Raw genomic sequence first — 113,958 nt, forward strand, 5'->3', positions numbered from 1 at the left:
GGCTCGCTTTTATCTCATCTATGGTTGCTTGTTCCATATCTATTTCTAGTGCTTGTTTGCCGGCCTGTTCAGCAAGCCCTGCAAATAAAAGTATTTTAATCATGCTGCTCTCCCTCGCTTAGGTCTGGTTTTCCATTCGGATAAGCTGTTGTTTCAAGCTGGTCGCCGATCCATTGCTCACCGTCTTCCCAAATTTCTTTTTTCCAAATCGGCACAATCTGTTTAATTCGTTCGATCGCATACTCATTGGCTTCATAAGCAGCTTTGCGATGGGGAGAAGATACAGCGATCACGACCGCTGCTTCACCGATATCCAGCACACCTATACGGTGCGTGATTGCAGCGGAAGCGCCTTCCCATTTTTCTTCGATTTCAGCTCCGATTTGAGCAAGCATTTGCACGGCCATCGGTTCATATGCCTCATATTCAAGCCGAACCGTTCTTTTTCCGTTTGTCCATTCCCGAACCGTGCCAATAAATGTGGTAATTGCCCCTGCTTCCCGTTTCTCCACTTTTTTAATGATGTCTTCAGTAATAATAGGTGTTTTCGTAATCTCAAACCGTTTCATTATGCAGATTCCCCCTTCAGCTGTGAAAGCACAAAATCCACGGCAACCGGATCATCCGCATGAAAAACGGGCAATCCCTGATGCTCTGTCATATGCTCTTTTTTCCTATAGATGATGGCGATTATATTTACTGCCTGCAACGCTTCCAGATCTTCCTTTTCACGTAGGATGACCACTTTAGGATAAGGGGCTTTTTTAAAGCCTTCAATCAGAAGACAGTCTGTTTCGAGAAATTGATATAACTCGATCAGCCGTGCCAAATCCCAATTGCGGCGGACTGTCAGCTGTAACACACCAGCACCTTCTACCGCTGCCACATCAGCACCTGCCGCCTTGTAACGGTCCGTGTCTTTTCCTTCCGTGAACGTTTGCGGTTCACCGCCGTGACCATGATGCTTCAGGCAACCCAAATGACCCCCCTGTTCAGAGGCTTTTTCAAGAATACGCTCGATAAACGTTGTTTTCCCGCTGTTTTGAAATCCTACAACTTGGACGATTGGGAAAGGACGGACCAAGGCCACTCACTTCCATTCTCTTCTCTGATGAGCAGCACTTGAACCGTTCTGCCAGATTCGTAGCCTCTCGTCCCGCCCGGCAGGATAATGAAAGCATTGGCTTCTGCTAGTGACGTGACAGAGCTAGACTTATCTAATCCGACGGGTGTCGCCAATAGCTTCCCTTCCTGGTGGTGCACAAGCGCACGAACAAATCGGGTAAACGGGTTCGGCTTCGGAAAATCTTTGGCCAGAACAGCTTCCGCACAAATCGAATGCGGTGTTTCATTAAACAGCCATGTCTGGATCATTGGCTTAACAAACAGTTCAAAACCGACATAGCATGCCGACGGGTTACCTGAGAGGCCAAACAGCAGCATATCGTTTGCATGCGCCACCGTTGTCACGCTGCCCGGGCGCATGGCAACTTTATTAAACAGCACGTCTGCTCCGAGTTTTTCATAGATCGCAGGCAAAAAGTCAAAATCACCGACTGACACACCGCCAGTTGTGATCAGGAAATCCACCTTTTTCATCGCTTCTTTCACTGCAGCAAAGCTTTTATCCAGCTCATCAGAGATTTTCCCTAAATAAAGCGGTGTTGCGCCAGCTTCTATCACTTGTGCATATACCATACTCGCATTGCTGTTGCGGATTTTTCCCGGTTCCAGCGGATCACTGACATTCAGCAATTCGGTACCTGTTGCGATAATCCCGACAACAGGCTTTCTCACCACAGGCACCGAAGCGTATCCGAAAGTTGCCAATAGAGCAGTCACTCCTGGTGTCACCCGGGTGCCCTTTCTTAGTAAAACACTCCCTTTTTGAGCGTCCTCACCAGTTTTTGAAATATTATCTCCCGGCTGAAAGCGGCGCTTTAAAGACATAAATGACTTCCCATTCTCCTCAAAGGTTTGAGTCAGTTCAATCATGACGACTGCATCTGCCCCTTCAGGGATTTGCGCGCCGGTCATAATCCGCACGGCCTGAAACGGACCAAGTTCTTTTTCAGATACTGACCCCGCTCCAATATGGTCAATGACTTCAAACCGAATTGGGTTTTCACGTGAAGCTTCTGCCGTATCGCACGCTCTGACAGCAAAACCGTCGTATGGCGAACGGTCAAACGCGGGTACGTGGTGATCCGCAGTTATATCTTCGGCTAAAAATCGATGAAGGCTGTCTTCAAGCGCCACCCATTCTGTTTCACCTTGTTTTTGAAAATGGCAGACACGCCGAACTGCCTCGTCTACCGGTATCGGTGTTCTTTTCTCCAGCATTCTGACCCCTCCTGTTGTTACAATCCAATCACTCTTGCCAACACGGAATTGGCTTCTTTCACATCATTTGTTCCATGCACCAGTGCCCGTCCGTCATTGAAAATGACAATTCTGTAATCCTCGTAAAAAATATGCAGCAAAAACGAATTAGCCTCAACCTTGCCGATTTTCTTCAGCCGCTTAACGAGTTCCTGTTTCGGGATTCTTTTTAATGATTCCGACCTTACCTGTACTGTATCACGGCCGCATAGTACAGCGGCTTTCGGCGTGTTCCAATCCTGAAGATAGGGATATACCGCATTTGTTCCGCAAGACGGGCAATCCTCACGGCGTACATGATCAACGTTAATCTTCATATGCGAATTGTTCCAAACATCAAATGTCACAAAACCGCGCTGTATTGCTTCTATTTGGCCTGTTAACAACTTTAATGCCTCAGCTTGCTGATATGCTGAAACGATATGCACAGCCGGCGGAATAATGCCGGCAGTATCACACGTCGCCCCGCCGACTGGAATTTGCTCAAACAAACAAGACAGGCAAGGGGTTTCTCCGGGAATGACCGTCATGAACATTCCCTGGCTGCTTACACAGGCGCCATAGACCCACGGTGTCTTTGTTTTCTGGGCAAGATCGTTTATCAGCATGCGGGTTTCAAAATTATCTGTCGCGTCGATCACGACATCTGCTTTTTCAATCAGCGGCTCTAGCGTTTCGGCTGTTCCTTCGGTAACATATGCTTCAATATGTATGTCGCTGTTAATTGCTGATAGATGCTCTTTGGCAGCCATGGCTTTCGGCATGCGGAGTTTGGCATCGCTTTCTGTATAAAGCTGCTGCCTTTGAAGATTACTCCACTCCACATAGTCACGGTCAATAATGGTAACAGTACCGATTCCCGCTCTCGAAAGCCCTTCAGCGCTTGCAGTGCCGAGCGCTCCCGCTCCGACAACCAGCACATGGCTGTCTGCCAGCCTTTTCTGGCCATCTTCCCCAATTTGCTTAAATCTGATCTGCCGTGAATAACGTTCCTCCATCAAACCTGTTCTCCTTATCTTTTATGTCATCTTATCATGTTATTGCTCCGTCAGTCCCGTCTGAAGGAGTTCAACTTTTCGTCCAAACAGCTAAAATCATCGCGTGTATTAATATTGATAAACTCTGCCGGACTTGCTCCGATATCTTCAGCCTGTACGTAACAAACCGACATTCTGCCTAATAAATCTGATATTCTCAGCCTTTTCTCGGAAAGCTGATCGTATAGAACCGGCATGATACGTTTGTGGTAAATCGCAATCAATGGCTGCATTTGTCCGTCTGAAATCGGGACTACCGCGTCCGTATCGGCAGTCATCAGACGTTTGAGCTCCAGCATCGTCCTTCTTTGTATCAGCGGTGTGTCACAGGAAAGAACAGTATAAAGATCACCGTCGGTCTTTTTAAAAGCGGTATATATACCAGCCAATGGCCCCATGCCTTGAAATGGCTCAGCATCTTGATACACTTCATTTTCACCGTTTTCTTGAAATCTATCTATAAATTCGGGACGGCTGATGATAACCGTATGTTCTCCAAGTGCCTTTTTTGCGCATTCGTAAAGCATCCTGCCCTTCCATTTGACAAACGCTTTCGGTTCTCCAAATCGCCGCGAGGCTCCCCCTGCCAGCAGTACGTTTACATGCTTCATGTCATCTCACCTCTAGTTCGTTAAAAGCATAGCAAAAGCAAAGGCTCAACGCTACTGCTTGTCTGTTTATTAAAGAGGAATAGCTGTTCAGTATTTGCATATTGTAGTGTTAACATCATGAGGGAGATGGTTCGAATGAAAAGATCAGGTCCTTTTTTCCACGACGTGTCTCAGGAGAACCTTTATTTAAAATCCGAGCTTTCAAGGTGCCATAAGCTGATTTCTGAACTTGAAGCAAGCTACTTTCACCAGAAAAATAACAAATTGCTCAAAGAAAATAACGATATGAAAGAAAAACTCCAGCAATTGACTGCCGAATTAACACAAATGTCAACAAAAGAAAAACATGCCTCCCACACCAGCCAATCTCTGCACCAAATAAGAGCTGAACTGCTTGATAAAATCGTTGTTTTACAGGAGCTTCTATCTGCTGAAACCTATAAACGCAGAGCCGAAATCGAAGAAAAACATAAGCTTCATATTGCTAAAATCAAAATCGAAGAAGAAAATAAAAATCTTCATAAACGTATCAGCCAACTTCAGGCCTCTATTGAGCAGGAGCAGAATGCACTGCTTCAGGCAAAACAGCAAGCCGAATTGATAAAAGTTGAAAACGGGCGTCTAAAAGAGCAAATGGTAGAAAAAGAATATCAGCTACAACATATTAAAATAGAAGTTGATCATATGAAAGATCGAATCATAGAAACGAAAGAAAGACTGCTAGACATCGAAAAAACGAAAGAAAAATTATTTCACGAAACTATTATATCGTATAAACGGCAGCTTGATGAAAGCGATGCCTGGATTGCTTCTCATTTTGCCGATATTGATGGCAACACGAAACAAAAAGAAAAAACAGAAGAAGCTCCAGCGGTCTACGCGCAGCCAAATCATGTAGAAACCATCCTTGAAGATGTCACAAAACAGATACATGTGCTTCAAAAACAGCTTACCCGCGCCCAATCATCAGACCAGGCCATGAGCCAAACAATCGAAGGGCTGAAAAACAGGGCCGCTGAAGAAAAGCCATATCAAAAGTGGGTGTATAAACTTAATCTTGAAAAAGAAAACAAACCTTCACAGAAAAAAACCAAATAAAAAACTGCTTGAGCAATGCCAAGCAGTTTTTCTGTATATTTATTCATTTGCTGATTCGGCTGATTCTGCAGTTTCGATTTCACCTTCTAAAATGTACTGGCCGCGATACGGCTTTTTCACTTCCGGGTACATTTTAATTAAGCTTTGCATAAACGTTGTCATATTAGGGATTTCAAGACCGCTTTCTTTTTCAATCTCTTTTTGAAGCTCGGAGCTTTTAATCGCCGCGTTATGGCGTTTTAATGTTTTAATGGCAGCTTCACGCAGCTTAGCTGCTTTTGATCCCGGTCTTGCCGTTCCTCTTCTTCTTCGTGTTGTTCCGTCTGGTATACCGGCAGGAAGAGAGGAAATAGATTGAAGCTGAGGCTGCACAGACTGCTGCTGTGATTGCGGCTGATAGCTTCTGATTTCCTGAGCCGCAAGCTCAGCGAGAACAGGCAGAGAGTCAGGCTTTTTTTCAGAACGGAAATCCTTTTTGATTTCGGAAGGGCTTCCATTTCTGTCCAGCTCTCTTAATTTTGCGTATATTTTATCACGTTCAATTTGATATTCACGAATGACTTTCACTTCAGCTTCATTTAATTGTTCTAACCGCAAGCGCAAAGCTTCTCTTTCATTAAACATTCCTCAATGTACCCCCTATCAAAATTAACATCTTTAATTAAGATATTAGATTACAAAAGTAATTTTATCAACTATTATTTTAGCATTTTACTATTATATTTACTCTATGAAAAATTCCTTATTTTCTGAAAATGTTTTATTTTTCAAAAGAGTCCTTTATTCTCAAGGGATCAAGGGGCTTTCTAGTTTATTTGGTATAATGTTGAAAATATATATTTTACTTACTTCTTTAAAGAAATTTAGTGTAATATCTACAATTTTCGAGTTATGAGATATGTGATTTATCTAAAATTGAGGAAAAACATCAAAAATTAGCTGTTTTTTTAGCGTATGAATGAAACAAATCATCATTTCCTATGCCCAAATCTGGAAAAATAAGCTTCTTACTCTTCTTCCATTGCTTTATTGCACAAATAAAAACCTGATGAGATCAGGTTTTTAGGAAAAACTATTCAGATACTTGCTCCGTTTCAGCCAAAACACGGTTCACACGTTTCTCAAGCATTTTCATACCGCTCCCGCCGGCTTGGAAGTGACGGAGCTGTCCTGTTTTATCAAACACATAATACGCAGGTACATATTCATTTTCAAATGCATCGGTTAAAGCATGGTCACTGTCAACAAAAATCGGCTGAATGATATCGTGTTCAGCAGCTGTTTCTTTAATTTTACCAAGGTCAAGATCATCTTCGGAACGGGGCATATGCACAGCTACAACATTCAGTTGATCTTTATATTTATCACGAAATTCATTCACTTGCGGCATTGCTTCTTTACACAAGTGACAGCTGATGGACCAGAAATGAATAAGCGTCGGTTTTTCCCCGATCAATTGCTCTCTCGTCACTTCACCATTTAACCAAGCTTTTTCTCCCGTCAATTCAGGCATTGGCTGACGTAATTTCATTGCACATTTCCCTCCTATTAAACAGAAAAGCCTAACAAATATGCTAAACCTTTTTCGTTCTTAGAAAGATTTACAGTGTTTTTTGGCCTGGTTTCCAGTTAGCCGGACAGAGTCCGCCAGTCTGCAGCGCCTGAAGAACACGAAGCGTTTCATCCACATCACGCCCAATGTTGTTATGGAAAACAGTTTGATATTGAAGCTCCCCTTCAGGATTCATAATAAACAATCCACGTAAAGCCACACCTTCTTCTTCGATTAAAACACCATATTCACGGGATACCTCATGGTTTGTATCAGCAGCAAGCGGATATTTCAGCTGGCCAAGACCGTTTTCTTTGCGGTCTGTATTGATCCAAGCTAAATGAGTATGAATCGTATCAGTTGAAACCCCGATGACTTCTGCATCAAGATCTTCGAACTCGTCATAGCGGTCAGACATTGCTGTAATTTCTGTCGGACAAACAAAAGTGAAGTCCATTGGATAGAAAAACAACACCGTCCATTTGTCGTTTTTCATGTTTTCCTCAAGACTTACTTTGCCAAATTCTTTGCTTGCAAGGACTGCTTCCATTTCAAAACGAGGAGCTTGTTTACCTACCATACGTTCTGCCATATGTATCCCTCCAATTTATTGTTTGGCTTAAACGTCGACATTTCATAAAAACAAAGGTTTATTAACCATATTTTGTTATATTGCAACACCATTATATAAATGCAGATTTCGTAAGTCAATTTTTAACAAATCATGTATGTCTTTGGCTTCGACATTTTTGAATAAAACGTTTAACATGGTCATGTACAGGGTATCTAGTCTCAATGTGCAGCAATCAATTCAGAAAAGGAGCTCAACATGGACTTTATTAATCAATATGATTGGGCGGGACTTATTACAAATGCCGGTGTTCTGCTCATTAAACTTGCTATTATGATATTGCTCTATTTTATCGTTCGATCATTAGGCATAAAAATCATTAAACATCTATTTGCAAAATTCGAGGAGCAGAATAGTTTGTCTATCGGACGTGCACATACGCTCCGAAGCCTGACTCTTAACATATTTGCCTATACATTGATTTTCATATTCTTCGTCATGGTTCTTGATTTGTTTCATTACGATCCAAGCGCTCTTTTAGCGGGGGCAGGAATCGTCGGCCTGGCTGTCGGATTTGGCGCCCAAGGGCTTGTCAGTGACATCGTGACAGGTTTTTTTATTTTGCTTGAGAAACAATTGGATGTTGGAGATTATATTACGGTTTCTACCTTTGACGGAATTGTCGAACAGGTTGGCTTAAGAACAACTCAAATCCGCAGCTTTGACGGAACACTGCATTACATCCCCAACAGAAACATCACAAACGTGAGCAATCATTCTCGGGGAACCATGCAGGCACTTGTTGACATTAAAGTGCCGGCTGAAAGAAACATTGATGAAATGATTCACATTTTACAGCAAGTATGTGATGAAACGGCAGCCGCTCTTCCGCAAATAAAAGAAGGCCCAAATGTCATCGGGATTCAAGAACTGGGGACTTCTGAAATTGTGTTCAGAGTCATTGCGAAAACAGAAAATATGGAACAGTGGCGAGTCGAGCGAGTGCTTAGAAAGGAAATAAAAACCGCGCTTGACCGCGCTTTTCCTAAAGAAACTGAATAATAAAAGAACCGAAGCTCTTTGCTTCGGTTTTTATGTTACTGAATTCTGCTTTCAACTTCGCTGCAAATTTCTTCAGCCGTCATCCCGGAAGCTGTAATGACAGGTGCTTGTGTTACCGTATCGGCTATCCCTTGCACATTATTATCAAGGCCTGTTACGACACAGCAGTCACAGCCTTGTGCATCGGCAGGGCTTTTCATCATTACAACGTCATATCCTTTTTCTTTTAAAGCAGCTTCTACATCTGATAACGATTGTTCAATTCCAATTTTTTTAGCCATTATTGAACACCTCCGTTTACTAGAGTGCTCATTTTATGGAATTTTATTCTTTCATTTGTACTTAATTGGCATAAACAGAAAAATAACCGGTCATGACATTAACCGCTGTTTCTATCGCATTTTCATCGGGGTTCAGCTTAGCGTGATGAAGCCCGTGTTCAGAATCAGCGCCGAGCCAGAACATAAAGCCGGGATATTTTTTCAGCATGTAGCCAAAATCCTCCCCAGTCATTGCTTCTTTTGCTTCTATTACTGTTGCCAGTTGATGTTCAGCAACAAAAGACATAAATTCTTCTGTCAGTCCGCTCGAATTGTAAACTTGGTGATATACAGACGGATAAGTCACTTTTCCTTTGCAGCGGAATCCAATTTCGATTCCTTTCACTATATCTTCAATCCGTTCCTTTACCTGTTTCATCGATTCTTCAGAAAGCGTGCGAATCGTGCCTTCCAGGTGGGCCGTTTCGGCAATGATATTTTGTGCCGAGCCTCCGGTAATGGTACCAACTGTAATAACAGCGCTGTCTAGCGGATCTGTGTTTCTAGAGATGATCGTTTGCAGCTGGGTGACAAGTGTACTTGCCGCTACAACCATATCCTCAGCCAAATGCGGATATGCCGCATGTCCCCCTTTGCCTTCCAGATCGATGACAAGCTCTGATGTATTCGCAAATAGAAGGCCGCTTTTTGTCGCAATGGTGCCTACCGGAAGCTCTGGTGCAATATGAAGCGCAGTGATGAAATCAGGCTGCCACTTTTTTAATACATCGCTCTCAAGCATTGGTTCCGCACCGCCAGGCCCTTCCTCTGCCGGCTGGAACAGAAAAAGCAAATCATGTTTGACTGGATGGTGAACAAAATGATCAATAATGCCGAGCGCAATCGTCATATGCAAATCATGTCCGCAGGCGTGCATGTTGCCGGGATGCTCTGATGCGAATGGAAGACCTGTTTGCTCTTCAATGGAGAGCGCGTCGATATCCGCTCTGTACGCCAGCATTTTTTCCGGCGCCGTCCCGTTCACCTTTACAAAAAGCCCTGTTCGCCATTTTTCAATTTCAATTCTGTCTTCGGGATATTGTTCTAAGACTTGTAATAAATACTGCTGGGTTTTGAACTCCTGAAACCCAAGCTCCGGTATCCTGTGCAAATCTCTGCGGATTGCGATGAGCTCCTCTTTCTTCATTTTTCATTCCTCCTGGCTATACGAATAAGGCGTGGATATATTATCCACGCCTTTTTTATCAAACTTTCCTTACAGCTGGCGTAATTCCTGCTTGATTTCAGTTTTGCCTTTTGTTTTTTCATCAATGTCTTTGATTTTCTTAGCTGGTGTGCCTGCTACAACAGTGTATGGCTCAACGTCGTTTACCACGATCGCTCCAGCAGCAACAACAGCTCCTTTACCTACTGTTACGCCTTCAAGCACAACAGCATTTGCGCCGATGACAACATCGTCTTCAATCACAACCGGTTTAGCGGATGGCGGCTCAATAACACCCGCAAGTACAGAACCCGCGCCGATATGGCAGTTTTTCCCGACAGTAGCTCGTCCGCCAAGCACAACGTTCATATCAATCATTGTGCCTTCGCCGATAACTGAACCGATATTAATAGAAGCGCCCATCATGATGACTGCGTTATCACCAATTTCAACTTGGTCGCGGATGATCGCGCCCGGCTCGATACGCGCTTTGATATTTTTAAGATCAAGCATTGGGATCGCAGAATTGCGGCGGTCATTTTCAACCACATAGTCTTCGATTTTGCTTTGGTTTTCTTCAATTGCTGTTTGGATTTCGCTCCACTCACCGAAAACGACACCAGTGTTTCCGTTGATAAAAGCTTTCGCAGCTTCGCCGAAATTGATGCCTTCCAGCTCACCTTTCACGTAAACCTTTACAGGTGTAGATTTTGTGCTATTTTGAATAAATGAAATAATTTCATTTGCGTCCATCATTTTCATATGTATAGTCCTCCTCCTGATTTTCTACCTCATTACTGTATCAAAGGAAAGATACAAAGACAAGAAAAAAAGGAACAGCCGCTTTAGCAGTTCCCGGTGGGCGATCAGACAGCGCACCCGCTTTTCTTAGCGAATTGTTTCCCGAAGTTTATTAATTCTTCCTCTTCTTCACCTTCTGGATTATTTTCGATTTTTACCGAAGGGAGCACAATATCGCCACCGCGTTCTTTTATTTTTGCCTCAAGCGTATCAACCGCTCCACAGAAAAATTCATATGCTGTATCACCGGAACCGAATACAGCGCATGTTTTGCCGGAAAAATCAATCTCATCCATGTCTTCAGCCAGATCTAAAAATTCATCAGGCAGATCGCCGTCTCCCCACGTATAGGTTCCCATCATAATATGGTCATAATTGTTAAACAGCTGGGCATCACTAATATCCATTGCTTCGAAACGGTCCACTTCTGCTTCCGCCTCCTGAAGCCCCTTCTCAATCAAATCTGCCATTGCTTCAGTGTTGCCTGACATTGTTGCATAAACGAGCAAAATCTTCGCCAATTCTTTATTCCTCCTCTAATGAATCATTGCAGAAACTTCGTACGGCTGGACAAATTTACATTCATACAAGCCTGCACAAAAGAAATTCTCTTTCTGATTGGCCACTCTCCATCCATGCCCCTTAATGGTATCGAACCATTTTAATGACCGGGCTTCGAGATCAACCTGGTAAATTCTCGAAAAACCGTTTTCATCTTGTGTTGTAGTGACATATATAATGCCATCATCCTCTGAAAGATCAAGAAATGATTCTTCATTTCTGATCATACTGGATTGTATGGTGAATTCTTCATCAGACAAAAGATTCCGTATAGTGACAGCTCCGTGCTTCCCTTTCACAGAACCCATCGCCGCCACCAGCCAATTTTCATTGAACACGAGCATGGATGCCGTCATCCGTTTTTTTTCTTTTTTGACAATTTGGACAGTGTCATACTTAATGTCATAAGCCCATATGCCGCCAAAATATTCGTGTATTTGCGTGCCGATGAAAAGATTGTCCCCATGCAGGCATAACGACCTGATAACAGGAGGATTATCACATTCAGCAAAAGGTTTGGCTACGCGCCATGAGACACCAAAATCATCCGATACATAAATACAATGCTTGCCATGGGCGCAGACAAATCCGTTGTTTCTGCCGGTAATCGCCCACACTGTTGCATTTGTCGGAAAGCTCGACATCGTCCAGGTATTCCCTTCATCAGCTGAACGAATGATCATTCCCTTTTCACCGACGCCAAATAAGTAAGGCCCTATATAACTGATACAGTGTATCTTACTTTTCAAACGAAAAAGCTTTCTCCAGCCCCGCTCCATAGAATAATGAAAAATGCCTTCTCTTTGTACCGCCACAAAATATCCAGAAAACGCCGATGCCGTGACAGCAGTTGCTCCTTTATGAAACATGGCTTTTTTCCTTGCTTATAAAATCTGCCCATGCAAGAAAACCTTTCGCAAACGCTCGGCAGCTTTCCACATCTTCATCTGTTTCAGGGGCTAATTCGATTTTTAGTGTTTCCTGGTAAACAGCAGCTCCCGACTCTTGCAGCATGGCACTGAACAAATTCACCGCTTCGCAAAACTTTGGATAAGAATAATCGCCAGATCCGAAGCAGGCTGTTTTTAAACCATTAAGCTGAAGCTGTTTGACCTCTTCGAAGAAATCCTCCGCTTCGTAGGGCAAATCGCCGTCTCCCCATGTATAAGTGCCAATCAGTACATAATCATAGGATGTTAAAGCCGACGCATCCGCATCGTCTATCTCGACACAATCGATATCCAACTCATATTCCTGAAGCGTTTCTTTTATTATGAAGGCAATGTCTTCTGTATTTCCTGACATGCTGGCATATGTAATCAAGGCTTTAGCCATGTTATCACCTCATTAATTGATAATGATTTTCAATATCATATGTATCACTTTAAATGATAATGATTCTCACTGTCAACATATAAATAAAAAAAGACAGCACATCGCTGTCTTTAAAATGGATTTTCCTGATCCAGCATATCCTTTATTACTTGTACAAAAGCTTGGACTTGTTTCAGTTCAAAGGCAGGCTCATAGCCTAATAACCATGTATCCCGACCGATCGGATGCCCTTTCAGGTCTAACAGAGGCATTTTATTCACTTTATCTTCATTTTGAAGGGTAACAGACGGCAAAATGGCATAACCGATTCCGTGCAGCGCCATCTGTTTGCACGTTTCAATCTGATCAACCAATATCGTCTGTTTTGGCGACGTTTTAAATTTTTGGTGCCACCAGTGCTGTATTTCCTGAAAATAAGTGCTGTCACTTTTAAACTGGATAAACGGCCGTTCTGTATGGGCAATATCTTCGATGCAGGAAATTTCAGTATCTACTAAATACAGATGATCTGTCATTAAGTAATCTTTGCGGCCCTTCCACTCAGGGTTGCCTCTTATTATGCCGATATGAACCTGATCCTCATATAAGCTTTTCAGCATTTCGCTGCTCCACCCGGTTATGAGCGAGATCTTTGCATTCGGATACTTTTCAACATACGTCTTCAGGACTTTAGGGAGCCAATGCTGACCGATTATAGAGGCGACGGCAAGCTTCAATGTGCCGTGAATTTCACCTTCAAGTTCATCAATATTTTCTCTTATTCTTTCCTGCTCTAATGTTACATCATTCGCAAACTGAATGATTTTCTCCCCGGCCGGCGTTACCGTTAATCCTTTTTGGGATCTTAAAAAGATTTTTGTGCCCCAGGCCTTTTCAATGGTTTGTAAGCGCTGAGATAAAGCCGGCTGAGATACGAAAAGCCGTTCCGCCGCCTTTCTCATGTTTAATTCCTCAGCTAAAACTACGAGCATATGAAGCTCTTGAAGCTGCATGTCGTCCTCCTTTTTATTATCAATAAGTTTTTCTTATCTCCCATTCTAATAAAACCTTAGTTTCTGATTCAAGCCCTATTCTCATTTAAATTATGTATGCGCTTTCTTTTTTGCTCTGTCAATATAATAAAAATAGGCCTTAAAGCCTACTTATTCAATGAGCGTATGTGCTTATTCAATTCCTTTAAAACGACTCTTCTCGTAAAAATTCCTTCAAACACCTGCTCGTCATTTTCAACACAAACAAATCCGTTATTAATGACCATGCCGAATCCCTTCATAATCGGATCATTGATATGAAGGCGCGGAATATCAGTCAACATGACTTCCTCAACAGTAATTTGGTCAAGCTTTTCAAACTCAATTCTTTCAAGTCCAAAAATACTGTTCATGATCATATTTGTCCCGATTAATCCATGTAAACGATAGGAAGGATCCAGAACCGGGATGGCTGTGTATCCGGTTTTTGTCAGTACTAATAATGCGTGCTCAAGGTTATTTCCGACTTGCACGTGCGCTACTTTGTCCGCCTCAATCATAAATTGTCCGACTGTTGCCTCAAGAAGCTGATCTGATTGTAAGCTTATCATGTTTTCGACCCCTTTTCATTTTCATCATCAATACATTCCCTATATTGCAATAATATAAACTTTATCAGTATTTGTCGAAAAGTTTCCTTTCAATAAAAAAGATACTCTTTGTGGAGTATCAATTATAGGGTGTTCCATTAATTTTCAAATCGAAATCGGTCGTATAGCGTTACAAGTTTTTTGTAGGTGGTTCCGTCAACGTTTTTGGTCCCTGTCTCTATATCGTTGATCTCACTGCTTAATAGCTCGATGGCATACTCATGGTTGATCAGGATATTCAGCAGAAGTTTTTGTTCTTCTTCTGTAAATCGTTCACCGATAAGACTCATTCGCAATCAGGCCCCCTGTTTTATACTGAATACCTCTGAAAGCAAGACAACTTACTTTCAGCTCTACCGCTAGAATAAGTAATCAGAAAACAAACGTCAACCGCATAATTCGACATTCCCCTTGGCATTTCAGCCAGAATTATTTTGTGAAACGATTTGCATAGCTGAATGCAGTGTATGAATCCGGCTTTATTTTGGCCTCAATCCCCATGGAAGTGATACGTCCTGTCATTTCTTGGATCAGATCTTTTGTAAGCCCTTTTTTCCCAATATCCAAGTGGACTTCAAAGGTAAGATCCGCCCCCTCACCGGCAAAGGGCAGGAGCAGATCGGTAATATCCATTAAGTGTCCATCAAGAATATGAGCGGCCGTTTCTTGGCTGTAGGCCGTTTCTAACGAAATCTTTTCCCGAAGGCTATGTATGGGTCTGTTGACTGTATGATTTTTCAAGCAGCCCCAAGCTCCCTTGCCTGTACGATGCAAATGCAATGCGGTAATAAACTTTGTGTAATCACGGTAAACCTGTGAATCGGTTCCGATCGATAACACATAAGAAGAACGGGGATCCTTTTGAACAAAGGATTTAAGCCGTTCCATCACATCTTGAAAGGTCATCTGTGCTTCTGAAAGATTATAAAACAGAAAAGAATCAGCCATCACGACACTCCTTTTCAAGGATTTACAACCATGAAACAAGTATGTTCCTTACATGTTTATTTCGATTACTTTTGCAAAGGCGGAAGCTTCCTTCCTCCTATTTCAGGAATCTTACTGAAGAAGTTCAAAAATTTCGATTGAAACCATGTCGATATTATCAAACGGATATGTGTTAGGTTTTTCACCTTTTTGGAAAACCGTCAGTTCAAACGTTTGATTTTTTTCGAAATATTTAACACTGCATATTTTCTCACCATTCACTTCGAAATAACGCTGCATTGGCTCGTTAGCCGCTTCCGCTGTTTCTTGCAGACTTTGCAGCCGTGTGATGATACCCATTAATTGTGACATTCTAAAAAAAGACTCCTTTCAAAAAGCAACTTCAAATCAACAAGTATTTATTATAATACAAGTTCTATTGAGCATCATACCATAAAGTCGGACAGGATGGCATTTTCACTGTCGAATTTAAGTAAAGAAAAAAAACGAAAAAAACGATTTTTCTTTAGTTTGAGGCTTTTTTTGAATGTCATGCACACAATTAAGATTTTTTTCGAATTCTTGCAGCATAACAATACCTTTTTGCAACTTTGTCAAAACCTTCTTTTTGATGTGCAGGTGAAATTCCACGCGGCCATACCTCTTGGCAGTCAGATAGAAGTGATAAAACAATTTGAATGAAATACGTAATCGTTCCAAAGAGAATTTTCCGCCTAACCTGGTGCAGCAGTGTCAGAAGTATTCGGCACTGAATGTTCCTTTCTGTGTTAACCGTTTACCACTAGTTAGGTTTATTGTTTCAGTGGATTGTCCTATGCTTTGACAAATAAAAAAACTTGGCGGGGGTAGCGCCAAGTTTTTTCGGATCTTGATCTGATAGAGGGGTTGGGGAACAGAGAGTAGCTTCTCTCTATAATTAAATGATAATGATTCTCAGTATCAATGTCAATCGTTTTTTGATATTTTTTTCAATTCATAAAAAAAACGGCCTTTCAGCCGTTAAATCAGTCCGTCCTGCTCATATAAATAAGAATATGGCAAGTCTATAAATAAATACATTTGATCATCCATCGGATATGAAAACGTTCTAATCATTTCACCTGTTTCCAAATCACTATACAGATCACTGAAAAAACCTTTTCTGAGATTTCTCATTCGCATAATGTTCTCCAAAAAATAAGGACGCCAGCTCCAGTTTTTCTCCGCATATTCCGGCTGATAAATCCATTCTCCATCTTGCTTAAACACATTTCCCGTCAGCTGATCGCCTTCCCCATCACACATGTAAATTCTAAAGCTGCAATCTGTCAGCTCTTCCGCCAGTTTTTTAATAAAATCATCATCAGAAGACAAATTGTTTTTTCTCAAAGAGGTCACAGCTTGATGCACTCGTTTGTAAAACTGTTCGGAATGCTCATAGACGGTTTCCAGCTTCTTTTTCTCATGTGTGATAAATTGGTGAAATTCAGTTTTAAGTCTATGTTTCAATACATCTCTCTCTAGAAACGTTTCAGATGGAGACACCAAGTAATAGCCCTGAAAGTAGCGGCCTCCGTTTCTCCAGGCGTACTGAAGCTGGAAGTTCGCCTCAATGTCTTCATACAGCAGCGCCGCACCGATTTTTCTTGCTAATAAAGAGATGCTGTACAGCACATGCTCATATGACGGTGATGGCTGTGATACTTTCAGCGCCTGCAAATCGATTTTTAACAGATCTGGTGAGAGCAGTGCGATTCTGTCCAAGTTGCTGCTTTCTTTTCCGATATTGTCAACTGCGATTTTGATTCCGTATGTACGATAGTATGCAAGCATATGGTAGAGCTGCTCAATATCCCCTTCAAAATTGTGCTCTGTAATTTCTAGCACAAAACGGTGGAGTTCGATTCCCTTTGCTTCATATTCTTTCAGAAGCTCCAGAAAACTTTCACCATGATCCAGCATCAGCAGATTGGCATCCTGATTCATAAAAATCAGCAGATCAGAATCGGCCTCTAAAAAGCGGTCAAGAGCCTGGCGGATAATTCTGTTATCAACCTCTAATTTATATTCTTCGGGTATCCCCGCGTCTAAAAAGAAGGGCCCGAGACTTTGGATTTCTGAATCTGCCAAAATTCGTCCAAGCACCTCATACCCGACGATTTTCTGCTCCTCGGCACTGAAAATCGCCTGGTAATATGGGAGGACATCATCAATGTTCGTTAAAATATCAAGTGGATCCAACATGTTATCACCTGCTTCTCTATCTTTGTCTGATTATACCACATTGAATCCAAAGATTAATATTCTTAAAACGGATAAGGATTCAGCCATTGCCCCCCGTCCATTGTGATACAATCCCCGTTTATATAGGATGCTTCATCTGAAAGCAAAAATGCTGCCAGAGCGGCGATTTCTTCCGGTGTCCCCAGTCGGCCGAGCGGCACACTGTTTATAGTGCGGGCCTTTGCTTTTTCCGATTCAAATAGTTTCTCAGCACCGCCTGTTCGTTCAATCGGGCCGGGAGCTATCGCGTTTGTGCGGATGCCGTATTGACTCCCCCACTCAACGGCCAGCGTTCTTGTCAGTGACAATACCCCCGCTTTGGCTGCAGCGGAATGAACGACCCCTGCTCCCGCTCCCCAAGCGTACGTGGCTGCCATATTTAAAATGACACCCTGCTGCTTCTGGTCAATCCAATGCCTTGCCGCGGCTTGGCTGCAAAAAAATGTACCGTTTAAAACAATATCAATAACGGCTTTCCACCCATTGGGCGTTAGCTTTTCTGCCGGACAAATAAAATTACCGGCCGCATTGTTAATCAGCGCATCAAGCCGGCCAAAGACTTTTACCGCTTCTGTAATCATGTCTGAAGCGGCGGAATCAGAACGGACATCCATTTGAAAACAGGCGACCTGCCCCTCAAAGGTCTCAATTTCTTTTTTTGTTTCTTCAAGTGCTTCATGGTTCCTGCCTGTCACCATAACGTGCCATCCTAATTCAGCCTGTTTTTTTGCCATCGCTTTTCCCATACCGCTTGACCCGCCGGTAATAATAACCGCTTTTTTTTCCATGTTTCTCCCCTCCTGTTGTGAATGAGTATTCATTCAATATTATTCTATCATTATACCCCTTCCTCTGTCAGTACAAGCTGATATGAGATTTTTATCAGATACAGATGATATAATAGAAAAACTCTATTAAAGGTTGGTTTGAAATGAAAAAGATGTCCAGAAGACAATTTCTCAAAGGAATGTTCGGTGCTCTTGCTGCCGGGGCTTTAACGGCCGGCGGAGGCTATGGGTATGCCAGATATTTAGAGCCGCATATGATTGAGACAACCGAACACACAATAAAAAGCTCTCTCATCCCGCACGGATTTGACGGTTTTAAAATCGTGCAGTTCAGTGATACACACTTGAGTGATTATTTTACACTCGAAGATTTAAAAACAGTCATTCTTACAATTAATGAATCGAAACCTGATCTCATTGTTTTTACAGGTGATATCATCGATAATCCTGATACGTATCAGAACCACCAGGCAGTCATTCCATTGTTGAAAAAGCTTAATGCTCCCTTCGGCAAGCTTTGTATTTACGGCAATCATGATCACGGCGGCTATGGAACTGCTGTTTACAAAAGCCTGATGTCGGCTGGCGGTTTTACGGTATACCGGAATGGCTATCAAACATTATCGCTCGCAGATGGCAGCGAAATCGAGATTGCATCGCTTGATGACTTAATGCTGGGTAACCCAGATTACGAAGGAATCCTTTCAAGGCTGAGTGACAGACTTTTTTCCATTCTTCTCGTCCATGAACCTGATGCAGCCTTGAAAACAACAGATTATCCTGTAAATCTTCAGCTTTCCGGCCATACACACGGCGGCCAGATTCAGCTGCCTTTTTACGGACCGATTATTACGCCTCCATATGGAAAAGTCTACACAGAGGGAATGTATCAAACGGGCAGCACTCATATTTACGTCAACCGCGGCCTCGGGATGACCAGGCTGCCTTTGCGGTTTCTGGCCAAGCCTGAAATCACTGTCTTTACCTTAAAAAGCACAAATTAATGTAGCAGGATAGGCTCCTCATCAATACTTATAAGTAAAAAAAGGAGGATGAGGAAACTGCTTACGTACCAGGTGAAGCAAGGTGATACACTTAACAGCATCGCGGCTGATTTCAGAATCAGCACGGCTGCGTTACTCCAGGTTAATCCGTCACTGCAGGCAGGGCTCACCGCAGGACAGACCATCGTCATCCCCGGACTGCCGGACCCTTATTCAATTCCGTATCATATCGCAGTCTCAATCGGAGCGAAGACCCTAACGCTGTTCCAAAATAATCGGGTAATAAAAACCTATCCTATCGCCGTTGGCAAAATACTTACGCAAACGCCTACTGGCCAGTTTTACATTATTAACCGCCAGCGCAATCCTGGCGGCCCATTTGGGGCTTATTGGCTAAGCCTTTCAAAGCAGCACTACGGAATACACGGAACGAATAATCCCGCTTCGATTGGCAAGGCTGTTTCTAAAGGCTGCATTCGCATGCAAAACAAAGACGTGATCGAACTTGCTTCAATTGTGCCAAACGGAACAAGAGTCTTGATTAACCGGTAATGTTTTCTTATTTGTTTCAAAAACAGGCGGTTTATAATATGATAAAGTGGGACCTTTAGGGTAAGGAGCGTTTTTATGGATATATTTAAAAATCGTAATTTTGTTCATCTATTTTTCGCAGCACTCGCTTCTCAAATGGGCACGACAGTAGGCAACATGGCCTTTGCTTTTTTCTTGCTGGACCGCTTCAGCAGCCAGCCTTCATATACGACCTTGGCGGAGCTGATGTATTCTCTTCCGACCATTTTTGTATTTCTGATCGTCGGAGTCGTCGCGGACCGGTTCGACAGAAAAAAGGTAGCAGAAAACTGTGATTGGATCAGAGCAGGCCTGACTGTCGTTCTTTTTTTCACTTTATTTACCGGCAATATTCCTCTTGTTTTTTGTATTTTATTTGTCAGAAGCGCTGTCACGAAGTTTTTCTTTCCGGCAGAAAACAGTTTGGTACAAGCCATTCTCCCGAAGGAGCATTATGCGAAAGCGGCCGGGCTTAACCAGATGCTTTTTAGCATTTTTATGGTGTTCGGAGTCGGAATTGGCGCTTTTATGTACAAGACAATCGGGATTGAAGGCGCCATTATTCTTGATTTTGTCAGCTTCATCATTTCCGGACTGCTGATCCGCAGCTGCCGGATTCCAAAAGAAGCCCGACAGCCAAACGGTGCATTCAGCTGGAGAAAGACTTCTGTTAAAGATTCAATAAATGACTTTAAAGAAGGCATTCTCTATATTTTAAAAAATAAATTGCTGGCATCTCTTATTTTCGGCTTCTTCATTTTTGGGTTTGTCAATGGAGGATTTGCCGTATTGCCAATGTTTACAATGAAATACGGATTGGCGCCTGACCGCTATGAGTGGCATACGTCTGTATTTACGATCGCACTCGGGTTTGGGCTGCTTGCAGGAAGTGTAATCGGCACGATTATCTCTAAAAAAGTGAAGCCCCACTTTTTAATGTCTATACCGATTTTTATTGCAGGTTTGCTGATCTTCGTCCTTGGCTACACAAATATTTTATGGGTGTATTACGCGGCAGCTTTTGCACTGGGAATGTGCATCGGACCGATCAACATTGCAATCGGAGGATGGATGCCAAAAATAGTCCATCCAAAACTGATGGGACGTGTAAGCGGAATGCAGGACCCTTTTATGATGTTTGCACAGTCTTTGACACTCGGCTTAGTGGCGCTGTTATTCCCTAAGTTCGTTCCAAACATTGATTATCTTTATTACGGCATGGGTGTTATCATCCTGATCGTTTTTATTTTTTATTTTATTGCACTGCCAAAATACAGTGCACAAGCTGTGGAAGTGAATGTTCAGGAAGCATTTCAAGAACAGCCGAAAAAGAAGGCAAGATCTGTATAATGCAGGTTAAAAATGCGATTTTTTCTCAGAAAAAATCGCATTTTTACATTCAATATTTGCATTTCAACTTTAAAAAAGTATAATCTAAACATATAGAAATTGATAAGAGCAAAGGAGAGAAATAATGGACGACCATGCATATACGAAAGATCTGCAGCCAACCGTAGAAAATCTTTCAAAAGCAGTTTACACTGTGAACCGCCATGCAAAAACCGCCCCCAACCCTAAATACCTATATCTGCTGAAAAAACGTGCTTTGCAAAAGCTCGTCAAAGAAGGTAAAGGAAAGAAAATAGGGCTTCATTTTTCAAAAAATCCAAGGTTCAGCCAACAGCAATCGGACGTGCTTATCTCAATCGGAGACTACTATTTTCACATGCCTCCAACTAAAGAAGACTTCGAACATCTTCCGCATTTAGGTACACTTAATCAATCGTACCGAAATCCTAAAGCTCAAATGTCTTTAACAAAAGCAAAACACCTGTTGCAAGAATATGTCGGCATGAAAGAAAAGCCGCTAGTGCCTAATCGCCAGCAGCCAGCTTATCACAAACCTGTCTTTAAAAAGCTTGGTGAGAGTTACTTTTAAAATAAAAACAGCCGTGCCTCTTCCGGGCACCGGCTGTTTTTATTTATTCGATAACATACGTATCCACTTTTTTAATCAAATCACTGATTTCAGGCTTGCTGATTTGCTCATCTGCGCCTACAACTTCGCCGCGGTGGCGTAGATCATCCGTAATTAAAGATGAGAAAATCATAACCGGCACATTTGAGCTTTTCGGATTTTCCTTCAGCAGCTTTGTGAGCCTGTGTCCGTCCATTTTTGGCATTTCAATATCCGTGATGATCATATCAATCTGTTCTGATAAATCAGTTTCGTTTTCAGCAAGGTTCATAATGTAGTCATATGCCTCTTTTCCGTTTTCAAACGAAGCGATATTGTTGTAACCTGCTTCTTTTAATTCATCCTGCAAGAGTCGCATCAAAAGCGGTGAGTCCTCTACAATGATAAGCTTTTTCTCAGTTCTTCTTTCATCGAAGCCCTCGGTATGCATATTGTACGTGTCCACACCTGAATCTGATTCGATGTCATAAATAATTTTTTCATAATCAGGCAAAAAGATCATCAGGTCTTCAAGCTTAATAATTCCGGTAAGGTGCCGCTCCATTCCTTGATTTAACGATGTCGGCTTTTCAATCGCTTCCCATGATACTCTGTGAATTTGAGACACAGAGCCGACATGAAAAACAATTTTCCGTTTATTAAATTCCGTTACGATATATTTCTCATCTTTTGACCCATCAGGCTCTACTCCAAAAAACGAGAAAAGGCTGATCACTGGGAGGATTTCTCCTCTGAGTTTAATCATTCCTTCTACATGCTGATGGGAGTGAGGCACTGATGTCACCTCGACAGGCTGAATAATTTCTCTTACTTTCATGACGTTAATCCCGAAAGCATTTTCACCCACGCCAAACTTCACAATTTCCAATTCATTTGTACCAGAATCCAATAAAATTTCGTATTGTTGTAACGACAATTCAATCCCTCGCTATTCGCATTCAGTATTGTACTGTATATATCGGCGGAATTTGTAAAAAGTGAATGGCGACTCTTCAAAATCGAATTCCAAGAGCAATTAAGCCGCGTTCCTCAAAAAAGAAACTTTTTTCCTAATAACCATTGACTTTCCAACTAACAGTGATAAAATAGTCAAGGATTTTTCCAAAGAAGGGTGTAAATAATGGGTACCTTAGTAATATTTAAAGAAAACGAAATGACTGTTTTAGAAGATATCAGTGAAGAAACTTACCTGAATATGAAGAAAGAATCAGCTGACCTTCAAGAAGAGCATCCCCCGTATCTGATTTGGCACGAAGACCTTCATTTTGATTATGGCTATTAATGAAATTGGCACATATAAACAATAATAGAACATGATACAATAAAGACAATCAAATCGCTGGTTGTCTTCTTTTTTTCTGAAAAGAAAGGTATGTTTAGAAATAAGGCGCATACAATCGAAATATATCAGTTAAAAAGGTGACAAATAATCAGCTAGTGGTAAAATAGGATAAACTCATTATATTTGTTAAGGTGATGAATTATGGAACATTTGCTGAATCCGAAAGCAAGAGAGATTGAAATTTCAGGAATACGCAAATTCTCGAATCTTGTAGCCCAACACGAAGACGTCATTTCGCTTACAATCGGCCAGCCTGATTTTTTCACGCCGCATCATGTGAAAGCTGCCGCAAAAAAAGCCATTGATGAAAACGTGACGTCATATACACCGAATGCCGGCTACCTGGACCTGAGACAAGCTGTGCAGCTTTATATGAAGAAAAAAGCGGATTTCAACTATGATGCTGAATCTGAAATTATCATCACAACAGGTGCAAGCCAAGCCATTGATGCTGCATTCCGGACGATTTTGTCTCCTGGTGATGAAGTGATTATGCCAGGGCCTATTTATCCAGGCTATGAACCTATTATCAATTTATGCGGGGCCAAGCCTGTCATTGTTGATACTACGTCACACGGCTTTAAGCTTACTGCCCGGCTGATTGAAGATGCGCTGACACCTAACACTAAGTGTGTCGTGCTTCCTTATCCGTCAAATCCTACCGGCGTGACTTTATCTGAAGAAGAGCTGAAAAGTATCGCAGCTCTTTTAAAAGGCAGAAATGTCTTCGTATTGTCTGATGAAATATACAGTGAATTAACATATGACAGACCGCATTATTCCATCGCAACCTATTTGCGGGATCAAACGATTGTCATTAACGGGTTATCAAAATCACACAGCATGACCGGTTGGAGAATTGGATTTTTATTCGCACCGAAAGACATTGCAAAGCACATTTTAAAGGTTCATCAATACAATGTGTCATGTGCCTCATCCATTTCTCAAAAAGCCGCGCTTGAAGCTGTCACAAACGGCTTTGATGATGCACTAATTATGAGAGAACAATACAAAAAACGTCTGGATTATGTATATGACCGTCTTGTTTCCATGGGAATTGACGTTGTTAAACCGTCCGGTGCGTTTTATATCTTCCCTTCTATTAAATCCTTTGGAATGACTTCATTTGATTTTAGTATGGCTCTTTTAGAAGACGCTGGCGTGGCACTCGTGCCAGGCAGCTCGTTCTCAACATATGGTGAAGGATATGTAAGGCTGTCTTTTGCATGTTCAATGGACACGCTGAGAGAAGGCTTGGATCGTTTAGAATTATTTGTATTAAAAAAACGGGAATCAATGCAGACGATAAACAACGGCGTTTAAGCCGTTGTTTTTATTTTTTTGGAAATGAAATTTTAAACGCTGTGCCTTTTTCAGGATGGCTGTCCACATGTATGACTCCCTGATGGTTTTCAATGATATTAAATGTCACCATCAATCCAAGCCCCGTACCTTTTTCTTTTGTTGTTAAAAATGGCTCTCCAATCCGGTTTAGCACTTTTTCAGGTATACCTTCCCCTTCGTCTTTGACAGTGACATGAACAGAATGCTCATCCTCGGTGATGATAATGTCTACTGTTCCCCCATCAGGCATTGATTCAACTGCATTTTTGATTAAATTAATGAATACCTGCTTTAATTGGTTTTGATCCCCATTTATATAAATGCTGTCTTTTTCATAGCTGGTTCTAATAAAAATGCCATTTAAATTTGCCTGTGTTTCTAACAGGGCTGAGACCTCACCAATTAATTTTTTCAAGTTCAAATATTCTTTGACAGCATTTTGCTGAGGTTTCGCAAGCATGAGCAGTTCACTGAGTATTAATTCAATGCGGCTGAGTTCAGAAAACACAATATCAAAGTAATGCTCGTTTCCTTCCATTGTCGGCTTCATCAACTGTAAAAATCCTTTGATCGCTGTAAGCGGGTTGCGGATCTCGTGGGCGATTCCCGCCGCTAGCTGGCCTGCGATTGATAATTTTTCCGATTTCAGCATCAATTCTTCTGTTTGCTTTCTCTCTGAGATGTCCCGAAGAATGACTTGGACGGCCGCTTCACCAAAAAAGGTCGTCGGAATGCAGACCATCTCCGTATAGATGACCCTATTCTGAAAGGTGAACCAGGATTGCTTGACAATTTCTGATTCTGTTTTTTGCTCGGCAATGTTTTGGATTCTCTCTTTTACATCCTCGTGATCGCAAGGATGCAGCTGATCGTATATGTTTTTGCCAATTAAATCCTCATAGGTAGCCGCTTCAAACAGGGAAATTCCCGATTCATTCATAAACACCCATTTTCCATTGTGAATCACCGCAATGGTATCAATTGAATTTTGAATCAGCAGCTGATATCGTTCACGGCTTTTTTGCAGGATGGTTTGGAATTTTTTTCTTGAAGAGATATCGATCAGCAGCAGCAGCTCAGCCTGCTGGTTTTTGTAGACGGTCGGGGATGCTTTCACTTCTAAATGAACAGGTGAGCCATCAAGCCTTTTCCACGTCTGTTCAATCATTCCGACTTCCATTCCTTTTTGCATTCGTATAATCCTGTTTTTCACGATATCATGATATTCTTCCTCAATAAATTCATAGGACCATTTGCCAATAATAGCATCCTTGCTTTTTGCTCCCAGCATTGAAAGCATCGCGCTGTTTACATAGACGATCTTACCTTTGACACTGATGCATAGCGGACTCGGGAGATTTTCAACCAACCGTTCATAATCATCCGTTATATATGTAGTCGATTCCGGGCTTGCAGGCTCGATTTCATGTTTTTCGCAGTTTAGAGATTGATGGCCTGTTTCTTCTTCAAGAACTTTCATTTTCAAAATGATTTCCCGATCTGTCCGCTCAGCTCTTGTCGTAACAATTTCTACTGCAGCCTCCACCCACACAATCGTATGATCTTTTTTAATAAAACGAAAGGTGCACGGCATCAGATGATGTTCATTATAAAAATAGCTTTCAACTAAAAATTGGTCTTCCTCATGTAAAAACGTTTTGAGGAATGATCCGATCATCTCTCCTTGGAGATAGCCCAAATGCAGTTTGGAGTTGGCTGATATATAAATGATGCGTCCATTAGAGGCCAAGACTGCATGAATATCGGTTTTCGTTTGAAACGGTTTAACATGCTGCGTATCCTGTTCCACAGAATCCCTCCTTTGCATGATCATCGTGTTTCGACATATACAGATTGACTTTTACCTAGTATGATTCGCTAGAAAATGAGTATTCTCCTTCTATTCTTATGGTGAACGTCAATTTTTGAATAAAAGAAAGGGCACACAATCTTTTCGTTGTGCACCCTGTTTTTTATTTTTTACTGTGTTTTTTTTCGAGCTCTGCGTAGGCGTGGATAGCTCTTTTGGCAATAATTTTATTGATTTTATCATCATCCCTTACTGAGGGAACAACGACACTAAAAGCGACTTTGGGATTTTCCGATGGGTAATAACCAACAAATGTAAGATTGTATGTTTTTTTCCCCCACCAATTGCGATTCGTGCCGTAGTAAAATGTTTCCGCTGTTCCTGTTTTCCCTGATACATCTTCTGTAAACGTATTTTTAGCTGTCCCTGAGGTTGTAACGAGCTTCATTCCGGTCTTTACTTGCTGTATGTCACTTTCTGAGTTGTTAATTTTATTGAGAATGTTTGGCTTTCTTTGTTCGATGGTCTTCCCAAGGCCCTCTTTATTGTTGGGCTCATGGATACTTGTAACAATTCTTGGCTGAACACGGTAGCCCCCATTGGCAATGGAAGAGATGTACTGCGCCATTTGAAGGGGGGTATATGTATCGTATTGTCCAATGGCCAGGTCTAAAATTAACCCCCCCACCGCATCAGGTGTAGTTTGCATGCCGGCTGATTCCTGCGGAAGATCAATACCTGTCTTTACACCCAGGCCAAATTGGCTGTAGTAATTTCTCATCTTGTTTAAATCCTTCTGGTCAGCGGGAAGAGGTCCATGCGGCTTGTATGTAACACCGGCAATATGCATGGCGACATTAAACATGTATACGTTCGAGCTTTTTTGCAAAGCTGTTAATTCATTGATGGTTCCCATGTTCATGTAGGATTTCTTTGGTTTGTTACCGTACCCAGCCAAATAAAGAGGTGTATCCACAAAATATTTATAATGCGGAATTCCGTCCTGATAGCCGGCCAGCACGGTGGCGCCCTTCACTGCTGAGCCCATTTCATATTGGGTGGTAAATGCCCCTATCGCATAATCTTCAATTTTGTTGGTTTTTAAGTCTATCTTTTTCCCTGCCATCGATAAAATATCGCCGTTATTCGGGTCCATCATTACGGCAAAAGCTCTGTCCAGCATGTAATTTCCGCGTGCGCGGCTGTTTCTCACTTCTTCTTCAATGATCTTTTCCATCTTTGCTTGAAGCTCCATGTCAAAGGAAAGCTGAAGATCGTATCCCCTGCTGCCTTTATCAATGGTTTTTTGACTGACGACATTTCCTTTATTGTCTTCTACGTATTCCACTTTTTCTTTATGCGAATTTAAGTAATCTTCATATTGATACTCTAAATAACTTTTTCCCACCCTGTCATTATTCGCATAGCCTCTTGTTAAATAGAAATCTTTCCGGTCGCTCAGCAGGCCCTGATCAGGTGTCGTGACGCCCCCGAAAACGGAATAAAGGGTTTTGTCATAAGGATATTTTCGTGTCCAATCGTTTACAATGTCGATTCCCGGAAGCTCTTCTAAATGCTCAGAAACAATTGAAATTTCATCATATGTTAAGTCATTTTTGGGTCTCTGCGAGGAGTTTTTCTTCTCATCAAGCAGCGCTCCGTTTTTTCCATTGCTATTGCTTTCATTTGGATTCATTGCCTTTACGATTTGAGGTTCGTAGGCATTTCCGCTTGAGAACCTTGTATATATCGCAGCCGTTTCCATTTCTTCGTCATCATGCTGAATAGCCTTCAATTCTTGATCCGGAACACGCTCTAGTTGAAGCTTGTAAGCCTGGGCTCCTTTCAGATTGCTTTCCGATTCCTTAATCAGGGCGGCGGCTTTTTTCGGATGAGCTGCGATCCAGTAATCACGCAAATCCCTTTCCTTCAAAAATTCGGTATCAATATGAATGAAAGAAGCAAGCCTCTTCGCTGTTTTGATCTTATCTTCGGTTTTTGTGCTAGATGTTGATACATACACAATTTCTGGAACGCTCTGGTTGTCGACAGCAACTTTCTGGTTTCTGTCGTACATCTTCCCGCGAGGCGCAGGATAGTAAGCTGTTTTTGCATTTGATTTCTCAGCGTCTTCTTCATGCTGTTCGCCTTCAACAATTTGAACGACCCCGAGCTTAAAAATTAATGCAGTGAATAGAACAAAGACAGCTAGGAAAAAAAGGTTCATTCTGATGGCTCTGTTTCCTTTGCTCTTTTTCTTTGGTTCACGTCCTATTTCAGTCACTTCTGGTTACCCCTCTCAAATCATTCAATATATTTACATATACTGAGATTAATTGTAACACCTTTGTAATAGTTGTTACAGCGAAAAGGAGTAAAAAAAGCTGTCAACATAAAAACACATTAAAATATAACTAACGATTCAAAAAAAAGGAAGATATGTAACAGTACGATAAAACCATAAATGCCGCTGGTTTCTTTATTCATGCGATTCAGCGGATTTACTTTACGAAAATGACAATCTCTATTTGTCAAAGGAAAGTGTTGGAGTCTTTATGACAAAAAAGCTATGTTATGATTTTTTTGTAGAAACAAACAACTCTAGGAGGTTACGAACTAATGAAGAAAGCATTTATTTTATCTGCTGCCGCTGCGGTTGGATTATTCACATTCGGAGGCGTACAGCAAGCATCAGCGAAAGAACTCTCCTGCCAGTCTGTGGTAACAGTAAAAACGGGGAACACAGTACAAAACATGTCACTTAACGATGCAGTGAAAAAACTGCATATTAACACAAATATCAAAACGTTAAACGCTGCAAACGAAAAAGAGATTAAGCAGCTTCTTCAAAAACATGCGAAGCAATCTAACATGAAGGTTCAGGATGTTCAAAAGACAGAAACGGCAAAACCGGCGCAAAAGACTACTGAAAAAGCAGCTGCTGATCAAAACACCGCTTCTAAAGCACCTGCAACTGCTGAAAAAACAAACACAACAACATCTGCACCTTCATCTGTAAGTGCATATGAGAAAAAAGTTGTTGAGCTTACAAATGCAGAAAGACAAAAACAAGGCTTAAAACCGCTTCAAATTGATGAAACGTTAAGCAAATCTGCACGCGCCAAATCTCAGGATATGAAAGACAAAAACTACTTTGATCACCAAAGCCCAACTTATGGCTCACCGTTTGATATGATGAAATCTTTCGGAATCAGCTACAAAACAGCAGGTGAAAACATTGCGAAGGGCCAAAAGACACCTGAAGAAGTAGTAAAAGCCTGGATGAACAGTGAAGGACACAGAAAAAACATTCTAAACCCTAACTTTACTCACATCGGTGTTGGCTACGTTGAGTCTGGAAGCATCTGGACACAACAATTCATCGGTAAATAATAAAAAATTTCCTGTACGATACAGGTAATCTTCAGCTTGCAGAAAAAACCATGTTTTTTCTGCAAGCTTTTTTGCTGTATTCATATTTTTGATGCAGAAATAGAAAACGCCGCCAGCCAAGCAAGGATAGGATGCGGCATGCTTCTTTACATTCTGGAAATTTGTTCACTCACAATCCGTTTTGTTTTCCACCTTCCATAGCAAATATGCCTTTGATAGAATTGACCTTTTCTGCAATTAAGGAAAAATTTTCAGTCTGAGCAATATAGGCTTCGTCGCAGTTTTTTGTGAGGAACAGAGAAAGACATCATTCTTTAAAGCCTTTCTTTGATTATATGATAGGGAAATAGAAACTGTCCGAGGTTTCTCGACAGCCTGAGGTACAAAGGGCGGCCTCTATTCTATTATGTGGTTAATCTTAGCTTTCCTATTTTGTTACATTCTAATGCAAACCATACTGTTCCATCATTAGCGCATCCAATTCCATGAGGCTCAGCATGAGGTGTGTTGATTGTATATTCTTCAATTTTGTGATCACTTGTCAGCCTTCCGATTTTATTTCCTCCCCATTCGGTAAACCATAAATCGGATTTTCGCCCTGCAGCGATAGCGTGAGGACGTGCATTTGGTGTTGGAATATCATATTCAGTTATGTCACCTGAAACCGTAATCCTACCTATCTTATTACCTATGATTTCTACAAACCAAAGTGCATCATCATGCCCTTTTGTAATACCAACTGGTCCTGCTCCCGGTGTCGGAATTGGAAACTCCGTTACCTCTCCTGATTCAGTTATTTTGCCGATAGCATTATTCTGGTTTTCAGTGAACCAAAGCGAATCATCTGAACCCAATGTAATAAAAGAAGGGTATGATCCTTCATTAGGCAGTTCATATTCATAAATCTTACCCTCTGCCGTCAATTTTCCTATACGATTTCCATTCATCTCAGTAAACCAGATATCGCCGTTTGGACCTTCCGTAATCCCATACGGGGCTGAGTGTTTATGCGGTAATGGATATTCTCTAAATTGCCCTTTTTCGGTCAGTTTTCCTATCTTATTAGCTCTATTTTCTGTAAACCAGATATCACCTTTTGAAGACACCGTTAAACACATGGCCCCAGCATCAGGTGTCGGAATCGTATACGCTTGAATTTTTCCCTTCTTATCAATACAGCTTATTTTGTTAGCTTTATGTTGGGTAAACCATACTTTTCCCTCGTGTGAAATGGCTATCCCGTATGGGCCAGAATCAGAATGTAAAATACTTATTTCTTGCTGTTCAAGCTCCATAACTTAATTCCCCCCTTCAATATAATCTGCAAAAAAGCCTCCTATTCTCACTGTTCTGTAATAGGAGGCAATACTTACGTTCATACCTAAATAGGCGCCGATTTCGTCATAAATAAAAACATTACACCATAATCCTATCTCATAATAAACAAAACAAATAAGCATTTCCAAGTGGTATTTTTCTGTTTTACCACCTAGAGCCCAGAAAAAGGCTGTCGAGATTATCACGACAGCCTGATGGTTGCCTGCAGGATACAGGCAGTCTTTTTATTTCACCCAAAGCTTATATATACTCTGTGTTCCGCTGTTTTCTTCACCTTGTGCAGCAAGCTTGTCATATAAGGATTTAGCAAGCGATAAGCCTGGCATTTCTTCTCCCATTAGTTCTGCTTCCTCTAGCGCAATTCCCATATCTTTAATAAAATGCTTTACATAAAATCCTGGTTCAAAGTTGCCTTGCAGCATACGGGGAGCAAGATTTGACAATGACCAGCTTCCCGCTGCGCCCGTTGTAATGCTTTTCAGGACATTTTCCGGCTCTAGGCCTGATTTTTGAGCATATGCCATTGCTTCAGCAACACCGATCATACCAGCTGCAATTGCAATCTGATTGCACATCTTGGTATGCTGTCCGCTTCCAGCCGGTCCTTGGTACTGAATATTCTCTCCCATTAAAGAGAAAATCGGCATGCAGGCTTCAAAAGCTTCTTTTTCTCCACCAACCATAATGGCGAGTGTTCCGTTTTGTGCACCGACATCTCCGCCTGAAACAGGAGCGTCTAAAGCGAATAATGCTTTTTCTTTGGCCGCTTCAGCAATCTTCTTCGCAAGCGAGGGCTTAGATGTCGTCATATCAATAAGATATGCTCCTTCTTTTGCGTTTTCAATAATTCCGCTTGTTCCGAAATACACTTCTTCAACATCACTGGGATAGCCGACCATTGTAATGATAACATCCGCTTCTTTCGAAAGATCTTTGACCGTTTCTTTCCATACCGCGCCTTTTTGCAGGATGCTGTCTGCTTTTTCTTTTGTCCGGGTGTACACCAATACAGGATGGCCGTCATTGAGAATATGTGTTGCCATGCTTTTTCCCATTACTCCAAGACCGATAAAACCAATTGTTTTTTTCAAGGTCATTCCTCCCAGATGTTTCGTTTAGATTTTAGTTAAAATTTATCATTTTTCCTTCATTTTCTAGACTACCATAACTATACATCATAGAGTAGACTCTTAAATAAAAAATCCCCAAACATATCATGTTTTAGGGATTTTTTGGATTATAATGTGAATTTTGTGATTGTTTTCATAAGCTCTTGGCTTGCATGTTTTAACGTGTCTGTTGAGTGTTTGACTTTATCAAGAGTGATCAGCTGTTCATCAGTTGATGCGTTCACTTCCTCTGCTGCGGCAGCTGATTCCTGTGATATGGCTGAAATGCTTTGAATCGCTTCAGAAATCGCGAGCTGTTCTTCACTCATTCTTTGAATTTCTGCGTAAATGTGATCAATGCCTTGCACCAGTGACTGCATTTCCGAAGTTATCGTGTTTAATACCTCTCCAGTCTCGTGAATGGCACTGTTTTGTTCATCGTTCATTCTGCTTGCCTCAACCATTGCATGAGAGGCCTCTTTTGTCTCAAGCTGGATAAGCTTTACAGTCTCACTGATATGCTTTGTAGAGAGGGCTGATTGCTCAGCTAGCTTCCTCACTTCATCAGCTACAACGGCAAAACCGCGGCCGCTTTCTCCCGCTCTGGCTGCCTCAATGCTGGCATTTAAAGCAAGCAAATTGGTTTGATCAGATATGTTTGAAATCGCCGTAACGACTTCTTCAATATTCTTAGTTTGATTTTCTAAATCCAGCAGCATCGTTTCGACCTTTTTTGTTTCCATGTTAGCTTCGTTTGACTTCATCAGCAGCTGGCCGAGTGCGTCAAGTCCTTTATAGCTTGCATCCTCGGACGATTTTGAGCGTTCTTTTATTCCGCCTGCCTCCTCAGCGATTTGTCTGATTTTCATTGACAGGCTTTCTGATTTTTCATTAATGGTTTCAACTTCAGAAGCTTGTTCCGATGCCCCTGCAGCTACTTCTTCAATCGCTTTTGCAATTTGTCCGCTTGTTTCATTTGTTTCTGCAGAGACAGCCGTTAATTGCTCAGTGGTATCAGATACCTTCCCTGAAGAGATCCTCACTTGCTCAACCATTTCCTTCATATTTTCAACCATCAGATTGAAGTCCCTTGTTAAAATGCCGACTTCATCCTTAGATTTTGATTCCGCGTGCACTGTTAAATCGCCTGCGGAAACGGCTTTCGTTTTAGCGATCAGCTGCTGTATCGGACCGGTTATCGTTTTGGCCAGGAAGTAGCTGAGAATAATTGTGATGATAAGCGCAATCAATGATATCCACAGATTTGCCCGATTCATTTTATCTGAAATCCACATTAATTGATCGGTATCAAATTGCGTTCCGACCTTCCAGCCCGTTTCACCAATCGTTTGATACACAACCATTTTCCCATTCACATCCTGTATCCCTTTTTTCTCGGACGCAATGGTTTTCAGTGTTTGATCCTTTGATATATTTTTCCCTTGATTTGACGGATGGGCTAAAAGATTGCCGCTCGCATCAGCTAAAAAGGCAAATCCATTGTAAGGCACCTTTTGTTTATTGACCATACTTTGGATAGCAGAGAGTTTCAAGTCATAGCTGGCAACCCCTATCACTTTTTGCCCGTCTAAGATCGCTTTCGATGCAGTAACAATCATGTCTCCTGTCACGACATCTTTATAAGGTTCCGTCCAAACAACTTGATCGGGGGCTTCAGCTGCAAGCTTATACCATGGTCTTGATGTTGGATCATAATCCTCAGCGAAATCCGCTTTTGGATATGTAAACATTTCTTTTTTTGCGGTGCCTATGTAAGCCATCGCAACATAATCATCATTATCTTTGATTTGCTTAATGTCATCGTTAAACAGCCGAGCAGCTTCTTTACTTGGTTTCGTTACAAATGTATGCGTTAATTTCCCATTAGCCAGCCTTGATAACGAAATGGCATAACTCTTTAATTGCAATTCAATATTTTGTTCAAGTGACTGCGTTACGTTTTGAGTTGTATTTTTCCCATCCTCTGTAATCATCGGTTTTAGCGTCAAATAAGAAGACAGCATTAAAAGAACAACTGTGACGATTAACATAATCGAAACAAAAACAGCAATCTTCATGTGAAGTTTTTTAAACAAACCAATCCCCTCCTAATTTCTATATCGGCCTTTTCGTTTGAAAAATGAATAATCAAAAAATAAATTATAAGAATATCGGAATATATTTACTGAAAATTCAATCTTCGTTATAATAAAACAACATAAGGAGAGTGATGATCATACTGAAACAAATATATGTGCATAACGGAAGAAAATTTGAAGCTCTAACCATCAGAAACTACAATGAGACTGACATCAAGGGGCTGATTTCTCTTCAAAGAGAATGTTTCCCTCCCCCATTTCCCCAAGAATTACTGTGGTCTGAAAGCCAGCTCGACAGTCATATCAAAACCTTTCCGGAAGGCGCTTTATGCGCGCTCATCAATGGCAGAATTATCGGTTCCATGACGGCTCTTATTGTACAATTTGAGCCTGAATCTCCTGACCATACATGGGCACAAGCAACAGACAACGGATCAATTAAGAATCATGACCCTCATGGAAATACCTTATATGTAGTGGATATTTCTGTTTCTCCACGTTATCGAAAGCTTGGAATCGGAAAATGGCTGATGAATACGATGTATGAGCTTACTGTTGATAAAAGGCTGGAGCGCCTTCTCGGAGGCGGACGCATTCCTTTATATCATAAATACGCACACGAGATCAGCGCAGTTCAGTACGTTGAAGATGTGATGGAAGGCAGGAAAAACGACCCTGTGCTGTCCTTTCTCCTCCGTTGCGGGCGTTCACCTATTCGTGTAGTCAACAATTATTTAGAGGATACAGAATCATTGAATTACGGCGTTTTGATGGAATGGAAAAATCCTTTCTATAAAAAAGCGAGCTGTTCATCACAACAGCCCGGTTAAGTGAAATATTCGATTTTCGCATTAGGGAAATAAGCATCAATATAGGATTCAAGCGCTTCTCGAAGTGCGTGCTCTTCATCTTTCTGATATATATATTTTCCGATCCCGTAACGGCCCCATTTATAACGGCGCTTTTCCTCATCTAATTCAAGCTTCGTTTTCGGATAATTCTTCTCTATCACTCGTTTGGCCGGTTTTGTAAAACGGTGCTGAATTAATTCAAACGTAATATCATGTCTAACATCCTGCGGCAAAGCAGCATCAAGCTTTTCGAATAGATGTTTGTACCCTTCTTCCCAGCCTTCATGAATATAAATCGGTGCAACAATAAAGCCTAGCGGGTATCCTGCTTTTGCAACTTTAACAGCCGCTTCTATCCGCTTATCAAGAGGTGAGGTTCCCGGCTCAAAGTTTTTAATCACATAGTCGGCATTAATACTGAACCTGAATCTCGTTTTCCCGTTATGCTTTGCATCTAATAGGTGATCGACATGATGAAATTTCGTTACAAATCTAAGCTTACCGAGATCACTTTGACCAAAATGTTCAATGGCGCGCTTCAGCGTGTGTGTCAGATGATCAATTCCTACGATATCTGAGGTACAAGAGGCTTCGAACCTTGTGAACTCTGGCGCGCGCTCTTTCATATACTTATCCGCCTGATCCAAAATCTCTTCGACGTTTACATAAGTTCTGATATATGGCTTTGATCCCATGGTTGTTTGCAGGTAGCAATAATGACAGTGCCCCATGCAGCCTGTTGCAAACGGGATGGCATATTCAGCTGAGGGTTTGGATGAATCAAACTTTAATGTTTTCCGAACACCGATAACTAAAGTTGATTTCGCATTGCGATATTGCTGAAGATGATTTTTCCCAGGAATATTACGCACCTGATTGTGGGATGTCGTTTCTCTGATTTCAATGCCCATTTTCTCAAACTTATCTTGTAATTCTTGAGCCAGCGGATATTCCAGCGCTCTTGGTTCTATATACACAAGCTGTGGAACAAATGGGTTCTGCATAATGCCACATCCTTTTCCTTTACTACTGTTACTTTTCTCACCAGACGGAAAGGATATGAGTTGTAATGATTTCCTTGTTACTCATACGGATCAATATCAAATAATTCTTTGTAAAGTGATTTAGCTTCTTCATAGCTTGCAAACACAGCGTCGTCCTCTGCAAACGGATGGTAGGTTTCATAAATAAACAGAGAAAGCTCGCCTTCATGGTATGGGTGGTGCACAATTTCGGCTTCCTTGATGTGAGCAACATTGGCGGCGTGCGGATTTCTGTAGATCACATAAACAGTATCTCCTGCGTTAAATTGGTTTGACATACTATCCCTCCTAGCCATGTTATTGTGTCCTTCTATACCCTTACTTATGAAAAAAACCAGACAGGCCGGAGGCCGTCTGGTTTTTGTACATTATTTGAAAGTTTCTTTTACGAACGCGACAACTTCTTCTGTCGTGCTCATAGATAAGATTTTCTCTTTGAATGACTCAGCTTCTTGTTTAGACAATTTGCTGATTTGTGTTCTTGCCGGAAGGATAGACGTTGCGCTCATTGAGAACTCATCTAAGCCTAAGCCGAGAAGGATCGGAATCGCAATCTCATCTCCTGCCATTTCTCCGCACATGCCAACCCATTTTCCTTCTTTATGTGCCGCTTCAATTACAAGTGTAATCAGGCGAAGGATTGCCGGGTTGTATGGCTGATACAGGTAAGATACACGTTCATTCATACGGTCAGCTGCCATTGTGTATTGGATCAAATCGTTTGTTCCGATACTGAAGAAATCAACCTCTTTAGCAAACTGATCAGCGATGACTGCAGTTGACGGAATTTCAACCATCATACCGACTTCAATATCATCAGATACAGCCTGTCCCGCTTTTACGAGCTTTTCTTTCTCTTCAAGAAGGATCGCTTTTGCTTCCTTGAATTCGTTAACTGTCGCAATCATAGGGAACATGATTTTCAAGTTTCCGTATGTACTTGCACGAAGCAGCGCGCGAAGCTGTGTTCTGAAGATTTCTTGCTCTTCCAAGCAAAGACGAATCGCTCTGTATCCCAAGAACGGGTTCATTTCTTTAGGAAGCTGCAGGTAAGGAAGCTCTTTGTCTCCGCCGATATCAAGTGTCCGCACGACAACTGATTTTCCTTCCATACGCTCAAGAACCGTTTTGTAAGCATCAAACTGCTCATCTTCTGTAGGCAGCTGATCTCTTCCCATGTAAAGGAATTCTGTACGGTAAAGGCCAACTGCTTCTCCGCCGTTTTCAAGAACGCCTTTTACATCATCAGGAGTACCGATGTTCGCTGCGAGCTCTACATGATGTCCGTCTTTTGAGACAGTCGGTTCATTGACAAGCTTCGCCCACTCAGCCTTTTGAGCCAAATAAGCATTATGTTTTTCTTCATACTCTTTTACAGTTTCAGCAGATGGGTCAATAATGACATCACCATTGATACCGTCAACGATAACAGTCACGCCGTTTTCGATCGTGCCTGTAGCCGCTTTCGTTCCAACAACTGCTGGAATCTCAAGAGAACGCGCCATGATAGCCGAGTGAGATGTACGTCCGCCGATATCAGTTGTGAATCCTTTTACGAACTCACGGTTTAATTGAGCTGTGTCAGACGGTGTTAAGTCTTCAGCTACAATAATAACCTCTTCTGAGATCATGCTTGGGTTTGGAATTTCGACGCCAAGCAGGTGGCCAGTTACGCGTTTTGTTACATCGCGGATATCTGCCGCACGCTCTTTCATATATTCGTTGTCCATAGACTCAAACATGGTAACGAACATAGAAGACGTTTCTTTTAAAGCGAATTCAGCATTCACTGAATCAGTGCTGATTTTTTCTTTCACAGGGTTCAGAAGCTCAGGGTCACTGAGAACTAAAAGGTGAGCAGAAAAAATATCAGCTTTATCCTGACCCAGTTCCTTCAAAGCGTGCTCTTTGATTTTTTCGAGCTCTTCTTTTGAACGTGCAATCGCTTCATCAAAACGGCTTACTTCCGCTTCAGAATCAGAGATGCTTTTCTTTTCAACCGTTAAATCTGGCTCTTCAAGCCGGTACGCTTTTGCAATCGCGATGCCGGCTGAAGCGCCAATCCCTTTTAACTCTTGCATTACTCGCCGAGTCCTTCGCTTTTCATTGTTTCTTCTAAAGCGTTAAGAGCATCGTTTTCGTCAGCTCCACTAGCAGAGATTGTGATCTCAGCGCCTTTAGCGATACCTAGAGACATAACACCCATAATAGATTTAAGGTTAACTGTTTTGCCGTTATATTCTAAATTAACGTCAGCGTCGTATTTGCTAGCAGTTTGTACAAGAACTGTCGCAGGACGAGCGTGGATTCCAGAATCTGCAGTTACTTTAAATGTTTTTTGTGCCATTTTTATCATTCTCCTTTTAACTTAAAGCTATATTACTTCACAATATTATATCATACAACCGTACTTGTCATCTGACAAGCACGGCGTACTAACACCCTTATTTTTCAATCTTCACAATTTCTTCTTGTTCTCTGCTGACTGAACCGCTTGCTGTAATGCTGACTGTTTCTCCGTCAGCAAGGTTTGTAAATACAATCGGTGTCATAAGAGATGGTACATTCGGTTTGACTGCGTCCAGATCAACTTCAAGAAGTTTTTGTCCAGGCTCAACGCGGTCTCCTTCTGATACGAAAGACGTAAATCCTTCGCCCTTCAGGCTGACAGTATCAATACCAAAGTGGATCAAAATTTCTCTTCCGCCGTCGGATTGCAGGCCGATCGCATGTTTTGTCGGGAACACATTTAGAATTTTTCCTCGAACCGGTGATACGACAATTCCTTCAGAAGGGAGAATCGCAAAACCGTCACCCATCATTTTTCCTGAGAAGACTTGGTCAGGAACATCTGTAATCGGGTGAATTTCCCCGGCAATCGGAGAAACGAACACTTCCTCGCCGATTTCATTTTGCAGCGGTTCTGCAATCACTTCCTCCACCTGCTGGCCTACTTCCTCTTGAGCAGATGTTTTCGGTTCAGGTCTAGGCTTGCGTCCCGCAATAATGTCTTGCATTTGTGTTTTTAACCCGTCAGAACGCGGTCCGAAAATAGCCTGAATATTGTTGCCGACTTCCAGCACCCCAGAAGCGCCAAGCTGTTTCAGACGGTCTTTATCAACCTTTTTCTGATCGTTTACAGTCACACGGAGACGAGTGATACAAGCATCAAGGTGTTTGATGTTTTCCTGGTCACCCATTGCCTGCAGGATCTCATAAGGAAGATCTCCTGCTTCACCTGTTTTCCCAGTTGCTGCTGTTTCTTCCGCAGCATCCTCGCGTCCAGGTGTTTTCAGATTAAATTTGCGGATGGCAAATCGGAATCCAAAGTAGTAAATGACCGCTAACCCTAAGCCGACAGGGATGACAAGCCACCATGCCGTCCGGTTCGGCAAAATACCGAATAGGAAGTAGTCAATTAAACCGCCGGAGAATGTCATACCAATCTTAACATTCAACAGCTGCATGACCATGAATGAAAGCCCCGCAAACACACAGTGAATCGCAAACAGGACTGGTGCAACGAATAAGAATGAAAATTCCAATGGCTCTGTAATCCCTGTTAAGAAGGATGTCAAGGCTGCTGAACCCATAATACCTGCAACGAGTTTTTTGTTTTGCGGCTTTGCTTCATGATAAATGGCAAGCGCCGCAGCAGGCAGACCGAACATCATAAACGGATATTTACCTGTCATGAACGTACCTGCTGTTAACTGTACGCCGTCTTTAATCTGCGCCATAAAGATACGCTGATCCCCGCGGATGATTTCTCCTGCTGCACTCTTATAGCTGAAGAATTCGTACCAGAACGGCGAATAGAAAATGTGGTGCAAACCGAATGGAATAAGCGAACGCTCAATCACCCCGAAGATAAACGCAGCAAGGGTTGGATTCGCTTCCACTAATCCTGTTGAAAAGGCATTCAATCCATGCTGGATCGGAGGCCAGATCACTAACATAATAAGACCCAGAATCAGTGCAGAAATTGACGTAACAATTGGAACGAAACGTTTACCCGCAAAGAAACCAAGGTATTGCGGAAGTTCAATTGTGTAAAATTTGTTAAACAATAGTGCAGCTAACACACCGACGATAATACCGCCGAACACACCTGTCGCCAAGGTAGGTATACCAAGCATGTTTACATATGCAGGATGGTTTTCCGTGAAGAACTTGGCTCTTTCAATTGAATCGGAAGGAATGGTTCCGTTTGCAAGAAGAACCGCACTCATGGATACGTTCATTACCAGATAACCGATAATCGCCGCGATCCCTGCAACTCCATCACCGTTGGCAAGCCCGATGGCTACACCGACTGCGAATAGAAGCGGAAGGTTATCGAAAACAATTTGCCCAGCGCTTTCCATAACACTCGCTACAAGCTGAACATTGTCATTGCTCAAGAAATGCAGGACCTGAATCATGTCCTTATTTTGCATCGCATTCCCAATCGCAAGCAAAATACCCGCAGCCGGAAGGATCGCAACTGGAAGCATAAGCGCACGCCCAATTTTTTGAAGAACGCCGAATAATGCTTTAAACATAAGAATTGACCTCCTCTTTTTACTAGTCTGACCTTACAGCTAAAAATCATGACAACGAATTCACAGGCGTAAGTCTTCCAGTTTAACCGTTTACATTTGCCCTTTTACACAACAAAAAGGGCATGAGCAAAATTGGGTGCGCAAAAGAACGAGAATAACTTCCCGTTTTTTTCCCTCAATCACTCATGCCTGATCGGATCAGTTACACGTTATAAGGTTAAACTGAATTTATGAAATTTTATTGGTTAATCGGTACAGATGAAGCGTTAGGTAAACCGCTTCCGCCTCATGAACTGGTTTCTTCAATGTTTGCTGCAAGATTTTAATCAATTTCCAAGCTGTATTGTAGCATAGCGGATATTCATTTTTCAATAAGAACATTAATTTTTCTGGTTCTTTAGTCGGTTCTTCTTTTTTAATTCTTTCTATTGTAAATCTGATATGCCTGATCAGCCGCAAATAGTTGACACTTTCCTTATTTACTTTCATTTGAAATGAGTCTTCAATCACTTCGACAAGCTGCGCCATGAGCTGCGAGTGCTGATTGACCTCAGACAACGGGCGGTTTGTCAGCGCTGAATGGATATGCAGAGCGATAAAACCAATCTCCCCTTCAGGAAGGCAGATTCCCGCTTTTTCATTGATCATCTCTATGACTTCTTTAGCTATTTGGTACTCCTCAGGATATAGTGACTGAGTCTCCATTAAAAATGGATTCTTCATATCAAATCCCTGCTGCTGCCTTTTGATCGCAAATGCGATATGATCTGTCAGCGCAATATGAATATGTTCATTTAATGAGTGATTAGTCCTATTGCTGATGTGATAGATGACATCGTTCGAAATATCAACGAGCTTTTCATCAACATAGTCAAGGAGCTTTTTAAACTGCTTTTGTTCCTTCTCGTCTTTTAAAATGAACATTTTATCGTAGCCTTTATCTTCAATGACATCATCTTGTTTTTTTCCGAAACCAATACCTTTTCCGATTAAAACGACTTCGCTGTATTTATGATGAGAAGCAATTAATACATTATTATTCAGTACCTTTTTCACTGTGAAGGACCCATTCACGATCCTCAGCTCCTTTGTCATTCAATACCTCATATCGTACATAACGAACGGAATGCACGTCAAACCTTTTTTCGATGCTTTCACTAAACAGTCGATCTTTCGATGAGTTGGTAATCCAAAACCTTCCTTTCAATCGGCTGCCCTTGAATTCTTTTTTCAAGCATGGCAAATGCCTGCTTTCCCATTTCCTTTGTTTGAATATCGATCGTTGTGATTCCAAGGGCTTGGCTGATTTCGTGGTTATCAACACTTAAGATCGCAAGCTCATCCGGTACTGATACCTGCTGATTCTTTGCTTCAAGAAAAAGCCCTGCTGAAACTTGGTCATTGGCAACAAAAATAGCCGTCGGCTTTTCGTTCCACGTTTTCCATTTATGAAAAAGCGCCTTCCCATCATTGATTGTAATCGCTTTCTCAACTACCCAGTCTTCACGAAATGCCTCCCCGATCTCTTCCAATGCTTCTTTATAGGCTTTGATTCGAAAATGGCTGTTCATGCCTTTTTTTCTTGCCAAACAGATCGCTATTTTTTTGTGCCCTTTGGCAATTAAATAGTCCAAGCCGTTCCGGAATGCTTCTTGGTGTGGAATGCTGATGGTTGGGAAACGGCCAATATCTGAATTTTGGCATAGCAATATCGGGCCCTCCCATTCCATGAGTTTCTCATCAGCAAGTGCCTTTGAACAAAAAATCAGGCCGTCAACCTGTCGCTGTTTTAATTGAGACAGCGCAAAGATTTCTTTTTGGACCTCATAGTTTGTTTGAAATAAAGAGAGGTGAATCCCGGATTCCACGGCTGCGTCAGCTATTCCTGCGATCAGCTCTGCAAAATATGGCAGGCTAACCGTCGGCAGGACAACACCAATCATGTTTGAAAATCCTTTCGACAAATGGACAGCGTGAATATTTCTCGTGTACTCCAATGCCTCCATCGCTTCAAGCACTCTTTTTCTTTTGTCTTCACTAACGTACGGATGATTGTTTATCACCCGGGAAACCGTTGTAACGGAGACACCGGCTTTTTCTGCAATGTCTTTAATATTAGCCATAGATTCCCTTCTTTCTAAATCCCTTGATCTGGAATGCGTTTCATACAATATGATAGGAACGTACCAGACATATTTTATGTTTTTTGCTGAAAGGAGAAGATCACATGGGTTTTTTCATTTTAATTGGATTATGTCTCACTGTTCTCGGCGGCAGCTGTCTTGCTGTAAAACCTCTCAACCAAAAACATGAAATTAAACCATTTCGAACTTTTGATGATTTTTTTATTTAATGCAGATAAAAAAGGACGATGTCTCGAACAAAGTCCTTTTTTACTTCCTGTTACGGCAGTATGATTAATTCTTTCGGATATTGTGTCAGAGCAACTGCCCCGTCCTTAGTTACATGAACGTCATCCTCAATGCGCACGCCGCCGATTTCAGGCACATAAATTCCCGGTTCGATCGTGTAGACCATGCCTTCCTGCAGATGCGTATCGTTAGCCTGGCTCATTGATGGGTACTCATGGACAGAAATTCCGAGTCCGTGTCCAAGCCGATGAGGAAAATAGTCGCCGTATCCCGCTTTTTCTATGATTCCGCGGGCTGTCAAATCCAGATCTCCGATTCTGACACCGGGTTTGCTTGCCTCAATCGCGGCTTTTTCCGCTTGAAGCACAGTCTCGTAAATCGCCTCCTGCTTCGGGTTGATGGTTTTGTATGCAAATGTTCTTGTAATATCAGAGCAATAGCCGTCAAGAATAACACCAAGATCAAATAAAACAAAATCACCTTTCTTCAACGTGGCTGTACCAGGATTTCCGTGAGGCTGGCCTGATTTTTCTCCGAATAAAACCATTGTCGAAAAAGACATGCCCTGAATTCCTTTTTTCTTCAGCTCATACTCAATTTGAGCGAGCACTTCCACTTCACTAATGCCTTCTCGCAAAGCGGCTGTACCGACTTCAACACCGTAATCCGCAAGCTTTGCCGCCTCTTTCAGCAAACGAACTTCATTGTCGTCTTTAATCAGGCGAAATTGGTTGAGTGTTTCTTCTGCTGAAACAAATTGAGCCCCGCCCGTCGAATGCTTCAGCTGTTCAGCGCGTGATAGCGAGATGGAATCCTTTTCTACCGCAAGCGTATGTATGCTGATATTTCGCTTTTTCAAGGCTTTCTCTATCAGCTCCCACGGATTTTCGTGATCCGCATAGCCAATGATTTCATAATTCCAGCCTGCGTTGCGGGCCTGTCCTGCTTCCATTCCTGGACAAATAAAGAAAGGCTCCTCTTCTTGAAAAATAAATAACCCCATTAATCTTTCATGCGGCTCTGTGTAAAAATCGGTTAAGTAAAAAACATTTTCTTTCGTATGAATAAATGCGGCAGTATGCCCCGCTTCCTTCAGCCATGAAGAGACGCGTTGTATTCTATTCACTTCTTGTTCCTCCCCGCCATTTGCAATGCATTGTTCTATCCTTCATTGTATCAGGTTTTGCAGATGTTTGCCTTTCACAACGCCTTCATTTTCCGATGCATTTTATTTCCTGCTCCGCTTCCTGTATACTGACAGTAACGTTCAATCGCAGGGGGTTGTTCCGTTTGCTGATGAATTTTTTCAGGCGAAAAGCAGTTATGCTCTTAACGATTTTGGGAATTTCCGCTCCTTTTATCGGAATGAAGATGGTGGGCTTTTATTATTACAGCTCAGTTATAGGCTGTGCAGCGGGTTTTCTTTGCTGCATTCTCGCTCTCATCCTGGTTACGAAAAGATCTGCCAAAGACAAAAATGAAGGGAAATCTTGATACATAAAAAACCAGCATCCTGATGGGGCTGCTGGTTTTATTTTAGGAGTCTTAATCCGTTTAGTATGACCAAAATCGTACTTCCCTCATGACCAATCACGCCAAATGGCAATTCCATCACCTGCAAAAAGTTTGCACAAATCAGCAGACAGATCACAGCTAGAGAAAACACGATATTTTGTTTAATGATCCTGTTCATTTTCCGTGACAAGCGGCACATGTTTACGAGCTTTTTCAAGTCGTTTTTCATGAGGACCATATCAGCGGTCTCAAGTGCTACATCTGTTCCGCCTCCCATCGCAATGCCGACATCCGCCGCTTTGAGCGCCGGCGCATCATTGATTCCGTCACCAACCATTGCTATCGTTCCGAATTCTTCTTTTAATCGTTTGATTTCATTCACTTTTTGGTCAGGCAGGCATTCTGCCGCAACAGTTGTCATGCCGGCTTCCTTGGCAATCGCTTGAGCCGTGTCCACGTGATCTCCTGTCAGCATGGCCGTTTTAATCCCAAGTCGGTTCAGTTCCTCCATGACCTCTTTTGCTTCAGGCCTGATTTGGTCCTTCAGTGCAATACAGCCCGCTATTTGATTATCCTTTTTCACAAATACAATCGTATGGCCGCTTTGAATGATATCTGATGCTGTCTGTTTCATAAATTGCGCCGCCATTTCCTCGCCGATAAAACCTGCTTTACCGACCTTCCATTTCGCGCCCGACACTTCTGCCATAACGCCAAACCCTGATGTTTCTTCTATAGATATGTAGCCGGACTGATTCACGCCGCGGCCTTCAGCGTACGCCGTTATGGCCTGGGCAAGCGGATGGCTTGATTGCGTTTCGATGGCATAGACAGCCTCAAGAACTTCCGCTTCATTGAACCCTTCTGCTATTCTGATCGTCTCAACTGCCGGCTGGCCTTTTGTTACAGTACCGGTTTTATCAAAGGCGATCATTTGCACAGAGCCCAGCTGTTCAAGAAAGACGCTTCCTTTCACAAGCATACCGTTGCGGGCGCCATTTGAAATCAGGGACAACGCCGCCGGCATAATAGAGGCGACAAGCGCACAAGGTGACGCGACAACCATAAACACCATTGCGCGGTAGAAGGTTTCACTCCAGCTCCAGCCCAGCGCAAAGTGCGGGATGAATAACAGGAGCCCCACCGCAATTAACACACCTTTCACATAAGCATTTTCAAATCGTTCGATGAAAGCCTGTGCGGGTGATACACTGTTTTGCGCTGATTCAACCAGTTTGATAATTTTTCTGAATAACGAATCTTCATTTGCTTTCGTGACACGAACAGTCAAGGATCCATTGCGATTCACCGTCCCTGTGAATACAGCGTCGCCTGTGTTTTTTTCTACAGGCATTGATTCACCTGTTAATGCCGACTCGTCAAGGCTTGTCGAGCCCGATTCAATGATACCGTCTGCTGCTACTCGTTCTCCAGGTTTGATCACAATCATATCACCGGCCTGCAAGTCTGAAACTGGAACCCTTTTGGTTTCATCATCGATCAGCAATGTTGCTTCTTCAGGTTCAAGCTGCATTAAAGACGTTAAATCTCTGCTGCTTTTATTCATTGTGTATGTTTCTAAAGCTCCGCTTAAGGAAAAAATAAATATTAATATAGCGCCCTCTGCCCAGTATCCAATCAAGGCAGAGCCAATAGCAGCGAAAATCATTAAAAGTTCTACATTCAGCGTTTTGGATTCGAGCGTTTCTTCGATTCCTTCCTTTGCTTTAGCGAATCCGCCGATCACAAAAGCCAACAAGAAAAGTGTTACAGATAATACTTGATGGCCGGATAAGAGCCAGCCAGCCAAGATAAGGGCGCCTGATACAAGTGCTGCAATAAGCTCTGCGTGCTGCGCCCAGTTTTTTTCTCTCTTGTCTGTTTTTAATGGCTCGTGCGGATCGCGTTGAACGATAACTTGTTCATTCATATCGAATTCTCCTCTCTAATTGAGAACGTAAATCATCTTCATTTCTCTTATAAAAAACAAAATCGCCGCCCAAAAGGCAGCTTTATCGTCAGTTATTTCTTGATGTCTTCCTTTATTATAGCACGCAAGAAGAGAATTTCAATTATAATTATTTTAATTTCTTCTTGATAGTAATTATCATTAATGTTTATTCACTTCTTCTCTATATGAAAAAAGCTGAGAGTCTATACTCTCAGCTATTCTTCCGTCCATTCCTTCAGTTGTTCCGCCGTCATCGGGCCAATTTTTGTTTTTTCAATTTCTCCCTTTTCATTCAGCAAAAATGATGTTGGGATCGTGATGATATGATACTCCTTCATCAATTCCCCTTTTGAGTCAAGGACAATCGGAAACGTCAGCTTATTTGCTTTAATAAAGTCTTCAACGGCTTGCTGATTTTGTTCCGAATTCACTAAATTCACCGTGACCAGCTTTACGCTGTCAGATGGATGGGCATCATAAAACGACTGAAACTGTGGAAGCTCCTTTTTGCAGGGCGGACACCATGATGTCCAAAAATGGAGAATTGTTTTTTGCCCTTTATTCGGAATCGAGATGTCCTCCCCTTCTATCGTTTTCATAAGAAAAACAGCGGGAACAGCAGGCTGTTTTCCCTCGGCTTGTGCCGAACCTGGAAACCATGCAATCAACCCTAATAACACAATGTATATAGTAAGCAAGCGCTTCGTCAACATGGAATCTTCCTTTCATGCTTTTCAATTAGCTTGCCCCTGCTGTTCCTTTATCATCCTTCAATTCGCGGCGCTCTGTTCCCGCCCGTAAGCAATACAGATACTTGCAGTGCTTTGCAGATCGTGGCATAGTGCAGGCTCGTCAAAAGAATCATGCCAGTGTTCATCCCGAGGATAATCCCGAGCATTTGCAGATTCTCCATTGACCCCAGTACATACATCATACTCAGCGCAACGATATGGCTCCACACATTGTGATAAAAAGCCTCTTTCACAAAGCCCATTCCGATTAAGCACGCCTGCAGCGGCATGACAAACAGATGAAAGAGAAAGTAAGGCCACAACAGCTGCAAGTAATACTGCGCTTCAGGAGAGTGAAAAAACAAATGTGTGAGAGGTCCCGCAAACTGGAACATGATCCAGACAGCCGGTATACCGTAACCTAATGTAATGAAAATCGACTGCTTCAGCCTTTTTAACACGATGTCATACTGTGAAAGTGCATAAGCTTCCGAAATACTTGGTATCATGACAACCATTAACGAATGGGCAATAAATGCAGGGAACGAACCTATCGTCACAGCCACTCCAGCCAGCATTCCGTATTGATCGATCGCCGCTGTCCCGGCAACGCCCGCAGCCAAAAGCGCTCCTTTCACTAAAAAGGGTTCAATTGCGTTGACAACAGCATGAAAAATGCGCAATCCTGTAGTAGGAATTGAAACGGCAAGCAGCCTTTTTCTTACATCCTTTCCGCGCAAATGAATGTGCTGCTGGCCGGATACCGCACGCCTTGCCATAATAAATTGTGAATATAAATAAACAAGCACGACCACATCACTCACAACTAAAACAAACAAGGAAATCAGCACAGCCATGTCCAATTCAAATGAGTACCATTGAAAAAAGATGAATAAGCACAAGAGCTGGATGATTTTTTTCAGCACATTGGCAATTGCGATTTTCCCCATTTTCTGCACACCCATAAAGTAGCCTCTGGCGATCGAAGTAAAGGCGACAACAGGAATTAAGCCGATGACAATCCCTTTAATAAACGGGTGGTATGTATCAAATACCGGAATAAACGGAAGCGCAATACTAGCGGCGGCAGTAGAAAAAGCGGTGAAAATGGCTGTCATTCTAAAAGCGTGCCTTAGCATGCTTTCATGAAGCTTAGGATTTGACTCGGCAATGAATTTAGAAATGGATATCGGCAGTTCCAGGCTCGCGATGACAATAATTAAAAAGATCGTGGGCAAAATACTCATGTAAAGCCCCATCCCATGCTCGCCAAGCTCTCGTGCCAAAATCATATTTACGACAAATTCAAGGCATTCAGCGAAAAAGGCGGCAATGGATAGAAGAATGATCCCTTTCACAAATCGATTCATGATGTCTCTCCTTGTCTCTTGTACTACCAACATCATATGAGACAAGTTCAAAAATTATTTTATTTTTACTCTTTATATGAAAAAAAGCACAGTTGAGACCTATTGTCTCTTCTATGCTTAAACGGCAAAAACGTGTCTGCCGATTTTTTCGACGATTTTTCTTGAACGAATCCAATTATCTGACGCTGTTTTCGGATTATAAAAGAAGATGGCATCTGTTTCTCTATTTTTTGAGGACAGTGCTTCTTCGGCAGCTTCAATCGATTCTTTGTCAGGCTTTTGATTAATGCTGCCGTTTGCGACCGGTTCAAAGGCGTTTTTCTGATAGATAACTCCTCTAATCGTATCAGGAAAACCTTTTTTCTCCGTTCTGTTCAGTACAACGCTTGCTACAGCGACCTTGCCTTTATATGATTCTCCTTTGGCCTCTGCGTGAACGAGACGGGACAGCAACTCTTTTTCAGACTGTGTATATGTTTCTTTCTCATCATTTGTTTTGTCCGGTTTATCTTTCTCTTTCTTTTCAGTGTGTGCTGATAGCTTAATCGGTTTTATTTTCTTGTCCTTATCAGCAGACAGTGAAGGGAAAGATTCATTCGTATTTCGATCTATATGTGTAAGCCATTTCGCTTCTTCATGTTTTGTCTTCTTTGCGCTCAGTAGTGAAGCTTGTGTATGCTCAATTTTGGCTGCAGGCATGAAACAAAGAAGAAAAACAGCCAGAGCAGTGAATTTCGTTGTCATACAATTTCCTCCTTAAAGTGCTCAAAAAAACACTTCATTACCTTAACAAGAGATCCATTCATTTTCACGGAAAAAGATTTTCCAACTCTCCCAAGGAGGCATCAGGATGGAATAAAGAGGATGACTCACTGCTTACTGGCAGAAAAACAGCCTGAAATTCTATAAATCTTGTCAAATTGATACATGTTTATCCATTTATAACACTTTACATTTTATTTACATCTGTTACAGACGGATGTAATAAAAGGCTTGTATTCTGTCATATATGATAAAAAGGCTTCTCACATATGAGAAACCTTCAGCTTCTTGGCTGTTCTAAGTATTGAAATATGACATCTCCGCCTTGCTGGGCAATTCCTCGGAAATGTTTAAAATCATCTTGTTTAGATAACACAGCCCTGAAATCAAGGAAATGCTCTTTTTGGACTCTCAGTTCGTTTATGGCGCCGGTGCGCAGCTGTTCAATCATTTCTGTGATCTCTTCGGGATGCAACGAAAATTCCCCCTTTTCTTTCTATTGACGAAAATCAATATATCATCTTTAATGCGACAGGACAATTCATAAGGGAGATAAAACTCCTTATCGCTTTACTTCTCAATAAAAATACTGCAAAATACTTTCAAAAGGCATTATTATGTTAAAAGGAGAGGAAGCTTGTGAAAATCGCTAAGGTTGGAAATGTCATTGAATTTAAAAACGGATTAACCGGTGTTGTTGAAAAAGTAAATGAGAATTCTGTTATCGTTGATGTGACGATCATGGATAACTATCGGGATCTTGAGTTAGATTCATTGACAGTTGTTAATCATAAAAATTATAAGATCATCAGAGACTCCTATTAAAACCTCCTTATTTCCACATTATTCAAAAAAACTGCAAGACGAACAATTAAACACCTTACATATGAAATTCGCTTTCTCAAAAGCTGCCGGCCGGCAGCTTTTTTACATAAAAAACACCGATTTATGAATCGGCGTTTTGGTCTATTTCCGTTATTTCTATATAGAACTTGCTGACAGCCCCTGGTTCGTACAGGTTGGTCAATGACGTTGAATAATTTGTCATTTCACCCCGGAAAGCAAGATCTCGTTCTGGAACCTCGACATTAAACGTTTTTTCATACAACAGGACGGCGATATCATGGTAAGTCTCACTCGTAACGTTTAGGGTACATGCAATTTTGCGCTTCGGCTCGTTTTCTTCTTGATATGCTGCTATTTCTAATGTTACATTGTTTAATCGCAGTGTCTTCACTTCTTATCAGCTCCTTTACGGTTCATGCATCTTAGCATACCTTAACGAACGTTCACAATAAATCTGTTCTGATCGTTATATTCACCATTTCTTTAGAAAAGACACCTTTACAAACATACGTTCGTTAAATTATAATAAAACAGACGAGCTGCCATCCAGCATCCCGTCTTTTCATTAGAAAGCGGCGAGTGGAATTCCCCCCGGATTCGCTCGTCTTTTTTATATAATCAGGATGTGTAGAACGGGTAACTAAGAAGCTTTAAAAAACAAAAATAGACGTAGTGTTACCCACGTCTATGTAAGGACATCTTGTACCATTAACGATTATCAATCGTCTCCGGATACAAATCATGGTTCATCATACGGTATTCGGCCATTTTTTCATACTTCGTGCCAGGTTTTCCGTAGTTGGTGTACGGATCAATGGAAATTCCGCCTCTTGGCGTGAATTTGCCCCATACTTCGATGTAGCGCGGGTCCATTAACTCAATCAAGTCATTCATGATGATGTTCATGCAGTCTTCGTGGATATATGGGGCTTAAATTCCGCGTCAATCCTACGGTCACACTGCGGTCACACTCCGCAATCAAACGATCTCGCTTTTCGACTACTCAGCGCTGCAGAAGGCAAGACGTGACTATACGATCCGAGCGTCGTTTTAATATTCGCGTGACCCAACCGTTCTTATACTAACGAGATATGTCACGTGAATGTGGCGTAGTCCCTTTAACGGTATTTTCGGTAAGCCTAAACCATCGCGGGTTACGTTAAATGAACTCCGGAAATTATTCGGATGCACCCAGCTTCCGTTTTTCGTACATACGACCAGGTCGTTGTCGTCGTATTTATCACCGAGCACGATCCGCTCATGATCGATTATCCCTTATGCGCAATAAGTGATACCACCTAACGATCCGGCAAATTAACGGTACAAAACGCGTTTATCGTCTTGGCTTCCGAAACCAGTCCGTAATTAGCTTTATCGGCTATCTTCGAAAGGGTTTGGCGAATCGTTAGGATCTTCCGCTCGAAATAAATCGACGTCTGACCACCCAAGCCCCAAGATCTCGTCGCAACGCACGGTAAGAACTGATATTTCCATTCCGAAAATGTTAACTGAAAGAGAAAAACAAGTATGACTATTCTTTAAGGAGAGGGATCTATCGGTTAGAGTGTTTGAAGCCAATAATATATGAAGCATACGCGACAATAGCAGACAAAGGTACGCATGTAGCTCGCGGTTTAGAAAAATGGTCCACGTTATCTGAGGCAAGTGAAGGTATAACACAAAAGTAAAGACGCCAGCGTGGCGTCTTAAGATTTTTCTTCTGCGTCCACAGAAGAGCTTCCTATTTTGTCACTAACAGGATCATATAGACCATCAAACTCTTTTGTTTTATCGCCATTAAGATATCCCTCAACGGTAATTCCACCAGTTGGATCAATAAAATATTCCTCGGAATAAGAAATTTTCTCTATACCCTTGTATTCACTATGAAGGTATTCAGTCATTTTACTTTTAGCTTTTTCAAAAAGAGCACTTTCTTCCTTTTTCACATCATATTGATGCTTCATAATCAGTCCCCCAACAGTTATAATTAACAATAGTAGAATAATAAGGTATTTTTTCAAAAAAAGATCATCCCTTTCCCTTCATTATTTTACATGACATGAAAGGTGTTGTATATCTTGAGCAAGAAAATTAGGACTTCAAGCCTTACGGATGAAACATATTATAGGATGAGTCAGCGTGCTTATAACTATGATTATCTCAAAAAGAAATTAAAGAACAACGATTATATACGTATTAATTCTTCCATTTCAAATCCTACTTATTGGTACGTCGACAAAATAAAATCAGACGATGACACAGGGCTTGACGCGGTTGTATTAGTGCAAGCGGAACAGAAAAACGGCAAATGGGTGAAATCCAAAAATCCAGAAAATGTTGTTGTATCATTTGCAGGAACTGATCTCGGAAAAGACCCGATCAATGATGGCGCAAAAGCTGACGGCGGCAACATTGTTTTTGGAAGCGACCCCAAAAAAGAAGCTCATTATATCGTTGAAAAGGATGCGAAGGATACGTCTAAAACACTCGGAAAATATAACGGCACACCTTCCCAAGACGCGATGCTTACAACCGGAAACTATAAACTCATTACGAAAACAACGCAAATCGACCAAGCAGACCAACTCGTTAAAGAAGTTAAAAGAAAGTATAACGGAACATCGACGATTGTTTCAACAACAGGTCATTCACTCGGAGGCGCAGAGGCTGAATACAGTGCGGTAAACAATGATATTTATGGGGTCGCGTTTAACAGCCCTTCTGTCGTCAAACTACATACTGATAATAAGCAAGAAGAAATAAACGATGGCTTGTACGACCCTTACGTGAGGTCTATTATCAACCCGGATGATATGGTCGGAGCTGGTTATTGGAACGAATATGACCGCCACAACGGGACCACAATTTACACAAAAAACCCTGTACTTTCACAGATCAATCGCAAACAAAGACTGAGCGGAAGATGGGGTGACCAAATCGAAAAGAACCTCGTCTACTTTATAGATACTGTTATTCTTCGTAATCCTGATACACACGGTCTAAATGAAGCCAACTTTACATTTGATGAAAACGGAAATATCACGAACGTAAACGGCGATGAGCTTGTGTACGATAAAAACTTAAACGCAATGCTACCGGCTGGCGCGATCGGTGGCGGGGATGCCATTAAAGTAACACCAAAAAGTGCAAAAAAACTTGCCGAAAAAGTTGACGCGATGGTCGAGGATCTCAGAACGATGAAAAAAGAAGCGCAGAATGCCTATCAAGAGCACGACGAAAAAGTTGCTGAACTAAAAACGGAATTTTACGGTCAAGTTGGGCATGGCTTTTATGATCAGCTTAATTCGCAGGATGTAACCAATACGTTAGAAGATTTAGCCCAGTCTTACGATAAAGGACCGATATTTTACGACACACAAGCTGAACAATCATTCATAGATTCACTACAAGCAGCGATTACAGACCTTGAAGAAATAGGCGGCTTCTTGAATAAAATCGCCGACGATTTTGAAGAAAAAGATCAGATGCTTGCCAATTGGCTGAGATTATAGGAGTGACAAAGCAATGCCAACATTAGATAACCTTTTAGAACATAAAGATGATCCAATGCGAAAACAGCTGCAGCGTCAAATGTTAAAAGCAGGTATGACGCAAGTGGCAAATACTAAGCTAGAGACGGTTCGAAAAAATCTTAAACCTAAGTTCGAAATGAATTCGCTACAGGAAGAATTAAACGACGTTTATTCAGCCCTTTTATACAGCTTCAATGGAAAAGCGCAAAAAGCACTTGCTCAACGTATCAGTGAAAGTGCCCAGCTAATAGTTAATGCGGAGAACGACGGAGAAACTTTCGTTAATAGCTTTAAAACGAGATAAAAAGCCATTTTAATTATTAATCTAATTCTATAAAATGATAATCTTTATAAGTTGAACCGATTTCACAGTAAGGAGTGGTTATTTGGATAAAATAGTTGATCATATAATTAAAATAATGGATAAATATTTTGAAGGACAACCTTTATTATTTCTAAGCTTGTTGATATCTTTATTTATTTTTATATGGTTTAACAGACAATTTAAATCTACTCTAGATAATGAACAAGCATACAAAAAGGAAGAAATGAAAGCATTTCTTCAACTTTATTCTGATATATTAGAGAATTACTATAGTAATACAGATAAACAAGATTTTATTAATTTTGTTTATACTAAATTGCCTTTATTAGATTCAAAAACTTACATAGAAGTTAATAAATATTTGAATAGAAAAAACATAGAAAATAATGAGATGGCTAAAAAGATTGAAGAAGAGATTTTAAAATCGACCAATCTTATTAAATTATCAGAGCGACCTTTGAATAACGTAACTTTATCAGGAACTATGGAGTACTATGGGGGAAAATTTTTGGCTATTGTAAAGCCTCCTTTTTTATCCTTTATGAGTGTATTGGGTTTATGGATTTTCTTCATAGTTACAAATTCAGCACATAATTTCTGGCAAATAACTAAACTCATTTCATTTGTATTATGGTTCTTCTTATTCATAGCGAGTATGGATGATTTGATTGAAAAGAAACACTTCATTGTTAATAAAAGATCTGTTACACCCTTACTTATTATGTTGATATCTCTTTCCGTATTAGTTTTTTCCTACAAGATACGATTTTTAATAGTAGCTCTATTTGTATTACTTTCAAGTTCAATTATTTTTGTTATAATTTCAAGAAAATCTTTCTCTAGGACTAACACACAAAGCAGCTCTAGTGAAGAGATAAATTGATTAACTTAAAATTTAACATCGCAGAGGTGATCGAAATGAAGTTAAACGCTACACCACGCCTACACGCCGTTATGAAGGACAAAGGGTGGACGCAAGTGAGGCTCGCTGAAGCATCGGGCGTTCCACAAGGTTCGATTTCGCGATTCGATAAAAACAGCCGCCACGAAGATTGGCATGTTTTCTCTATTGCGAAGGCGCTCGAAGTAGAAGTAGACGAGTTATTCGAAATAAAAACAGCTACGGAAGAAGACGCTGAATAATCGGCGTCTTTTTTTCATAGAGTCAAAGTGATTTTTTGATATACGCAATTAAATACCGTCTGGAATGCCGGTTCTGGCTCCAACCTCCCCCGCCTCCTTCTCTTTTTTTATAGGCTATCTTTATTCGGTATTCCCCCAACATAATGACTTTATTTAGTTTTGTAAAGCGTTTGGAGGGTCGCACGTGAGGTTGCGAAAGCTGACATTTCGGACAGTTTTTCCGTTATAATTATCACGAGGTGATCGAAATGAAACTTACGGTAAAGCCTCGTCTTGGTGCGGTTCTTTCGCAGTTAAACTGGTCGCAATCCGAATTATCGCGGAGATCTGGTGTTCCACAGGCGTCGATATCTCGGTTTGATAATTCCGAAAGGCACTATGACTGGCATGTCGCATCGATAATGAAAACAACCGGAGCCAAATACGAAGAATTATTCGAAGTAAAAGAAACGGAAGAGGGCGCTGAATAAATCGGCGTCTTTTTATAAAAATTCCCGTAGATTTTCCACTACTTCGTTCTTATCTAGATACAAATACTGTGTTGTTACGGAAAGATCACTATGGCCGAGCGCTTTTGATATACCTGTTAATCTAGCGCCTTTATCAAGTAATGATTTAGCGAAACCCCTTCGTAAAGAATACGGATTAATATTTTTCAATCCATACTCACGAGCGTACTTATTTAAACGCTTCTGTATGTTGTTGTTTGATGGTCCCCTCGCGATAGATCCACCTTGTTTCGTAATAAAAACGAAGTTATTATCCTTTTGTACTGACATCGGATGGCTTTGTTTTGCTTCATTAAAACGTCTGCATGCGTGTAAGTACATCATCGAACGGTAGCAATAAAGTTTCGCGACTCTTAAGAATATCTCCGTTCAATCTTAGTAATTTATCCGAGAGATCAATGTGTTTTTCCTCGAGGTTTGCCAGGGTACTTACACGAATCCCCATTTTATACATAAGGAGAACTGCCGTAGCATCGCGCAATTGGACAAAATCATTTAAATCAGTACGGATAAAAGTATTTTAATATCCTGTTCCGTTACCCCTTGTTTCACTTGTTTATCAACCTTTATATTAATACTCTTCCAAAACTTCGTTTCAAACCATCCATTATCAAAACACCGCGATAAAAAAGCTTTTAGACACTTTAGACGTATTAGTCTTGTTTGTGAGCTGACATCCATTTTTTCAAGCCATAAATAAATTGATTGCGTAGTTATTTCGTCTAAAAACGTCAGGCCTTCTGATTTCATGAAGTTTGTTACGTGAAGACGATAATCACTCATGGTTCGCTTCCTACTCCCCACAACCTCCATTTGCCTCGATACAGTAATAAGAGCCTTTTCAATCTTTGTACGGCCCTTAAAAGAATTGGATGAACTCAATTTATGTATTAAATTAGCTAACTCAGTTAAGTCCTCTTTGACAGTAAAAATATCCTTCTTTTTTGTCACTTTCAAACACTCCTTTCTAATGAAAGGATAGGTATTCAAATAATCATTTTCAACAAAATACGAAAATTAAATTGATATAACTAAAGAAAATTTGGATTTTATATCTAAAATACGAACATAAAACAGTATAATAATACTAATTTTAATGAAACACGAACGAAGCTATTCGCTAACAACGCAACGAACTAACGCCCGAAGACGCTATCGAGGCGTTACGGATCAAATCGCGCCGCAAATATCGCACAATAACTAAACATCACCTCATATAATCGTGTTGAAAAACTAAATCGAACGCATTAAAAAATCCCCGTCTAAAAAGACAGGGATCGTGGTCACACATTTATATATTTTCGGTCACGGTGTGGTCACAAGAGGGCCGCCAAATTGTGACCGGGTCACATTTTCGCTTAAAACTGACGTTTAATGTTCGGATTTTACCGTGACTCCACTTCGTCTCACACTCCGTTTCACACAACGGAATAATTAACGATTATCAATCGTCTCCGGATACAAATCATGGTTCATCATGCGGTACTCGGCCATTTTTTCATACTTCGTGCCAGGCTTTCCGTAGTTTGTGTACGGATCAATGGAAATTCCGCCTCTTGGCGTGAATTTGCCCCATACTTCGATGTAGCGCGGGTCCATTAATTCAATCAAGTCATTCATGATGATATTCATGCAGTCTTCGTGGAAGTCACCATGATTTCTGAAACTGAACAAGTACAGCTTTAATGATTTGCTTTCAACCATCTTTTCATCAGGAATATAGCTGATGTAGATCGTTGCAAAGTCAGGCTGGCCTGTTTTCGGGCATAAAGATGTGAATTCAGGACAGTTGAATTTTACAAAGTAATCGCGGTTTACGTGTTTATTCGGGAAGGATTCCAGCACGTCCGGCGCATATTCGAACAAATAATTTGTACCTTGGTTGCCGAGCAGTGTTACACCTTCTAATTCTGATTCTTTTCTTGTCGTCATGTTCATCTTCCTTTCTATTATACGCCGCGTTTGTTGCCCCATAACAGGGTGTGCAGCTGCGGGAGCACTCTGACGAGATTCAGCTCCGCATCGACAGCTACCTTATCAACAAGCGCTTCATATTTTCCAAGCAAATGTGCAATCAATGACTGGTCATCTGTCGTATGCACGTCATCATTGCCGACTTGTAAATAAAACGGAATCCCGGGGTACCGCTTGTGCACCGTTTTGGCAAATTCCAAATCTTCATCATTAAAGATGACAACCTTCAAGCTGACAGCATGCTGTCTATCATTCTCTTGAAGTGAAGTTAAAATGTGGTCAAGCTTTTGAAAGTTCGTCACCATTTTTGAGCTTGGCGGTTTTGGAGAAATTGTCAAATCATCAATCAGCGTAAACCAATCCTGATAAACGGTCCCTTGAGTTTCAAGCGCTGCACGGATGTTATTTTCCTTCAGCAGTTCAATAAAAGCATCCAGCTGTTTTAACAGAGCCGGGTTACCGCCTGAGATGGTCACGTGGGAAAACGCGTCTCCCCCAATGCCCTTAAGCTCTGCAAAAATTTCTTCTGCCGTCATCCAGCGAATATCTTTTTTAGCAGATCCGTCCCAAGTGAAGGCGGAGTCACACCAGCTGCAGGAATAATCACAGCCGGCTGTCCGGACGAACATCGTTTTCTGTCCAATCACCATGCCTTCTCCTTGAATCGTCGGGCCGAAAATTTCTAATACAGGAATTCCTTTAGCCATTCAAACCACCCTTTTTCGGACGGTAGACACAGTAGCTTGTCGGTGTTTCACGGACAAACACCTGTACACAGGCCGGCTTATTCTCCAAAGTGTCTAAATAAGCCTGTACGTTGTCATAAATCGTTTTCGCCACGACTTCAGTTGTCGGCAGCGAATACCGGTCGTCCTGAGAAAAATCTTCATGATCATTTAATAGCGTATGATCATAGTTTCCATGCACCAGTTTTTTGAGCACGCTGAAATTGACAAGGAAGCCGGAGTCGTCAAGTTCGTCGCCGGCAACGGTTATATTTACGGTATACGTATGCCCGTGAATCCTGCTGCACGCTCCCGCACTATCCCGAGGGATAAAATGAGCGGCTGAGATGTGCATGTCCTTATTCAGTTCAAACGAATAAGGATGCTGGACTTGCGGATAAATTTGAGATAACAATTTATGCACGCTCTCCTTTCATCACCATATATTCTTCATAACCTTTTGAACGAAGATGGCATGCCGGACATTCGCCGCAGCCGTCTGCGATGATGCCGTTATAGCATGTCAGCGTGTTGTTTTTCACAAAATCAAGCGCGCCAAGCTCATCTGCAAGCTTCCATGTTTCCGCCTTATTGAGCCACATGAGAGGCGTGTGGATCACAAACGGCTTCTCCATCGCCAGATTTACCGTTACATTGCAAGATTTCACGAATTCATCACGACAGTCAGGATAACCGCTGAAGTCTGTCTCGCAAACTCCTGTAATAATGTGGCGCGCGCCAATTTGGTATGCCAGGATAGACGCAAAGGATAAGAATACCAAATTGCGGCCTGGAACGAATGTGGATGGCAGTTCGCCGTCTTTTGCTTCTATCTCAATATCATTTCTAGTCAGGGCATTCGGTGCAAGCTGATTTAAAAGTGACATATCAAGCAAATGATTTTTCACACCAAGCTTTTCCGCAATGGATTTTGCCACTTCAATTTCCTGCGAATGCCGCTGATTATAATGAAAAGTCACCGTTTCGACTTCTTCGAATTCTTTTAAAGCCCACAGTAAGCATGTGGTGCTGTCTTGACCGCCGCTAAATACGACAATTGCTTTTTCTTTTTTCATGATTCCTCTCCTTCTCCGCAATAAACACATCGGCGAGAGACATCGCTACAGCTGATTTACGCAAAAAAACACCTTTTCGGAAGGTGCTCTAGAAAAACATAAAAAAGGCCGTATCCAAGGATACAGCTCGTCCTTAGTTTTTTATAGAGGGTGTAGCTAGAACCTCTCCCGCATACCGCACGGATTTTCTTCAATTTTTTCACTTCTGCTATCTTACCATAATGTTGTTTTTCTTGACAATAAAAAAGTCAGTCCCCGCTCGCTTCAAGATCTATTGTGCCGGTTCGCTTCATTATATATAGTTATAAACTGCGCCGCCGAGGAGCCTTTTTACAAATCAAGGCGCCTATGAAGGCCAGACTCACATAGCCAAACAAAGGATAAATAGTTGAAATGAGCTTTCCGTACCCTATTTGGCTCGTGATATAAGCCGTGATCATAATGGCTGCAAAGATATATTTGCTTTTTATTGGAAGAAAACTCTGCACTTGTTTTTCTAATCCATATAAATTACCGATAACTGATGTGAACACTTCTCCGAAAATAATGAGTAAATAAATCAAATGGACAGATCTTGCAAAAAGATAAACCACTTGCGCCATCGGTATATCATACAAAAATACATCCGGAAGAGTCGACAAAGACAGAAAACTCGCGGACAGCACAATCGTCAGCATCGTGCCTCCGATTAAAGCGCCTTTTTTGATCACTTTCTCCGAGGACATTTCATTCGCCAGCGGAACCAAAACCGCTTGGGCCAGCGATAAATTTAAAGCCCCGTACGAAAAGGCTGACAACAGCCAATCCCAGCGATGTGGCCAGACCCACTGAGCTGCGTTTCGTGATTCGCTGAATATAAAAGAGTCGGCCACCACAATCATTGAAAAGATGATTAAAAGGGGAACAACAAACACATTGACACCGAAAATGCCTTTTACTCCTCTGGTCATCACAATTAAGCTCAGACCGATTGTAATAAGCATCCCAATCTGAGCGGACATCCCCAATTGTTCCTCAAAAAGCGCCCCTGCTCCTGAGAGCATAACAGATGTAACTCCGAGGAGAACAAACAGCATAAATACATTGATAATCCGCCCAGCCGTCGTCCCGAACAAAAAGATGTTCATTTCTTGATATGACTTGGCATTGATTCGCTTTGAAATGATCATCAGCTTGGCGCCCAGTAACGTAAACATTCCGCCGCTGACGAGAATGCCGAATAAACCGAACCAGCCGAACTTCAGAAAAAACTCAACAATTTCTCTGCCAGTCGCAAATCCAGCTCCGACTACTGTGCCGACATACACAAAAGCAAGCTGACCTGCAGACCCTTTTGATTGTTCCATTTCTCCCCTCCGAACGAACCGCAGTTTTGTCCATAGATGCCTTTTTATAACCTATGAGACAAGTTCCTTGAAAAGACGAAGAAAACATGTTTTACTTTGTAACAAATTAAAAAATATTGTGCAAAAGACTTGAAAGTCAAAGTTAGTCAGAGTATACTATTAATCAAAGTTGGTCAAACAAACTGGCCTTTTTTAAAAAACATTTGGTCAAAGATAGTCAAAAAGCAAAGTTGCTTTGAGCATATTGTTTTGAATGCCGTTACGTTTGCCATATACTAATAGTCAAAGAAGGTCAAATTCAATAGACCTTTTTATTCACTTTCATTGGTCAAAGAAGATCAAATTATTAAGGAGGTTTTGGCAAATGCGTTGTCAACATTGTCATCAAAACGAGGCGACGATTCGCCTTAACATGCAAATAAATTCCGTTCATAAACAGATGGTTCTATGTGAAACTTGTTATAACGAACTGACCCGTAAACCTTCAATGAGTATGGGTCCTCAATCTTTCGGATTTCCTTTTGAACAGGCATTCCAGCCGAAAGAACAGAGCGCAGCAAAACAAAGCGGAAAAAAAGGGCTGCTTGATGAGCTGGCTCAAAATATTACAAACGGTGCTAAAGCCGGTCTCATTGATCCCGTCATCGGCCGTGATGATGAAGTGGCACGAGTGATCGAAATTCTAAACCGCCGCAACAAAAACAATCCGGTTCTTATTGGGGAGCCGGGTGTAGGGAAAACTGCCATCGCTGAAGGACTCGCTTTAAAAATTGCTGAAGGCGATGCTCCAAACAAACTGAAAAACAAAGAGCTATACTTGCTTGATGTTGCATCCCTTGTTGCAAATACAGGGATCAGAGGCCAATTTGAGGAGAGAATGAAACAGCTGATCACTGAGCTGAAGGAACGAAAAAATGTCATTCTCTTCATTGATGAAATTCATCTTCTCGTCGGCGCAGGCTCTGCAGAAGGATCAATGGACGCCGGCAATATTCTCAAACCGGCCCTAGCCAGAGGCGAACTGCAAGTCATTGGGGCGACAACACTGAAAGAATACCGTCAAATCGAAAAAGATGCTGCGCTGGAAAGACGTTTTCAGCCTGTCATGGTGCAGGAGCCTTCAATTGAACAAGCTATCCTCATTCTGCAAGGGATTAAAGACAAATACGAGGCGTACCATGGCGTGACATTCAGTGATGAAGCAATCAAAGCATGTGTCACGTTATCATCCCGCTACATTCAGGACAGACACCTGCCGGATAAAGCAATTGATTTATTAGATGAAGCAGGTTCAAAAGCCAACCTGTTAATCGATGAACTGAATGATGAGGATGCGGCTGAACGCTTAACTGCAATTGAAGCCGAAAAAACCAAAGCCCTTGAAGAAGAAAATTACGAACTGGCGGCAAAACTCCGTGATGAAGAAATCGCATTGGAGAAAAAACTGAACAGCTCCTCCGCTCAAACCGCTGTCACTGTGGAAGCTGAGCACATTCAGGAAATTGTTGAACAAAAAACAGGCATTCCTGTCGGCAAACTGCAGGCAGACGAACAAACGAAAATGAAAGAGCTTGAAGCAAAACTTCATGAACGCGTGATCGGACAAGAATCCGCTGTTCAAAAAGTGGCAAAAGCGGTAAGACGAAGCCGCGCCGGATTAAAATCCAAAAACAGACCAGTCGGCACCTTCCTCTTTGTCGGTCCTACCGGCGTAGGGAAAACAGAGCTCTCTAAAACACTGGCAGATGAATTGTTCGGCACAAAAGACGCTATTATCCGTCTCGATATGAGCGAATACATGGAAAAACACGCCGTATCTAAGATTATCGGTTCACCTCCTGGATATGTCGGCCATGAGGAAGCTGGACAATTAACTGAAAAAGTGCGCCGCAATCCTTACAGCATTGTGTTGCTGGATGAGATTGAAAAAGCACACCCAGACGTTCAGCATATGTTCCTGCAAATTATGGAAGATGGCCGTCTGACAGACAGCCAAGGCAGAACCGTAAGCTTTAAAGACACTGTGATCATTATGACAAGCAATGCGGGTGCTGGCGAAAAACAAACGAAAGTCGGTTTCCAATCAGATGACAGTGTCATCGAAGAACAGACATTGATTGATTCACTGAGCATGTTCTTTAAACCTGAGTTCCTCAACCGTTTTGACAGCATTATTGAGTTCCGCTCATTGGAAAAAGAACATCTGGTCAAAATCGTCAGCCTTCTTCTTGGAGAACTTGAAGATACATTGGCTGAACGGGGCATCAGCTTGCATGTGACAGCTGAAGCGAAAGAAAAAATCGCTGAGCTTGGCTACCACCCTTCATTCGGTGCACGTCCGCTTAGAAGAACCATCCAAGAATGGGTTGAGGATGAAATGACTGATCTGCTGCTTGATAACAGCGAGATCACAAGTTTTCACGTCATTTTAGAAGATGATAAAATCAAAGTGCAAGCGAATTAACAATTAGCGGTTTCCTTTTAGGAAGCCGCTTTTTTATGCATTCATACTCTTGACTGAGAAAATACCGTCCCTTCCCCTGAAGCGCTGATTCCTTTCATCCTTTACACTTTTTTTAAGGAGGGATGGAACATGTTTATATATAGTGAATATGTATTTCTACTATTATATGAATACAGTCTGAAGGACAGCTTGCAAACAAACTGCCAATTTCATTAAACCCCCGGGCTTTTCAATTTTGAAAAGTCCGTTTTTGTTTATTTCTCCCTTCTATGCCTCTTCCTTGAATATTTCATGAACAAATTCACAATGTCCCTAAAGTTCCGGGCACCAAAACCGATATTAACCATAGACAAGCTAGTAAAAAAGGATTTGGTGAAAACTATGGATAAAACTTCGTTAATCGGTATTATTCTTGCTTTTGTGGCATTGAGTGTGGGAATGGTTCTGAAAGGCGTCAGCTTCAACGCGCTTGCAAACCCCGCCGCCATTTTAATTATTATCGCCGGGACAATCTCAGCAGTCGTTATTGCGTTCCCAACAAAAGAAATTAAAAAAGTGCCTGCGCTGTTCCGAGTGCTATTTAAGGAAAATAAACAGCTGACAATAGAGGAACTCATTCCTATGTTCTCTGAATGGGCCCAGCTTGCACGCCGTGAAGGTCTGCTTGCTTTAGAAGCAAGCATTGAGGATGTAGATGATGCTTTCTTGAAAAACGGGCTCAGCATGGCTGTTGACGGGCAAAGCGCGGAATTTATCAGAGATATCATGACAGAGGAAGTCGAAGCAATGGAGGACAGGCACCAAGCCGGAGCCGCTATCTTTACACAAGCGGGAACGTACGCGCCAACACTTGGAGTACTCGGCGCTGTAATCGGGCTAATTGCCGCCCTCTCTCATATGGATAACACAGATGAGCTTGGGCACGCCATCAGTGCTGCCTTTGTTGCCACACTTCTCGGTATCTTCACAGGGTATGTGTTATGGCATCCCTTCGCAAATAAATTAAAGCGAAAATCAAAACAAGAAGTAAAACTGCGTGAAGTCATGATTGAGGGTGTGTTATCCGTTTTAGAAGGACAGGCACCGAAAGTCATCGAACAAAAGCTTTTAATGTATCTTCCTGCGAAGGACCGCTTGAAATTTGCAGAACAAGGAGAGGCGCAAAATGGCGAGAAAAAAGAAGAAGAAGCATGAGGACGAGCACGTTGATGAATCATGGCTCGTGCCTTACGCCGACATCCTTACTCTTCTCCTGGCATTGTTTATTGTGCTGTACGCGAGCAGTTCAATTGACGCAGCTAAGTTTCAAATGCTTTCAAAATCATTTAATGAAGTCTTTACAGGCGGCACCGGCGTACTGGACTACTCCAGTGTCACTCCTCCTGAAAACGAGTCAGACGGCATCGATGAAGTGAAAAAGGAAAAAGAAGAGAAAGAGAAAAACAAGAAAGAAAAAGAAAAAGCAGCTGATCAAGAAGAACTTAAAAATGTGAAGAGCCAGGTGGAAAAATTCATCAAAGATAAAAAGCTGGAACATCAGCTTGAGACGAAGATGACTAGTGAAGGCCTCCTGATTACGATTAAAGACAGCATTTTCTTTGACTCTGGAAAAGCGACCATTCGTAAGGAAGACGTACCGCTTGCAAAAGAGATTTCAAATCTTCTTGTGATTAACCCGCCAAGAAATATCATTATCAGCGGACATACTGATAATATGCCAATTAAAAATTCTGAATTCCAATCAAACTGGCATTTAAGCGTCATGAGAGCGGTAAACTTTATGGGGCTTTTGATTGAAAACCCCAAGCTCGATGCTAAAGTGTTCAGTGCCAAGGGTTATGGCGAGTACAAACCGGTGGCTTCCAACAAAACTGCGGAAGGCCGAAGCAAAAACCGGCGGGTTGAAGTTCTCATCCTGCCAAGAGGCGCAGCGGAAACAAATGAAAAATAGAAAAAAAGGAAGCCCTGTGACATATCAGGCTTCCTTTTTTTACTTATTGTGAAACTGTTTTGCGTTTAACCCTACTCTTTTTAACATTTCAGTGCACATCTCTACCTCTTCTTCGCTTAATACGCTGATCATTTCATCAATTTCAGCAGCGTGATCAGGGAAAATATCGTTCAAAAGACCGATGCCTTTTTCAGTAATTTGTGCAAATGTCACCCGTCTGTCTGTAGGAGAAGCTTTCCGAATGAGAAGTTCTTTTTGCTCCAGCTTATCTACAACGTATGTGATGCTCCCGCTAGCCAATAGAATTTTATCCCCTATCTGCTGCAGCGGCTGATCGCCTTTATGATATAAAAGCTCTAGTACAGCAAATTCAGTCGGATTCAGCCCGTGCTTATGAATATGCTTATTCATATGATCATTAATAGACCGATACGCGCGCGACAGCACGATAAATAACTTCAGTGATTTTTCTGTCATGTCTCAATCATCCTTTTAGAAACCGTTACAGAGAAACATTAATAAACAAAGACCAAAATGTCAATAAAAATCTTTCCAATATTTCTCTTCTTTTTTAAAATGTTAGCTGCTCAACATCTTTTTCTAATTTTTTTGGTTATTTTTTCTTATTAAAGAAGAAGAAACAATGATATAATACCTCTAATCAGGTGTATGTTGGAGCGATGCAAATTGAAAATACTAAAAGGCGCCTGCGGGAGAGTCAAACTTTATATCATACTGGTCGTGATTCCGGCAATCGTCATCAGCTTTTTCGTATATGAAAAAGAAAAAGATACAATAGCTGCAGAACATAAGCAAGAAGCAAGTGTCCTGCTAAACCTTCACCGCAATAAAATCAATTATTTAATCGGAGAAACGATGGCACGAATGACCTCCTTGTCCATCGCCATTGACAGACCGGTTGATATAAAGAAAATGCAGTCGATTTTGGAAAAGACCTTTGATTCAGAGCCGAGATTTTCCGGCCTCTATTTTCTAAATGCCAAAGGAGACGTCACCGCAAGCACAACCGAATTAAAAACGAAAGTAAACCTGGCCGACAGATCTTTTTTTACAAAAGCAAAGGAAACAAAAAAGACAGTCATTTCAGATAGTTATTCGAGCAGAATTACAGGCCAGCCCATTTTTACAATTTGTGTCCCTGTTTTGGACTCAAAACAAAATGTGACAGATTATCTTGTCGCAGCTATTCAAATTGATTATTTGAAAAATCTCATTAACTTGCTGAGCCCTGATGTTTATATTGAAGTCGTGAACCAAGACGGGAAAATGATTTTTGCGAGCGGACAGGCCTCCCGTGTAAAAGATCAGAAACCTGTCAGCGGATATCTGGATGATATCAGCTGGAATATGAAAGTATATCCGAACCCTGTCACCATAGAAGAATTGACAAAAAGCCTTGTGCTTCCGCTTTCATGCAGTATTGTGCTGCTGAATATCCTTTTTATTCTCGTGCTGTATTATTTACTGAAGCGCCAGACCCAGCTGGAGCGCTCAGAAAATGAGGCGCAAAAATTAGAGCTGATCGGGACGCTTGCGGCCAGCACAGCCCATGAAATCCGTAACCCTCTCACAGGGATAAGCGGCTTTATTCAGCTGTTGCAAAAGAAATATAAAGGTGAGGAAGATCAGCTTTACTTCTCCATTATCGAACAGGAGATCAAGCGAATCAATCAAATTGTCAGTGAGTTTCTCGTTCTCGGCAAGCCGACAGCTGAAAAATGGGAACTGAACTCGCTTCAGGACATTATCGGAGAAATTATGCCGATCATCTATTCTGAGGGGAACCTATACAATGTTGAAGTCGAATTACAGTATTTAACCGAACAGCCCTTACTCGTAAAATGTACAAAAGATCATATTAAACAAGTGATTTTAAATGTGGCAAAAAATGGACTCGAGTCAATGCCTGAAGGAGGCAAACTGACGATCTCCCTGGGAGCTTTAGATAAAAAAGCCATAATCAAAGTTGTGGATAACGGTGAAGGGATTTCTCAGGAAATGCTGGATCACATCTTCCTTCCCTTTGTTACTTCGAAAGAAAAAGGAACCGGTCTCGGCCTTGTCGTTTGTAAACGGATCGTGCTGATGTACGGAGGCTCTATTCATATTGAAAGTGAAGTGCGAAGAGGCACAGAGGTGACAATTACCCTCCCCGTGTCCGCTTCATAACCCCCTGACCTTGTCAGGAGGGTTTTTTTATCTTCGTGACCGGGCATTTCCATTCGACTTGCCTGCTGGACTGCCGGAAAAAAGGATTTTGATGAAACGCAGCAGCATTTTCAGAAGCCAAAAAACCATAAAAAATACTAAAAAACCCTTTATGCCTTCTGTGGCATCTAAAAACTCCATATTCCCTCTCCCCGTCACTTTTTGCTGAATCTCAATCGCAAATACGATCACAATGATAACTGTAACAGTATAGATAAAGGACAAGGCTGTTATACTCCATTTAGAAAGCCAAGTAAACACAACATGAGTGAAACCGAAAAAAAGAATGCCAAAAATGCCGATCACCCAAAAATGCATTTCTTTGTCAGTTAAGTGAATGCCGAATAATCCGCATATAGAAATAAAAGCATCATGAAATTCATTGACCATTTCAGTAATAAGAATCGCCAGTTCTTTCATTAGTTCCCTCTTTCATATGAAATTTTCCAGAAAAAAAGAGCGCTTCTGAAAAGCTCTCTCTCTTTATATATGCATCTGATAGGCCGCTATTTATTTGCATCATATGCTGGCATAACATCTCTGCGGGGCCACAAGCCTAATTTCTTTACAAGACCTTGAATCCCTTGGGAATGTTCGTTTTCTTGCATAAGCTGGTGATATTCATTTATTAAACAATCCAGCTCCTGACTGTGCCTGATCGTGTCATGCCCTGTAAATCCCTGCTTTCTAGCGGCATCTATCATTAACTTTCTTTTTTCATCAATAGACACCAACAATCTTTCTTGTTCAGAAGAACCGCCCATTCACTTCACCCCTCGCCGCTAAGAAATAGGAAACAAGTTTGATTGGGTTATTGTGCATTATTACAGATTATACTTTATTTGTAAACATATTTTCATTAAATAAGTTAATTTTTCAGGTATAATAGATATATTGATAGGATTAGAAGAACAATACCCAGGTGAAGAATATCTTAAACACGCCGCCACGCAGGAGGTATGCCCAATGAAGAAAAAGAAAGCAATAATGCTCGGAGCCGCAGGCGGAAAAGCGATTTTAAAGAGGAAAAACCGAAAAAAATGTATCCAGCACATCACTACTTTTTTTCAGATGCTTCGCGATTGGCGAAATGGCAATTACCCTCGTTCACAGGTTAAAACACTTTTGCTGCTAACTGCTGCCATCTTGTATATCGTCATGCCGCTCGATATCATTCCAGACGTTATACTAGGTCTTGGGTTTATTGACGATGCAGCTGTCTTAGGTTTCATTTGGATGCTAATTAAAAAAGAACTGTCACAGTATGAAAAGTGGCGTTTGCAATAAATATAAAAAGCCCCGTTCGGTGAACGGGGCTTTCTCATGCTTATTGACTCACGCTGTTTTTTTCATAAATCGGAACCCAGCCTTCAGTTGTGACAAAAATTCTCACCGCGACAACTTTGCGGTCCTCCTGAAGCGTGAAGTAATGGCGGATATTCTCAGGCACGGAGATTAAATCTCCAGGGTTTAAACGGACATCAAAAAACGTGCCGTCCTTGCCTTGAATGACAAAAATACCGTGTCCGCTTACGATAAAACGAACCTCATCGTCTGTATGGTGATGCTCTCTTTTAAAATTTTCAAGCAGTTCATCAAGTTTCGGGTTGCTGTCTGACAATGAAATAACATCCTGTGCTTTGTAGCCCCGGCGGGTTGAGATGTCTTTAATTTCAGTTTCAAAGGTATCAAGAATTTGCTGTTTTTCTTCTTCTGTCAAATCATATTTCTCTGAGAGATGATCCGGAAGCTTCGCGATATCCCATTGCTCATAAATAACCTCTTGACTGTCCAGAAAGCTTGCTACTTCCTCTTGATGTTCAATCGTTGTATTTGCCTCATCATGAATTCGAATTGTAGCCATTTCAATTCCTCCTTTTATTTAACCAGCTGATGCTGAAGGGTTTTCAATTTTAAATGGTAGCTGAACAAAAATTCAAACGCTTCAAGCACTCTTTTTGCTTCAAATGCTGTTCTCCCCCATGCGGTAATACCGTGATTGCGGATCAGAACAGCTCCTGAATCTTCTGAAACTGCTTTCTCAAACAGTGCCGCGAGCGTCGGAATATGAGCCGGATTTTCAATGATCGGAATGGTCACTTCTGCATTCTCTTCCCATAAGCCGAGTGCTTTTATAATTTCCTGGCCTCTGAATGTGATTTTCTTTTGGTCTCCGTATATCTCTGAAATCACATTATTGTTTACCGTATGGACATGCAGGCAGCATCCGGCATTGGTTTTATTGTACAAATGTGTATGAAGCAGTGTTTCCGCTGACGGTTTCAGAGAATGCCCGCTTTCAGCGGGCTCTCCGTTTTGGTCGACCAAAAGAAAATCCTCATCCGTCTCTTTGCGTTTATCTTTTCCGCTTGCAGTGACGAGAAATGTTAAAGGCTCATCAGTAACCTTAATGGACAGATTGCCGCTAGTCGCCGGAAACCAATCTCTCTCTGCCAATTCCCGTTTTACTTCAGCGAGCTCTCGCCATCGTTCTTGTTTTGCAGCCATTCCTGTACCTCCGTTACATTCTCAATTTCTTTTCTTATCTCATAAAAATCTTGATACGGGAGATGATTGAGGTTTTGCTCCTGGCATTCGTTTAATAAATAATCTCTTGCAAAGCATAAGTCAGACAGCTTTGCTGCCTCCACATCTGTAACCGAATCACCGATCATGATGATATATTGGTTTGGTTCAGAAAGTTCATGGATGACCGACGGCTTACAGCACCCGCATTGATTGCTGCATGTTCCCTTGCAAGAATGAGGCCAATCAATATGAATATAATCATTGTCAAATGACGCATGATTGCAATAAACGCGGTCTTTCTCCACAATGCCTTCAAGCAAAGGATATACAAAAAAGTCCATCCCTCCGCTTATGACATAAAACGGAATCTCATTCTCATTGATAAACGCTACAAATTCCCGAAAGCCTTCCCTGATTTTTGCATCTTCCAATACAAAACTTGTAATCTCTTCTTTTAAACGGCTGGGCAGCAGGCTGAACATCCGCCCGACACCTTCCTTGATCGACAGCTTTTTGGAAAGTACGCCGTCTTTTAATGCCACCCACTCCGGCGGAGCGAATGTTTTCATGATATTTATAATGTTGTCGTTCATTGTGATGGTTCCGTCAAAATCACATATAATCAAAGGTTTTCGAGTCGTCATACGGCTTCAGCCTTTCCCCATTTGTCTAGCGCAAGCTTAAGATCCTTGCATTGTTCGGCTTTTTCATCAATCGGCTGGGCTTCTAAGACCGCATCAATAATGGCTCTGAACGCACGCCCCCCGCCTTGGGCACCGTTTGGATGTCCATGTACGCCTCCTCCGGCGTTAATGATATGATCTATGCCGAAATCACGCATTAATAGCGGAACCATGCCGGGGTGAATGCCTGCTGACGGAACGGCAAATGTTTGGTTAAAAGCATCCTCTCTCACACATTCTTCATGAATGGCCAGCGCATCAGCTCTTGGCAGCGCAACCGAACCATATGGAGACGGAAAGAGGCTGAAGTCAGCACCGCAATATCGGTTTAATTTCCCGAGTAAAAGTGCATGAGAAAATCCGTAAAACGGAGAAGATGTAAAGGCCCCGCTGACCGCTGGATGCGCCATAATCGGAATTGCGATTTCAGGATCTTCCGCAAGGCTTTGCATAACGTCCAAGCCGTAAGCGAAGACATTAAACAAAAGCGCATCAGCCCCCAATTCGGCAGCACGTCTCGCTTTGTCTTTCAGATCAGCCGTGCGTCCAGTCAAATTCACCGCATACAGCGTTTTATGTCCGGTTTGCTCATACGTTTCTTTTAATATTTGCTTTCCTTCTGTAATTCTTGTTTCAAAAGGCGCTAGACCTGTCTCAAAGAAAATTTCATCGTCTTTAATCAAGTCAACTCCGCCAAGCGCCTGCTGTCGAAGCTGTTCTTTAATATCACTCAGGTCCCTTCCGATTACACCTTTAAATATGCTCATTAACAGCGGTCTTTCAAACTCTCCCAGCAGCTTCCGGATGCCGTATACGCCAAACTTTGGTCCCGGAAGTACACGCTTAAATGCTTCAGAGAAGTGAAGATCGATTAATTTGATTTTTCCGTCCAAGGACAGCTTGCCAAACACTGTTGTCAGCAAAGCCGGAATATCCTGAGAGAAATTGATTTCAGGATAGGCAATTGTGATGACGGCTTGTTTTTCTGATACAGAAGATCCCTCTCTCTCCTCAACATTTATCACCCGCCCCTTGTGCTTTTGCATTTGCTCCTGCTTTACAAGGGGGAGATCAGTCCAGGAGCCTACTGTCAATCCTGTTGCAATTTGTTCTGCTTTCTTCTCTGTATCAGCTCCCGGTTCTGTTAGAAGATATGTTGCTAATAACTCACTCATCCCAGAGCTCCTTTCATTTTCATCCATATCAAAAAACCTCTTCAAACTGCAATCGCGTCTGAAGAGGTTTCGTTTCTCGTCCGAATCTTATCTCTCAGCCGCTAGCTGCAAGAATTAGCACCGTGCTTTATAAGTCGGTTGCCGGGCTTCATCGGGCTCGTCCCTCTGCCTGCTCTTGATAAGAAAATATAGATTTTATAAATTATTTTGAATTATCCCATCGTTATAGGGTCTTGTCAATGGTTTTTTGGGTAAACAGGTTTAGTTTGCCAATTCGATAAGCGGCTTCCTTGAGCCTTTCTTCACTTGTTAAAAGTCCGACTCTGACGTAGCCCTCTCCGTATTCACCGAAGCCGTTTCCAGCCGCAACCGCCACATTCGCTTTTTCCAGCAAAAGGTCTGAGAACTTCTCAGAAGTATAGCCTTCAGGTACAGGCAGCCATGCAAAAAATGACCCTGCCGGAGCTGTCACATCCCAGCCAATTTCACGGCATGCAGCAATCCAAGCGTTTCGCCTGCTCTCATATCGGGCATTTTGCTCTGCCACACACCTCTGATCAGCTAACAGTGCCTCTGCTGCAGCCTCCTGAGTCGCTCTGAAAAGACTGACAAACATATGGTCTTGATAAAGATTGATTGCTTCAATGACCGAAGCGTTTCCGACGGCAAAGCCAACTCGCCATCCTGCCATGTTATACGTTTTTGACAGCGTGTAAATTTCAATTCCAATATCCTTTGCACCTTCAGTCTGCAAAAAGCTTAAAGGCTTACAGCCGTCAAACCCTACAGCGCCGTAAGCAAAATCATGAACGACGCAAATTCCGTTTTCTTTTGCAAAGCTCACGGTTTCTTCAAAGAATTTAGAGGTAGCAATAGCTCCAGTCGGATTATTCGGATAATTTAAATACATCAATTTCGCTTGTTCTCTCACCTGAGCGGGGATGCTGCTGTAATCGGGAAGAAACGCCCTGTCCTTTACGAGCGGCATCATTTCCATCTTCGCTTTCGCGAGTGTGACACCAGACCAGTAATCAGGGTAGCCCGGATCAGGAACTAAGATCGTATCACCGGGATTCAACAAGCATTGCGGGAGCTCGACAAGACCTGCTTTTCCGCCGAATAATACAGCGACTTCGGTTTCCGGATCCAGATCAATGCCGTACTCTCTTTTGTAAAATGCAGCCGCCGCTGACTTCAGGCTGTATGAGCCGCGAAAAGACGAATATTTATGATTCTCAGGATCAGCAACAGCTCGTTTCATCTCCTCGACGATATGTTCCGGAGTCGGCTGATCTGGATTTCCCTGTCCTAGATTGATAACGTCGTGTCCCTCTGCGAGCTTTCGGTTCACTTTCTGCACCAAGGAAGCGAAGAATTGTTTAGGCAATTCCTTTAATACATGAGACTGTTCAAATTTCATCTATTCTCACCTTCTAAAAAAATCTTGAAATGATAGTCCATCATCATATATGGTTAAATGAAAAAAGTAAAGAAAAAATTTGGGGTGTTAAAAAGATGAAATGGACGATATCTTGTCTTCAATTTGATATTTCATATGGTAAACCTTCGGAAAATATAAAAAAGGCTGAATTTTTGATCGAAAAAGAAAGCAAACATGCTGATGTTCTTGTTCTGCCTGAATTATGGACGACCGGATATGATCTGGCCAATCTTGATGAACTCGCTGATGAAGACGGCCATTTTGTTCAGAGCTGGCTGAAGAAAACGGCAAAAAAACATGGAGTTCATCTTGTCGCCGGATCGGTCGCTGTCAGAAAGGATTCTGATGTTTATAATACAATGTACATCGCGGATAAGAAAGGGCAAATCATTAAAGAGTACAGAAAAGCCCATCTTTTTCAGCTGATGGATGAGCATTTGTATTTATCAGCCGGTTCCGAAGATGGATGCTTTGAGCTTGACGGCGTCAAAAGCGCAGGATTGATCTGCTATGATATCCGTTTTCCGGAGTGGATCAGAAAACATACGACAAAAGGTGCCAACGTGCTGTTTATTTCCGCGGAATGGCCTCTCCCCCGACTCGATCATTGGAAAAGCCTGCTTATTGCCCGTGCCATTGAAAATCAATGCTTTGTCGCAGCCTGCAATTGCACTGGTTCAAATCCAGATAATGAATTTGCAGGCCATAGCCTGATTATTGATCCATGGGGGCGTGTACTTGCTGAAGGCGGCCGTAAGGAAGGCATAGTCCGTGCGGAAATCGACCTTCATAAAAGCGTCGAAGTACGGGAGAGCATCCCTGTTTTCGATGATATCAGAAAAGATTTATATTAAAAAATATATTGACAACTTATTAAAACACCTGTTAGTATGTTCATCAACTGATAAATTAGAATTGTTTAACAAATGAATATATTCTCTTATCGAGAGTTGGGCGAGGGATTTGGCCTTTTGACCCCAACAGCAACCGACCGTAATTCCATTGTGAAATGGGGCGTATCTTTTTCGCGCCGAGACGCTTGTCTCTTAAGGCACGGTGCTAATTCCATTCAGATCTGATCTGAGAGATAAGAGAGGCGGACATAGATGTTAAGCCTCCTTCTCTCTGAGAAGGAGGCTTTTTTACGGCCACATATTAAGTGATTACATAATTGGAGGTTATGATGATGGCAGTCACAAAAACACCTTTATACGAAACGTTAAATGAAAGTTCCGCTGTGGCGTTGGCTGTGAAGCTTGGCTTATTTCCAAGCAAAAGCACCCTGACATGTCAGGAGATCGGCGATGGCAACTTAAATTACGTTTTTCATATTTATGATCAAGAACATGACAAAGCATTGATCATTAAACAGGCGGTTCCTTATGCAAAAGTGGTGGGAGAAAGCTGGCCGCTCACAATCGATCGTGCAAGAATCGAAAGCAGCGCTCTCATCCGTCAGGGCGAGCATGTGCCTCACTTGGTTCCAAGAGTGTTTTACTCTGATACGGAAATGGCGGTTACCGTCATGGAGGATCTCTCTCACCTGAAAATCGCAAGAAAAGGGCTCATTGAGGGTGAAAATTATCCGCACCTGTCACGGCACATCGGTGAATTTTTAGGAAAAACACTTTTCTACTCATCAGATTACGCGCTTGAACCTAAGGTGAAAAAACAGCTTGTTAAACAGTTTACAAACCCTGAGCTATGCGACATTACGGAAAGACTTGTTTTTACAGATCCTTTCTTCGACCATGACACAAATGATTTTGAAGAAGAGCTTCGTCCTTTTGTCGAGAAGCTTTGGAATAATGACAACGTTAAAATCGAAGCCGCTAAGCTGAAAAAGTCATTTTTAACGTCTGCGGAAACGTTGATTCATGGTGATTTGCATACAGGAAGCATTTTCGCAAGTGAGCACGAAACAAAGGTGATTGATCCTGAGTTTGCTTTTTACGGACCGATCGGCTTTGATGTAGGGCAATTTATCGCCAACTTATTTTTGAACGCACTCAGCCGTGACGGGGCTGACAGAGAGCCGTTATATGAACATGTCAACCAGCTCTGGGAAACGTTTGAAGAGACGTTTAGTGAAGCCTGGCAGAAGGACAGTCTGGATGTTTACGCCAACATCGACGGTTACCTCACTGATACGCTCAGCCATATTTTTGAAGAAGCAATCGGATTTGCGGGCTGTGAGCTGATACGACGCACGATCGGCCTTGCCCATGTAGCTGACCTGGATACGATCGTGCCGTTTGATAAACGAATCGGCAGAAAACGCTTGGCGCTCGAAACCGGCACAGCCTTTATCGAAAAACGTTCGGAATTCAAAACGATAACAGATGTGATTGAATTATTTAAGTTACTTGTAAAGGAATGATCCATTCATGACCCATTCATTTGCTGTTCCACGTTCTGTTGAATGGAAAGAAACAGCTATTACCATTTTAAATCAGCAAAAGCTTCCTGATGAGACGGAATATTTGGAGCTGACGACGAAAGAGGATGTATTTGATGCGATTGTCACGCTCAAGGTAAGAGGTGCTCCGGCGATCGGCATTACGGCTGCCTTCGGACTAGCGCTTGCTGCCAAAGACATTGAAACAGAGAATGTCACAGAATTCCGGCGCAGACTGGAAGACATCAAACAATATTTAAACAGCTCACGGCCTACAGCCATTAATTTGTCATGGGCGCTTGAGAGACTGAGTCATTCGGTCGAAAACGCGATTTCCGTAAATGAAGCAAAAACAAACCTTGTCCATGAAGCAATTCAGATTCAGGTCGAGGATGAGGAAACGTGCCGGTTGATCGGCCAAAACGCCCTGCAGCTTTTCAAAAAAGGCGACAGGATCATGACGATCTGCAATGCCGGCTCAATCGCGACAAGCCGCTATGGAACGGCGCTAGCTCCGTTTTACTTGGCCAAACAAAAAGATTTGGGATTGCACATTTTTGCCTGCGAAACAAGGCCTGTTCTGCAAGGATCACGCCTTACTGCTTGGGAGCTGATGCAGGGAGGCATTGATGTCACGCTAATTACAGACAGCATGGCCGCCCATACGATGAAGGAAAAACAAATTTCCGCTGTTATCGTCGGAGCTGACCGAATTGCAAAGAACGGTGATACGGCAAATAAAATCGGCACATATGGCCTTGCTATTTTAGCAAACGCCTTTGATATTCCGTTTTTTGTCGCCGCACCTTTATCTACATTTGATACGAAGATCAAATGCGGCGCTGATATCCCGATAGAGGAGCGGGATCCCGACGAAGTCAGGCAGATTTCCGGAGTACGGACCGCTCCATCAGATGTGGCTGTCTTTAATCCCGCTTTTGACATTACACCTCATGATCTCATTTCAGGAATCATCACAGAAAAAGGGATTATGACCGGTAACTATGCAGAAGAGATTGAACAGTTGTTTAAAGGTGAAAAGGTGCATTAAAAAACCGCTGGACTTTGCTCATTTGGAGCTGAGTCAGCGGTTTTTTTGTTTCTTTTTGTTAACATTGATAATTTCATCTTTTTGAGCGCTTGATATGATATGCAGTTTTACAAACAGTTTGGCAAAAACGGCAATTTTCTCAGAGCGGCTCGGCTTCAATTGCTTTGTCCTCCTTTTTCATCAGACCAACTTTTTTAACTTAATAAAATGATATGTCGTCAGTGAAAAAAGGGAACGTGCCATATGTTTTATTTTTCTTTATAGGAGATTTGCTCGATGTTCAGCAAAAAAGCTTTGATATCAGTTTTGCTTCCGGCGTAGCCTGTTAACGCACTGTTTTTGCCAATCACTCTGTGACACGGAACAAAAATCGGCAGGTCGTTACGTTTATTAGCCTGTCCGACAGCGCGCACCGCCTTCGGACTCCCGACCGCAGCGGCAATATCAGCATAGCTTCGGGATTCACCATATGGGATCCTCTCCAGCGCCTCCCACACTTTTTTCTGAAAAGGTGTGCCCTCTTGGCTGAGCGGCAGGGAGAATGTCTTTCTTTCTCCGGCGAAATATTCATGAAGCTGTTTTTTCGCTTCTGCAAGAAGAGGTGTTTCCTTGTGTTCTGTCTTCTGAACGGTTTCTTTCCAATCCATCCAATCTTCCTGACTGAGAAATAGACGGGTGATCCTGCCCTCCTCTTCGGCAATGATAAATTCACCGAGCGGCGTTTCAGCTGTCATATAGTAATTCACTCATCATTCCTTCTTTCTTCAGCATTCTGTCTGACGGGAAGCGTAATATGAAAAACGGTGCCCTTTCCTTCTTCACTTTCGACCATAATCTCGCCTTGATGTTCTTCAATAATTTTATAGCTTACCATAAGCCCAAGTCCAGTTCCCCGTTCCTTTGTCGTATAAAATGGTTCACCAAGGCGCTTTAATTTATCTTCTGTCATTCCAATCCCCTCGTCTTTTAAGGAGATGAGAACATGATCTTGATCCAGTACTCTTATCGTCACAAAAATGTTTCCGCCGTCAGGCATCACTTCGATAGCGTTTTTTAATATGTTGATAAAAACCTGTTTCAGCTGATTCGGTTCACAGTAGATCGGGGGAATGTCGTCCATTAAATCAAGCTGCATTTGTACATTGCTGAGATTGGCTTGCGCGTTTAGAAGGTCTATCGTGTCTCTCATAATTTGGGTAACATGTTTTTCCTCATACATAATGGCCTGGGGCTTGGCTAAAATCAAGAATTCGGTGATGATGGATTCGATGCGCTTTAGTTCTGAGGTGATCACGTTGAAGTAAAGGGCGTAGTCTCCCTCGACACTTCCTTTCAGAAGCTGAATGAAGCCTTTAAGAGCGGTCATCGGATTTCTGATTTCATGGGCAATGCCGGCTGCGAGTTCGCCGACAACATGAAGGGTATCTGATTTGCGCAGGCGTTCCTCCAATTCTTTTCGCTCTGTAACGTCTTTAAAGATAGCCAAGTTCATATTTTGAATAATATTCCGTTTAAATGAGAATTCGAGTTTTCGATTGTCACTGCTGCTTAGCAAAAATGGAATTTCGTTATCCATTTCATCAAAATTAATCTGCCTTGCCGGTGATGCCAGATTTTCTATTTCATAAGCAGAAATAATATCTAGCAGGCTGTGCTGTTTGATCTCTTCATGTGACAGGCCCAAAATATGGCTTGCTAACGGGTTGGCGTCGATGATCCTGTATTGATTGTCGAACAATACATTGCCGTCCATTGAGCCGTTGAACACTTTTCTGAATTTCAGCTCGCTTTCCCGAAGCTCCTTTTCCATCCGCTTTCTGTCGCTGACATTTCTTAAGATCGTTAAATGCTGGTTTTCAAGTATGGTCCGCTTTGAAGTGAATTCGAGCTCTTTGAACTGCCCATTCCCCATTTGAAACAGCAGCTCTTCTCTGATCTCTCCGTATTTTGCATATTTCCTTTTCGTTATGCTGTATTTCTGCTGCGAGTCGACGAGAAAATCACACAGCTTTCTTTTCAACAGCAAGTTCATCGGCAGCTCAAAAATTTTGCAGGCTGATTGATTCGCCTTAACGATTCTTCCGTCATTCGACCAAATGATGATGGCGTCCATCGCATTTTCAAAGATTTCTCTGAATCGCTCCTCACTTTTAAAGAGCTGGAGCTCCATAGACCGCTTCTCTGTGATATCCCTCATAATAGACATATAAAAACCGCTGATGATGTTTGATGTAATCGTGAATTCAAATAGCTTTTGGACTCCTGAACGAAGCTTGACAGGCAGCTCCCCCTTCGCTTTTCCCTTGCGGTTGAGCGTCTTCCAGATATTGTCGAAATCTTTTCTTGAGCCGCTGTCTATGAACTCATACAACGACAAATGAGACAGCTCATTATGATTGATTTCGAAGCTTTTACAAAAGGACAAATTGGCATCAATAAAACCGCCATCTTTATCAAACAGGACGATTCCATCAACCGCTCTGTCAAACAAGTCCTTAAAAAGCTGTTCATTCATAGAGAATTCCCGCTCCAAAATCTTCTTAGAAGATATGTCTCTCATGACCACAAAAAAGAAATCCTCGCCAATGCCTCTTTTGGCTAGAAATTCTATGTATTTTGTCGCCCCGCAATCAAGCCTGATCGGGACCTCCTTCCACAGAAAGCCTTTTTTAAAAAACTTCTTTACGGCAAGATTCAGTTCATCCTTTGGGATTGAAAACAAAAAATCCAAAACAGAACGCTCTTTTAAATCTTCCGAGTCAACTTGAAGCATCCTTTCTGTTGCTTCATTCGCCTGAACGATTCGCATTTCGTTATCACAAATAAAAATAGCATCGAGCGTATTGTTGACAATCACTTGATGCTGATTCAATTCCTTTTTCAGTCGCGCGTTTTCTTCTTTGAGGCGATTCAGTTCCTCTCGCAGCTCCGAGTTTGTCTGGACATCAAGAGTTTCCATGCATGTACACTCCTTCTTCAAAACCTATCCCTCAATATTTCTACAAAATGCGGGAACTTCCTTCATTTGCCCTATAAATTTCAGAAAATTTCAGCGCCATTACATTCCGAAGACATTTTCTACGATCCTTACCGCCACTTTACATCGTCCTAACAATCAGCATTTTTTTAGATTCCTTTTTCATCTTTTATTTTAAAATATGTACCAGCAGGGAATAATCTCTTAGTGACTGATGAAAGAGAAGGTGATGCTATGAGTAAATCGCGGGACAGTTATTTCGATAACGCAAAATTTTTATTGATATTCCTTGTTGTATTCGGTCATATTCTTCGTTCCTTTATTAATGATAATCACTTTATGCTCTACCTCTACAAGTTCATTTACACATTCCATATGCCTGCATTTATTCTTGTATCCGGTTATTTCGCAAAAGGCTTTAAACGGGAGGGATATGTAAAAAAGCTGGCGGCCAAGCTGATTATTCCGTATTTGATTTTCCAAATCATTTATTCCGTTTTTTATTACATTATGCAAGATGAAAGCATGGCAAATGTGAACCCGATTGACCCGCAATGGTCGTTATGGTTTCTTGTAAGCTTATTCTTTTGGAACCTGCTTCTATATCCTTTTTCAAAGCTTTCAAAGCTGGGGGCCCTGTTTGTCAGCTGCGGATTCGCCGTGCTGATCGGTTATCTGGACTTTGTCAGCAGCACGCTGAGTTTGTCACGGACATTCGTATTCTTACCGATGTTCCTTGTCGGTTTTTATTTAAATAAACACCATTTTGATTTATTGAGATCAAAACGAGGCAAACAAATTGCGCTCGGAGTGCTTGCCGCCGTATTCGTCATCTGCTGGGGCATCGATTTTGACTATTCATTTCTGTTTGGTTCAAAACCGTATTCGTCATTTGGAGACGTTACCCTTGTAAGCGGGCTATCCCGAATCGGCTGGTATGTACTCGCCTTTGCGGCAACCTTTAGCTTTTTAGCGCTCGTTCCGCAAAAACGGTATTTCTTTACCAAATGGGGGACCCGGACATTTTACGTGTATTTGCTTCACGGGTTTATTATTAAAACGCTGCGGCAGGTCGGTCTTGAGGATTGGCTTACTGACTATCAAAGCTTAGTGATCCTCTTGCTTTTAACAGCAGCACTGACATCAGTACTCTCCAGCAACTTTGTTAAGACAGTTGCTCAGCCTTTCATTGAGCTGAGGATGACCAGCTTATTGCAATTTGTCAGAGGAACGGGCAAAAATGCTTATTTAAAATAGAAAAAGCACCTCTTAAGCGGGACACCGCCTAAGAGGTCTTTTTTATTTCTGTTTATTATTTTTGTTTTTTTCATTTTTCTTTTCAGGCTTTGTGACTTCCAGCGTTTCGATGATCTTACCGGCATTGTAATCCCCAAATTCACTTGAGAATTCTTCCTCCAGCACCTTCTTATTCATAGGCTTTTTATGATTTTGCATATCTCTGCTATGACGGTGTTTCTTCACAATCACATGCCTCCCTGCTTACCCTGTTTGGAATTGCGGTTTGCCCCTCTAAAATTGGGGTCGTCATGATATTGTGTCTTATATGAATTTGGGTCCATGCTCTCAGTAGGTGTATTGTTATTTTTAATGGCTTCATTTACTTCAGCTTTACGCTTCATTCGAATCCTCCTCGCCAGTTTTCACACATTTCGGCTAAAGATGCAGGGGCATTAAACTGCACCTGTCGAAGTTAGGTTCTCCAACTGAACAGGAGGCACACATCTTTTTTTTGGCAATCAAAAAACACCGCTAAATTGGCGGTGTTTTGTCTATCCGATAATCACTCTTTCCTTCGGATAATGATAATTCGCTTCAATTTCCTTTCTACCTATCAGATACAGGAAGGTCAGGATGCCGATTCGTCCGATAAACATAACAATCATAATGACGCATTTTCCAACACTGCTCAAATCAGCCGTAATTCCAAGTGACAGACCGGTTGTACCGAATGCCGAGCACACTTCAAACAAAAGCTCCAGCAGGGAATGCTTTTCTGTAATGGTCAGAATGAGTGTCGAGCCAAAAACGAGCAAGATCGCCATCATTGTGACAACAAGCGACTTCATCAGGTCAGCAGGGTGCAGCTCCCGTTTGAATACCTTTACGGACTTATTACCGCGGGCGAAATGAAACAGCGCAAGAAGATTCAAGGCAAAAGTCGTTGTCCGTATGCCTCCCCCGACTGAACTTGGCGACGCTCCGATAAACATCAGCGCACAAATAAAAAAGAGTGTGGGATCTGATAATTGGCTGATATCGATTGTGGCAAGACCCCCGCTTCGGGTTGCCGTTGATTGAAACAGGGACAGAAACAAAATATCATGCCATGATTTTCCTGCGAACGCATGGTTTGCTTCCAGGGCAAAGATGCCTATGGCTCCAAACAAGACAAGCGAGCCGAACGTAATCGTTGTGATCTTCGTAAAAAGCGTAAATGGATAACGGCGATGCTTTGAAAACAGGAAATCCTTTACTTCAACCAGCACAGGAAATCCAATCGCTCCAAATATAATTAAAAGCATTGTAATAAACTGCACAAAGTAATCGTGACGAAATGGAATCATCGAATTACCGGTAATATCAAATCCGCCATTTGTCGTTGCGCTGATACTGGCAAAAAACCCGTGTAAATAAGCTTCCTGAAAGGAATCATAGTAGGTTAAGAAATAAGTGCCGAGTATAAGCCCGCCAAAAAATTCAATCCACAAGATCAGAAAAAGAACCTGCTTCATCAGATTGACAATCCCGGAAAACTGGGATTGATTTTGGTCAACCATAATCAATTTCCGTTCTTTCAGCCCGATTCGTTTTCCCATGATCAGCCAAATGAACGTTCCGAGCGTCATAATCCCGATTCCGCCAAATTGCAGAACAAATGCCAATATAAAAATGCCTGTTGTACTGAATGTATCAGCTGTATCAACGACCGTCAGCCCTGTTACGCTGACTGAACTGACGGCGGTAAACAGCGCATCAATGAACGTCCAGTCCGCCCCCGGTTCATGGCCCGCCGGCAAACTCAGCAATATAACGGCCACAGTAACTGCAAGAAAATAATATAATGCGATCAGCTGGGCCGGTGACAGGGCCTGTATCAATTTCCCAAACTTTAATTTCATGTAAAATCCTTCTGCCTCTCTTTTTAAGTACGGTAATTATTCTAAAGATATTAGGTCCATTTTTAAAGGCTTTTACGGAACATTTTCTTAACTTGCTTATTTTTTTATGTTTTTAATCAATGGATAAAATAAAAAAACCTCTGAGAATTTCCTCAGAGGAACAATGTGTTTGTATTACTTAGCTTCCAGCCGTCTGATACGCTCGTCTAAATCAGGGTGAGTAGAGAAAAGTGAAGAGCGCTTCTTGCCATTGATCTTTAACGTTTGGACAGCTGTCTGATCGTCTTCCATCATTCGGGAAGAGTAGCCTTTAAGCGTCCGAAGCGCATGAATCATCTTATCCTTGCCGGCAAGATCCGCTCCTCCCCTGTCAGCATGGAATTCACGATGGCGTGAATACGCAAACACAACCAGGCTGCCAAGTATCGAAAAGATAATCTGAAAGACAATCATTGCAATAAAATGTACGATCGGCGCTAGATCTTCTTTGACAAAACGGCTTGCAATCCAAGCTGCGATGCGTGATAGAAAGACGACAAAGGTATTGACGATACCTTGTAAAAGCGTCATTGTTACCATATCACCATTAGCGATATGCGCGACCTCGTGGGCAAGCACTCCTTCAACCGCCGCATCATCCATCTGCTCCAGCAGCCCAGACGATACTGCGACAAGAGAACGGCGTTTAGACGGTCCAGTCGCAAACGCGTTTACTTCAGGTGAACGGTAAATCCCGATTTCCGGCATTTTCGTTAACCCTGCAGAACGGCTTAATCTATGGACACGATCAACCAATTGCTGTTCCTCGTAGCTGAGTGAGTGTTTTTTCGGATTCAGCACTCTCACGCCCATCATCGTCTTTGCCATCCATCTGGACATTGCAAGAGACGTAAAGGAACCGACAAAGCCAACGACTAAACTGAACACAAGAAGCGCCATTGGATCGATACCGCCATCAGCTGTAAAGTATGTCCCTACTCCAGTAACAGAGCTCAAAATAGACAAAACAATCCCGATTGTTGTAAGCACCAAAATATTCGTTAAAATAAACAGAAAAATTCTTTTCGCCATAACAACCTCCGTTATTTTAAGTTCAAAAGAACCTGTATATTTAAATTATAAAACATCCATTTGAAAATGCAAGGAATTCGACGTATGATGTTAATGTAATTTGCTGACGCTTCAATTTTGAACTTATACATAAACCGCTTATCCGCGTCAAATTGTTTAAAGAGGTGAACAATGAACATTTTTAAACTTTCTCGAACCGATATGGTGCGGCTGCTCTATTCACTAAAAGGACAAGGAGAACATAGCCCGCTCGACATTCTCGTCCAATCAGCGAACATGTCAGCAGAAAAAGCAGCCAATCATCTTGAAATTCCTGAATTTCTTACAAGATACGAACGAAAAAAACAGAAAAAAGAATACGGCCTCTCTACAAATGAAATCGTAGAGCTCGGCAACTTATGCGAACTGACTTCATTAAAGTCAACCGCGATTCAAAACTGGGTAAAGCGTGATATCAAGGATCTGATCGGACACCCTGAGCTGGGCAAAAAATACTCAGTTGAACAAGCAGTTATTCTTTTAATTGTACGTGATTTAAAATCCATTTATGACTTTGAACACATACGGGCTATTTTAAAAGTGGCCTTTAACACAATCTCAGACAGATCTGATGATGTCATTAGCCCGATTGCTTATTATGAAAGCTGTGCATATGTGCTTGATGCCGTCCATCACCAAGATACTCCTTCTATGAAAGAATCAAATCTGCAGGTGATCGTCGAACAGGAGACAGAACGTCTCCGCTACCGTTTTGAAGAACTGAATGACGGCCAATGGCTTAAAATCAGACAGATTATCGCCATTACAGTCCTCTCCATTTTAACGTTCCATATTCAGGCAACCGCTCATAAAATGACAGCAGACATTTTATAGTCTGCGCACCCCCGGCTCAGAGGCCGGGGGTTTATTTTTCTCCACAACAATTGCCAGCATAAATAATCCCCGTATATTTCAAACTAAATACGCGTTAAGAATTTCTTTATAGAAAAAGGAGATGAAAAAGATGGCGAGCAGAAATAAACTCGTTGTTCCAGGGGTGGAGCAGGCACTAGACCAATTTAAACTCGAAGTGGCTCAAGAATTCGGTGTGAACCTTGGTTCTGATACAGTCGCACGCGCTAACGGCTCTGTAGGCGGAGAAATGACAAAGCGGCTGGTGCAGCAAGCACAATCTCAGTTAAACGGCACAACTAAATAAATTCAGGTCTTTATTCGCCGGGGGCACTCGGCGAATCTTCATTTTGAGCTGAATTATTATCACTGCTGTAGCCGTTTGGATTACGGCGGTCTGAAGCGTTATCCCTTCTGGATGAAGAACGATTCTTGCCTTGTTCACCATTGTTCCAGTCCCTGTGGTATTGGCTTTGACCTTTGTCAGCGCTGTTATTTTCATTTCCTTTATCTTGAGGATCTTGTATTGGGGTTTGCTCATCGTCCCCATCTTTTTCGGTATTTGTGTTTTCATCTGATTCCTTTACATTTTTATCTTTATCACTTTTATCAGTCTGGTCATCCGCTTTATCTTCTTTCTGGTCTCCGGAATTCGCATCATTCAACTGTTCATTATCTCCTTGCTTGCTGTCCTGGGAGTCGGTTTGATCGGTGTTTTCACCCTCATTTTCTTCACTCTTTTGATCCTCTTCCCCGGATGGTTTGCTGGAGTCATCTTTTAACTCTTTATTGTTATTCTTTTCATTTGATTTGATGTAGCTGCCTGTTGAAACGCCTTCTTTCTTCGCTTTTTCCCTCGTTTGCATGTCTGACTCGAGAGATTCCATGCGGTATGTCGTTTTATATTTTTCAGTCACATCGTTGAGCTGTTTTTTCACAGCTTTTTTATATGTATTGTCTTCCGTATTTTCATAAACAGTGGAAATCAATATTTCTTTCGATTTCTTTACATACCCGTGCTCATTGCAGTCGGTTATTATATCGTCAATCACCTTTTTAAAATCAGTCTTCTCCCAATCATCTATATCATTTACGACCTGCTTTCCCTCATCGTTTAGAGGCGTCAGTTCAATCACTTCATAATCGCTGTTTAACGCCATTTCGACGCTTGGATTGATATCGATTGTCATATACGCATAGGCCTTATTGTTGGAAAAAACGGGGAGAACTATAAAAATAAAAAGCATAATAGCAGTCATCGTAAAAATCCCCATTTTGAAAGGGCGCAGTTTAAAAAAATCAAAAAAGCTGGCCCTTCTGCCCATGCGTGTTTCACTCGGAAGCATGATTTCCTCTCCGATTTCATAGCTGTGGCGATCATTTTTGGCTTTTAAAAATTGTCCGTCAGGGGTCAGCAACGTGACGAATTTTTTATTTTTCTCTACTATAATCCCTCTTCTCATGAGTGCAGCACCCCTTTAAGATAATCTTTTAAATAAATATAATCACCCGTAATAATAATACACATCGCAATAATATATTTTCTGTTTCTCTCAATCGTTTTTCGGCTTACAGAGACAAGCTGCTCCAGCTGTTTCACTGGAAGCTGCTTTTTTGTATAGAGAATAGCGGCCAATTCTTCGTGTTCAACAAGCGTCATTGCCACTTTTATGGCATTTTGCCTTGCATCCGTGTGCTTTGGAGAATTTTCAAGCAGTTCTTTAAACGACAAACCATAATCCTTGAGCTGCCTTTGAAAATAGAGGATTTCCTCCCGCCTCTGCTCCTGTTCAATCTGACGGCGGTATTCATCTATGGAAAGCTCGGCTTCAATCAGGCTTTGTGATGATTCCTGATCGTCTCCTTCCTGTAAATCGATATTTATATTTTGTGCGCTTCTGGCTTCTTTTCTAATGTAATCAATGACTTTTCTTTTTATAATAAGCTCAGCAAATGCGAGCAGAGAATTTCCTTTTTCAGGTGAATATTTTTCAATGGCTTCATTAAACGCGATCAGTCCAATACTGAACTCATCGTCTTTTTCATCTATATATCGTTTACAAACGGATGAAACCGTCTTTGCGATAAATGGCTTATATTGCTGTATTAATTCATTTTGCAGATCTTTATTGCCTTTTTGTATACTCTCAACAGCTTTTTCAAGCGTTTGCTTCTTTTTTCCCAATTTAAACAAAAGGCTAAGCACTGGTTTCACCTCAGTTCCTCCCTATAACTACTCATTAATGATAGCTAATTTGATAGGGATTCGCAAAGGAGAAAAAGAAATATTGATTTCCAATGTCTCAATTATGACAAACCATTCTGACGTCCTATACATGATTTCGTGCCTTTCTAAAGAATTAAGGGGGTTTTATGCGTGTTTTTTGTAACAAAGCTGTTATAAAAATGTTATTTTATTTCGCCCGTGAAAACGCTTTAAACATGAAAAGACTCTGCTTTTAAGCAGAGTCTTTCAGATTACGCCCGTTCCCGGGTGCTGTTTTTTTGTTCGTTTTGTGTGCCCTCCGGCTGTTTTTTCCCACCTGACATAAACCAGCCGCTAACTGCAATTGCCGCTAAGACACCCCAGAATATCAGCTTCCATGTTCCAGAATGGATAAAGTGTTCAGAAACAACTGCTATGTCACGATGGGCAAGCGTATATAAAGCAAGCTTCACTCCGACCCAGCCGACAATCACAAAGGCTGCTGTTTCTAGGCTTGGACGTTCCTTTAATAACTTTACAAACATTGAAGCCGCAAATCGCATGATCACCAGTCCGATTATACCACCGGCCAAAATGATGATAAATTGCCCTCCGTCAAGTCCGCCGATCTTCGGGAGTGATGTCCCAGGGAGCGTAACCGCCAGTGCTACTGCTGCTAAAATAGAATCAACAGCAAACGCGATATCTGCCAGTTCCACTTTTAAAACAGTCGGCCAAAAACCGCTTTTCTTCGTCTCTTTATGCGTGTCTTCTTTCTTAAATACATATCTTTTCAATAAGTGGCTTGCTGAGATATACAGCAAATAGATCGCGCCAATCGCTTGAACCTGCCATACGTTGACCAAGAAAGAAATTGCAAATAAAGAGCCAAATCGCAGTACAAAAGCCCCTGCCAATCCATAAAACAACGCTTTTTTTCTTTTTTCCTCCGGCAAATGTTTTACCATGACCGCCATAACCAGTGCGTTATCGGCGGCTAAAATCCCTTCCAGCCCGATCAAGACGAGAAGAACCCAACCATACTCTAATAATAATGCTGCATCCATAAATGATACCCTCCCAAAAAAGTTGTTTTCTTTCTCTTCATCCGATCTTATGCCGGCCGGACCATGCAAAAAAGACCTTTGCCGACATAAGGCAAAGGTCTTGCTAGACATGAATTCAAGCATGCCAACAAAGCCGATGGATACCATCCATGAAATGACGACTTTGTTTCCGGAATATATTCCGGACGCTACTCCCCTTTGGGATTTCAAGAAATATCATTTTATACGTCAATAATATGCGCAGTGCGGTGATTTGTCAACGTTTATTTTTTAAAAATACTGATAAATGTTCGGAGTGCGTGCGTTTCTTCCTCTTTTTCATCAATAAGTAGAGCAGGAACAGCACCAAAATCGCTATCCCGATCGGAAGCATATATTGATCAAGAATAGAGCCGACTTCCTTCCAATTTTCACCGAGCTTCACACCGAGATAAACATATACAAATGTAATCGGAAGCATAGCGATGAATGTATAAAGCGAAAACACCCAAACATTCATTTTTGCAATGCCGCACGGTATGGAGATCAATGTCCTGATGCCAGGCAAAAAACGGCCGCTGAAGGCGACAAAGCCCCCATGTTTTTTAAAAAATTGATCCGACTTATCAAGCGCTTCAGGCTTAATAAAAAGGTACTTCCCAAAACGTTCAAGAAACGGCCTTCCTCCGTACCTTCCTATCCAATACAGCGTAAGCGGACCGGCCACTCCTCCTAGCGTTCCTGCCAAAACAACGCCGGTAAGCGTCATATCGCCTTTCGATACCCAGTAGCCCGCAAGAGGCAGGACGATTTCAGCGGGGATAAACTCAATACTGAGCGCTAGAAATATTCCAAAATAAGATAAGCTTTTAAATGCTTCTATCCATGACATTACCAGCTCTTCGATAGCCTTCAACTCCCCTTTTCCCTATTTATGTATTGTACATTTTATTTTTTTGGAAAACGTCAACATGATTTTAACACATTTTTCACGGTCAGCTGAACTAAAAATAGCTCTCACTCATATTTCTATCATCTTGAAGGCTGAAAGGCTGGAGTTAAGCAGCCGATAATAAAGAGAGTCAACAAGACTGGAACATCAGATACGGGAGGAATCTCCATTTGGAAATACACGTTACGTATAATACGACGCTCATATATTTATCTATTCTTATTGCCTGTGCCGCCTCATACATTTCCCTTGAACTGTCAAGGAAAGTCACGATCCATACGGGTTTAAAAAGTAAAGTTTGGCTGATTGGCGGCTCACTTATAATGGGATTCGGGATTTGGTCAATGCATTTTGTAGGGATGATGGCCGTCCATATGGAGATGGAGATGCAGTTGGAATATGAATTCATGCCTTTAATGGCATCCATTGGTGCATCTGTTTCTGGATCATTTGTGTCATTATATTTTGTCAGCCGGAACATTCTTACATTTTACAGACTGCTTACCGGATCAGTTGTGCTTGGCGCATCTATTGCTTCTATGCACTATATCGGAATGTCTGCCATTTCCCGGGTAATGATTATATATGAACCGATTCTATTTACAGTTTCAATTATCATTGCGATTGCAGCATCTTTCGTCTCGTTAAAGATATTCTTTGACTTGGCCGTAAAAAAACATTCTGATCATCTTATGTACTATAAAGTCATCAGTTCACTTGTAATGGGTTTAGGGATTTCGGGCATGCATTATACAGGAATGCTTGCCGCAACTTTCCATGAGGACACGGCTCCTCCCGGAAGCCATATGGAAGTACATACGTTTCATTGGTCAATTTTTGTTACTTTAATTATTTTTTGTATACAAACATTATTATTATTCAGTTCCCATGCAGACCGAAAGTTTATGAAACAAAGCGAACGCATAAAGGATAACGAACAGAGATTTCAATCTTTAATCAACCACAATATTGATGCCATCTTTATTTTGTCATTAGAAGGCGACATTATATCATCAAATCATGCCGGCGAGGAAATGATCAGCAAATTTGGATTCAGCATGCACGATTGGAGAAATTATACATCTCAGAAGATTAAGCTCCTTTTTGAGCAAGTTAAAAAAGATAAACAAGCGATGAACAGTGATAGCGATCTGATTACTGAAAAAGGCCAGTTTCACTTAAATATTACGCTCATACCTGTTGAGGTCAATCAAGAGCTTGACAGCATTTATGTTATTTGCAAAGACATGACAAAGCAGTACAGAGCAGAGAAAGAAATCCATAGAATGGCTCATTATGATTCGCTTACAGACTTACCTAACAGAAGGCATGCCATCTCTCACCTAACAGAAGTGCTGAATCGCGAGCATACCTTACACTATAACACCGTTGTATTCTTTCTGGACTTAAACCGGTTTAAAGTGATTAACGATGCATTAGGGCATAATGTCGGTGATCAACTGCTTCAGCTTGCAGCTAAGCGCCTGTCATCTGTAGTTCCTGATAACGGATTTATTGCCCGTCTTGGCGGCGATGAATTTATTATTATATTGACAGACGCCAATACAGGAACTGGCGAGGCAGATGTTTTAGCAAGAAAAATTATCCAAAAATTCGAAAAACCTTTTAAAATCCAAGAGCACACTCTAGTCACATCTGTCAGTATCGGGATTGCAATATCTCCAAAAGACGGGACGGATGGCCTTGAATTGATGAAAAAGGCTGATATGGCGATGTATGCCGCTAAAGAACCAAACAAAAGCAAATACAGGTACTTTTCTTTTTCAATCGGGAACAAAGAAACCGTCAAGCTGAATCAAGAGATCGTACTTAGAGAAGCAATTGAAAACGATAGGTTTGTTTTACATTATCAGCCGCAATTCAGCGCAAAAAATCAAAAAATGACAGGGGCAGAAGCATTAATACGTCTTGTCACACCCGACGAGCAGCTGTGCCCACCTGGAGAATTCATCGGTGTCGCAGAAGAAACGGGCCTTATTATTGATATCGGAAAGTGGATTATAGATGAAGCATGCAAACAGGCAAGGGTTTGGCATGACAAAGGCTATGATCTTTCTGTCGCCATCAATATTTCCGCCAAACAGTTTCAATCCGAAGATCTGATCCCCCTCATCAAGGATAGGCTGAATAAATACAAGCTTCCTCCGCACCTTCTTGAAGTGGAAGTGACAGAAAGCATGACAATGGACAATCTTGATCACTCCAAAAAGGTTTTGTCATCGCTAACGGAATTAGGAATCAGAATCAGTATTGACGATTTCGGTACTGGTCACAGCTCGCTTAGCTATTTGAAGCACTTTCCGATTCACAGGCTGAAAATTGACAAATCATTTATTGACGATATTCAAACCCATCGTAAATCAGAGCAAATTACAGGGGCTATTATTGCCATGGGCCATCAGCTGTCTTTGCAGGTGATTGCCGAAGGTGTTGAAAATTCAGCACAAAAGCAGCTCCTTTATGAAAAAGGCTGCGACCATTTGCAGGGATTCTTTTTCAGCAGGCCAATACCGCCGGAACAAATCGAACAATTCATTATTGAACAGCCGCCGCAATAATAGCGCGGCTGTTTTTTTCACCCATAAGTTACTACACATGAATCGCCCCCCTCCTCTTCACACTAAAGAAAAAAAGGGGTTTATCGATATGCATACAATGTGGAAGGGATCGATCAGTTTCGGATTAGTAAACATCCCCATCAAGCTATATGCGGCCACAGAAGATAAAGATATTAAGCTGCGCAGCCTCCATAAAGAGGATCACGCACCAATCAAATACGAGAAAGTTTGCACAAATTGCGAAAAAACACTTAGTCCTGATGAAATTGTCAAAGGATATGAATATGTAAAAGGAAAATATGTAGTGCTGACGGACGAAGATTTAAAAAGCTTAAAGCAGGAGCATGAGGAGAAAGCGGTTGAGATTGTTGACTTTGTTCAGCTTCAGGAAATTGATCCGATTTATTTTAACCGCTCCTACTTCGTCGGCCCCGGGGATAACGGGACGAAAGCCTATACCCTGCTGCGTGAGGCGCTGCGTTCAACCGGAAAGATTGGTATCGCCAATATGACAATCAGGTCAAAGCAGCAACTGGCGATTCTCCGCGTTTATGAAAATTGTATCGTCATGGAGTCCATCCATTATCCGGATGAGGTCAGAAGCGCCGCTCATGTCCCAGGTGTACCTGATCAATCGAATGTAAATGATAAGGAACTGCAAACCGCTATCACATTAATAGATGAACTGACTGCTGAGTTTAAACCTGAAAAATATGAGGACACGTATCGTCAGGCTCTGCTGCAAAGAGTCAATGACAAGCTTGAAAATAAAGAGACAGCCGTCACTCCTGATAAAGCGCCACCGCGTGAAGATGTCATTGACCTGGTAAGCGCACTGCAAGCCAGCATCGACAGAACCAGAAGACCGAACCCCGAGACACCAGCTGCCGCACCTGCACAAGCCGCTGAACCGAAAGGAGCCGGAGATAAAAAACGGAAAACGACTAGAAAAAAAGCCTCCGGCACGTCATAGTCCATGGCGTTAACCATGCAGCCGGTCCTTACTTCGTCACCGCCAATCGGAGAAGAATGGCGTTACGAAGTTAAATATGACGGGTACCGATGTATTCTTCGCATCCATTCTTCAGGTGTGACCTTAACCAGCAGAAATGGTGTGGAGCTCAACAGCACCTTCCCTGAAATTACACAATTCGCCAAAAGTGTCTTTCAGCCTATGGAAAAAGAACTTCCGCTGACACTTGATGGAGAAATCGTATGTTTGGTGAATCCTTGTCGTGCAGATTTTGAACATCTTCAAGTACGGGGACGTTTAAAAAGGCCAGACAAGATTCAGGAATCGGCAAACGAGAGGCCGTGCTGCTTTCTCGCTTTTGACTTATTAGAGAGAAACGGAGAAGATGTATCGCTTCTTTCGTATTTGGACCGTAAAAAATCGCTGTATGACCTCATGTCCGCAGCAAAGCTTCCTGCGTCTCCAGACCCTTACGCAAAGGAAACCATCCAATATATCCCCTGTTACGATCATTTTGATCAACTCTGGGAAATGGTAATGAAATATGACGGAGAAGGAATTGTAGCGAAAAAAACAAACAGCAAATGGCTTGGAAAGAAGCGGTCGTCCGATTGGCTCAAATATAAAAACTTTAAACAAGCACATGTTTGCATAACAGGCTTCAACCCTAACAATGGGTTTCTGACGGTGTCCGTATTAAAAAACGGGATCATGACACCGATTGCCTCTGTCTCGCACGGAATGCGTGATGAGGAAAAAAGCGCGATACGAGAGATTATGGAACAGCACGGACATCAAGCACCTTCTGGCGAATTTACGCTTGAACCTTCTATTTGTGCAACTGTTCAATACTTAACGATTCTTCAAGGCACACTAAGAGAGGTATCGTTTGTCGGTTTCGAATTCCAAATGGACTGGACCGAATGCACGTATGCGCAAGTCATACGCCACTCCAAACCGGTTCACCCAAAGCTTCAGTTCACAAGCCTGGATAAAATCATATTTGAAAAGAATAAAAAAACAAAAGAAGATTTTATTCAGTATATGATTGAAGTCAGTGACTACCTGTTTCCATTTCTGAAAAACCGTGCTGTCACCGTCATTCGCTATCCGCATGGAGCTAGGAGCGAATCATTTTTCCAAAAAAACAAGCCGGACTATGCGCCGGATTTTGTTCAATCCTTCTATGACGGAAGCCATGAGCATATTGTCTGCGAGGATATGTCTACATTATTATGGCTTTGCAACCAGCTTGCTTTGGAGTTTCACGTTCCTTTTCAAACCATTAGAAGCAGCCGTCCGGCTGAGATTGTCATTGATTTAGACCCGCCTTCGCGAGATGACTTTATTATGGCCGTTCAGGCTGCAAATGAACTGAAGCGGCTGTTTGACTCCTTTGGCATTACTTCGTACCCGAAGCTGTCCGGCAACAAAGGCATCCAGCTTTATATTCCCTTGTCTTTTGAGGCTTTCACGTATGAAGAAACACGCCAATTTACACAGCTGATTGCCGAGTACTGCACCAATGCATTTCCCGAGCTATTTACCACTGAACGCTTGATTAAAAACAGGCATGGCAAATTGTATCTTGATTATTTGCAGCATGCAGAAGGAAAAACGATTATCTGTCCCTATTCGACGAGAGGAAATGAGCTCGGGACTGTCGCGGCACCGCTTTACTGGCATGAAGTCCAATCATCTTTAACACCCGCTCTGTTTACAATTGATACCGTCATTGATCGAATTAAGAAGAAGGGCTGCCCATTTTTTGATTTTTACCGCAACCCGCAGGACGAACCTCTTAGCGCTATTTTACATCAGTTGAAAAAAAGAGCTGACTAATGAAGTCAGCTCTTTCCGTTTAACTGTACTTTTTCTCTAATCGCTCTTTTTCCTGGCGCTGAAGCGGGCTCAGCGGCTCATTATACAAATCGATATCAATCGCGTATTTCGGGCGTCTTTTCACTTCGGAAAAAATCGTCCCGATATACTCTCCGATAATCCCAATTCCCATCAATTGCAGCCCGCCCAAAAACCAAATGGAAATGATGAGAGACGCCCAGCCTGCATTCGTATGGCCGAGCAGCTTTTGAATAAACGCGCCAATCCCTGCCACAGCGCTGAGAAAAAATAAAACAAATCCCAAAAGCGTAAAGAATCGAATTGGTGCGACACTGAATGATGTAATCCCGTTAAAAGCGAATGACAGCATTTTTTTCAGCGGATATTTCGTTTTGCCGGCAAAGCGTTCCTTGCGGTCATACAACACTTCGGCTGACTTAAAACCGATCATGGGAACAATGCCTCTTAAAAACAAATTCGCTTCTGGATAACGCTCAAGCTCTTCAAGGGATCTTTTATTCATTAAACGAAAATCAGCATGATTGTAAATTAATTTAATCCCAAGCTTATTCATGAGGCGATAAAATCCTAACGCGGTCGTGCGTTTGAAAAAGGTATCGGTTTTTCTGCTTCGGCGGACACCGTAAACGATCTCGCAGCCTTCATGATATTTCAGCATAAAATCCCGGATCACAGAGATGTCGTCCTGAAGATCAGCATCAATCGAAATGACACAGTCTGACCTATTCTTCGCTTTATGGAGTCCGGCTAAAAGCGCTTTTTGGTGGCCAACATTGCAGGCTAATTTTAAGCCGGTAACCTTCTTGTTTTTTATGCTCTCCATGGCAATCAAAGCCCAAGTGCGGTCTTTGCTGCCATCATCGACGAATAGAATTTTACTGTTCTCAGCAATTAATTTCTCTTCAATTAAATCGTCTACAACCTCTGTCAGCTGACGGCTTGTTTCTTGAAACACTTCCTCTTCATTGAAACACGGGACGACGATGGTTAATACTGGCTGTGGCTGTTTCAATCGATATCCTCCTTATCTTGTTTCATATAAATAAATGCGCCAAGCGGAATCCTTATGGTCAAACGTCTTGACAAGCGCAAGATGGTTTTGTTCAGCATTCATGATCGGAACTGAAGAAAAAATGTACCGTCCGCCCATTTTTTTAAATACATCTGTATTTAATTGAAGATTGTTAATCGTTTTCTTCGAGTTCTTTTTGAAATCGTATCGTTTACCGAGTTCATCGACAAAAAGGTAGCAGCGGCTGCCCCACTCATCAAAATATTGTTTCAGCCGAGTGTTTTTTTCCAGCTCTTTTTCGATGATTTTCCGAAATTCATATTTATAAGAAAGCGGATATAGATTGTTATACGTATCTAACGTATAAAACCCGTTATATTGGGCGATTGACGGATGCAGGCCGATGCTCGCCACCCTGTACGAATCTTGCGGGCGTCCGATAAATTCCTTAATCTCGTTGAATTGCTCGGATGCATAAAATTCCCTGAATGTCGGCGCGTTGTAATGAACACCATACGTATACTCTTCATTAAAAGGCGCCAGCACCATCAGCTGTGCAGCGACCGCGGCGTACACAAGCCATTTCCACCCTTTCCCCATCCGCCAAATAAGATATAAAGCAAGCGCAAAGCTCACGTATATAACAAGCGGTCGCAGAAAATGAAATCGGGCAAAATTAAATTCTGCTAAAAAGGCAAATGTCTGCTTAGGCACTGCCCAAATTTTGTTAAACCAAAACGCATACCATAATGACAGTCCGTAATTAAGCACACATAAAAACAGATAAACATTTTCTGGCTTTGTCCGATTTCGTTTGAACAGCAGAGCAGCAAATACGAGCAGCAGAATCGGTAGGATGACAACGGTATGAACGGTCATCACATGATTATGGCCATAGACAAAGTTTTTTACGGATAGTCGAAGAGAATGCCAAACGTCATGCCTGGATGAGATAAATTCAATCCGATGCATCGGTGCATGCTCAAACAACATCGAATAGACAAGCCGATATTCAACGAAAAGATAGATACTCGTCATAAATGCAATACTGCCTAAGAAAATCAGATTCCATCTTCTTTTTGTAATGGCATCATACAGCCAAAAACACGCCATTCCTGCCAGGAAAAAGAAGAAGCCTAGCACAAAGCTTGAGTATAAGGGGAGCAAGCCCAGCGTCAGCCACTCTCTCCATGAGATATCCCCTTTTCGGATATTTAAAAAAGCCCACAGTGCCAAAGGGTACCCAAGCGTACTCAGCATTCCCGATGGCCAGAAAGGTGTTAAGGCAAATGCAAGCGATACGCCAATTCGGATGAAAGCCGCTTTTGGCTCCGGGATTACATGTTTTTTCAGCAGCACATACATTCCAAAAAAAGCGACAACTCTTGTAACCGTTTGGCTTATTGCATAGGCAGTCATGGAAGAAAAGAAAGCATGGAGCCAAACAATGCCGCTCCACTCGGTGCCAAAGGCATCCCGTGGCAGCCCGTTAATGATTTGCGGAATGGCAGCGTCAACCTTGCCGACGATTTCTCCGCTATCGGCAAGAACCTTGTACCACGCGATGTTGGAATCTAAATTATCGTGGACCCGGATATGGGCATCTTCCTTTAAAACAAAAAGCGGGGATACATACAGCAAAAGGAGAAATAATGCGATCCAGAGATAATATGTTTCTTTTTTTTGTTGTCTCATCAACCGTAACATTGCTTACACATCCATTTGTTATTCTGACTCCGTCGGCATGTTCTGCCTCATGTGTCAAAATTTATTATCCCTTTTCCCTTCCAAATCATTCATCATATGACAATCCGTTTTTCAGCCTGTCTCTACCCATTAATTCCCGCTATCCATAGCGCTTGATCACTTACTATACTGATAGCAGGGAGGGGATATATTTTGTTTACAATCTTACTTTCATTGGCCATACTCGTATTTGTGCCATTTCTATATAAAGCGAACCGCAATACAAAAGATGTGAAAGTCAACACCATTTCCATCGATCAAAAAGACGGCCTTCCAGCCAGAAAAAAATTAAATATCCTTCATTTATCAGATCTTCACTTGGAAAACATTTCAGTCTCACCTGAGGAGCTGTATCTTTTAACAAAAGATCAGCCTGTGGACATCATTGCTCTTACCGGGGATTTTCTTGATCGAAAACGTAATATTCCGAAGCTGGCAGGTTACTTGAACGCCTTGCAAAAGCTGAAGCCTGCATATGGAATGTACGCGGTGTTCGGTAACCACGATTATGTATTGAAAGAAAGACACTTTCAGAGGCTGAAGCGTGTTTTAGAGGAAAACGGCTGTATCACGCTTCAAAATGAACATGTTCGAATCGAGACGGCTGCAGGGCCAATCAATATTATCGGCATTGATGATTACAGTACGAATCGCAGTAATATCACCGGCTCTTATCAAAGTTTGGAAAACGGCTATCACCTTGTACTAACACATGACCCAAATATTATTCTGGATATGAAAGATGTTCATTACGATTACCTGCTGTCAGGCCATTTTCACGGCGGGCAAATCCATTGGCCAAAACCGTATCATTTGGTGAAAATGGGCAAACTCGTGCGCATGAACATGATTAAAGGTCTTCATTATCATCACGATAAGCCATTTTATATCAGCGAAGGCTTAGGACAAACCGGCGTAAATATCCGTGTCGGGAGCCGCCCTGAAGTGACATTTCATCAGATTTAAGCAAAAAAGACTGTGCTGACCGAGGCATCAGTCTTTTTTTTGATAGGTTTTCTGCAGTTTTTCTTTTGAGATCAACAAATAGGATGAATTCGGTAAATGCCGCAAGCTCACAGGCTTTGAAGTCAAATATAAAATCGGCACATGGGACATTTTTTTAAAGCATCTGTAAAAAGGGTTCACCGGGGTGATCACATCAAAACCGAGCCTTTTTACACCTTTGTCAAGCATCGTAATCCCAATGATTCCTTTGATTTTCTCGCTTTTTTTATGATTGTTGATATAGTCAAGAAGAAGCGGCATTGATTGATATACTTTCTGATAAATAATGATTCCTTTTCTGACCGTACTCTCAATGCTTTGCAGTTCTCTTATCAGCTTAATATTGTGCAGATGGATTTTAACGAGCACATCATTTTTGTTAATATGCGTTCCGTCGCTCAGCACGACATGATGTCCTTTATACTTCGTCAGCCTGACTCGAAAAACGCTTTTTTGCTCTTTGTCAATCAAGCTTAGCCTAGAAAAAAAGAAATAAATCGGGTCAAGCATTTTCCAAATGGAAAGGAAACAGGTTTTCATCTTTTCACCTTCCTTATGATCAAAAACACCCTTATATTTTGTGAGCGTTCTCCCCAAAATATAGTTGCCATATTTTTTTGGGAGGGCTGTCATGAAAAACATTCTCATTTTTCCTTTTTTAAGCATTTCCACCGGCCATCATCATGTCGCTGATGCATTGCAGGCTGAATTAGAGTCTCAGGGGCTTGGAGCCGAGAACATTGATATCTTTTCACATGCGTATAGGCGGTTAGAAAAACTGTCCTCCGCGGCTTATTTAAAATGGATTCAATACTTCCCGAAAACGTACAGCGGCATTTACCGGCTGCTCGCCTGCGGAGAATATCAACATGACAAACGCTATTCCATGTACGAATGGCTGTTCACACAGCAAATGAGGCACATCTTCCAAGAAAAACAGCCTGATTTCGCCTTCTGCACACATGCGCTGCCTTCTTATCTGCTGAACCGGCTAAAGCCTGAATATCCGAATCTGACGGTTGTGAATGTATACACTGATTTTTTTGTGAATCAATTATGGGGACGGAAGAACATTGATTACCATTTTGTTCCGAGCACCGAAGTAAAGAAGCAGCTCATATCAGAGGGGATCGATCAGAAAAACATATACTTGACCGGCATACCCGTTCACCGAATGTTTGAAATGGGATCAGCAGATGCCTGTCAGCATCATCCGCCATATACCATCATCATCACAGGAGGCAGTATGGGAGTCGGGGGAATGTTAAAATGGGTGCAGAAACTGTCGCCAGGCGGAAAGATCTTATACAAAATATTATGCGGCAGAAACGAAAAGCTCTACTGCTATGTCAAAAGTTTACACCACCCTTTAATTGAGGCGATTCCTTACCTTCACAGCAAAGCAGAGATGAACCGTTTGTACGAACAGGCGGCAGGCATCATGACAAAACCCGGAGGCGTGACCATTAGTGAATGCTTACAGAAGCGGCTCCCCGTATTTATTTATCATGCACTGCCGGGACAGGAGGAAATGAATTTGAACCTTTTAAAAGAAAGGGAGCTTGTCATAGATATAAGAAACTGGGATGTACAAAAAGCAGAAGAACGTTTTGCGGTATTTTTTCAATCAATTGAACTGATGAAGAAATATCAAACACACGTCAATGAATATCTTGAAGAAATGTCTGATAGGAAGATTGAAGATGTTTTAAAAAGAATTCTATGACACAAAAAAACACTCTCCTGAAACAGAGAGTGTAGAGTCGTTAACGAAACAGCAAATGCTGGCTGTGTATGCCCGCTTTCTTGAGCAGGACGATCAGCTGGTCCTGTTCATCAGGCGAAAGGCCTGAAAACGCTCTCGCAATACGCAGAGCATGAATCGGATAAATTTTATCCAAATACTCATTTCCCTTGTCAGTTAAATGTGCGTAAACGGAGCGTTTATCTTTCGGGTCCTGCTCCCTTACTAAAAACCCGTTTCTTTCTAGTTTGTCAATAACATATGTGACGTTTCCGCTTACAAGCAGAAGTCTCGACCCAATTTGCTGCAATTTTTGCGGGCCTCTTGTGTACAGGAGCTCCAGTACAGCAAATTCAGTGGGATTAAAACCGTGCTCTTTGCTATCACGGATACTATGTTCGGACACACTTTTGAAAGCCCTTGCAAAAACTCTGTACAAATTCATCGCACGCTCAACTTCTTCTTCGTTAAACGATAATCTCATCATATCTACCTCGTATATAGGATTTTTATAAAAAAATAATGAAAACCCTTACATATAATAAGAGTTCAGTCCCTTACTATACGTATTCGCTATAATTCGAGAAATTCCTTCTAAAAGCAAAAAAATCCTTATACATTATCTTGTATAAGGATAATTTCTGTGATTTGTAATGCTCCGAAAGAAATAAGCATATTCTTTCCGAAGCTCAGAAATCGTCATTTTGTTCATGACCTCTTTATTATAAACCCCAATTTGATAGAGTTTTTCAGAATAATGACTTCGTTCTTTTTCTAAAGCGGTTTTCAATAAATTACTCATAGCGTCCTCCTTCTTTTTGAGGTATCCTATACAAAAGATACTCTATTTAAATGAACGTGGTATGAATCTAATGTAAAGAATTTATGTTTACGAAGATTTACGGTACCGTCCGTTTTGAACGGATCTTAATAATTGAAAAGCCTGTTCTCCGGCAAGCTGCATAAACGTCTCCAGCATTTCATCACGCTTGATATCCAACTCGATAATTTCTTTTGCCAGTGAGACCGCTTTTTCTTCCTCCATGATTATCCTTCCTCCTCGTTTGTTCGTTACATAAAGGATAAAACGCGCTTGTATGTTACGCATTATTCTTGTTAATTTTTCTTCCGCATTTTTTCAAAAATCTTCTATTTGATGTTAGAAAATATGACAAGCGTCAGGTTTTTTCTCTTTGTTTTTTATATACTATTATCAAAAGACATCCAGGGGTGGAAAAATGACCACAGAAGATCATTCTTATAAAGACAAAAAAGTGATTTCAATCGGAATTGTGAGTGAATTGACAGGATTGTCCGTAAGACAGATCAGGTATTATGAGGAACGAAAACTCATTTACCCGCAGCGTTCTTCAAGGGGGACAAGAAAATACTCCTTTGCCGATGTGGAGCGTCTGATGGATATCGCCAATAAGCGCGAAGACGGCGTACAGACGGCAGAGATTTTAAAGGATATGCGCAAAAAAGAACAGATGTTAAAAAACGATCCGCAAGTGCGGAAAAAAATGCTGGAGGGGCAGCTTAATGCTCACTTTCGGTACAAAAACCGTTAAATGATAAAAGTCCGGCTCGCAGTTGAGACGGACTTTTTATATTTATAATGAGTGTATGAATGCAGTGGCAATGCCAAAGTAGATTAATAAAGATAAAATATCGTTTAACGTTGTAATCAGCGGTCCAGAAGCAATCGCCGGGTCTACTTTCAGTTTGTGCAAAATAATAGGGATAATCGTTCCTGACATCGTGCCGATGATTAAGGTTAAAAACAGTGAAGAAGCGACAACAAATCCCAAAAGCGCATTCCCCTGCCATATGATGGAGACAATCGCGATTAGCACAGAACAAACCGCTCCGATAAAAATACTTGTTCTGAACTCCCGGAAGATCAGGCGCACAATCGTTTTTTTGTTCATTTCTTCTTTAGACAAACCTCTGATGACAACCGCGAGAGATTGTGTTCCCGTATTTCCTGTCATCCCTGACACCATCGGCATGAAAAATGCAAGCGCGACAACCTGTTTCAGCGCATCTTCAAAATAGCTGATAATGCTTCCTGAAATCAGCCCGATAAACAAGAGTAAAATCAGCCATGGCAGGCGCCGGTATGCCGCCACGTAAGCTTTTGTGTCAAAGGTGATGTCTTTACCGGAAGCGGCGAATTTTTCGTAATCCTCATCAGCTTCCCGAATAACGACGTCGATAATATCATCGACCGTCACAATGCCGACAAGCACGTTGTTTTCTTCTACAACCGGTATTGCCAAGAAATCGTAACGTTCAATCAGGCGGGCAACTTCTTCCTGGTCCTGAAGAGCATCTGCTGATATGACGCGGGTAAACATTAAATCCTGCACCTTTTCTTCAGGTTCACCCAGGATCAAATCACGGTAGGAAAGAACCCCAACCAGCTGTTTGCTTTTATTAATAACATATAAGTAGTTGATCGATTCAGCGATTTCAGCGAAGCTTTTCAGTTTGACGACCGCGTCTTTTACCGTATAATGCTGAGGAATCCACACATATCGGTTTGTCATCATGCGTCCCGCTGAGTCAGCCGGATAATTCATCAAGAGCTGTACAGCTTTTGACTCTGACGCTTCCATGCTGGACAAAAGCTGCTCCTTCAGTTCTTCATCCATTTCTTCAAGCAATTGTGCGAGGTCATCGTTGTCCATTTTGTTCATCGCCAGTGTTGCTTTTGTTTTTCCGACTTTATTTAAGACGGCAAGCTGAAATTCGCGTTCCAGCTCCCCGATCATATCAGTGATATCGTCTACAGTTAAATAAGATAAATAGCGGGCGCGGTGTTTTTCCGGCATTTCTTTAAAAATAAACGCCATGTCATAGGGCTGAAGCTCATCAATAACGCTTCTGAAATCCCTGATTTTCCCGTCTCGCAATAAAATAATGATGCGTAAAATGAGTTCGTCATAGGTCATGTTTTGAACCATCGGGACTCGTACCTCCTCTACGGAGACGTGCCGGCCTCGCCAGAAGGTGCGGCAGTTCGTCTCCTCATCGTGTAATCAATTGCCTTGTTGTCATAGTATATGGGTACTTCTTCAGATTGACTCGAATGGGGAGAATCCATACTCCGCACCTCCTTTGATTGGGTTCGTTTTAAAGGCATAAAAAAAGCCTTCAGGATTGAAGGTGAAAGAAGCACGGCAAAAAAGCGTGCGGGCGCCTTCAATCGTAGAGCTTTAGCACTGTATGGCATAGGACAATCATCCAGCTGCATTAAAAATCACCTTATGTCGATGATTTCTGTTGACCCATTGGCGTCTTTGGACATTTTTGGGCAGCAGCGTATCTCCATACAGGAGCCTCACCTAACGAAGTTCCTAATTGAATTGACACACTGAGATTACAGAAAAAAACAAGCTGTGTCAACTCAAAAAAGTAATAAATGCGCTTACATCACAATTACGGAACAAAACAAGGGCCTAAGCCCTTATTCTGTTGTTTGTGTCTCGTCATCTTCAGAAAGCAAATGATACGTTTCATGAAGAAATAAAGCATACTCTCCATCCTTCGTTGGATGAGGGACATATTCAGCTTGATTGATGTATTGCTCCTCTTTCTTTTCCATGCGTTTCGCCTCCTTTTCACTTAGATTGTCCAAAAGAAGGTTTCTTATCATGAAAAACCCCCGCTGCAGCGGGGGTTTGATTAGTCGTCTATCTCAGTTTTGATCATGCGGCCATCCTTTGCGGAAATTTCAAATTCTGTCTCAGTTCCTTGTTTCGTTTGGATTTCAATTTCATAGATGTAAACACCGTCATCTTCGTCCAGCTTACTTTCTGTTACGGTTCCATCTGTTCGCTTTAAAGCAATTTCTTCCGCTTCTTCTTTTGTTATGGCAACTTGTTCTGCTTTCTCCTTTAACGGGTCATTAAGCGCTTGTTTTGTATGAATATCTACATAAACGTCGTAGTCTTCACCCGCTTTTTCAATCTCCACTTCATAGACATCTTTGCCATTGTAAAGCTCTCTGTCAATGTCTTCTACGTTGCCGTCAACAACTGTTTTGGCAATTGATTCTGCTTGTTGTTCAGTGAGTGCACCCGCCTTAGAAGAAGGCTGACTGTTTTCATTGTTTTCTTTGGCAAACGCGTTGTAGCTGAATCCTCCAGCCGCTAGGCACCCTGCTAAAAGCCCGACCATCCATCTTTTCTTGAGCATTTGTGAGTCCTCCTTTGTTTTGTATGAGTACAGTTTACACACTCAACATGAAAGGAAAACGAGAGTAAGATGAGAATTTGATGAGAAACCTTTAGTCTTCATAGACAATGTTAGCTACCTTTCCTGTGTAGGCATTGATCTTCACTGTCGCTTCTTTATCATCAGGAAGATCAACATCCACTTCAAAGATGAGAGTGCCCTCACTTTCTTCGAGATCTGCGTCATCCGCTGTCCCGCCCGTTTCTCGCTCTGCAATTGTTTTGGCTTCTTTTTTCGTAATCGGTGTTTTTTGTTGGTCTTTATTGCTGATTTGATCGGCAGACAAGACTGTTTTTGCCTGCATATCTACCTTCACTTCGTATGTTTTTCCGCCTTCTTTTTGAATGATATATGTGGCAACGCGATTCTTGTGTGTTCGTTTTTTGACCGTACCCGGCACCCGCTTAAGCGCGAGATGCTCGGCTTCTTTTTCTGTCATAACAGATAGATTCATCGCTTTTACTCTATTCATTGAAAGAATGTCAGCTGATGTTGCGTCAGCTTTTATAAAATAAGTTCCCTTGGGATTTTCAAGGGTCATCTCATATGTTTTTTTATCCTTTGACTGTGTTGATTTCGTGACCTTGCCTTCATAAGAGGCTTCGACTTTTTTTATGATAGCCTCCTTTGACAGTACGTCCTCGTGGGTTTGCCGAATGATGAGAAACGTACAGACGATGACGGCTAAAACTGCTGCAGCTGCAAAAGATACTGTTTTTATTGGTTTGTTCATCGGCCTCCCCCATTCTGTTCGCTGAATTGCATGGTGACAGCTGTTCCTTGTCCCGACTTGCTTTTGACAGATAGCTCAATGCCATGCTCATCGGCGATTTGCTTGGCAATGGAAAGGCCTAAACCCGTTCCGCCTGTTTTTCTGTTCCGTGCCTCATCTGCCCGGTAGAACCGTTCGAACAAATGCGGGATATGTTCCTCAGGTATCCCGATACCTTCATCCCTTACTGACAGAAACGGCTGTCCATCCTTCGTTCCGGCTGATATCACAATGGCTTTTTCACTATACTTTATGGCATTATCGAGCAAAATGGTCAGCAGCTGCTTGATGCGTTCTTCATCAGCTGTTACAGGCAGGCTCTCTTTATCTGTTTCGAGTAAAATGTCGCGCTGATAGACAGGCTGGAGCGTTTGCGTGACGGCGCGCGACACTTCAATCAAATCGATTGTTTTCAGATCAACCACGAGTCCTTGATGGCTTTTGGCCAGCGCCAAAAGCTGATTGGCCAGTTTCTTCATATGCACCGCTTCTGCATGAATGGCTTCTATCGATTCCTCAAGCACTTCCGGCTTTTTTGCCCCCCATCGCTTCATCAGGCTGCTGTAACTTTCTATAATGGTGAGCGGAGTTTTTAATTCGTGTGAAGCATCTTGAACGAATTGCTGCTGTTTATCGTAGTGCTCTTTCAGCATCATCGCCATCTCATTAAATGTCAGCCCCATTTGATACAATTCATCGTGCGACTGTCCTTCTAAAGAAATCGTTTTGAATGCTTTCTCTCGCTGTATGTCTCTCATGGTCATCATTAATCGTCTGATCGGATTGATAATACGGCGGGCGAGCAAGCTGCCGGCAAAAAAAGAAGCGATGCAGACAGCGGCACTTGCAGCGATTAAGATGATTTTCAACAGAAACAGGCTCTCTTCTGTATTCTCCTGCCTTTCCACCAATTGAAGAGAAACCACTTGTCCATCGGTCCAAATCACCGGAATTGCAGCCTCAGCAAACAGCTTGCCGTCATGATTCCTCACATCTGCCATTTCCCCGCTGTGAAAAGAGAGAGGAAAATCTTTATACGCTTTTTCTTTTGTGATCGTCATGGCGGCTTTTTGATCACCGTTCACTACACGCACCATGCCATTTGCCGGCAGGTAGGCCTGCAGCATGTCCTGCAAAGCCACTCCTTCTGGTTCAGCAGCATGCAGCGCTTCTGCCATGTTATCCGTCTCATCAGCAAGCCGGGCCGCATCCTTTGATGTCAGCGCAGACGAAAAAATGAAATATACTGCGGTATGAACTAAAATTAATAAAATCAACAGTGATATTGATGTGTACAGATGAATCTTGGTCTTCAGCTTCATCGTTTACCCCTTAATGGCATAGCCGACCCCGCGAATCGTATGGATCAGCTGTTTTTCGTAAGGATAGTCCAGTTTTTTTCTGATGTATCTTATGTAGACGTCTACGACATTTGTATCACCGATATAATCAAATCCCCATACCGCGCTTAGAATTTGCTCCCGTGTCAGCACTTGCTGCGGATGCTTTAGCATGTAGACGAGCAAATCAAATTCCCGCGGCGTTAATTCCACCTCTTTGTCTCCGCGTCTCACTTCACGGGTTTTTTCGTTCACCCGTAAATCGTCATATGTAAGAAAGGTGCCGATTTCTTCCGTTTTTGTTCCATTTTGGCGCAGCGCCGCCCTGATTCTCGCAAGTAATTCCTCGATTTCAAACGGCTTGGTGACATAGTCATTCGCACCGATATCCAGACCTGTTACCTTATCAGGAATGCTGTCTCGCGCCGTTAATAAAATGACCGGTGTCTGTTGATCCGTTTTTCTCAAGCGGCGCAGCACTTCCAGTCCGCTAAGCCCCGGCAGCATGACATCAAGAAGCACCAAGGAATACCCGCCTTCCGCGGCCGCATTCAGGCCTTCTGTTCCATTGTGTTTAATGGTCACGTCGTATCCTTCATATTCCAATTCAAGCTGCAGAACCCTGGCGATTTTTTCTTCATCTTCCACAATTAATATGTGTCCTTTGTCCAAATGTGATCATCCTCTCCTGTCCCTATATGAAAAAAATGATTTCGTTGTTTACAAAATGATTCTTATCATCTATTATGATGTCAAAATAAAAAATTGTATACGGAAAGCACTAGGGGTGCTGTTTTGGCTGAGATAAAACGCGGGAGAATCGCGTTTTGATCCCTTATGACCCGATCTGGATAATACCAGCGTGGGGAAGTGCAGGTTGACCGAATGGTGTATTTTTTTGTGCGCTTAATCGATCTATGACTGCATATTCCCTTAGGATATGCAGTTTTTTATTTTATCCAAAAAACAGGAGGCTTTTAGAAATGGAGCATATGTGCGGTACAAGCAGAATCGCCGGTTTTCGCTTCTCTTTATATCCGATGACGGATGATTTTATCAGTGTGATCAAGTCTGCGCTGAAAAAAACAGATACGTCCAAGGTTTGGACGAAAACCGACCATATCAGCACGGTGTTACGCGGATCGATTGATCATGTATTCGATGCCGCAAAAGCCATTTACCTTTATGCAGCAAACAGCGAGACACACATCGTCATGAGTGGCACGTTTTCCATTGGGTGCCCGGGCGACACTCAGGGAGATACATATCTTTCCAAAGACAATAAGCGTGTCAATGAAGATGCTGTCCGAGGCTTGAACGCGGAAGCGCCGTGCCAATTTGCGCTTTATCCAATGAATGAGCCGGATTATATGGGATTGATTATGAAGGCTGTCGACATCGCAAAAGCCCAAGGTACTTTTGTACAGGGTGTCCATTACGCGAGCGAGCTTGACGGGGATGCCCATGACGTATTCAGAACATTGGAAGCCGTTTTTCGCATGGCTGAGCAGCAAACAAACCACATCACCATGACTGTGAATCTTTCGGCTAACAGCCCATCAAGAAAAAACAGAAAGCAGGGATAACATGAAAAGCTGGAAAGTAAAAGAAATTGTCATCATGTCCGTTATCAGTATCGTATTTGCCGTTGTTTATTTATTATTTACACATTTCGGAAACGTGCTTGCAGGTATGTTTGGGCCAATTGCCTATGAACCGATTTACGGCATTTGGTTTATCGTTTCGGTCATCGCCGCATACATCATTCGAAAACCGGGTGCGGCGCTCGTTTCTGAAATCATTGCCGCTCTCGTTGAGTGCCTGCTGGGAAATCCGTCTGGCCCGATGGTCATCGTCATCGGCATTGTTCAAGGACTCGGGGCTGAAGCTGTATTCCTTGCAACACGCTGGAAAGCATACTCTCTCCCTGTCCTTATGCTGGCCGGAATGGGATCTTCAGTAGCCAGCTTTATCTACGATCTCTTTGTTTCTGGCTATGCAGCCTATTCATCAGGTTATCTGCTCATTATGCTTGTGATCCGTCTCATTTCCGGCGCGCTCTTGGCGGGGCTTCTCGGTAAAGCCGTCAGCGACTCTCTCGCTTATACAGGTGTGTTAAACGGAATGGCACTCGGAAAGGAACTGAAAAAGAAACGGAAGCGGGCGTCAGAACATGCAAGCCTTTGACGAGCTTCTGACAGTTGACCAGCTCAGCTTCTCTTATGAAGAAGACGAAAAACCGGTTTTTCAAAATATTTCGTTTGAGCTTCAAAAAGGAGAATGTGTTTTATTGCTAGGCCCCAGCGGGTGCGGTAAAAGCTCGCTCGCCCTTTGTTTAAACGGTCTATATCCGGAGGCTTGCGACGGCATTCAGTCCGGACATGTCTTTCTATTTCAAAAGCCGGTCACAAACGCTGAAACCACCGAAACGATTGCTCAGCATGCCGGGGTCGTTTTTCAGGATCCTGATCAGCAGTTCTGCATGCTGACGGTGGAGGACGAAATCGCTTTCGGGCTGGAAAATCTGCAGATTCCAAAAGAAGAAATGACAGAGAAAATCAATGCCGTATTAGAAAAATTACGTATTACCCATTTAAAAGAAAAAACGATATCCACCCTTTCAGGAGGACAAAAGCAGAAAGTGGCTCTCGCCTGTATTTTGGCGATGGAGCCTGAGCTTATTATTTTAGATGAGCCGACTTCTCTTTTAGACCCTTTCTCAGCGCGGGAATTCGTTCATCTGATGAAAGATCTTCAGCGGGAAAAAGGTTTCAGCCTCCTCGTCATTGAGCATCAGCTTGATGAATGGGCGCCTTGGATTGAGAGGACGATCGTGCTCGATAGATCAGGCCAAAAAGCGCTGGATGGCCTGACGAAAGATCTATTTCAGCACGAAGCGGAGACACTAAAGAAATTGGGCATCGCAATTCCAAAGGTCTGCCATCTGCAGGAAAAGCTGAGTATGCCGTTTACTTTATCAAAAGAAACGCTGTTCAGAGAGCCCTTTCCTGCCGGGCGTGCCGAAAAGAAGGAAACTCCTTCTGGAAAGCGTGTGCTCGAAGTCCGCAGCCTTTCGTTCGCGAGAGGACAACAAACGATTTTCGAAGACATCAGCTTTTCATTGCGCGAAGGCTCTTTGACGGCGCTTGTCGGCCCGAACGGCACTGGAAAATCGACGCTCTTATCTGTTCTGGCCCGTCTTATGAAACCGCAAAGCGGCAAAATCCTTCTCTATGATCAGCCGCTGCAGCAATATAAAGAAAAAGAATTGCGTAAACGAATGGGATTTGTTTTTCAAAACCCTGAACACCAATTCGTCACCGATACGGTGTATGATGAGCTGCTGTTCGGCCAGAAGGTAAATACTGAAACTGAGAAAAAAGCGCAACACCTGCTGAATCGTTTCGATCTTGCCCATTTGGCTGATCATCATCCGTTTGCGGTCAGCCAAGGGCAAAAACGGCGACTGAGCGTTGCTACCATGCTCATGCATGACGTAAAGGTTTTATTATTAGACGAACCAACCTTTGGACAGGACGCCCGCACGGCGGCTGAATGTATGGAAATGATTCAGCGTATTAAGGCAGAGGGAACCGCTGTCCTCATGATTACACACGATATGGAGCTAGTCTCTTCGTATGCTGACAGCGTGCTTGTGCTTCACAATACAGGCTTGGCCTTTGATGGATCTCCAGCACAGTTGTTTTCTCAAGAAACAGGGCTTGCCCAAAAAGCAAAGCTCACCCTTCCCCTTCTATATGAATGGATGGCATATCAAGAGGGGGTGCGCGATGAAGCAGCCGTTACATCTCATTAATCCAACTGTAAAAGCGGCGGCGGTTTTTTGTTGTGTCGTCATGCTGTCGTTTATTTACAACCCTTACACTCCGGCGTGTTTTTATATCATCATCGTTGCGGGTGTTCTATTGGCGGCCGGAATCCCATTGAAAAAATGGTTGTTGTTTACGATTCCGTTTTTGATTTTAGCATTCGGATGCGTATGGACAGCCGCCGTTTTCGGCAAGGTGCCGACAACACCGGATAATTTTTTGTTTCAAGCAGGCCCTATCTCCATTAACAGCGATAATGTGTCTGTCGGCATCTCATTGGGCTTTCGTATTTTGTGCTTTTCCGCCTTATCCATGATGTTTGTTTTTACGACCGATCCGATTTTATTTATGCTGAGCCTTGTCCAGCAGTGCAGGCTCTCACCAAAGCTCGCGTACGGTGTCATTGCAGGCTTTCGCTTTCTTCCGCTGTTAAAGGATGAGGTCCAGCTGATCCAGCAGGCTCATAAAATCAGAGGAGGTGCGGCGGAGAGCGGCTTCATAAATAAAATCAGCGGGTTAAAACGATATACCATACCGCTATTGGCAAGCGCCATCAGAAAAGCAGAACGGACAGCGCTTGCGATGGAATCGAAAGGTTTTACAGGAAGCAGAAACCGGACATATTACAGGATGCTGTCCGTGAACCGGCGCGACTGGGTGTTCTTTTGCCTCGTTCTCTTATTATTCGCGGGATCTTTTCTCGTATCTTTATGTTTCGCATCATAAAAAATCCGCTATCTGAAATAGCGGATTTTTTTATTGATGATAGTTTAATGCTTGGGCAAGATTGGTTTTAATGGTGATATTTGAAAAATCAATTCCCAGCTGTACAGCGGTTTGCGCAATCTCAGGCCTGATTCCTGACAGGGTTGACCGGACACCGATCAGATTAAGCGCCTCAATCAATTTAAAAATCTGGTGCGCCACCATCGTATCCACTACCACAACACCTGACAGATCGATTAACAGATGCTCCACGCGTCTTTTTGCACAAGCCTGAAGCGTGTTTTCCAGAATAAACTTGGCCCGTTCGGTATCGATGTCACCGACAAGCGGCAGCAGAGCTGTTGATTTGCTAAGGGTAATGACGGGTGAGCTTAATTCCAATATCATTTCTCTCTGGGCGTTTAATTGCTGCTTAGCATTCATTTCAGCGTGATCAACGAATGTATAAATGGTGAAATCAAATACTTTTACAATCAAATCAGCCCATTTTTGCTTCTCCCCCGGTTCAAATGCTGACTCATTTTCTTCTGCGAACTTCTCAAAATACTTCGTATATAATCTCCGGTTTCTCATAAACTCCCGAATGACATACTGAACCGGTGTGTCGAGATGCTTTTGATCATTCGTCAGCTCAATGACCCACTCTTGAAATTCTTCGAGAAATTGTTTTTCCGGTAAAACATACATGTAATTCAGATGCCGGTAAAATTCTCTGTCCTGCTCTTTCAATTCTTCCGTTACTGTTGCATTATGTAAGGCGTAAAGCGAATTCGGATCACTTTCCTCCATCGTTTCTATCCATTCCTCGGCCATTTGCTCCACATGTTCTGAAAAAAACGCATATAATTTTTCATTCAGTTTCATCACACTGCTCCTTTCCCCAACACCATTATAACTTGACTGCCAGCTAAATCCCAGTCATACACGCTGAAGCCATCCAATATTTTGAAAATTACTAATTCTTTGGTGTGTATCCTATTTTTTCAAAATGCTTCAAATGGCTCTGTCCGATCGGTTGTTTTTTTCATATAATATGAGGCAACACCCTTGAATCCACTTGAAAGCATAAAAAAGGAGGGCTTTTTTATGAATGGTGAAATCCGCTTGATCCCGTATGTGACGAATGAGCAGATCATGGATGTAAACGAGCTTCCTGAGGGCATTAAAGTGATTAAGGCGCCAGAAATGTGGGCAAAAGGGGTAAAAGGCAAAAATATTAAAGTTGCTGTATTGGACACGGGCTGCGACACGAGCCACCCTGATTTAAAAAATCAAATCATCGGCGGGAAGAACTTTACGGATGACGATGGTGGCAAGGAAGATGCGATTTCCGACTACAACGGACACGGCACACACGTCGCCGGAACGATCGCAGCTAATGATTCAAACGGAGGCATTGCCGGAGTCGCGCCTGAGGCAAGCCTATTGATTGTGAAGGTTCTTGGCGGCGAGAACGGCAGCGGACAATACGAATGGATCATCAACGGCATTAACTACGCGGTGGAACAGAAAGTCGATATCATCTCAATGTCCCTTGGCGGACCAAGTGATGTGCCGGAGCTGGAAGAAGCCGTGAAAAACGCGGTTAAAAACGGAGTGCTTGTCGTGTGTGCAGCGGGAAATGAGGGTGACGGCGACGAACGCACAGAAGAGCTTTCCTACCCTGCGGCTTATAATGAAGTGATTGCAGTTGGATCTGTTTCTGTAGCGCGAGAATTATCAGAATTTTCTAACGCAAATAAAGAGATTGACCTTGTAGCACCAGGAGAAAACATCTTATCCACTCTTCCCAACAAGAAGTACGGTAAGCTTACTGGCACTTCAATGGCTGCCCCTCATGTCAGCGGTGCGCTTGCTTTAATCAAAAGCTATGAAGAAGAATCATTTCAAAGAAAGCTTTCAGAATCTGAAGTTTTCGCACAGCTAATCCGCAGGACACTTCCTCTTGACATTGCAAAAACGCTGGCAGGCAATGGATTCCTGTATTTAACAGCTCCTGATGAGCTCGCAGAAAAAGCAGAGCAATCACATTTGTTGACCCTATAAAATTATTTTTCTTATATAATATGCTCCAAATCATGTAAATAAAATTTCAAATTCTATGTTGACAATGAATTTGAATTACTGTTAAGATTACCAACAAATGATTCAACTTTTCAAAAAATTAATAACATTTTCTCTTATCGAGAGTTGGGCGAGGGATTGGCCTTTTGACCCCAACAGCAACCGACCGTAATACCATTGTGAAATGGGGCGCACTGCTTTTCGCGCCGAGACTGATGTCTCATAAGGCACGGTGCTAATTCCATCAGATTGAGTCTGAGAGATGAGAGAGGCAGTGTTTTACGTAGAAAAGCCTCTTTCTCTCATGGGAAAGAGGCTTTTTGTTGTGAGAAAACCTCTTAGCAGCCTGTATCCGCGGGTTAACGAGAGTGTTTTACATATAAAGGAGGAGAAACAATGACAACCATCAAAACATCGAATTTAGGATTTCCCAGAATCGGACTAAACCGAGAATGGAAAAAAGCACTTGAAGCGTATTGGAAAGGCAGTACTGATAAAGATACGTTTTTGAAGCAAATTGACGAACTATTTTTATCCGCAGTAAAAACACAAATTGACCAGCAGATTGATGTTGTGCCTGTTTCTGATTTCACACAGTATGATCATGTACTCGACACAGCCGTCAGCTTCAACTGGATTCCGAAACGGTTCAGGCATTTGACTGACGCTACCGATACATACTTCGCTATCGCCCGCGGAATCAAAGACGCTGTATCCAGTGAAATGACAAAATGGTTTAATACAAATTACCATTACATCGTTCCGGAATATGACGAGAGCATTGAATTCCGTCTGACAAGAAATAAACAGCTCGAAGATTATCGCCGTATCAAAGAGGCATACGGTGTTGAAACAAAGCCTGTGATTGTCGGCCCTTATACATTTGTTACGCTTGCTAAAGGCTATGAACCGTCTGAAGCAAAAGCGATCCAAAAACGTCTTGTGCCATTATATGTACAGCTTTTGAAAGAACTTGAAGAAGAAGGCGTAAAATGGGTTCAAATTGATGAGCCGGCGCTCGTTACCGCTTCTAGCGAAGATGTCCGCGGCGCAAAAGAATTATTTGAAAGCATTACAAGTGATCTTTCATCCTTGAATGTGCTTTTGCAGACGTATTTTGATTCTGTCGATGCTTATG

At 42.1% G+C, this 113,958-nt stretch carries 123 protein-coding genes, 2 pseudogenes and 7 riboswitches (2 of these 132 running past the window's edge); of the genes and pseudogenes, 40 read left to right on the forward strand and 85 right to left on the reverse strand.

Translation table 11 applies throughout. The features are described from left to right. The 6 genes in view from moaD to NZD81_RS07955 are tightly spaced (at most 50 nt apart) and all read right to left on the reverse strand, a layout consistent with a single transcriptional unit that may run on beyond the window. Positions 1–103 carry the 5' end (the start) of a molybdopterin converting factor subunit 1 gene (moaD, locus tag NZD81_RS07930; protein WP_172640674.1) on the reverse strand. 131 nt of this gene lie to the left of the window's left edge, so only the first 103 of its 234 coding nucleotides appear in the window; its start codon is at positions 101–103; the stop codon falls past the left edge of the window. After that, the gene (locus NZD81_RS07935) at positions 96–569 is read right to left on the reverse strand and encodes a molybdenum cofactor biosynthesis protein MoaE (protein WP_014663808.1); all 474 of its coding nucleotides are present in this window, start codon (positions 567–569) and stop codon (positions 96–98) included. The genes moaD and NZD81_RS07935 overlap by 8 nt, the downstream gene beginning before the upstream one ends. Further along, on the reverse strand, positions 569–1,090 hold the full coding sequence (gene mobB / locus NZD81_RS07940; protein ID WP_282374287.1) for a molybdopterin-guanine dinucleotide biosynthesis protein B: 522 nt from the start codon (positions 1,088–1,090) through the stop codon (positions 569–571). The genes NZD81_RS07935 and mobB overlap by 1 nt, the downstream gene beginning before the upstream one ends. Then, complete coding sequence (locus tag NZD81_RS07945; protein WP_282374286.1) at positions 1,051–2,343, reverse strand: molybdopterin molybdotransferase MoeA; 1,293 nt, start codon at positions 2,341–2,343, stop codon at positions 1,051–1,053. The genes mobB and NZD81_RS07945 overlap by 40 nt, the downstream gene beginning before the upstream one ends. Before the next feature lie 17 nt (positions 2,344–2,360). Next, on the reverse strand, positions 2,361–3,380 hold the full coding sequence (locus NZD81_RS07950) for a molybdopterin-synthase adenylyltransferase MoeB (protein ID WP_069838841.1): 1,020 nt from the start codon (positions 3,378–3,380) through the stop codon (positions 2,361–2,363). A gap of 50 nt (positions 3,381–3,430) precedes the next feature. Then, positions 3,431–4,030 carry a molybdenum cofactor guanylyltransferase gene (locus tag NZD81_RS07955; RefSeq protein ID WP_147771844.1) on the reverse strand — a complete coding sequence of 200 codons (600 nt, stop codon included), beginning with the start codon at positions 4,028–4,030 and terminating at the stop codon, positions 3,431–3,433. 135 nt (positions 4,031–4,165) lie between these two features. Here NZD81_RS07955 and cse15 point away from each other — a divergent pair, with 135 nt between their 5' ends. Further along, a complete protein-coding gene (cse15, locus tag NZD81_RS07960; protein ID WP_103748822.1) occupies positions 4,166–5,128 on the forward strand; it encodes a spore protein Cse15 in 963 nt (320 codons plus the stop codon). A gap of 39 nt (positions 5,129–5,167) precedes the next feature. Here the strand turns inward: cse15 and rok are convergent, their stop codons facing one another. From rok to ahpA, 3 genes are all read right to left on the reverse strand, one after another. Continuing rightward, positions 5,168–5,752, reverse strand: a complete 585-nt coding sequence (gene rok / locus NZD81_RS07965) for a transcriptional regulator Rok (RefSeq protein ID WP_014663802.1) — start codon at positions 5,750–5,752, stop codon at positions 5,168–5,170. Positions 5,753–6,200: 448 nt separating this feature from the next. Continuing rightward, positions 6,201–6,659, reverse strand: coding sequence for a thiol-disulfide oxidoreductase YkuV (gene ykuV / locus NZD81_RS07970; protein WP_282374285.1), 459 nt, complete (start codon positions 6,657–6,659; stop codon positions 6,201–6,203). A 70-nt stretch (positions 6,660–6,729) separates the two neighbouring features. Further along, a complete protein-coding gene (gene ahpA, locus NZD81_RS07975; protein ID WP_014663800.1) occupies positions 6,730–7,272 on the reverse strand; it encodes a biofilm-specific peroxidase AhpA in 543 nt (180 codons plus the stop codon). 237 nt (positions 7,273–7,509) lie between these two features. Between ahpA and mscT the strand changes: the two genes are divergently transcribed. Further along, positions 7,510–8,313, forward strand: a complete 804-nt coding sequence (mscT, locus tag NZD81_RS07980; protein ID WP_014663799.1) for a small-conductance mechanosensitive channel protein MscT — start codon at positions 7,510–7,512, stop codon at positions 8,311–8,313. 35 nt (positions 8,314–8,348) lie between these two features. Here mscT and NZD81_RS07985 read toward each other — a convergent pair whose 3' ends face one another. From NZD81_RS07985 to fadH, 13 genes are all read right to left on the reverse strand, one after another. Next, positions 8,349–8,594 carry a YkuS family protein gene (locus NZD81_RS07985; RefSeq protein WP_003232382.1) on the reverse strand — a complete coding sequence of 82 codons (246 nt, stop codon included), beginning with the start codon at positions 8,592–8,594 and terminating at the stop codon, positions 8,349–8,351. A 61-nt stretch (positions 8,595–8,655) separates the two neighbouring features. Continuing rightward, positions 8,656–9,780: an N-acetyldiaminopimelate deacetylase gene (locus tag NZD81_RS07990; RefSeq protein WP_282374284.1), complete on the reverse strand. Its 1,125-nt coding sequence runs from the start codon at positions 9,778–9,780 to the stop codon at positions 8,656–8,658. A gap of 69 nt (positions 9,781–9,849) precedes the next feature. Next, positions 9,850–10,560 (reverse strand): 2,3,4,5-tetrahydropyridine-2,6-dicarboxylate N-acetyltransferase, encoded by a 711-nt coding sequence (gene dapD / locus NZD81_RS07995; RefSeq protein WP_014663797.1) that lies wholly within the window; start codon positions 10,558–10,560, stop codon positions 9,850–9,852. Between the two features lie 104 nt (positions 10,561–10,664). Continuing rightward, the gene (locus NZD81_RS08000) at positions 10,665–11,120 is read right to left on the reverse strand and encodes a flavodoxin (protein WP_069149519.1); all 456 of its coding nucleotides are present in this window, start codon (positions 11,118–11,120) and stop codon (positions 10,665–10,667) included. A gap of 15 nt (positions 11,121–11,135) precedes the next feature. Further along, complete coding sequence (locus NZD81_RS08005; protein ID WP_282374283.1) at positions 11,136–12,029, reverse strand: WD40/YVTN/BNR-like repeat-containing protein; 894 nt, start codon at positions 12,027–12,029, stop codon at positions 11,136–11,138. Then, a complete protein-coding gene (locus NZD81_RS08010) occupies positions 12,019–12,495 on the reverse strand; it encodes a flavodoxin (RefSeq protein ID WP_282374282.1) in 477 nt (158 codons plus the stop codon). The genes NZD81_RS08005 and NZD81_RS08010 overlap by 11 nt, the downstream gene beginning before the upstream one ends. A gap of 110 nt (positions 12,496–12,605) precedes the next feature. Further along, a complete protein-coding gene (gene ccpC, locus NZD81_RS08015; RefSeq protein ID WP_014663793.1) occupies positions 12,606–13,487 on the reverse strand; it encodes a transcriptional regulator CcpC in 882 nt (293 codons plus the stop codon). Positions 13,488–13,633: 146 nt separating this feature from the next. Next, complete coding sequence (gene cbpB, locus NZD81_RS08020; RefSeq protein ID WP_003218674.1) at positions 13,634–14,077, reverse strand: cyclic-di-AMP-binding protein CbpB; 444 nt, start codon at positions 14,075–14,077, stop codon at positions 13,634–13,636. A gap of 137 nt (positions 14,078–14,214) precedes the next feature. Then, positions 14,215–14,412, reverse strand: coding sequence for an AbrB antirepressor AbbA (gene abbA, locus NZD81_RS08025; RefSeq protein WP_010886502.1), 198 nt, complete (start codon positions 14,410–14,412; stop codon positions 14,215–14,217). 133 nt (positions 14,413–14,545) lie between these two features. Then, on the reverse strand, positions 14,546–15,064 hold the full coding sequence (locus NZD81_RS08030; protein ID WP_014663792.1) for a ribonuclease H-like YkuK family protein: 519 nt from the start codon (positions 15,062–15,064) through the stop codon (positions 14,546–14,548). A gap of 111 nt (positions 15,065–15,175) precedes the next feature. Beyond that, complete coding sequence (locus NZD81_RS08035; protein ID WP_003218671.1) at positions 15,176–15,415, reverse strand: YkuJ family protein; 240 nt, start codon at positions 15,413–15,415, stop codon at positions 15,176–15,178. 648 nt (positions 15,416–16,063) lie between these two features. After that, the gene (locus NZD81_RS08040; protein ID WP_014663790.1) at positions 16,064–17,287 is read right to left on the reverse strand and encodes an EAL domain-containing protein; all 1,224 of its coding nucleotides are present in this window, start codon (positions 17,285–17,287) and stop codon (positions 16,064–16,066) included. Between the two features lie 62 nt (positions 17,288–17,349). Beyond that, entirely contained in the window at positions 17,350–18,114 is a 765-nt protein-coding gene (gene fadH, locus NZD81_RS08045) for a 2,4-dienoyl-CoA reductase (protein WP_014663789.1), read from the reverse strand. 143 nt (positions 18,115–18,257) lie between these two features. Between fadH and NZD81_RS08050 the strand changes: the two genes are divergently transcribed. The 4 genes from NZD81_RS08050 to NZD81_RS08065 all read left to right on the forward strand — a co-directional run bounded on the left by NZD81_RS08050 (position 18,258) and on the right by NZD81_RS08065 (position 21,627). Beyond that, positions 18,258–19,118 (forward strand): metallophosphoesterase, encoded by an 861-nt coding sequence (locus NZD81_RS08050; protein WP_282374281.1) that lies wholly within the window; start codon positions 18,258–18,260, stop codon positions 19,116–19,118. Positions 19,119–19,175: 57 nt separating this feature from the next. After that, positions 19,176–19,670, forward strand: a complete 495-nt coding sequence (locus NZD81_RS08055; protein WP_282374342.1) for a L,D-transpeptidase family protein — start codon at positions 19,176–19,178, stop codon at positions 19,668–19,670. A gap of 75 nt (positions 19,671–19,745) precedes the next feature. Further along, entirely contained in the window at positions 19,746–21,038 is a 1,293-nt protein-coding gene (locus NZD81_RS08060; RefSeq protein ID WP_014663786.1) for an MFS transporter, read from the forward strand. Positions 21,039–21,162: 124 nt separating this feature from the next. Beyond that, positions 21,163–21,627, forward strand: a complete 465-nt coding sequence (locus NZD81_RS08065; RefSeq protein WP_003232406.1) for a YkyB family protein — start codon at positions 21,163–21,165, stop codon at positions 21,625–21,627. Positions 21,628–21,670: 43 nt separating this feature from the next. Here the strand turns inward: NZD81_RS08065 and cheV are convergent, their stop codons facing one another. Continuing rightward, a complete protein-coding gene (cheV, locus tag NZD81_RS08070) occupies positions 21,671–22,582 on the reverse strand; it encodes a chemotaxis protein CheV (RefSeq protein WP_071580630.1) in 912 nt (303 codons plus the stop codon). A 204-nt stretch (positions 22,583–22,786) separates the two neighbouring features. Between cheV and NZD81_RS08075 the strand changes: the two genes are divergently transcribed. Both NZD81_RS08075 and NZD81_RS08080 read left to right on the forward strand, forming a co-directional pair. Further along, the gene (locus NZD81_RS08075) at positions 22,787–22,948 is read left to right on the forward strand and encodes a hypothetical protein (RefSeq protein WP_003245246.1); all 162 of its coding nucleotides are present in this window, start codon (positions 22,787–22,789) and stop codon (positions 22,946–22,948) included. 201 nt (positions 22,949–23,149) lie between these two features. After that, positions 23,150–24,331, forward strand: a complete 1,182-nt coding sequence (locus NZD81_RS08080; RefSeq protein ID WP_282374280.1) for an aminotransferase A — start codon at positions 23,150–23,152, stop codon at positions 24,329–24,331. A gap of 10 nt (positions 24,332–24,341) precedes the next feature. Here the strand turns inward: NZD81_RS08080 and kinA are convergent, their stop codons facing one another. Together kinA and NZD81_RS08090 are read right to left on the reverse strand one after the other, a co-directional pair. Beyond that, entirely contained in the window at positions 24,342–26,162 is a 1,821-nt protein-coding gene (gene kinA / locus NZD81_RS08085; protein WP_014663782.1) for a sporulation histidine kinase KinA, read from the reverse strand. 163 nt (positions 26,163–26,325) lie between these two features. Next, entirely contained in the window at positions 26,326–28,446 is a 2,121-nt protein-coding gene (locus NZD81_RS08090) for a peptidoglycan D,D-transpeptidase FtsI family protein (RefSeq protein WP_282374279.1), read from the reverse strand. A 335-nt stretch (positions 28,447–28,781) separates the two neighbouring features. Between NZD81_RS08090 and NZD81_RS08095 the strand changes: the two genes are divergently transcribed. Then, the gene (locus tag NZD81_RS08095) at positions 28,782–29,555 is read left to right on the forward strand and encodes a CAP domain-containing protein (RefSeq protein ID WP_014663779.1); all 774 of its coding nucleotides are present in this window, start codon (positions 28,782–28,784) and stop codon (positions 29,553–29,555) included. 404 nt (positions 29,556–29,959) lie between these two features. On the opposite strand, the gene NZD81_RS08100 is transcribed toward NZD81_RS08095, so the two are convergent. From NZD81_RS08100 to mcpC, 3 genes are all read right to left on the reverse strand, one after another. Then, positions 29,960–30,850: a Vgb family protein gene (locus NZD81_RS08100; protein ID WP_103031984.1), complete on the reverse strand. Its 891-nt coding sequence runs from the start codon at positions 30,848–30,850 to the stop codon at positions 29,960–29,962. A gap of 267 nt (positions 30,851–31,117) precedes the next feature. Continuing rightward, positions 31,118–31,984, reverse strand: coding sequence for an NAD(P)-dependent oxidoreductase (locus tag NZD81_RS08105; RefSeq protein WP_069149512.1), 867 nt, complete (start codon positions 31,982–31,984; stop codon positions 31,118–31,120). A gap of 146 nt (positions 31,985–32,130) precedes the next feature. After that, positions 32,131–34,098: a methyl-accepting chemotaxis protein McpC gene (mcpC, locus tag NZD81_RS08110; protein ID WP_282374278.1), complete on the reverse strand. Its 1,968-nt coding sequence runs from the start codon at positions 34,096–34,098 to the stop codon at positions 32,131–32,133. Between the two features lie 134 nt (positions 34,099–34,232). Here mcpC and NZD81_RS08115 point away from each other — a divergent pair, with 134 nt between their 5' ends. After that, positions 34,233–34,931 (forward strand): GNAT family N-acetyltransferase, encoded by a 699-nt coding sequence (locus NZD81_RS08115; protein ID WP_103748832.1) that lies wholly within the window; start codon positions 34,233–34,235, stop codon positions 34,929–34,931. Here the strand turns inward: NZD81_RS08115 and splB are convergent. From splB to papB, 8 genes are all read right to left on the reverse strand, one after another. Then, a complete protein-coding gene (splB, locus tag NZD81_RS08120; protein WP_014663774.1) occupies positions 34,928–35,956 on the reverse strand; it encodes a spore photoproduct lyase in 1,029 nt (342 codons plus the stop codon). The two genes, NZD81_RS08115 and splB, sit on opposite strands and share 4 nt — an antisense overlap. 77 nt (positions 35,957–36,033) lie before the next feature. Further along, entirely contained in the window at positions 36,034–36,273 is a 240-nt protein-coding gene (splA, locus tag NZD81_RS08125) for a splAB operon transcriptional regulator SplA (protein WP_003218644.1), read from the reverse strand. Between the two features lie 90 nt (positions 36,274–36,363). Next, complete coding sequence (gene ptsP, locus NZD81_RS08130; protein WP_282374277.1) at positions 36,364–38,076, reverse strand: phosphoenolpyruvate--protein phosphotransferase; 1,713 nt, start codon at positions 38,074–38,076, stop codon at positions 36,364–36,366. Then, entirely contained in the window at positions 38,076–38,342 is a 267-nt protein-coding gene (locus NZD81_RS08135) for a phosphocarrier protein HPr (RefSeq protein ID WP_003154654.1), read from the reverse strand. The genes ptsP and NZD81_RS08135 overlap by 1 nt, the downstream gene beginning before the upstream one ends. 97 nt (positions 38,343–38,439) lie before the next feature. Further along, positions 38,440–40,539 carry a PTS glucose transporter subunit IIABC gene (ptsG, locus tag NZD81_RS08140; protein ID WP_206868866.1) on the reverse strand — a complete coding sequence of 700 codons (2,100 nt, stop codon included), beginning with the start codon at positions 40,537–40,539 and terminating at the stop codon, positions 38,440–38,442. Positions 40,540–40,767: 228 nt separating this feature from the next. Then, complete coding sequence (gene glcT / locus NZD81_RS08145) at positions 40,768–41,634, reverse strand: glucose PTS transporter transcription antiterminator GlcT (RefSeq protein ID WP_014663771.1); 867 nt, start codon at positions 41,632–41,634, stop codon at positions 40,768–40,770. 62 nt (positions 41,635–41,696) lie between these two features. Further along, on the reverse strand, positions 41,697–42,662 hold the full coding sequence (locus tag NZD81_RS08150; RefSeq protein WP_069149507.1) for a LacI family DNA-binding transcriptional regulator: 966 nt from the start codon (positions 42,660–42,662) through the stop codon (positions 41,697–41,699). Between the two features lie 280 nt (positions 42,663–42,942). After that, positions 42,943–44,037, reverse strand: coding sequence for a di/tri-peptidase (gene papB / locus NZD81_RS08155; RefSeq protein ID WP_134975598.1), 1,095 nt, complete (start codon positions 44,035–44,037; stop codon positions 42,943–42,945). Positions 44,038–44,201: 164 nt separating this feature from the next. Here papB and NZD81_RS08160 point away from each other — a divergent pair, with 164 nt between their 5' ends. Further along, on the forward strand, positions 44,202–44,405 hold the full coding sequence (locus NZD81_RS08160) for a hypothetical protein (RefSeq protein WP_282374275.1): 204 nt from the start codon (positions 44,202–44,204) through the stop codon (positions 44,403–44,405). Positions 44,406–44,442: 37 nt separating this feature from the next. Here NZD81_RS08160 and pfeT read toward each other — a convergent pair whose 3' ends face one another. The 5 genes from pfeT to NZD81_RS08185 all read right to left on the reverse strand — a co-directional run bounded on the left by pfeT (position 44,443) and on the right by NZD81_RS08185 (position 49,715). Then, entirely contained in the window at positions 44,443–46,356 is a 1,914-nt protein-coding gene (gene pfeT / locus NZD81_RS08165) for a metal-transporting ATPase PfeT (RefSeq protein ID WP_282374274.1), read from the reverse strand. Positions 46,357–46,592: 236 nt separating this feature from the next. After that, entirely contained in the window at positions 46,593–47,090 is a 498-nt protein-coding gene (gene stoA, locus NZD81_RS08170; RefSeq protein WP_014663765.1) for a sporulation thiol-disulfide oxidoreductase StoA, read from the reverse strand. A gap of 50 nt (positions 47,091–47,140) precedes the next feature. Further along, complete coding sequence (gene ykvU, locus NZD81_RS08175; RefSeq protein WP_014663764.1) at positions 47,141–48,478, reverse strand: sporulation protein YkvU; 1,338 nt, start codon at positions 48,476–48,478, stop codon at positions 47,141–47,143. 117 nt (positions 48,479–48,595) lie between these two features. Then, positions 48,596–49,222, reverse strand: a complete 627-nt coding sequence (locus NZD81_RS08180) for a cell wall hydrolase (RefSeq protein ID WP_003232442.1) — start codon at positions 49,220–49,222, stop codon at positions 48,596–48,598. A 298-nt stretch (positions 49,223–49,520) separates the two neighbouring features. Beyond that, positions 49,521–49,715 carry a hypothetical protein gene (locus tag NZD81_RS08185; RefSeq protein ID WP_014663763.1) on the reverse strand — a complete coding sequence of 65 codons (195 nt, stop codon included), beginning with the start codon at positions 49,713–49,715 and terminating at the stop codon, positions 49,521–49,523. A gap of 164 nt (positions 49,716–49,879) precedes the next feature. On the opposite strand from NZD81_RS08185, the gene NZD81_RS08190 reads away from it, so the two are divergent. Beyond that, entirely contained in the window at positions 49,880–50,065 is a 186-nt protein-coding gene (locus NZD81_RS08190; protein ID WP_003232446.1) for a YkvS family protein, read from the forward strand. 121 nt (positions 50,066–50,186) lie between these two features. Here NZD81_RS08190 and NZD81_RS08195 read toward each other — a convergent pair whose 3' ends face one another. The 3 genes and pseudogenes from NZD81_RS08195 to NZD81_RS08205 all read right to left on the reverse strand — a co-directional run bounded on the left by NZD81_RS08195 (position 50,187) and on the right by NZD81_RS08205 (position 52,110). Then, a complete protein-coding gene (locus NZD81_RS08195) occupies positions 50,187–50,477 on the reverse strand; it encodes a YkvR family protein (protein ID WP_040083295.1) in 291 nt (96 codons plus the stop codon). A 317-nt stretch (positions 50,478–50,794) separates the two neighbouring features. Continuing rightward, a pseudogene (locus NZD81_RS08200) lies at positions 50,795–51,004 on the reverse strand (tunnelling fold family protein); the annotation flags it as partial. 788 nt (positions 51,005–51,792) lie between these two features. Continuing rightward, complete coding sequence (locus NZD81_RS08205; protein WP_024716279.1) at positions 51,793–52,110, reverse strand: DUF1433 domain-containing protein; 318 nt, start codon at positions 52,108–52,110, stop codon at positions 51,793–51,795. Between the two features lie 57 nt (positions 52,111–52,167). On the opposite strand from NZD81_RS08205, the gene NZD81_RS08210 reads away from it, so the two are divergent. The 5 genes from NZD81_RS08210 (at position 52,168) to NZD81_RS08230 (ending at position 55,560) form a co-directional block, all read left to right on the forward strand. After that, positions 52,168–53,601: a lipase gene (locus tag NZD81_RS08210; RefSeq protein ID WP_425604096.1), complete on the forward strand. Its 1,434-nt coding sequence runs from the start codon at positions 52,168–52,170 to the stop codon at positions 53,599–53,601. Between the two features lie 13 nt (positions 53,602–53,614). Next, the gene (locus tag NZD81_RS08215; RefSeq protein ID WP_014663758.1) at positions 53,615–53,926 is read left to right on the forward strand and encodes a hypothetical protein; all 312 of its coding nucleotides are present in this window, start codon (positions 53,615–53,617) and stop codon (positions 53,924–53,926) included. A gap of 82 nt (positions 53,927–54,008) precedes the next feature. Next, a complete protein-coding gene (locus NZD81_RS08220; RefSeq protein ID WP_282374271.1) occupies positions 54,009–54,830 on the forward strand; it encodes a hypothetical protein in 822 nt (273 codons plus the stop codon). A 35-nt stretch (positions 54,831–54,865) separates the two neighbouring features. Beyond that, complete coding sequence (locus NZD81_RS08225) at positions 54,866–55,090, forward strand: helix-turn-helix domain-containing protein (protein WP_282374270.1); 225 nt, start codon at positions 54,866–54,868, stop codon at positions 55,088–55,090. 248 nt (positions 55,091–55,338) lie between these two features. Continuing rightward, a complete protein-coding gene (locus tag NZD81_RS08230) occupies positions 55,339–55,560 on the forward strand; it encodes a helix-turn-helix domain-containing protein (RefSeq protein WP_069838867.1) in 222 nt (73 codons plus the stop codon). Positions 55,561–55,572: 12 nt separating this feature from the next. On the opposite strand, the gene NZD81_RS08235 is transcribed toward NZD81_RS08230, so the two are convergent. The 8 genes from NZD81_RS08235 to NZD81_RS08270 all read right to left on the reverse strand — a co-directional run bounded on the left by NZD81_RS08235 (position 55,573) and on the right by NZD81_RS08270 (position 60,720). Beyond that, entirely contained in the window at positions 55,573–55,923 is a 351-nt protein-coding gene (locus tag NZD81_RS08235) for a site-specific integrase (protein ID WP_354669331.1), read from the reverse strand. Further along, entirely contained in the window at positions 55,892–56,053 is a 162-nt protein-coding gene (locus NZD81_RS08240) for a site-specific integrase (RefSeq protein WP_354669332.1), read from the reverse strand. The genes NZD81_RS08235 and NZD81_RS08240 overlap by 32 nt, the downstream gene beginning before the upstream one ends. Before the next feature lie 41 nt (positions 56,054–56,094). Further along, positions 56,095–56,550, reverse strand: coding sequence for a hypothetical protein (locus NZD81_RS08245; protein WP_282374268.1), 456 nt, complete (start codon positions 56,548–56,550; stop codon positions 56,095–56,097). Positions 56,551–57,033: 483 nt separating this feature from the next. Beyond that, on the reverse strand, positions 57,034–57,531 hold the full coding sequence (queF, locus tag NZD81_RS08250) for a preQ(1) synthase (protein ID WP_003218613.1): 498 nt from the start codon (positions 57,529–57,531) through the stop codon (positions 57,034–57,036). Between the two features lie 17 nt (positions 57,532–57,548). Continuing rightward, entirely contained in the window at positions 57,549–58,280 is a 732-nt protein-coding gene (gene queE, locus NZD81_RS08255; RefSeq protein WP_172640753.1) for a 7-carboxy-7-deazaguanine synthase QueE, read from the reverse strand. Next, positions 58,273–58,722, reverse strand: coding sequence for a 6-carboxytetrahydropterin synthase QueD (gene queD, locus NZD81_RS08260; RefSeq protein WP_282374267.1), 450 nt, complete (start codon positions 58,720–58,722; stop codon positions 58,273–58,275). The genes queE and queD overlap by 8 nt, the downstream gene beginning before the upstream one ends. Next, a complete protein-coding gene (queC, locus tag NZD81_RS08265) occupies positions 58,715–59,374 on the reverse strand; it encodes a 7-cyano-7-deazaguanine synthase QueC (RefSeq protein ID WP_071576690.1) in 660 nt (219 codons plus the stop codon). The genes queD and queC overlap by 8 nt, the downstream gene beginning before the upstream one ends. A 127-nt stretch (positions 59,375–59,501) precedes the next feature. Continuing rightward, positions 59,502–59,546: riboswitch (PreQ1 riboswitch) on the reverse strand. A 130-nt stretch (positions 59,547–59,676) separates the two neighbouring features. Beyond that, positions 59,677–60,720 (reverse strand): YkvI family membrane protein, encoded by a 1,044-nt coding sequence (locus NZD81_RS08270; protein WP_040083303.1) that lies wholly within the window; start codon positions 60,718–60,720, stop codon positions 59,677–59,679. A gap of 364 nt (positions 60,721–61,084) precedes the next feature. Between NZD81_RS08270 and clpE the strand changes: the two genes are divergently transcribed. From clpE to motB, 3 genes are all read left to right on the forward strand, one after another. Beyond that, positions 61,085–63,184 (forward strand): ATP-dependent protease ATP-binding subunit ClpE, encoded by a 2,100-nt coding sequence (clpE, locus tag NZD81_RS08275; RefSeq protein ID WP_282374266.1) that lies wholly within the window; start codon positions 61,085–61,087, stop codon positions 63,182–63,184. Positions 63,185–63,565: 381 nt separating this feature from the next. After that, positions 63,566–64,378: a flagellar motor stator protein MotA gene (gene motA / locus NZD81_RS08280; RefSeq protein WP_014663751.1), complete on the forward strand. Its 813-nt coding sequence runs from the start codon at positions 63,566–63,568 to the stop codon at positions 64,376–64,378. Further along, positions 64,350–65,135 (forward strand): flagellar motor protein MotB, encoded by a 786-nt coding sequence (motB, locus tag NZD81_RS08285; RefSeq protein ID WP_014663750.1) that lies wholly within the window; start codon positions 64,350–64,352, stop codon positions 65,133–65,135. Before motA ends, motB begins: the two co-directional genes overlap by 29 nt. Positions 65,136–65,174: 39 nt before the next feature. Here motB and mhqR read toward each other — a convergent pair whose 3' ends face one another. Next, positions 65,175–65,612 carry a MarR family transcriptional regulator MhqR gene (gene mhqR, locus NZD81_RS08290; RefSeq protein ID WP_003232475.1) on the reverse strand — a complete coding sequence of 146 codons (438 nt, stop codon included), beginning with the start codon at positions 65,610–65,612 and terminating at the stop codon, positions 65,175–65,177. Positions 65,613–65,804: 192 nt separating this feature from the next. Between mhqR and kinD the strand changes: the two genes are divergently transcribed. Then, entirely contained in the window at positions 65,805–67,325 is a 1,521-nt protein-coding gene (kinD, locus tag NZD81_RS08295; protein ID WP_080478213.1) for a sporulation kinase KinD, read from the forward strand. 27 nt (positions 67,326–67,352) lie between these two features. Here kinD and NZD81_RS08300 read toward each other — a convergent pair whose 3' ends face one another. Then, positions 67,353–67,784 carry a hypothetical protein gene (locus NZD81_RS08300; protein WP_014663748.1) on the reverse strand — a complete coding sequence of 144 codons (432 nt, stop codon included), beginning with the start codon at positions 67,782–67,784 and terminating at the stop codon, positions 67,353–67,355. Positions 67,785–67,870: 86 nt separating this feature from the next. Further along, positions 67,871–68,128 (reverse strand): aspartyl-phosphate phosphatase Spo0E, encoded by a 258-nt coding sequence (gene spo0E, locus NZD81_RS08305; protein WP_003218598.1) that lies wholly within the window; start codon positions 68,126–68,128, stop codon positions 67,871–67,873. Positions 68,129–68,330: 202 nt separating this feature from the next. Between spo0E and NZD81_RS08310 the strand changes: the two genes are divergently transcribed. Then, a complete protein-coding gene (locus NZD81_RS08310) occupies positions 68,331–68,651 on the forward strand; it encodes a YkvA family protein (RefSeq protein WP_014663747.1) in 321 nt (106 codons plus the stop codon). 40 nt (positions 68,652–68,691) lie between these two features. On the opposite strand, the gene mtnD is transcribed toward NZD81_RS08310, so the two are convergent. The 5 genes from mtnD to mtnE all read right to left on the reverse strand — a co-directional run bounded on the left by mtnD (position 68,692) and on the right by mtnE (position 73,171). Further along, the gene (gene mtnD, locus NZD81_RS08315; RefSeq protein WP_040083307.1) at positions 68,692–69,228 is read right to left on the reverse strand and encodes an acireductone dioxygenase; all 537 of its coding nucleotides are present in this window, start codon (positions 69,226–69,228) and stop codon (positions 68,692–68,694) included. Positions 69,229–69,242: 14 nt separating this feature from the next. After that, a complete protein-coding gene (locus NZD81_RS08320; protein WP_134975606.1) occupies positions 69,243–69,872 on the reverse strand; it encodes a methylthioribulose 1-phosphate dehydratase in 630 nt (209 codons plus the stop codon). Next, on the reverse strand, positions 69,830–70,537 hold the full coding sequence (mtnX, locus tag NZD81_RS08325; RefSeq protein ID WP_014663744.1) for a 2-hydroxy-3-keto-5-methylthiopentenyl-1-phosphate phosphatase: 708 nt from the start codon (positions 70,535–70,537) through the stop codon (positions 69,830–69,832). Before mtnX ends, NZD81_RS08320 begins: the two co-directional genes overlap by 43 nt. After that, positions 70,534–71,751: a 2,3-diketo-5-methylthiopentyl-1-phosphate enolase gene (gene mtnW, locus NZD81_RS08330; RefSeq protein ID WP_041521503.1), complete on the reverse strand. Its 1,218-nt coding sequence runs from the start codon at positions 71,749–71,751 to the stop codon at positions 70,534–70,536. Before mtnW ends, mtnX begins: the two co-directional genes overlap by 4 nt. A gap of 84 nt (positions 71,752–71,835) precedes the next feature. Continuing rightward, a riboswitch (SAM riboswitch) is annotated at positions 71,836–71,936 on the reverse strand. 38 nt (positions 71,937–71,974) lie between these two features. Then, positions 71,975–73,171, reverse strand: coding sequence for a methionine-glutamine aminotransferase (gene mtnE, locus NZD81_RS08335; protein WP_289860047.1), 1,197 nt, complete (start codon positions 73,169–73,171; stop codon positions 71,975–71,977). A 95-nt stretch (positions 73,172–73,266) separates the two neighbouring features. On the opposite strand from mtnE, the gene NZD81_RS08340 reads away from it, so the two are divergent. From NZD81_RS08340 to mtnA, 3 genes are all read left to right on the forward strand, one after another. Beyond that, complete coding sequence (locus NZD81_RS08340; RefSeq protein ID WP_136654587.1) at positions 73,267–74,046, forward strand: carbon-nitrogen family hydrolase; 780 nt, start codon at positions 73,267–73,269, stop codon at positions 74,044–74,046. An 83-nt stretch (positions 74,047–74,129) separates the two neighbouring features. Beyond that, a riboswitch (SAM riboswitch) is annotated at positions 74,130–74,286 on the forward strand. A gap of 92 nt (positions 74,287–74,378) precedes the next feature. Beyond that, complete coding sequence (gene mtnK / locus NZD81_RS08345; protein WP_040083311.1) at positions 74,379–75,572, forward strand: S-methyl-5-thioribose kinase; 1,194 nt, start codon at positions 74,379–74,381, stop codon at positions 75,570–75,572. 7 nt (positions 75,573–75,579) lie between these two features. Beyond that, entirely contained in the window at positions 75,580–76,641 is a 1,062-nt protein-coding gene (gene mtnA / locus NZD81_RS08350) for an S-methyl-5-thioribose-1-phosphate isomerase (protein ID WP_014663739.1), read from the forward strand. A 33-nt stretch (positions 76,642–76,674) separates the two neighbouring features. Here mtnA and NZD81_RS08355 read toward each other — a convergent pair whose 3' ends face one another. The 3 genes from NZD81_RS08355 to kinE all read right to left on the reverse strand — a co-directional run bounded on the left by NZD81_RS08355 (position 76,675) and on the right by kinE (position 79,600). After that, entirely contained in the window at positions 76,675–76,800 is a 126-nt protein-coding gene (locus NZD81_RS08355; RefSeq protein ID WP_014663738.1) for a hypothetical protein, read from the reverse strand. An 89-nt stretch (positions 76,801–76,889) separates the two neighbouring features. After that, a complete protein-coding gene (locus NZD81_RS08360; protein WP_040083312.1) occupies positions 76,890–77,387 on the reverse strand; it encodes a methylated-DNA--[protein]-cysteine S-methyltransferase in 498 nt (165 codons plus the stop codon). Beyond that, a complete protein-coding gene (gene kinE / locus NZD81_RS08365) occupies positions 77,384–79,600 on the reverse strand; it encodes a sporulation two-component system sensor histidine kinase KinE (RefSeq protein WP_014663736.1) in 2,217 nt (738 codons plus the stop codon). Before kinE ends, NZD81_RS08360 begins: the two co-directional genes overlap by 4 nt. 252 nt (positions 79,601–79,852) lie before the next feature. On the opposite strand from kinE, the gene NZD81_RS08370 reads away from it, so the two are divergent. Continuing rightward, entirely contained in the window at positions 79,853–80,875 is a 1,023-nt protein-coding gene (locus tag NZD81_RS08370) for an acyltransferase family protein (protein WP_041521313.1), read from the forward strand. A 42-nt stretch (positions 80,876–80,917) separates the two neighbouring features. Here NZD81_RS08370 and NZD81_RS08375 read toward each other — a convergent pair whose 3' ends face one another. The 4 genes from NZD81_RS08375 to htpX all read right to left on the reverse strand — a co-directional run bounded on the left by NZD81_RS08375 (position 80,918) and on the right by htpX (position 83,829). After that, complete coding sequence (locus NZD81_RS08375; RefSeq protein WP_041521312.1) at positions 80,918–81,100, reverse strand: hypothetical protein; 183 nt, start codon at positions 81,098–81,100, stop codon at positions 80,918–80,920. A 2-nt stretch (positions 81,101–81,102) separates the two neighbouring features. Next, positions 81,103–81,258: a hypothetical protein gene (locus NZD81_RS08380; protein ID WP_014663734.1), complete on the reverse strand. Its 156-nt coding sequence runs from the start codon at positions 81,256–81,258 to the stop codon at positions 81,103–81,105. Positions 81,259–81,408: 150 nt separating this feature from the next. After that, positions 81,409–82,758: a Ktr system potassium transporter KtrD gene (gene ktrD, locus NZD81_RS08385; protein ID WP_282374260.1), complete on the reverse strand. Its 1,350-nt coding sequence runs from the start codon at positions 82,756–82,758 to the stop codon at positions 81,409–81,411. A gap of 174 nt (positions 82,759–82,932) precedes the next feature. Further along, complete coding sequence (gene htpX / locus NZD81_RS08390; RefSeq protein WP_069149489.1) at positions 82,933–83,829, reverse strand: protease HtpX; 897 nt, start codon at positions 83,827–83,829, stop codon at positions 82,933–82,935. A 171-nt stretch (positions 83,830–84,000) separates the two neighbouring features. Here htpX and htpK point away from each other — a divergent pair, with 171 nt between their 5' ends. Together htpK and sspD are read left to right on the forward strand one after the other, a co-directional pair. Next, on the forward strand, positions 84,001–84,702 hold the full coding sequence (gene htpK / locus NZD81_RS08395) for a transcriptional regulator HtpK (protein ID WP_040083317.1): 702 nt from the start codon (positions 84,001–84,003) through the stop codon (positions 84,700–84,702). Positions 84,703–84,832: 130 nt separating this feature from the next. Further along, positions 84,833–85,027: an acid-soluble spore protein SspD gene (sspD, locus tag NZD81_RS08400; RefSeq protein WP_003218568.1), complete on the forward strand. Its 195-nt coding sequence runs from the start codon at positions 84,833–84,835 to the stop codon at positions 85,025–85,027. 10 nt (positions 85,028–85,037) lie between these two features. Here the strand turns inward: sspD and rsgI are convergent, their stop codons facing one another. The 4 genes from rsgI to NZD81_RS08420 form a co-directional block, all read right to left on the reverse strand. After that, positions 85,038–86,183: an anti-sigma-I factor RsgI gene (gene rsgI, locus NZD81_RS08405; RefSeq protein WP_282374259.1), complete on the reverse strand. Its 1,146-nt coding sequence runs from the start codon at positions 86,181–86,183 to the stop codon at positions 85,038–85,040. After that, on the reverse strand, positions 86,180–86,935 hold the full coding sequence (sigI, locus tag NZD81_RS08410) for an RNA polymerase sigma factor SigI (protein ID WP_040083319.1): 756 nt from the start codon (positions 86,933–86,935) through the stop codon (positions 86,180–86,182). Before sigI ends, rsgI begins: the two co-directional genes overlap by 4 nt. A gap of 263 nt (positions 86,936–87,198) precedes the next feature. After that, complete coding sequence (locus NZD81_RS08415) at positions 87,199–87,993, reverse strand: TerC family protein (protein WP_040083320.1); 795 nt, start codon at positions 87,991–87,993, stop codon at positions 87,199–87,201. 49 nt (positions 87,994–88,042) lie between these two features. Then, positions 88,043–88,202: riboswitch (yybP-ykoY riboswitch) on the reverse strand. Between the two features lie 47 nt (positions 88,203–88,249). Further along, positions 88,250–88,864 (reverse strand): DedA family protein, encoded by a 615-nt coding sequence (locus NZD81_RS08420; protein ID WP_041521502.1) that lies wholly within the window; start codon positions 88,862–88,864, stop codon positions 88,250–88,252. 230 nt (positions 88,865–89,094) lie between these two features. Between NZD81_RS08420 and NZD81_RS08425 the strand changes: the two genes are divergently transcribed. The 3 genes from NZD81_RS08425 (at position 89,095) to NZD81_RS08435 (ending at position 94,318) form a co-directional block, all read left to right on the forward strand. Beyond that, positions 89,095–91,503, forward strand: coding sequence for an EAL domain-containing protein (locus NZD81_RS08425; RefSeq protein WP_289860062.1), 2,409 nt, complete (start codon positions 89,095–89,097; stop codon positions 91,501–91,503). 88 nt (positions 91,504–91,591) lie between these two features. Further along, positions 91,592–92,476 (forward strand): non-homologous end joining protein Ku, encoded by an 885-nt coding sequence (gene ku, locus NZD81_RS08430; RefSeq protein ID WP_040083322.1) that lies wholly within the window; start codon positions 91,592–91,594, stop codon positions 92,474–92,476. A gap of 3 nt (positions 92,477–92,479) precedes the next feature. Next, positions 92,480–94,318 carry a DNA ligase D gene (locus NZD81_RS08435; protein WP_282374257.1) on the forward strand — a complete coding sequence of 613 codons (1,839 nt, stop codon included), beginning with the start codon at positions 92,480–92,482 and terminating at the stop codon, positions 94,316–94,318. A 19-nt stretch (positions 94,319–94,337) separates the two neighbouring features. On the opposite strand, the gene NZD81_RS08440 is transcribed toward NZD81_RS08435, so the two are convergent. Beyond that, positions 94,338–95,351 carry a glycosyltransferase family 2 protein gene (locus NZD81_RS08440; protein WP_069149484.1) on the reverse strand — a complete coding sequence of 338 codons (1,014 nt, stop codon included), beginning with the start codon at positions 95,349–95,351 and terminating at the stop codon, positions 94,338–94,340. A gap of 12 nt (positions 95,352–95,363) precedes the next feature. After that, complete coding sequence (locus NZD81_RS08445) at positions 95,364–97,058, reverse strand: DUF6044 family protein (RefSeq protein ID WP_172640762.1); 1,695 nt, start codon at positions 97,056–97,058, stop codon at positions 95,364–95,366. A 192-nt stretch (positions 97,059–97,250) separates the two neighbouring features. On the opposite strand from NZD81_RS08445, the gene NZD81_RS08450 reads away from it, so the two are divergent. Next, positions 97,251–98,063, forward strand: a complete 813-nt coding sequence (locus NZD81_RS08450) for a metallophosphoesterase (RefSeq protein WP_282374256.1) — start codon at positions 97,251–97,253, stop codon at positions 98,061–98,063. 27 nt (positions 98,064–98,090) lie between these two features. On the opposite strand, the gene NZD81_RS08455 is transcribed toward NZD81_RS08450, so the two are convergent. Beyond that, positions 98,091–98,642: a YkoP family protein gene (locus NZD81_RS08455; RefSeq protein ID WP_282374255.1), complete on the reverse strand. Its 552-nt coding sequence runs from the start codon at positions 98,640–98,642 to the stop codon at positions 98,091–98,093. Between the two features lie 91 nt (positions 98,643–98,733). Here NZD81_RS08455 and NZD81_RS08460 point away from each other — a divergent pair. Next, positions 98,734–99,863, forward strand: a pseudogene (locus NZD81_RS08460) (MGDG synthase family glycosyltransferase). A gap of 5 nt (positions 99,864–99,868) precedes the next feature. Here the strand turns inward: NZD81_RS08460 and NZD81_RS08465 are convergent. The 3 genes from NZD81_RS08465 to NZD81_RS08475 form a co-directional block, all read right to left on the reverse strand. Next, positions 99,869–100,333, reverse strand: a complete 465-nt coding sequence (locus NZD81_RS08465; protein ID WP_003232536.1) for a MarR family winged helix-turn-helix transcriptional regulator — start codon at positions 100,331–100,333, stop codon at positions 99,869–99,871. A 132-nt stretch (positions 100,334–100,465) separates the two neighbouring features. Further along, on the reverse strand, positions 100,466–100,648 hold the full coding sequence (gene ykoL / locus NZD81_RS08470; protein WP_014663719.1) for a stress response protein YkoL: 183 nt from the start codon (positions 100,646–100,648) through the stop codon (positions 100,466–100,468). Positions 100,649–100,735: 87 nt separating this feature from the next. After that, positions 100,736–100,891: a hypothetical protein gene (locus tag NZD81_RS08475; protein ID WP_052438165.1), complete on the reverse strand. Its 156-nt coding sequence runs from the start codon at positions 100,889–100,891 to the stop codon at positions 100,736–100,738. Between the two features lie 193 nt (positions 100,892–101,084). Between NZD81_RS08475 and NZD81_RS08480 the strand changes: the two genes are divergently transcribed. Next, positions 101,085–101,417, forward strand: a complete 333-nt coding sequence (locus tag NZD81_RS08480) for a MerR family transcriptional regulator (RefSeq protein WP_003232541.1) — start codon at positions 101,085–101,087, stop codon at positions 101,415–101,417. A 42-nt stretch (positions 101,418–101,459) separates the two neighbouring features. On the opposite strand, the gene mgtE is transcribed toward NZD81_RS08480, so the two are convergent. From mgtE to ykoG, 7 genes are all read right to left on the reverse strand, one after another. After that, positions 101,460–102,815 (reverse strand): magnesium transporter, encoded by a 1,356-nt coding sequence (gene mgtE / locus NZD81_RS08485; protein ID WP_069149480.1) that lies wholly within the window; start codon positions 102,813–102,815, stop codon positions 101,460–101,462. 17 nt (positions 102,816–102,832) lie between these two features. Next, positions 102,833–102,955 carry a hypothetical protein gene (locus NZD81_RS08490; RefSeq protein ID WP_041521309.1) on the reverse strand — a complete coding sequence of 41 codons (123 nt, stop codon included), beginning with the start codon at positions 102,953–102,955 and terminating at the stop codon, positions 102,833–102,835. A 90-nt stretch (positions 102,956–103,045) separates the two neighbouring features. Then, a riboswitch (M-box (ykoK) riboswitch) is annotated at positions 103,046–103,211 on the reverse strand. Between the two features lie 107 nt (positions 103,212–103,318). Next, positions 103,319–103,456, reverse strand: coding sequence for a transcriptional regulator SplA domain-containing protein (locus NZD81_RS08495; RefSeq protein WP_052438166.1), 138 nt, complete (start codon positions 103,454–103,456; stop codon positions 103,319–103,321). 80 nt (positions 103,457–103,536) lie between these two features. Then, entirely contained in the window at positions 103,537–104,049 is a 513-nt protein-coding gene (locus NZD81_RS08500; protein ID WP_136654595.1) for a PepSY domain-containing protein, read from the reverse strand. A gap of 91 nt (positions 104,050–104,140) precedes the next feature. Continuing rightward, complete coding sequence (locus NZD81_RS08505; protein WP_136654596.1) at positions 104,141–104,821, reverse strand: PepSY domain-containing protein; 681 nt, start codon at positions 104,819–104,821, stop codon at positions 104,141–104,143. Then, positions 104,818–106,182, reverse strand: a complete 1,365-nt coding sequence (locus NZD81_RS08510; RefSeq protein WP_282374254.1) for a sensor histidine kinase — start codon at positions 106,180–106,182, stop codon at positions 104,818–104,820. Before NZD81_RS08510 ends, NZD81_RS08505 begins: the two co-directional genes overlap by 4 nt. A 3-nt stretch (positions 106,183–106,185) precedes the next feature. Further along, on the reverse strand, positions 106,186–106,872 hold the full coding sequence (ykoG, locus tag NZD81_RS08515) for a two-component system response regulator YkoG (protein ID WP_014663713.1): 687 nt from the start codon (positions 106,870–106,872) through the stop codon (positions 106,186–106,188). A 101-nt stretch (positions 106,873–106,973) separates the two neighbouring features. Next, positions 106,974–107,086, forward strand: a riboswitch (TPP riboswitch). A 97-nt stretch (positions 107,087–107,183) separates the two neighbouring features. On the opposite strand from ykoG, the gene thiU reads away from it, so the two are divergent. From thiU to thiX, 4 genes are read left to right on the forward strand one after another with little or no spacing between them, the layout of a single operon-like run. Next, positions 107,184–107,786, forward strand: a complete 603-nt coding sequence (gene thiU / locus NZD81_RS08520; protein WP_071580592.1) for an HMP/thiamine ABC transporter substrate-binding protein ThiU — start codon at positions 107,184–107,186, stop codon at positions 107,784–107,786. 1 nt (position 107,787) lies between these two features. Next, complete coding sequence (locus NZD81_RS08525) at positions 107,788–108,387, forward strand: ECF transporter S component (protein ID WP_014663711.1); 600 nt, start codon at positions 107,788–107,790, stop codon at positions 108,385–108,387. Further along, positions 108,374–110,017, forward strand: coding sequence for an ABC transporter ATP-binding protein (locus NZD81_RS08530; protein WP_282374253.1), 1,644 nt, complete (start codon positions 108,374–108,376; stop codon positions 110,015–110,017). Before NZD81_RS08525 ends, NZD81_RS08530 begins: the two co-directional genes overlap by 14 nt. After that, entirely contained in the window at positions 109,992–110,756 is a 765-nt protein-coding gene (thiX, locus tag NZD81_RS08535) for an HMP/thiamine ABC transporter permease ThiX (protein ID WP_014663709.1), read from the forward strand. The genes NZD81_RS08530 and thiX overlap by 26 nt, the downstream gene beginning before the upstream one ends. Before the next feature lie 30 nt (positions 110,757–110,786). Here the strand turns inward: thiX and rsbRB are convergent, their stop codons facing one another. Beyond that, a complete protein-coding gene (gene rsbRB, locus NZD81_RS08540) occupies positions 110,787–111,620 on the reverse strand; it encodes an RsbT co-antagonist RsbRB (RefSeq protein WP_003232560.1) in 834 nt (277 codons plus the stop codon). Between the two features lie 222 nt (positions 111,621–111,842). Here rsbRB and isp point away from each other — a divergent pair, with 222 nt between their 5' ends. Both isp and metE read left to right on the forward strand, forming a co-directional pair. Beyond that, the gene (gene isp, locus NZD81_RS08545; protein WP_014479598.1) at positions 111,843–112,802 is read left to right on the forward strand and encodes a serine protease Isp; all 960 of its coding nucleotides are present in this window, start codon (positions 111,843–111,845) and stop codon (positions 112,800–112,802) included. 131 nt (positions 112,803–112,933) lie between these two features. Beyond that, positions 112,934–113,089, forward strand: a riboswitch (SAM riboswitch). A 127-nt stretch (positions 113,090–113,216) separates the two neighbouring features. Next, a protein-coding gene (gene metE, locus NZD81_RS08550) for a 5-methyltetrahydropteroyltriglutamate--homocysteine S-methyltransferase (RefSeq protein WP_282374252.1) crosses the window boundary here: on the forward strand, positions 113,217–113,958 show its beginning. Its footprint extends 1,547 nt past the window's final position; the window shows 742 of its 2,289 coding nt (coding positions 1–742); its start codon is at positions 113,217–113,219; its stop codon lies off the right edge, out of view.

Source organism: Bacillus sp. B.PNR1 (assembly GCF_030386235.1).
Lineage (GTDB): Bacteria > Bacillota > Bacilli > Bacillales > Bacillaceae > Bacillus > Bacillus stercoris.

Coding starts and splice junctions, on each gene's coding strand:
- NZD81_RS07935 (WP_014663808.1), bottom strand. CDS start 569: ATGAAACGGTTTGAGATTACGAAAACACCTATTATTACTGAAGACATC.
- NZD81_RS07945 (WP_282374286.1), bottom strand. CDS start 2,343: ATGCTGGAGAAAAGAACACCGATACCGGTAGACGAGGCAGTTCGGCGT.
- NZD81_RS07950 (WP_069838841.1), bottom strand. CDS start 3,380: ATGGAGGAACGTTATTCACGGCAGATCAGATTTAAGCAAATTGGGGAA.
- NZD81_RS07955 (WP_147771844.1), bottom strand. CDS start 4,030: ATGAAGCATGTAAACGTACTGCTGGCAGGGGGAGCCTCGCGGCGATTT.
- cse15 (WP_103748822.1), top strand. CDS start 4,166: ATGAAAAGATCAGGTCCTTTTTTCCACGACGTGTCTCAGGAGAACCTT.
- rok (WP_014663802.1), bottom strand. CDS start 5,752: ATGTTTAATGAAAGAGAAGCTTTGCGCTTGCGGTTAGAACAATTAAAT.
- ykuV (WP_282374285.1), bottom strand. CDS start 6,659: ATGAAATTACGTCAGCCAATGCCTGAATTGACGGGAGAAAAAGCTTGG.
- ahpA (WP_014663800.1), bottom strand. CDS start 7,272: ATGGCAGAACGTATGGTAGGTAAACAAGCTCCTCGTTTTGAAATGGAA.
- mscT (WP_014663799.1), top strand. CDS start 7,510: ATGGACTTTATTAATCAATATGATTGGGCGGGACTTATTACAAATGCC.
- NZD81_RS07985 (WP_003232382.1), bottom strand. CDS start 8,594: ATGGCTAAAAAAATTGGAATTGAACAATCGTTATCAGATGTAGAAGCT.
- NZD81_RS07990 (WP_282374284.1), bottom strand. CDS start 9,780: ATGAAGAAAGAGGAGCTCATCGCAATCCGCAGAGATTTGCACAGGATA.
- dapD (WP_014663797.1), bottom strand. CDS start 10,560: ATGAAAATGATGGACGCAAATGAAATTATTTCATTTATTCAAAATAGC.
- NZD81_RS08005 (WP_282374283.1), bottom strand. CDS start 12,029: ATGTTTCATAAAGGAGCAACTGCTGTCACGGCATCGGCGTTTTCTGGA.
- NZD81_RS08010 (WP_282374282.1), bottom strand. CDS start 12,495: ATGGCTAAAGCCTTGATTACATATGCCAGCATGTCAGGAAATACAGAA.
- ccpC (WP_014663793.1), bottom strand. CDS start 13,487: ATGCAGCTTCAAGAGCTTCATATGCTCGTAGTTTTAGCTGAGGAATTA.
- cbpB (WP_003218674.1), bottom strand. CDS start 14,077: ATGATAAGCTTACAATCAGATCAGCTTCTTGAGGCAACAGTCGGACAA.
- NZD81_RS08030 (WP_014663792.1), bottom strand. CDS start 15,064: ATGGCTGATTCTTTTCTGTTTTATAATCTTTCAGAAGCACAGATGACC.
- NZD81_RS08035 (WP_003218671.1), bottom strand. CDS start 15,415: ATGTCACAATTAATGGGTATCATCACACGGCTGCAAAGTCTGCAAGAA.
- NZD81_RS08040 (WP_014663790.1), bottom strand. CDS start 17,287: ATGTTGGATCCACTTGATATTTTAACGAACATTGATGATGTCCTCCCA.
- fadH (WP_014663789.1), bottom strand. CDS start 18,114: ATGGAAAAAAAAGCGGTTATTATTACCGGCGGGTCAAGCGGTATGGGA.
- NZD81_RS08050 (WP_282374281.1), top strand. CDS start 18,258: ATGAAAAAGATGTCCAGAAGACAATTTCTCAAAGGAATGTTCGGTGCT.
- NZD81_RS08060 (WP_014663786.1), top strand. CDS start 19,746: ATGGATATATTTAAAAATCGTAATTTTGTTCATCTATTTTTCGCAGCA.
- NZD81_RS08065 (WP_003232406.1), top strand. CDS start 21,163: ATGGACGACCATGCATATACGAAAGATCTGCAGCCAACCGTAGAAAAT.
- NZD81_RS08075 (WP_003245246.1), top strand. CDS start 22,787: ATGGGTACCTTAGTAATATTTAAAGAAAACGAAATGACTGTTTTAGAA.
- NZD81_RS08080 (WP_282374280.1), top strand. CDS start 23,150: ATGGAACATTTGCTGAATCCGAAAGCAAGAGAGATTGAAATTTCAGGA.
- NZD81_RS08095 (WP_014663779.1), top strand. CDS start 28,782: ATGAAGAAAGCATTTATTTTATCTGCTGCCGCTGCGGTTGGATTATTC.
- NZD81_RS08100 (WP_103031984.1), bottom strand. CDS start 30,850: ATGGAGCTTGAACAGCAAGAAATAAGTATTTTACATTCTGATTCTGGC.
- NZD81_RS08115 (WP_103748832.1), top strand. CDS start 34,233: ATGATCATACTGAAACAAATATATGTGCATAACGGAAGAAAATTTGAA.
- splB (WP_014663774.1), bottom strand. CDS start 35,956: ATGCAGAACCCATTTGTTCCACAGCTTGTGTATATAGAACCAAGAGCG.
- splA (WP_003218644.1), bottom strand. CDS start 36,273: ATGTCAAACCAATTTAACGCAGGAGATACTGTTTATGTGATCTACAGA.
- ptsP (WP_282374277.1), bottom strand. CDS start 38,076: ATGCAAGAGTTAAAAGGGATTGGCGCTTCAGCCGGCATCGCGATTGCA.
- NZD81_RS08135 (WP_003154654.1), bottom strand. CDS start 38,342: ATGGCACAAAAAACATTTAAAGTAACTGCAGATTCTGGAATCCACGCT.
- ptsG (WP_206868866.1), bottom strand. CDS start 40,539: ATGTTTAAAGCATTATTCGGCGTTCTTCAAAAAATTGGGCGTGCGCTT.
- glcT (WP_014663771.1), bottom strand. CDS start 41,634: ATGACAAAGGAGCTGAGGATCGTGAATGGGTCCTTCACAGTGAAAAAG.
- NZD81_RS08150 (WP_069149507.1), bottom strand. CDS start 42,662: ATGGCTAATATTAAAGACATTGCAGAAAAAGCCGGTGTCTCCGTTACA.
- pfeT (WP_282374274.1), bottom strand. CDS start 46,356: ATGAATGAACAAGTTATCGTTCAACGCGATCCGCACGAGCCATTAAAA.
- stoA (WP_014663765.1), bottom strand. CDS start 47,090: ATGTTGACGAAGCGCTTGCTTACTATATACATTGTGTTATTAGGGTTG.
- ykvU (WP_014663764.1), bottom strand. CDS start 48,478: ATGAATCGATTTGTGAAAGGGATCATTCTTCTATCCATTGCCGCCTTT.
- NZD81_RS08180 (WP_003232442.1), bottom strand. CDS start 49,222: ATGACAACGAAATTCACTGCTCTGGCTGTTTTTCTTCTTTGTTTCATG.
- NZD81_RS08215 (WP_014663758.1), top strand. CDS start 53,615: ATGCCAACATTAGATAACCTTTTAGAACATAAAGATGATCCAATGCGA.
- NZD81_RS08225 (WP_282374270.1), top strand. CDS start 54,866: ATGAAGTTAAACGCTACACCACGCCTACACGCCGTTATGAAGGACAAA.
- NZD81_RS08230 (WP_069838867.1), top strand. CDS start 55,339: ATGAAACTTACGGTAAAGCCTCGTCTTGGTGCGGTTCTTTCGCAGTTA.
- NZD81_RS08235 (WP_354669331.1), bottom strand. CDS start 55,923: ATGATGTACTTACACGCATGCAGACGTTTTAATGAAGCAAAACAAAGC.
- NZD81_RS08240 (WP_354669332.1), bottom strand. CDS start 56,053: ATGTATAAAATGGGGATTCGTGTAAGTACCCTGGCAAACCTCGAGGAA.
- queF (WP_003218613.1), bottom strand. CDS start 57,531: ATGACGACAAGAAAAGAATCAGAATTAGAAGGTGTAACACTGCTCGGC.
- queE (WP_172640753.1), bottom strand. CDS start 58,280: ATGGCTAAAGGAATTCCTGTATTAGAAATTTTCGGCCCGACGATTCAA.
- queC (WP_071576690.1), bottom strand. CDS start 59,374: ATGAAAAAAGAAAAAGCAATTGTCGTATTTAGCGGCGGTCAAGACAGC.
- NZD81_RS08270 (WP_040083303.1), bottom strand. CDS start 60,720: ATGGAACAATCAAAAGGGTCTGCAGGTCAGCTTGCTTTTGTGTATGTC.
- clpE (WP_282374266.1), top strand. CDS start 61,085: ATGCGTTGTCAACATTGTCATCAAAACGAGGCGACGATTCGCCTTAAC.
- motA (WP_014663751.1), top strand. CDS start 63,566: ATGGATAAAACTTCGTTAATCGGTATTATTCTTGCTTTTGTGGCATTG.
- motB (WP_014663750.1), top strand. CDS start 64,350: ATGGCGAGAAAAAAGAAGAAGAAGCATGAGGACGAGCACGTTGATGAA.
- mhqR (WP_003232475.1), bottom strand. CDS start 65,612: ATGACAGAAAAATCACTGAAGTTATTTATCGTGCTGTCGCGCGCGTAT.
- kinD (WP_080478213.1), top strand. CDS start 65,805: ATGTTGGAGCGATGCAAATTGAAAATACTAAAAGGCGCCTGCGGGAGA.
- NZD81_RS08300 (WP_014663748.1), bottom strand. CDS start 67,784: ATGAAAGAACTGGCGATTCTTATTACTGAAATGGTCAATGAATTTCAT.
- spo0E (WP_003218598.1), bottom strand. CDS start 68,128: ATGGGCGGTTCTTCTGAACAAGAAAGATTGTTGGTGTCTATTGATGAA.
- NZD81_RS08310 (WP_014663747.1), top strand. CDS start 68,331: ATGAAGAAAAAGAAAGCAATAATGCTCGGAGCCGCAGGCGGAAAAGCG.
- mtnD (WP_040083307.1), bottom strand. CDS start 69,228: ATGGCTACAATTCGAATTCATGATGAGGCAAATACAACGATTGAACAT.
- NZD81_RS08320 (WP_134975606.1), bottom strand. CDS start 69,872: ATGGCTGCAAAACAAGAACGATGGCGAGAGCTCGCTGAAGTAAAACGG.
- mtnX (WP_014663744.1), bottom strand. CDS start 70,537: ATGACGACTCGAAAACCTTTGATTATATGTGATTTTGACGGAACCATC.
- mtnW (WP_041521503.1), bottom strand. CDS start 71,751: ATGAGTGAGTTATTAGCAACATATCTTCTAACAGAACCGGGAGCTGAT.
- mtnE (WP_289860047.1), bottom strand. CDS start 73,171: ATGAAATTTGAACAGTCTCATGTATTAAAGGAATTGCCTAAACAATTC.
- NZD81_RS08340 (WP_136654587.1), top strand. CDS start 73,267: ATGAAATGGACGATATCTTGTCTTCAATTTGATATTTCATATGGTAAA.
- mtnK (WP_040083311.1), top strand. CDS start 74,379: ATGGCAGTCACAAAAACACCTTTATACGAAACGTTAAATGAAAGTTCC.
- mtnA (WP_014663739.1), top strand. CDS start 75,580: ATGACCCATTCATTTGCTGTTCCACGTTCTGTTGAATGGAAAGAAACA.
- kinE (WP_014663736.1), bottom strand. CDS start 79,600: ATGGAAACTCTTGATGTCCAGACAAACTCGGAGCTGCGAGAGGAACTG.
- NZD81_RS08370 (WP_041521313.1), top strand. CDS start 79,853: ATGAGTAAATCGCGGGACAGTTATTTCGATAACGCAAAATTTTTATTG.
- NZD81_RS08380 (WP_014663734.1), bottom strand. CDS start 81,258: ATGAAGCGTAAAGCTGAAGTAAATGAAGCCATTAAAAATAACAATACA.
- ktrD (WP_282374260.1), bottom strand. CDS start 82,758: ATGAAATTAAAGTTTGGGAAATTGATACAGGCCCTGTCACCGGCCCAG.
- htpX (WP_069149489.1), bottom strand. CDS start 83,829: ATGGCGAAAAGAATTTTTCTGTTTATTTTAACGAATATTTTGGTGCTT.
- htpK (WP_040083317.1), top strand. CDS start 84,001: ATGAACATTTTTAAACTTTCTCGAACCGATATGGTGCGGCTGCTCTAT.
- sspD (WP_003218568.1), top strand. CDS start 84,833: ATGGCGAGCAGAAATAAACTCGTTGTTCCAGGGGTGGAGCAGGCACTA.
- rsgI (WP_282374259.1), bottom strand. CDS start 86,183: ATGAGAAGAGGGATTATAGTAGAGAAAAATAAAAAATTCGTCACGTTG.
- NZD81_RS08415 (WP_040083320.1), bottom strand. CDS start 87,993: ATGGATGCAGCATTATTATTAGAGTATGGTTGGGTTCTTCTCGTCTTG.
- NZD81_RS08420 (WP_041521502.1), bottom strand. CDS start 88,864: ATGTCATGGATAGAAGCATTTAAAAGCTTATCTTATTTTGGAATATTT.
- ku (WP_040083322.1), top strand. CDS start 91,592: ATGCATACAATGTGGAAGGGATCGATCAGTTTCGGATTAGTAAACATC.
- NZD81_RS08435 (WP_282374257.1), top strand. CDS start 92,480: ATGGCGTTAACCATGCAGCCGGTCCTTACTTCGTCACCGCCAATCGGA.
- NZD81_RS08445 (WP_172640762.1), bottom strand. CDS start 97,058: ATGTTACGGTTGATGAGACAACAAAAAAAAGAAACATATTATCTCTGG.
- NZD81_RS08455 (WP_282374255.1), bottom strand. CDS start 98,642: ATGAAAACCTGTTTCCTTTCCATTTGGAAAATGCTTGACCCGATTTAT.
- NZD81_RS08465 (WP_003232536.1), bottom strand. CDS start 100,333: ATGATGAGATTATCGTTTAACGAAGAAGAAGTTGAGCGTGCGATGAAT.
- ykoL (WP_014663719.1), bottom strand. CDS start 100,648: ATGAGTAATTTATTGAAAACCGCTTTAGAAAAAGAACGAAGTCATTAT.
- NZD81_RS08475 (WP_052438165.1), bottom strand. CDS start 100,891: ATGGAGGAAGAAAAAGCGGTCTCACTGGCAAAAGAAATTATCGAGTTG.
- NZD81_RS08480 (WP_003232541.1), top strand. CDS start 101,085: ATGACCACAGAAGATCATTCTTATAAAGACAAAAAAGTGATTTCAATC.
- mgtE (WP_069149480.1), bottom strand. CDS start 102,815: ATGGTTCAAAACATGACCTATGACGAACTCATTTTACGCATCATTATT.
- NZD81_RS08490 (WP_041521309.1), bottom strand. CDS start 102,955: ATGGATTCTCCCCATTCGAGTCAATCTGAAGAAGTACCCATATACTAT.
- NZD81_RS08495 (WP_052438166.1), bottom strand. CDS start 103,456: ATGGAAAAGAAAGAGGAGCAATACATCAATCAAGCTGAATATGTCCCT.
- NZD81_RS08500 (WP_136654595.1), bottom strand. CDS start 104,049: ATGCTCAAGAAAAGATGGATGGTCGGGCTTTTAGCAGGGTGCCTAGCG.
- NZD81_RS08505 (WP_136654596.1), bottom strand. CDS start 104,821: ATGAACAAACCAATAAAAACAGTATCTTTTGCAGCTGCAGCAGTTTTA.
- NZD81_RS08510 (WP_282374254.1), bottom strand. CDS start 106,182: ATGAAGCTGAAGACCAAGATTCATCTGTACACATCAATATCACTGTTG.
- thiU (WP_071580592.1), top strand. CDS start 107,184: ATGGAGCATATGTGCGGTACAAGCAGAATCGCCGGTTTTCGCTTCTCT.
- NZD81_RS08525 (WP_014663711.1), top strand. CDS start 107,788: ATGAAAAGCTGGAAAGTAAAAGAAATTGTCATCATGTCCGTTATCAGT.
- NZD81_RS08530 (WP_282374253.1), top strand. CDS start 108,374: ATGCAAGCCTTTGACGAGCTTCTGACAGTTGACCAGCTCAGCTTCTCT.
- thiX (WP_014663709.1), top strand. CDS start 109,992: ATGAAGCAGCCGTTACATCTCATTAATCCAACTGTAAAAGCGGCGGCG.
- rsbRB (WP_003232560.1), bottom strand. CDS start 111,620: ATGAAACTGAATGAAAAATTATATGCGTTTTTTTCAGAACATGTGGAG.
- isp (WP_014479598.1), top strand. CDS start 111,843: ATGAATGGTGAAATCCGCTTGATCCCGTATGTGACGAATGAGCAGATC.